This is a genomic window from Haloplanus sp. C73, assembly GCF_051195115.1.
Taxonomy (GTDB): domain Archaea; phylum Halobacteriota; class Halobacteria; order Halobacteriales; family Haloferacaceae; genus Haloplanus.
Map to the genome: position 1 here is coordinate 220796 of NZ_JBNTJZ010000003.1, position 108434 is coordinate 329229.

At 67.1% G+C, this 108434-nt stretch carries 115 protein-coding genes, 1 tRNA gene and 3 pseudogenes (2 of these 119 running past the window's edge); 65 read left to right on the forward strand and 54 right to left on the reverse strand.

Annotated features, from left to right (window positions below):
* Nucleotides 1-799, forward strand: partial view of a twin-arginine translocase subunit TatC gene (locus ACQUSQ_RS07630; protein ID WP_435067971.1) — the 3' portion only. Its footprint begins 383 nt before the window's first position; 799 of the gene's 1182 nt are visible here — the last part of the coding sequence; its start codon lies off the left edge, out of view; the stop codon is at nucleotides 797-799.
* Between the two features lie 93 nt (nucleotides 800-892).
* The gene (locus ACQUSQ_RS07635; RefSeq protein ID WP_435067972.1) at nucleotides 893-1522 is read left to right on the forward strand and encodes a histidine phosphatase family protein; all 630 of its coding nucleotides are present in this window, start codon (nucleotides 893-895) and stop codon (nucleotides 1520-1522) included.
* A gap of 4 nt (nucleotides 1523-1526) precedes the next feature.
* On the opposite strand, the gene larE is transcribed toward ACQUSQ_RS07635, so the two are convergent.
* Both larE and ACQUSQ_RS07645 read right to left on the reverse strand, forming a co-directional pair.
* Nucleotides 1527-2387 carry an ATP-dependent sacrificial sulfur transferase LarE gene (gene larE / locus ACQUSQ_RS07640; RefSeq protein WP_435067974.1) on the reverse strand — a complete coding sequence of 287 codons (861 nt, stop codon included), beginning with the start codon at nucleotides 2385-2387 and terminating at the stop codon, nucleotides 1527-1529.
* A 39-nt stretch (nucleotides 2388-2426) separates the two neighbouring features.
* Nucleotides 2427-2870: a phosphate-starvation-inducible PsiE family protein gene (locus ACQUSQ_RS07645; protein WP_435067976.1), complete on the reverse strand. Its 444-nt coding sequence runs from the start codon at nucleotides 2868-2870 to the stop codon at nucleotides 2427-2429.
* Nucleotides 2871-2969: 99 nt separating this feature from the next.
* On the opposite strand from ACQUSQ_RS07645, the gene ACQUSQ_RS07650 reads away from it, so the two are divergent.
* The 5 genes and pseudogenes from ACQUSQ_RS07650 (at nucleotide 2970) to ACQUSQ_RS07670 (ending at nucleotide 9658) form a co-directional block, all read left to right on the forward strand.
* Nucleotides 2970-4943, forward strand: coding sequence for a MutS-related protein (locus ACQUSQ_RS07650; protein ID WP_435067978.1), 1974 nt, complete (start codon nucleotides 2970-2972; stop codon nucleotides 4941-4943).
* 47 nt (nucleotides 4944-4990) lie between these two features.
* A pseudogene (locus tag ACQUSQ_RS07655) lies at nucleotides 4991-5335 on the forward strand (YegP family protein); the annotation flags it as partial.
* Between the two features lie 46 nt (nucleotides 5336-5381).
* A pseudogene (locus tag ACQUSQ_RS07660) lies at nucleotides 5382-7007 on the forward strand (DUF1508 domain-containing protein).
* 79 nt (nucleotides 7008-7086) lie between these two features.
* A complete protein-coding gene (locus tag ACQUSQ_RS07665; RefSeq protein WP_435067980.1) occupies nucleotides 7087-8211 on the forward strand; it encodes an ORC1-type DNA replication protein in 1125 nt (374 codons plus the stop codon).
* A 58-nt stretch (nucleotides 8212-8269) separates the two neighbouring features.
* Nucleotides 8270-9658, forward strand: a complete 1389-nt coding sequence (locus ACQUSQ_RS07670; RefSeq protein ID WP_435067981.1) for a PQQ-binding-like beta-propeller repeat protein — start codon at nucleotides 8270-8272, stop codon at nucleotides 9656-9658.
* Here the strand turns inward: ACQUSQ_RS07670 and ACQUSQ_RS07675 are convergent.
* Together ACQUSQ_RS07675 and ACQUSQ_RS07680 are read right to left on the reverse strand one after the other, a co-directional pair.
* Nucleotides 9655-10098: a hypothetical protein gene (locus ACQUSQ_RS07675; RefSeq protein WP_435067983.1), complete on the reverse strand. Its 444-nt coding sequence runs from the start codon at nucleotides 10096-10098 to the stop codon at nucleotides 9655-9657. The two genes, ACQUSQ_RS07670 and ACQUSQ_RS07675, sit on opposite strands and share 4 nt — an antisense overlap.
* Nucleotides 10091-10504, reverse strand: coding sequence for a CopD family protein (locus ACQUSQ_RS07680; RefSeq protein WP_435067984.1), 414 nt, complete (start codon nucleotides 10502-10504; stop codon nucleotides 10091-10093). Before ACQUSQ_RS07680 ends, ACQUSQ_RS07675 begins: the two co-directional genes overlap by 8 nt.
* Before the next feature lie 80 nt (nucleotides 10505-10584).
* Here ACQUSQ_RS07680 and rpiA point away from each other — a divergent pair, with 80 nt between their 5' ends.
* Nucleotides 10585-11271 (forward strand): ribose-5-phosphate isomerase RpiA, encoded by a 687-nt coding sequence (gene rpiA / locus ACQUSQ_RS07685; protein ID WP_435067985.1) that lies wholly within the window; start codon nucleotides 10585-10587, stop codon nucleotides 11269-11271.
* A 46-nt stretch (nucleotides 11272-11317) separates the two neighbouring features.
* Here the strand turns inward: rpiA and ACQUSQ_RS07690 are convergent, their stop codons facing one another.
* A complete protein-coding gene (locus ACQUSQ_RS07690; RefSeq protein WP_049937578.1) occupies nucleotides 11318-11485 on the reverse strand; it encodes a DUF1931 family protein in 168 nt (55 codons plus the stop codon).
* A gap of 152 nt (nucleotides 11486-11637) precedes the next feature.
* On the opposite strand from ACQUSQ_RS07690, the gene larB reads away from it, so the two are divergent.
* From larB to ACQUSQ_RS07715, 5 genes are all read left to right on the forward strand, one after another.
* On the forward strand, nucleotides 11638-12396 hold the full coding sequence (gene larB / locus ACQUSQ_RS07695) for a nickel pincer cofactor biosynthesis protein LarB (RefSeq protein ID WP_435067988.1): 759 nt from the start codon (nucleotides 11638-11640) through the stop codon (nucleotides 12394-12396).
* 127 nt (nucleotides 12397-12523) lie between these two features.
* A complete protein-coding gene (locus ACQUSQ_RS07700) occupies nucleotides 12524-12673 on the forward strand; it encodes a DUF7563 family protein (RefSeq protein WP_435067989.1) in 150 nt (49 codons plus the stop codon).
* Nucleotides 12674-12750: 77 nt separating this feature from the next.
* A complete protein-coding gene (locus ACQUSQ_RS07705) occupies nucleotides 12751-13014 on the forward strand; it encodes a GIY-YIG nuclease family protein (RefSeq protein ID WP_435067991.1) in 264 nt (87 codons plus the stop codon).
* Between the two features lie 37 nt (nucleotides 13015-13051).
* Nucleotides 13052-14419 (forward strand): phosphoglucomutase/phosphomannomutase family protein, encoded by a 1368-nt coding sequence (locus ACQUSQ_RS07710; protein WP_435067993.1) that lies wholly within the window; start codon nucleotides 13052-13054, stop codon nucleotides 14417-14419.
* 76 nt (nucleotides 14420-14495) lie between these two features.
* Nucleotides 14496-15182 carry a DUF7546 family protein gene (locus tag ACQUSQ_RS07715; protein WP_435067995.1) on the forward strand — a complete coding sequence of 229 codons (687 nt, stop codon included), beginning with the start codon at nucleotides 14496-14498 and terminating at the stop codon, nucleotides 15180-15182.
* Here the strand turns inward: ACQUSQ_RS07715 and samp2 are convergent.
* A complete protein-coding gene (gene samp2 / locus ACQUSQ_RS07720; protein ID WP_435067996.1) occupies nucleotides 15087-15752 on the reverse strand; it encodes a ubiquitin-like small modifier protein SAMP2 in 666 nt (221 codons plus the stop codon). The genes ACQUSQ_RS07715 and samp2 overlap by 96 nt on opposite strands.
* 389 nt (nucleotides 15753-16141) lie before the next feature.
* Between samp2 and ACQUSQ_RS07725 the strand changes: the two genes are divergently transcribed.
* On the forward strand, nucleotides 16142-16552 hold the full coding sequence (locus ACQUSQ_RS07725) for an SRPBCC family protein (protein ID WP_435068232.1): 411 nt from the start codon (nucleotides 16142-16144) through the stop codon (nucleotides 16550-16552).
* Here ACQUSQ_RS07725 and ACQUSQ_RS07730 read toward each other — a convergent pair.
* Nucleotides 16549-17757, reverse strand: coding sequence for a CobW family GTP-binding protein (locus ACQUSQ_RS07730; protein WP_435067998.1), 1209 nt, complete (start codon nucleotides 17755-17757; stop codon nucleotides 16549-16551). The two genes, ACQUSQ_RS07725 and ACQUSQ_RS07730, sit on opposite strands and share 4 nt — an antisense overlap.
* A 92-nt stretch (nucleotides 17758-17849) precedes the next feature.
* Here ACQUSQ_RS07730 and ACQUSQ_RS07735 point away from each other — a divergent pair, with 92 nt between their 5' ends.
* The 3 genes from ACQUSQ_RS07735 to ACQUSQ_RS07745 all read left to right on the forward strand — a co-directional run bounded on the left by ACQUSQ_RS07735 (nucleotide 17850) and on the right by ACQUSQ_RS07745 (nucleotide 21016).
* Nucleotides 17850-18146, forward strand: a complete 297-nt coding sequence (locus ACQUSQ_RS07735; RefSeq protein WP_435067999.1) for a hypothetical protein — start codon at nucleotides 17850-17852, stop codon at nucleotides 18144-18146.
* Entirely contained in the window at nucleotides 18146-19096 is a 951-nt protein-coding gene (locus ACQUSQ_RS07740; RefSeq protein WP_435068001.1) for an ArsA family ATPase, read from the forward strand. The genes ACQUSQ_RS07735 and ACQUSQ_RS07740 overlap by 1 nt, the downstream gene beginning before the upstream one ends.
* 102 nt (nucleotides 19097-19198) lie before the next feature.
* Nucleotides 19199-21016 (forward strand): carbon starvation CstA family protein, encoded by a 1818-nt coding sequence (locus tag ACQUSQ_RS07745; protein WP_435068003.1) that lies wholly within the window; start codon nucleotides 19199-19201, stop codon nucleotides 21014-21016.
* Nucleotides 21017-21043: 27 nt separating this feature from the next.
* Here the strand turns inward: ACQUSQ_RS07745 and ACQUSQ_RS07750 are convergent, their stop codons facing one another.
* On the reverse strand, nucleotides 21044-21664 hold the full coding sequence (locus ACQUSQ_RS07750; protein ID WP_435068005.1) for a hypothetical protein: 621 nt from the start codon (nucleotides 21662-21664) through the stop codon (nucleotides 21044-21046).
* Entirely contained in the window at nucleotides 21661-22032 is a 372-nt protein-coding gene (locus tag ACQUSQ_RS07755) for a cupin domain-containing protein (RefSeq protein ID WP_435068007.1), read from the reverse strand. Before ACQUSQ_RS07755 ends, ACQUSQ_RS07750 begins: the two co-directional genes overlap by 4 nt.
* Before the next feature lie 89 nt (nucleotides 22033-22121).
* Between ACQUSQ_RS07755 and ACQUSQ_RS07760 the strand changes: the two genes are divergently transcribed.
* The 4 genes from ACQUSQ_RS07760 to ACQUSQ_RS07775 all read left to right on the forward strand — a co-directional run bounded on the left by ACQUSQ_RS07760 (nucleotide 22122) and on the right by ACQUSQ_RS07775 (nucleotide 25808).
* Nucleotides 22122-22340: a hypothetical protein gene (locus ACQUSQ_RS07760; RefSeq protein WP_435068009.1), complete on the forward strand. Its 219-nt coding sequence runs from the start codon at nucleotides 22122-22124 to the stop codon at nucleotides 22338-22340.
* A 45-nt stretch (nucleotides 22341-22385) separates the two neighbouring features.
* The gene (locus ACQUSQ_RS07765; RefSeq protein WP_435068010.1) at nucleotides 22386-23072 is read left to right on the forward strand and encodes a DUF5828 family protein; all 687 of its coding nucleotides are present in this window, start codon (nucleotides 22386-22388) and stop codon (nucleotides 23070-23072) included.
* 36 nt (nucleotides 23073-23108) lie between these two features.
* Complete coding sequence (locus ACQUSQ_RS07770; RefSeq protein ID WP_435068012.1) at nucleotides 23109-23351, forward strand: ferredoxin; 243 nt, start codon at nucleotides 23109-23111, stop codon at nucleotides 23349-23351.
* A gap of 66 nt (nucleotides 23352-23417) precedes the next feature.
* Nucleotides 23418-25808 (forward strand): DEAD/DEAH box helicase, encoded by a 2391-nt coding sequence (locus ACQUSQ_RS07775; RefSeq protein ID WP_435068014.1) that lies wholly within the window; start codon nucleotides 23418-23420, stop codon nucleotides 25806-25808.
* Here the strand turns inward: ACQUSQ_RS07775 and ACQUSQ_RS07780 are convergent.
* Entirely contained in the window at nucleotides 25805-26347 is a 543-nt protein-coding gene (locus tag ACQUSQ_RS07780) for an Sjogren's syndrome/scleroderma autoantigen 1 family protein (RefSeq protein WP_435068016.1), read from the reverse strand. The genes ACQUSQ_RS07775 and ACQUSQ_RS07780 overlap by 4 nt on opposite strands.
* 95 nt (nucleotides 26348-26442) lie before the next feature.
* Here ACQUSQ_RS07780 and mdh point away from each other — a divergent pair, with 95 nt between their 5' ends.
* The gene (gene mdh / locus ACQUSQ_RS07785) at nucleotides 26443-27357 is read left to right on the forward strand and encodes a malate dehydrogenase (protein WP_435068018.1); all 915 of its coding nucleotides are present in this window, start codon (nucleotides 26443-26445) and stop codon (nucleotides 27355-27357) included.
* A gap of 9 nt (nucleotides 27358-27366) precedes the next feature.
* Here mdh and ACQUSQ_RS07790 read toward each other — a convergent pair whose 3' ends face one another.
* Nucleotides 27367-29100, reverse strand: coding sequence for an excinuclease ABC subunit C (locus tag ACQUSQ_RS07790; RefSeq protein WP_435068020.1), 1734 nt, complete (start codon nucleotides 29098-29100; stop codon nucleotides 27367-27369).
* 85 nt (nucleotides 29101-29185) lie between these two features.
* On the opposite strand from ACQUSQ_RS07790, the gene ACQUSQ_RS07795 reads away from it, so the two are divergent.
* From ACQUSQ_RS07795 to ACQUSQ_RS07805, 3 genes are read left to right on the forward strand one after another with little or no spacing between them, the layout of a single operon-like run.
* The gene (locus ACQUSQ_RS07795) at nucleotides 29186-29452 is read left to right on the forward strand and encodes a hypothetical protein (RefSeq protein WP_435068022.1); all 267 of its coding nucleotides are present in this window, start codon (nucleotides 29186-29188) and stop codon (nucleotides 29450-29452) included.
* Between the two features lie 56 nt (nucleotides 29453-29508).
* Nucleotides 29509-30423 carry an ABC transporter ATP-binding protein gene (locus ACQUSQ_RS07800; RefSeq protein WP_435068024.1) on the forward strand — a complete coding sequence of 305 codons (915 nt, stop codon included), beginning with the start codon at nucleotides 29509-29511 and terminating at the stop codon, nucleotides 30421-30423.
* Nucleotides 30420-31244, forward strand: a complete 825-nt coding sequence (locus ACQUSQ_RS07805) for an ABC transporter permease subunit (RefSeq protein WP_435068026.1) — start codon at nucleotides 30420-30422, stop codon at nucleotides 31242-31244. Before ACQUSQ_RS07800 ends, ACQUSQ_RS07805 begins: the two co-directional genes overlap by 4 nt.
* Here ACQUSQ_RS07805 and ACQUSQ_RS07810 read toward each other — a convergent pair.
* Nucleotides 31239-32348, reverse strand: coding sequence for a pyridoxal-phosphate-dependent aminotransferase family protein (locus ACQUSQ_RS07810; protein ID WP_435068028.1), 1110 nt, complete (start codon nucleotides 32346-32348; stop codon nucleotides 31239-31241). The two genes, ACQUSQ_RS07805 and ACQUSQ_RS07810, sit on opposite strands and share 6 nt — an antisense overlap.
* Before the next feature lie 93 nt (nucleotides 32349-32441).
* Here ACQUSQ_RS07810 and ACQUSQ_RS07815 point away from each other — a divergent pair, with 93 nt between their 5' ends.
* The 7 genes from ACQUSQ_RS07815 to ACQUSQ_RS07845 all read left to right on the forward strand — a co-directional run bounded on the left by ACQUSQ_RS07815 (nucleotide 32442) and on the right by ACQUSQ_RS07845 (nucleotide 39730).
* Nucleotides 32442-33710: an O-acetylhomoserine aminocarboxypropyltransferase/cysteine synthase family protein gene (locus ACQUSQ_RS07815; RefSeq protein WP_435068029.1), complete on the forward strand. Its 1269-nt coding sequence runs from the start codon at nucleotides 32442-32444 to the stop codon at nucleotides 33708-33710.
* Nucleotides 33707-34933: a homoserine O-acetyltransferase MetX gene (gene metX / locus ACQUSQ_RS07820; protein WP_435068030.1), complete on the forward strand. Its 1227-nt coding sequence runs from the start codon at nucleotides 33707-33709 to the stop codon at nucleotides 34931-34933. Before ACQUSQ_RS07815 ends, metX begins: the two co-directional genes overlap by 4 nt.
* A gap of 205 nt (nucleotides 34934-35138) precedes the next feature.
* Entirely contained in the window at nucleotides 35139-36386 is a 1248-nt protein-coding gene (locus tag ACQUSQ_RS07825; RefSeq protein WP_435068032.1) for an ABC transporter substrate-binding protein, read from the forward strand.
* 55 nt (nucleotides 36387-36441) lie between these two features.
* Nucleotides 36442-37383: a branched-chain amino acid ABC transporter permease gene (locus tag ACQUSQ_RS07830; protein WP_435068034.1), complete on the forward strand. Its 942-nt coding sequence runs from the start codon at nucleotides 36442-36444 to the stop codon at nucleotides 37381-37383.
* A gap of 6 nt (nucleotides 37384-37389) precedes the next feature.
* On the forward strand, nucleotides 37390-38253 hold the full coding sequence (locus ACQUSQ_RS07835) for a branched-chain amino acid ABC transporter permease (RefSeq protein WP_435068036.1): 864 nt from the start codon (nucleotides 37390-37392) through the stop codon (nucleotides 38251-38253).
* Complete coding sequence (locus ACQUSQ_RS07840) at nucleotides 38250-39014, forward strand: ABC transporter ATP-binding protein (RefSeq protein ID WP_435068038.1); 765 nt, start codon at nucleotides 38250-38252, stop codon at nucleotides 39012-39014. The genes ACQUSQ_RS07835 and ACQUSQ_RS07840 overlap by 4 nt, the downstream gene beginning before the upstream one ends.
* Nucleotides 39014-39730 (forward strand): ABC transporter ATP-binding protein, encoded by a 717-nt coding sequence (locus tag ACQUSQ_RS07845; RefSeq protein ID WP_435068039.1) that lies wholly within the window; start codon nucleotides 39014-39016, stop codon nucleotides 39728-39730. Before ACQUSQ_RS07840 ends, ACQUSQ_RS07845 begins: the two co-directional genes overlap by 1 nt.
* A gap of 56 nt (nucleotides 39731-39786) precedes the next feature.
* Here ACQUSQ_RS07845 and ACQUSQ_RS07850 read toward each other — a convergent pair whose 3' ends face one another.
* Entirely contained in the window at nucleotides 39787-40239 is a 453-nt protein-coding gene (locus ACQUSQ_RS07850) for a CBS domain-containing protein (RefSeq protein WP_435068040.1), read from the reverse strand.
* 162 nt (nucleotides 40240-40401) lie between these two features.
* Entirely contained in the window at nucleotides 40402-40851 is a 450-nt protein-coding gene (locus ACQUSQ_RS07855; RefSeq protein ID WP_435068041.1) for a CBS domain-containing protein, read from the reverse strand.
* A gap of 203 nt (nucleotides 40852-41054) precedes the next feature.
* On the opposite strand from ACQUSQ_RS07855, the gene ACQUSQ_RS07860 reads away from it, so the two are divergent.
* Nucleotides 41055-42350 carry an O-acetylhomoserine aminocarboxypropyltransferase/cysteine synthase family protein gene (locus ACQUSQ_RS07860; RefSeq protein ID WP_435068042.1) on the forward strand — a complete coding sequence of 432 codons (1296 nt, stop codon included), beginning with the start codon at nucleotides 41055-41057 and terminating at the stop codon, nucleotides 42348-42350.
* On the opposite strand, the gene serB is transcribed toward ACQUSQ_RS07860, so the two are convergent.
* The gene (serB, locus tag ACQUSQ_RS07865; protein WP_435068044.1) at nucleotides 42351-42992 is read right to left on the reverse strand and encodes a phosphoserine phosphatase SerB; all 642 of its coding nucleotides are present in this window, start codon (nucleotides 42990-42992) and stop codon (nucleotides 42351-42353) included.
* Between the two features lie 83 nt (nucleotides 42993-43075).
* Between serB and serA the strand changes: the two genes are divergently transcribed.
* Nucleotides 43076-44662, forward strand: coding sequence for a phosphoglycerate dehydrogenase (gene serA / locus ACQUSQ_RS07870; RefSeq protein ID WP_435068046.1), 1587 nt, complete (start codon nucleotides 43076-43078; stop codon nucleotides 44660-44662).
* 7 nt (nucleotides 44663-44669) lie between these two features.
* Here the strand turns inward: serA and ACQUSQ_RS07875 are convergent, their stop codons facing one another.
* Entirely contained in the window at nucleotides 44670-44963 is a 294-nt protein-coding gene (locus tag ACQUSQ_RS07875) for a hypothetical protein (protein WP_435068048.1), read from the reverse strand.
* Nucleotides 44964-45052: 89 nt separating this feature from the next.
* Between ACQUSQ_RS07875 and ACQUSQ_RS07880 the strand changes: the two genes are divergently transcribed.
* The gene (locus ACQUSQ_RS07880; RefSeq protein WP_435068050.1) at nucleotides 45053-45355 is read left to right on the forward strand and encodes a hypothetical protein; all 303 of its coding nucleotides are present in this window, start codon (nucleotides 45053-45055) and stop codon (nucleotides 45353-45355) included.
* Between the two features lie 33 nt (nucleotides 45356-45388).
* On the opposite strand, the gene thrC is transcribed toward ACQUSQ_RS07880, so the two are convergent.
* Together thrC and ACQUSQ_RS07890 are read right to left on the reverse strand one after the other, a co-directional pair.
* Complete coding sequence (gene thrC, locus ACQUSQ_RS07885; protein WP_435068051.1) at nucleotides 45389-46648, reverse strand: threonine synthase; 1260 nt, start codon at nucleotides 46646-46648, stop codon at nucleotides 45389-45391.
* Nucleotides 46649-46687: 39 nt separating this feature from the next.
* Nucleotides 46688-47071 (reverse strand): helix-turn-helix domain-containing protein, encoded by a 384-nt coding sequence (locus ACQUSQ_RS07890; RefSeq protein WP_435068053.1) that lies wholly within the window; start codon nucleotides 47069-47071, stop codon nucleotides 46688-46690.
* Nucleotides 47072-47489: 418 nt separating this feature from the next.
* On the opposite strand from ACQUSQ_RS07890, the gene ACQUSQ_RS07895 reads away from it, so the two are divergent.
* From ACQUSQ_RS07895 to ACQUSQ_RS07910, 4 genes are all read left to right on the forward strand, one after another.
* On the forward strand, nucleotides 47490-49748 hold the full coding sequence (locus ACQUSQ_RS07895; protein ID WP_435068055.1) for an ATP-dependent DNA helicase: 2259 nt from the start codon (nucleotides 47490-47492) through the stop codon (nucleotides 49746-49748).
* Entirely contained in the window at nucleotides 49745-50236 is a 492-nt protein-coding gene (gene cgi121 / locus ACQUSQ_RS07900) for a KEOPS complex subunit Cgi121 (protein ID WP_435068056.1), read from the forward strand. Before ACQUSQ_RS07895 ends, cgi121 begins: the two co-directional genes overlap by 4 nt.
* Before the next feature lie 56 nt (nucleotides 50237-50292).
* Nucleotides 50293-52005: a formate--tetrahydrofolate ligase gene (locus ACQUSQ_RS07905; RefSeq protein WP_435068058.1), complete on the forward strand. Its 1713-nt coding sequence runs from the start codon at nucleotides 50293-50295 to the stop codon at nucleotides 52003-52005.
* Nucleotides 52006-52237: 232 nt separating this feature from the next.
* A complete protein-coding gene (locus ACQUSQ_RS07910) occupies nucleotides 52238-52549 on the forward strand; it encodes a hypothetical protein (RefSeq protein WP_435068060.1) in 312 nt (103 codons plus the stop codon).
* Here the strand turns inward: ACQUSQ_RS07910 and ACQUSQ_RS07915 are convergent.
* On the reverse strand, nucleotides 52546-52884 hold the full coding sequence (locus ACQUSQ_RS07915; RefSeq protein ID WP_435068062.1) for a hypothetical protein: 339 nt from the start codon (nucleotides 52882-52884) through the stop codon (nucleotides 52546-52548). The genes ACQUSQ_RS07910 and ACQUSQ_RS07915 overlap by 4 nt on opposite strands.
* 78 nt (nucleotides 52885-52962) lie before the next feature.
* Between ACQUSQ_RS07915 and ACQUSQ_RS07920 the strand changes: the two genes are divergently transcribed.
* Nucleotides 52963-53604 (forward strand): precorrin-2 dehydrogenase/sirohydrochlorin ferrochelatase family protein, encoded by a 642-nt coding sequence (locus ACQUSQ_RS07920; RefSeq protein ID WP_435068064.1) that lies wholly within the window; start codon nucleotides 52963-52965, stop codon nucleotides 53602-53604.
* On the opposite strand, the gene ACQUSQ_RS07925 is transcribed toward ACQUSQ_RS07920, so the two are convergent.
* From ACQUSQ_RS07925 to ACQUSQ_RS07955, 7 genes are all read right to left on the reverse strand, one after another.
* A complete protein-coding gene (locus ACQUSQ_RS07925; RefSeq protein WP_435068065.1) occupies nucleotides 53605-53940 on the reverse strand; it encodes a ferredoxin in 336 nt (111 codons plus the stop codon).
* Nucleotides 53941-53978: 38 nt separating this feature from the next.
* Complete coding sequence (locus tag ACQUSQ_RS07930; RefSeq protein WP_435068067.1) at nucleotides 53979-55034, reverse strand: anthranilate phosphoribosyltransferase; 1056 nt, start codon at nucleotides 55032-55034, stop codon at nucleotides 53979-53981.
* Nucleotides 55031-55867, reverse strand: a complete 837-nt coding sequence (cobA, locus tag ACQUSQ_RS07935) for a uroporphyrinogen-III C-methyltransferase (RefSeq protein ID WP_435068069.1) — start codon at nucleotides 55865-55867, stop codon at nucleotides 55031-55033. The genes ACQUSQ_RS07930 and cobA overlap by 4 nt, the downstream gene beginning before the upstream one ends.
* Nucleotides 55867-57375: a CbiX/SirB N-terminal domain-containing protein gene (locus ACQUSQ_RS07940; RefSeq protein ID WP_435068070.1), complete on the reverse strand. Its 1509-nt coding sequence runs from the start codon at nucleotides 57373-57375 to the stop codon at nucleotides 55867-55869. Before ACQUSQ_RS07940 ends, cobA begins: the two co-directional genes overlap by 1 nt.
* Nucleotides 57372-57656, reverse strand: coding sequence for a DUF6360 family protein (locus tag ACQUSQ_RS07945; RefSeq protein ID WP_435068071.1), 285 nt, complete (start codon nucleotides 57654-57656; stop codon nucleotides 57372-57374). The genes ACQUSQ_RS07940 and ACQUSQ_RS07945 overlap by 4 nt, the downstream gene beginning before the upstream one ends.
* Before the next feature lies 1 nt (nucleotide 57657).
* Nucleotides 57658-59436, reverse strand: a complete 1779-nt coding sequence (locus ACQUSQ_RS07950) for a nitrite/sulfite reductase (protein WP_435068073.1) — start codon at nucleotides 59434-59436, stop codon at nucleotides 57658-57660.
* A gap of 99 nt (nucleotides 59437-59535) precedes the next feature.
* Nucleotides 59536-59871 (reverse strand): hypothetical protein, encoded by a 336-nt coding sequence (locus tag ACQUSQ_RS07955; RefSeq protein WP_435068075.1) that lies wholly within the window; start codon nucleotides 59869-59871, stop codon nucleotides 59536-59538.
* A 227-nt stretch (nucleotides 59872-60098) separates the two neighbouring features.
* Between ACQUSQ_RS07955 and ACQUSQ_RS07960 the strand changes: the two genes are divergently transcribed.
* The gene (locus ACQUSQ_RS07960) at nucleotides 60099-60257 is read left to right on the forward strand and encodes a hypothetical protein (protein ID WP_176791229.1); all 159 of its coding nucleotides are present in this window, start codon (nucleotides 60099-60101) and stop codon (nucleotides 60255-60257) included.
* 149 nt (nucleotides 60258-60406) lie between these two features.
* Here ACQUSQ_RS07960 and ACQUSQ_RS07965 read toward each other — a convergent pair whose 3' ends face one another.
* On the reverse strand, nucleotides 60407-60649 hold the full coding sequence (locus ACQUSQ_RS07965) for a hypothetical protein (RefSeq protein ID WP_435068077.1): 243 nt from the start codon (nucleotides 60647-60649) through the stop codon (nucleotides 60407-60409).
* 171 nt (nucleotides 60650-60820) lie between these two features.
* Entirely contained in the window at nucleotides 60821-61030 is a 210-nt protein-coding gene (locus tag ACQUSQ_RS07970; protein ID WP_435068079.1) for a hypothetical protein, read from the reverse strand.
* Between the two features lie 122 nt (nucleotides 61031-61152).
* Between ACQUSQ_RS07970 and ACQUSQ_RS07975 the strand changes: the two genes are divergently transcribed.
* Together ACQUSQ_RS07975 and ACQUSQ_RS07980 are read left to right on the forward strand one after the other, a co-directional pair.
* Complete coding sequence (locus tag ACQUSQ_RS07975; RefSeq protein ID WP_435068080.1) at nucleotides 61153-62148, forward strand: type II glyceraldehyde-3-phosphate dehydrogenase; 996 nt, start codon at nucleotides 61153-61155, stop codon at nucleotides 62146-62148.
* 42 nt (nucleotides 62149-62190) lie between these two features.
* Nucleotides 62191-63507, forward strand: a pseudogene (locus ACQUSQ_RS07980) (putative PEP-binding protein); the annotation flags it as partial.
* Nucleotides 63508-64061: 554 nt separating this feature from the next.
* Here ACQUSQ_RS07980 and ACQUSQ_RS07985 read toward each other — a convergent pair.
* A complete protein-coding gene (locus ACQUSQ_RS07985) occupies nucleotides 64062-65453 on the reverse strand; it encodes an Nramp family divalent metal transporter (protein ID WP_435068082.1) in 1392 nt (463 codons plus the stop codon).
* 339 nt (nucleotides 65454-65792) lie between these two features.
* On the opposite strand from ACQUSQ_RS07985, the gene ACQUSQ_RS07990 reads away from it, so the two are divergent.
* Entirely contained in the window at nucleotides 65793-66212 is a 420-nt protein-coding gene (locus ACQUSQ_RS07990; protein ID WP_435068083.1) for a universal stress protein, read from the forward strand.
* 55 nt (nucleotides 66213-66267) lie between these two features.
* On the opposite strand, the gene ACQUSQ_RS07995 is transcribed toward ACQUSQ_RS07990, so the two are convergent.
* Complete coding sequence (locus ACQUSQ_RS07995; RefSeq protein ID WP_435068085.1) at nucleotides 66268-66657, reverse strand: hypothetical protein; 390 nt, start codon at nucleotides 66655-66657, stop codon at nucleotides 66268-66270.
* A gap of 90 nt (nucleotides 66658-66747) precedes the next feature.
* Here ACQUSQ_RS07995 and ACQUSQ_RS08000 point away from each other — a divergent pair, with 90 nt between their 5' ends.
* Both ACQUSQ_RS08000 and ACQUSQ_RS08005 read left to right on the forward strand, forming a co-directional pair.
* Nucleotides 66748-67416 carry an ABC transporter ATP-binding protein gene (locus tag ACQUSQ_RS08000; RefSeq protein WP_435068087.1) on the forward strand — a complete coding sequence of 223 codons (669 nt, stop codon included), beginning with the start codon at nucleotides 66748-66750 and terminating at the stop codon, nucleotides 67414-67416.
* Nucleotides 67416-68252, forward strand: coding sequence for an ABC transporter permease (locus ACQUSQ_RS08005; protein ID WP_435068089.1), 837 nt, complete (start codon nucleotides 67416-67418; stop codon nucleotides 68250-68252). Before ACQUSQ_RS08000 ends, ACQUSQ_RS08005 begins: the two co-directional genes overlap by 1 nt.
* Before the next feature lie 2 nt (nucleotides 68253-68254).
* Here ACQUSQ_RS08005 and ACQUSQ_RS08010 read toward each other — a convergent pair whose 3' ends face one another.
* The gene (locus tag ACQUSQ_RS08010; protein ID WP_435068091.1) at nucleotides 68255-68728 is read right to left on the reverse strand and encodes a redoxin domain-containing protein; all 474 of its coding nucleotides are present in this window, start codon (nucleotides 68726-68728) and stop codon (nucleotides 68255-68257) included.
* A 55-nt stretch (nucleotides 68729-68783) separates the two neighbouring features.
* Entirely contained in the window at nucleotides 68784-69701 is a 918-nt protein-coding gene (locus tag ACQUSQ_RS08015; RefSeq protein ID WP_435068093.1) for a DUF5995 family protein, read from the reverse strand.
* Nucleotides 69702-69797: 96 nt separating this feature from the next.
* Here ACQUSQ_RS08015 and ACQUSQ_RS08020 point away from each other — a divergent pair, with 96 nt between their 5' ends.
* Together ACQUSQ_RS08020 and ACQUSQ_RS08025 are read left to right on the forward strand one after the other, a co-directional pair.
* Entirely contained in the window at nucleotides 69798-70922 is a 1125-nt protein-coding gene (locus tag ACQUSQ_RS08020; protein WP_435068094.1) for a two-component system sensor histidine kinase NtrB, read from the forward strand.
* Nucleotides 70919-71551, forward strand: a complete 633-nt coding sequence (locus tag ACQUSQ_RS08025) for a response regulator (RefSeq protein WP_435068096.1) — start codon at nucleotides 70919-70921, stop codon at nucleotides 71549-71551. Before ACQUSQ_RS08020 ends, ACQUSQ_RS08025 begins: the two co-directional genes overlap by 4 nt.
* Here ACQUSQ_RS08025 and ACQUSQ_RS08030 read toward each other — a convergent pair.
* Together ACQUSQ_RS08030 and katG are read right to left on the reverse strand one after the other, a co-directional pair.
* The gene (locus ACQUSQ_RS08030; protein ID WP_435068098.1) at nucleotides 71544-72689 is read right to left on the reverse strand and encodes a pyridoxal phosphate-dependent aminotransferase; all 1146 of its coding nucleotides are present in this window, start codon (nucleotides 72687-72689) and stop codon (nucleotides 71544-71546) included. The genes ACQUSQ_RS08025 and ACQUSQ_RS08030 overlap by 8 nt on opposite strands.
* Nucleotides 72690-72782: 93 nt before the next feature.
* Nucleotides 72783-75014, reverse strand: coding sequence for a catalase/peroxidase HPI (gene katG / locus ACQUSQ_RS08035; protein WP_435068099.1), 2232 nt, complete (start codon nucleotides 75012-75014; stop codon nucleotides 72783-72785).
* Between the two features lie 143 nt (nucleotides 75015-75157).
* Here katG and ACQUSQ_RS08040 point away from each other — a divergent pair, with 143 nt between their 5' ends.
* Nucleotides 75158-75841, forward strand: coding sequence for a TIGR00266 family protein (locus tag ACQUSQ_RS08040; RefSeq protein ID WP_435068101.1), 684 nt, complete (start codon nucleotides 75158-75160; stop codon nucleotides 75839-75841).
* A 34-nt stretch (nucleotides 75842-75875) separates the two neighbouring features.
* Here the strand turns inward: ACQUSQ_RS08040 and ACQUSQ_RS08045 are convergent.
* The 3 genes from ACQUSQ_RS08045 to ACQUSQ_RS08055 all read right to left on the reverse strand — a co-directional run bounded on the left by ACQUSQ_RS08045 (nucleotide 75876) and on the right by ACQUSQ_RS08055 (nucleotide 78273).
* Nucleotides 75876-75948: transfer RNA gene (locus ACQUSQ_RS08045), tRNA-Gln, on the reverse strand.
* Between the two features lie 78 nt (nucleotides 75949-76026).
* Nucleotides 76027-76503: a FlaD/FlaE family flagellar protein gene (locus ACQUSQ_RS08050; RefSeq protein WP_435068102.1), complete on the reverse strand. Its 477-nt coding sequence runs from the start codon at nucleotides 76501-76503 to the stop codon at nucleotides 76027-76029.
* Nucleotides 76504-76551: 48 nt separating this feature from the next.
* Entirely contained in the window at nucleotides 76552-78273 is a 1722-nt protein-coding gene (locus ACQUSQ_RS08055; protein ID WP_435068103.1) for a histidine kinase N-terminal 7TM domain-containing protein, read from the reverse strand.
* Nucleotides 78274-78359: 86 nt separating this feature from the next.
* Between ACQUSQ_RS08055 and ACQUSQ_RS08060 the strand changes: the two genes are divergently transcribed.
* Together ACQUSQ_RS08060 and ACQUSQ_RS08065 are read left to right on the forward strand one after the other, a co-directional pair.
* Nucleotides 78360-78929, forward strand: coding sequence for an IMP cyclohydrolase (locus ACQUSQ_RS08060; protein ID WP_435068105.1), 570 nt, complete (start codon nucleotides 78360-78362; stop codon nucleotides 78927-78929).
* A 46-nt stretch (nucleotides 78930-78975) separates the two neighbouring features.
* Entirely contained in the window at nucleotides 78976-79653 is a 678-nt protein-coding gene (locus ACQUSQ_RS08065) for a metallophosphoesterase family protein (RefSeq protein ID WP_435068107.1), read from the forward strand.
* 19 nt (nucleotides 79654-79672) lie between these two features.
* Here the strand turns inward: ACQUSQ_RS08065 and ACQUSQ_RS08070 are convergent, their stop codons facing one another.
* A complete protein-coding gene (locus ACQUSQ_RS08070) occupies nucleotides 79673-80854 on the reverse strand; it encodes an aspartate kinase (protein ID WP_435068108.1) in 1182 nt (393 codons plus the stop codon).
* A 171-nt stretch (nucleotides 80855-81025) separates the two neighbouring features.
* Between ACQUSQ_RS08070 and ACQUSQ_RS08075 the strand changes: the two genes are divergently transcribed.
* Nucleotides 81026-81466, forward strand: a complete 441-nt coding sequence (locus tag ACQUSQ_RS08075) for a hypothetical protein (protein ID WP_435068109.1) — start codon at nucleotides 81026-81028, stop codon at nucleotides 81464-81466.
* Here ACQUSQ_RS08075 and ACQUSQ_RS08080 read toward each other — a convergent pair.
* Nucleotides 81463-83130, reverse strand: coding sequence for a DNA-directed DNA polymerase II small subunit (locus ACQUSQ_RS08080; RefSeq protein ID WP_435068110.1), 1668 nt, complete (start codon nucleotides 83128-83130; stop codon nucleotides 81463-81465). The two genes, ACQUSQ_RS08075 and ACQUSQ_RS08080, sit on opposite strands and share 4 nt — an antisense overlap.
* A gap of 79 nt (nucleotides 83131-83209) precedes the next feature.
* On the opposite strand from ACQUSQ_RS08080, the gene ACQUSQ_RS08085 reads away from it, so the two are divergent.
* Entirely contained in the window at nucleotides 83210-84151 is a 942-nt protein-coding gene (locus tag ACQUSQ_RS08085; protein ID WP_435068112.1) for a S26 family signal peptidase, read from the forward strand.
* Nucleotides 84152-84175: 24 nt separating this feature from the next.
* Here the strand turns inward: ACQUSQ_RS08085 and ACQUSQ_RS08090 are convergent, their stop codons facing one another.
* Nucleotides 84176-85705 (reverse strand): Cdc6/Cdc18 family protein, encoded by a 1530-nt coding sequence (locus ACQUSQ_RS08090; protein ID WP_435068114.1) that lies wholly within the window; start codon nucleotides 85703-85705, stop codon nucleotides 84176-84178.
* Nucleotides 85706-86455: 750 nt separating this feature from the next.
* Between ACQUSQ_RS08090 and ACQUSQ_RS08095 the strand changes: the two genes are divergently transcribed.
* The 5 genes from ACQUSQ_RS08095 to ACQUSQ_RS08115 all read left to right on the forward strand — a co-directional run bounded on the left by ACQUSQ_RS08095 (nucleotide 86456) and on the right by ACQUSQ_RS08115 (nucleotide 89319).
* The gene (locus ACQUSQ_RS08095; RefSeq protein WP_435068115.1) at nucleotides 86456-87097 is read left to right on the forward strand and encodes an Era-like GTP-binding protein; all 642 of its coding nucleotides are present in this window, start codon (nucleotides 86456-86458) and stop codon (nucleotides 87095-87097) included.
* A 5-nt stretch (nucleotides 87098-87102) separates the two neighbouring features.
* Nucleotides 87103-87489 carry a DUF2073 domain-containing protein gene (locus ACQUSQ_RS08100; protein WP_435068117.1) on the forward strand — a complete coding sequence of 129 codons (387 nt, stop codon included), beginning with the start codon at nucleotides 87103-87105 and terminating at the stop codon, nucleotides 87487-87489.
* A gap of 3 nt (nucleotides 87490-87492) precedes the next feature.
* Entirely contained in the window at nucleotides 87493-88194 is a 702-nt protein-coding gene (locus tag ACQUSQ_RS08105) for an OapC/ArvC family zinc-ribbon domain-containing protein (RefSeq protein WP_435068118.1), read from the forward strand.
* Between the two features lie 265 nt (nucleotides 88195-88459).
* Complete coding sequence (locus tag ACQUSQ_RS08110) at nucleotides 88460-88549, forward strand: hypothetical protein (protein ID WP_435068119.1); 90 nt, start codon at nucleotides 88460-88462, stop codon at nucleotides 88547-88549.
* Nucleotides 88549-89319 carry a DUF7089 family protein gene (locus ACQUSQ_RS08115; protein ID WP_435068121.1) on the forward strand — a complete coding sequence of 257 codons (771 nt, stop codon included), beginning with the start codon at nucleotides 88549-88551 and terminating at the stop codon, nucleotides 89317-89319. The genes ACQUSQ_RS08110 and ACQUSQ_RS08115 overlap by 1 nt, the downstream gene beginning before the upstream one ends.
* Here the strand turns inward: ACQUSQ_RS08115 and ACQUSQ_RS08120 are convergent, their stop codons facing one another.
* Entirely contained in the window at nucleotides 89320-89907 is a 588-nt protein-coding gene (locus tag ACQUSQ_RS08120) for a DUF7090 family protein (RefSeq protein ID WP_435068122.1), read from the reverse strand. It lies immediately after the preceding gene.
* A gap of 66 nt (nucleotides 89908-89973) precedes the next feature.
* Nucleotides 89974-90432, reverse strand: coding sequence for a DUF2391 family protein (locus tag ACQUSQ_RS08125; RefSeq protein ID WP_435068124.1), 459 nt, complete (start codon nucleotides 90430-90432; stop codon nucleotides 89974-89976).
* Nucleotides 90433-90522: 90 nt separating this feature from the next.
* Between ACQUSQ_RS08125 and ACQUSQ_RS08130 the strand changes: the two genes are divergently transcribed.
* On the forward strand, nucleotides 90523-91524 hold the full coding sequence (locus ACQUSQ_RS08130) for an AI-2E family transporter (RefSeq protein WP_435068126.1): 1002 nt from the start codon (nucleotides 90523-90525) through the stop codon (nucleotides 91522-91524).
* Here ACQUSQ_RS08130 and ACQUSQ_RS08135 read toward each other — a convergent pair whose 3' ends face one another.
* A complete protein-coding gene (locus ACQUSQ_RS08135; protein ID WP_435068128.1) occupies nucleotides 91525-92304 on the reverse strand; it encodes a sulfurtransferase in 780 nt (259 codons plus the stop codon).
* A 231-nt stretch (nucleotides 92305-92535) separates the two neighbouring features.
* On the opposite strand from ACQUSQ_RS08135, the gene ACQUSQ_RS08140 reads away from it, so the two are divergent.
* Both ACQUSQ_RS08140 and ACQUSQ_RS08145 read left to right on the forward strand, forming a co-directional pair.
* Nucleotides 92536-93402, forward strand: coding sequence for a sulfurtransferase (locus ACQUSQ_RS08140; RefSeq protein WP_435068129.1), 867 nt, complete (start codon nucleotides 92536-92538; stop codon nucleotides 93400-93402).
* Between the two features lie 181 nt (nucleotides 93403-93583).
* Complete coding sequence (locus ACQUSQ_RS08145) at nucleotides 93584-94189, forward strand: transcription antitermination protein (RefSeq protein ID WP_435068131.1); 606 nt, start codon at nucleotides 93584-93586, stop codon at nucleotides 94187-94189.
* 51 nt (nucleotides 94190-94240) lie between these two features.
* Here the strand turns inward: ACQUSQ_RS08145 and ACQUSQ_RS08150 are convergent, their stop codons facing one another.
* The gene (locus ACQUSQ_RS08150; protein ID WP_435068133.1) at nucleotides 94241-94504 is read right to left on the reverse strand and encodes a DUF7553 family protein; all 264 of its coding nucleotides are present in this window, start codon (nucleotides 94502-94504) and stop codon (nucleotides 94241-94243) included.
* Between the two features lie 92 nt (nucleotides 94505-94596).
* On the opposite strand from ACQUSQ_RS08150, the gene uvrB reads away from it, so the two are divergent.
* Together uvrB and ACQUSQ_RS08160 are read left to right on the forward strand one after the other, a co-directional pair.
* Complete coding sequence (uvrB, locus tag ACQUSQ_RS08155) at nucleotides 94597-96693, forward strand: excinuclease ABC subunit UvrB (RefSeq protein WP_435068135.1); 2097 nt, start codon at nucleotides 94597-94599, stop codon at nucleotides 96691-96693.
* 76 nt (nucleotides 96694-96769) lie between these two features.
* Complete coding sequence (locus ACQUSQ_RS08160) at nucleotides 96770-96922, forward strand: hypothetical protein (RefSeq protein ID WP_435068136.1); 153 nt, start codon at nucleotides 96770-96772, stop codon at nucleotides 96920-96922.
* A 17-nt stretch (nucleotides 96923-96939) separates the two neighbouring features.
* Here ACQUSQ_RS08160 and ACQUSQ_RS08165 read toward each other — a convergent pair whose 3' ends face one another.
* Complete coding sequence (locus ACQUSQ_RS08165; protein ID WP_435068137.1) at nucleotides 96940-98013, reverse strand: sulfite exporter TauE/SafE family protein; 1074 nt, start codon at nucleotides 98011-98013, stop codon at nucleotides 96940-96942.
* Nucleotides 98014-98261: 248 nt separating this feature from the next.
* Between ACQUSQ_RS08165 and ACQUSQ_RS08170 the strand changes: the two genes are divergently transcribed.
* Together ACQUSQ_RS08170 and ACQUSQ_RS08175 are read left to right on the forward strand one after the other, a co-directional pair.
* Complete coding sequence (locus ACQUSQ_RS08170) at nucleotides 98262-98450, forward strand: DUF7554 family protein (protein ID WP_435068139.1); 189 nt, start codon at nucleotides 98262-98264, stop codon at nucleotides 98448-98450.
* Between the two features lie 39 nt (nucleotides 98451-98489).
* Nucleotides 98490-98999 carry a 2'-5' RNA ligase family protein gene (locus ACQUSQ_RS08175; RefSeq protein WP_435068141.1) on the forward strand — a complete coding sequence of 170 codons (510 nt, stop codon included), beginning with the start codon at nucleotides 98490-98492 and terminating at the stop codon, nucleotides 98997-98999.
* On the opposite strand, the gene ACQUSQ_RS08180 is transcribed toward ACQUSQ_RS08175, so the two are convergent.
* The 9 genes in view from ACQUSQ_RS08180 to ACQUSQ_RS08220 are tightly spaced (at most 46 nt apart) and all read right to left on the reverse strand, a layout consistent with a single transcriptional unit that may run on beyond the window.
* Nucleotides 98996-99568 (reverse strand): hypothetical protein, encoded by a 573-nt coding sequence (locus ACQUSQ_RS08180; RefSeq protein WP_435068143.1) that lies wholly within the window; start codon nucleotides 99566-99568, stop codon nucleotides 98996-98998. The two genes, ACQUSQ_RS08175 and ACQUSQ_RS08180, sit on opposite strands and share 4 nt — an antisense overlap.
* Nucleotides 99569-99610: 42 nt before the next feature.
* A complete protein-coding gene (locus ACQUSQ_RS08185; RefSeq protein ID WP_435068144.1) occupies nucleotides 99611-101773 on the reverse strand; it encodes an ATP-dependent DNA helicase in 2163 nt (720 codons plus the stop codon).
* A gap of 46 nt (nucleotides 101774-101819) precedes the next feature.
* Entirely contained in the window at nucleotides 101820-102716 is an 897-nt protein-coding gene (argF, locus tag ACQUSQ_RS08190) for an ornithine carbamoyltransferase (protein WP_435068145.1), read from the reverse strand.
* Nucleotides 102713-103774 carry a [LysW]-lysine hydrolase gene (locus tag ACQUSQ_RS08195; RefSeq protein ID WP_435068147.1) on the reverse strand — a complete coding sequence of 354 codons (1062 nt, stop codon included), beginning with the start codon at nucleotides 103772-103774 and terminating at the stop codon, nucleotides 102713-102715. Before ACQUSQ_RS08195 ends, argF begins: the two co-directional genes overlap by 4 nt.
* Nucleotides 103771-104895: an aspartate aminotransferase family protein gene (locus tag ACQUSQ_RS08200; RefSeq protein ID WP_435068149.1), complete on the reverse strand. Its 1125-nt coding sequence runs from the start codon at nucleotides 104893-104895 to the stop codon at nucleotides 103771-103773. Before ACQUSQ_RS08200 ends, ACQUSQ_RS08195 begins: the two co-directional genes overlap by 4 nt.
* Nucleotides 104892-105719, reverse strand: a complete 828-nt coding sequence (locus ACQUSQ_RS08205; protein ID WP_435068151.1) for an acetylglutamate/acetylaminoadipate kinase — start codon at nucleotides 105717-105719, stop codon at nucleotides 104892-104894. The genes ACQUSQ_RS08200 and ACQUSQ_RS08205 overlap by 4 nt, the downstream gene beginning before the upstream one ends.
* Before the next feature lies 1 nt (nucleotide 105720).
* Entirely contained in the window at nucleotides 105721-106758 is a 1038-nt protein-coding gene (argC, locus tag ACQUSQ_RS08210; protein WP_435068153.1) for an N-acetyl-gamma-glutamyl-phosphate reductase, read from the reverse strand.
* On the reverse strand, nucleotides 106755-107609 hold the full coding sequence (gene lysX / locus ACQUSQ_RS08215) for a lysine biosynthesis protein LysX (RefSeq protein WP_435068155.1): 855 nt from the start codon (nucleotides 107607-107609) through the stop codon (nucleotides 106755-106757). The genes argC and lysX overlap by 4 nt, the downstream gene beginning before the upstream one ends.
* A 2-nt stretch (nucleotides 107610-107611) precedes the next feature.
* On the reverse strand, nucleotides 107612-108434 hold the 3' portion of the coding sequence (locus ACQUSQ_RS08220; protein ID WP_435068156.1) for an argininosuccinate synthase. 368 nt of this gene lie beyond the right edge of the window; only the last 823 of its 1191 coding nucleotides appear in the window; the start codon falls outside the window, past its right edge; the stop codon is at nucleotides 107612-107614.

The window sequence follows — 108434 nt, forward strand, 5'->3', positions numbered from 1 at the left end:
GGTCGCGGAGGAGTCGGCGGTACCACAGTCCGCCGACACCGACGCCGTCGACGAGGGACTGCTCGGCGACGGTCCGGAAAGCGACGAGGAGATGCCGCTCACGGACCACATCGAGGAGATGGTCCGCCGACTCGGCGTCGTCCTCGTCGTCGGGGGCGTCGTCGCCCTCGCCGTCTTCCCGTTTGCGGACCAGCTTATCAACTTCCTCTGGAACTCCCACATCCCCGGCGCCCAGACCATCACGGACCGTCGCCCCCGACTGTACGGTCCGCTCGAACTCTTGGTCACCGAACTGAAGGTGGCGGCGCTGGCCGGCTTCGTCGTCGGACTTCCCCTTGCCGTCTACGAAACCTACCTCTTCATGCGCCCCGGACTCTTCCCTCGCGAACGCCGCTACTACCTCGCCGCCGTCCCGACGAGCCTCATACTGGCACTCATCGGCGTCTCCTTCGCCCACTTCGTCGTCCTGCCGGCCATCTTCGCCTACTTCACTTCCTACACGACGGGCACCGCCGTCGTCGCGTTCGGCCTCAAGGAGACGTTCAGCCTCATCCTCATCCTGATGGGCTACATGGCGCTCGTGTTCCAAATCCCCCTGTTCATCATGCTCGCAATCATGATGAACCTCACCACGCGGGCGTGGATGGAACAGCGCCGCTTCCTGTTCTGGGGCGCGTTCCTCGGTATCTCCTTTCTCATCAGCCCCGACCCGACGGGAATGGCACCCATCATCGTCGCGGCGACGATGATTGGGCTGTTCGAGGGGACGCTCGCCCTCCTTCGCTGGACCGGCAACTGACTCGTGTGGGAACTGGTGGCGTACGGAGCGCCGTCGAGGACTTCTGACGGCTCCCGAGGAAAGCTCTTGTAGGGGTCGGGCCTAGCGGGACGTATGCCGACCGTGCTGCTCGCCAGACACGGCGAGACGACGTGGAACCGTGACGGCCGCCTGCAGGGCTGGGCACCGACGCCGCTCACCGACCGCGGGCACGAGCAAGCCCGCGCGCTCGCTGCGGCCGTCGAGAGCGAGTACGACGTCGACCGAGTCGTCGCCTCGGACCTGCGGCGCGCCCGCCAGACGGCGGCCCACCTCGGCGAGCGAGTGGGCGCCGACCCCGTGCATCGGTCGGCGTGGCGCGAGCGCGACTTCGGCCGGTATCAGGGGTTCCCACACGAGGCCGTCTTCGAGAACCACGACCGCCTGTCGATTCCCCGCGCGGGCCGTGACGCGGTGGACGCCCGCCCCGAGAGCGGCGAGAGCCTGCGCGACGTGCGCGAACGCGTTCTCTCGGGCTGGGACCAGATTCTCGAAGCGAGCGGCCCCGACGATACGGTCGCAGTCGTCTGCCACACCGGACCGCTGTATCTCCTCGTCGGCGCCCTCGGCGGGCGCGACATCGTCGACTCCATCACCGATGGCGAGCAGCACAACTGCGCGCTGAACGAAGTGCAGGTCGACGACGGGGCGCCGACGCTCGTCAGCGAGAACCGGACGGAGTTTCTGGACGCGCCGACGCCGTAGCCGCTCAGTCCTCGCGGACGGGGTACTCTTGGTCGAGGTCCGGAGCGTCCGTCTCACTCTCGGGGCTCACGCTCCCCGTCCGGTAGCCGTGGAGGTCGAGCGTGACGTGGTCGAAGCCGGCGTCAGTGAGGTGTTCGCGGGCCGCGCGGGCGAACTCGCGGTCCAGCGCCGAGTCGAGTTCGTCGGGCGACACCTCGATGCGGGCGAGGCCGTCGTGGTCGCGGACGCGGAACTGGGAGAAGCCCCACGTCCGCAGGAGCCGTTCGGCTTTCTCGACGCGCGAGAGTTTCTCCTCGGTCACTTCCAGCCCTGTCGGGATGCGGGAGGAGAGACACGCCATCGAGGGCTTGTCCGCGACTGAGAGGTCGTAGCGGTCGGCCGCCTCCCGTACCTCGTCCTTGGAGAGGTCGTGTGCCAAGAGCGGCGAGAACACTTCGAGTTCCTCGACGGCGCGAAGACCCGGGCGGTGGCCCTCGCCGGGGTCGGAGGCGTTGGTTCCGTCACAGACGGTCTGGTAGCCGAGGTCACGGGCCACGTCGTACATCTTGCCGAGGCGCATCGTCCGGCAGTGATAACACCGGTCGTCGTCGTTGGCGACGAAGTCGGGGTTGTCGAGTTCGGAGAAGGTCACCGTCTCGTGACGGATGCCGATTTCCTCGGCCACCCGGGTCGCGTCGTCGAGTTCTTCGGCGGGCAGCGTCTCGCTCCGGGCCGTACACGCCACGGCGTCGTCGCCGAGGGCGTCGCGGGCGAGGGCGGCGACGACGCTGGAGTCGACGCCGCCGGAGAAGGCGACGACGACGCCGTCGCGCTCCGCGAGGGCGTCGCGGGCGGCGTCGAGTTTCGCGTCGAGAGAGTCGGTCATTGCCCGCCCGTACCGCGCGGACGGGCAAAAGACCGTTGTTCAGACGAGGTCCTCAGGAGCCTCGCCGGCGTGGTGGCTGATGCCGTAGAACACCGCCCCCAACACCGCGAGGAGACCGCCGTACGACGCCGCGGCGAACAGCGCCGTCTCCGTCGAGGCGTACGCCCCGGTTCGGAAGGTGATTATCTTCCGCGCGATGGCAATGAGGCCGGCGCCGAGGACGATTCGGACCACCGACTCGTCGCGGCTGTAGGCGATGACGGTCAGGAACACCTCGACGATGATGAACAGGAGGAGAGCGGTGTCGATGAGGCCGACCACCGCCCGGGGGTCGGTGATGCGACCGGAGGTGCCCAGTTCGAGAATCTGGAGGCCGAAGTCGACGGCGCCGACGGCAAAGAGTACGACGAGCAACCCCGCCGTGCCGAGTTCGAGTGCCCGCATCGCCCGCTCCAGCCCGTCGCTGACGCGTCGCTCGTCCATAGTTGCCCCCAAACCGCTCGGCCCAAACTAGGCCGACACGCGGAAATAAGCCTTGTCGACCCGCAACGTTTTGCCGGATGGGGAGAGACAGTGGCCCGAATGGAGTTTACGGCCATCTCGGGCGTCGGCGAGAAGACGGCGGCGGCGCTCGACGACCTCGACGACGCCGAACGAGCGCTTCGGGAGGGCGACGTCGCGGCGCTCGCGAAGGCACCGGGCGTCTCGGCTGGCCGGGCGACGACCATCGCCCGCGCCGCCATCCGCCACGAACACGGCGCCGAAGGGGAGTTTCTCGCGACCGACCGGGCGCGTGACGTCTTCGAGAGCGTCCTCTCGCTCCTCCGGGAGCGGACCGTGACCGACTACGCCGCGCGGCGGCTGGAGACGCTCGTTCCCACCGGCGCCTCGTCCCGCATCGCCGAAGTTCGTGAGTTGGTCGAGCGCGCGACGAGCCGCGAGATAGCGGATGCGACGCTAGACGCGCTGTCGGCGGTCGAACCGCTCGACACCCCGCCGGCGACGCGGGTTCGCGAGCGGTGTCTCGCCACGACCGACGCCGAGACGTACGCCGAGGCGGAGGACGCCTTTCCGGAACTGTCGGTCGAGGTAATCGACGACGCGCGGGGGCTCGCTGAACTCGCGCGGTCGTATTCGACGGTTATCGCACTCGACGAGTCGTTCGCGGGTGTCGACATCGAGGGCGACGTGCGGGTCCGCCCCGACGCCTTCGACCACCCGGCGGAAATCGTGCCCGAACGACTCCTCTCGTTTTTCGCCGCGAACCGCGAGCGCCTGCTCGCGGCGGCGCGGGTCCACGAGACGGCGGGGATGGAGCCACCCTGTGACCTCGACGCGCTCCGGGACGCGCTCGACCGCCTCGACGACGACGCCACGCCCGTCGGCGACGACGAACTCGACCGGCTCACGACGGCGGTGGACGACCTCGACGCCGCGGTGAGCACGGCGGAATCCGTCGCCAACGACCACCTCCGCGAGGTCATCCGCGAGCGCGACGTGACAATCGAGGGGACGGACTTCCTCTCGCTGGTCGAGCAGGGGGCGCGGGTCGACGCCCTGCTCTCGCGGGAACTCGCCGACGACTTCGATGCGGCGCTGGAGAAGGCGCGTGGCCACCTCGTCGAGAGCCTCTCGCTGTCGGACGAGGCGGACCTCGCGGAGCGCGTCTTCGACGACGACCCGACCTTCCCGCTGGAGCGAAACGAGGAGGCCGTCTCACGTCTGCGGACGGAACTGAAGGCGGCGCGGGACCGCCGGGCGGCGGGGCTGAAGGCCGACCTCGCCGACGACCTCGGCGCGCTCCGCGACCCGGTCGAGGACCTCGTCCGGGCGGCGCTCGAACGCGACGTGGAACTCGCACTCGCGCGCTTCGCCGCCGACTTCGACTGCACGCTCCCCGAAATCGGCGACGGGGTCGAGGGCGTCGCCATCGAAGGCGGGCGCTCGCCCCTCCTCGACGTGGCCTTCGAGGACGTCGAACCGGTCGACTACGCCGTCTCCGGGGTGACGCTGCTCTCCGGCGTCAACAGCGGCGGCAAGACGTCGACACTCGATTTGGTGGCGCTGGTGGCGATTCTCGCCCACATGGGGTTGCCGGTGCCCGCCGACTCGGCGCGGGTCGAACGCGTCGACGAACTCCACTACTACGCCAAGAGTCAGGGGACGCTCGACGCCGGCGCGTTCGAGGCGACGCTCCGCGATTTCGCGGCGCTGGCCGAGGGCACCGACTCGCGACTCGTCCTCGTCGACGAACTGGAGAGCATCACGGAACCGGGCGCGAGCGCGAAAATCATCGCCGGCATCCTCGAATCCCTCGACGGGCAGTCGGTGACCGCTGTCTTCGTCTCCCATCTCGCGGGCGAGATTCGCGACGCCGCGAGCGTCGACATCGCCGTCGATGGCATCGAGGCCGTTGGCCTCGTCGACGGCGAACTGCAGGTGAACCGCTCGCCCGTGACGGACCACCTCGCCCGGTCGACGCCCGAACTCATCGTGGAAAAGCTGGCGACGGAGGACGACGACGCGTTCTACGGGCGCCTGCTGGAGAAGTTCTAGCCCCCACCTATACGGGTACAGCGTCCCACCGGCCGGCTATGTCGACGTTCGAAGTGTACGAAGACGCCGCCGGCGAGTGGCGCTGGCGACTCGTGGCGCGAAACGGGGAGATAGTCGCGGACAGCGGCGAGGGCTACGCCACGCGGCAAGGCGCGCGCGAGGCGGCCGAACGGGTGCAGGGAGACGCCCCCGAGGCGGACGTCCTCGATATCGACGGGCCGGCGTTCGAAGTGTACGAGGACGACGCCGGGGAGTGGCGCTGGCGGCTTCGCTACTCGAACGGCGAAATCGGCGCCGACAGCGGCGAGGGCTACGGCAGTCGGAGCGCCGCTCGCGACGCGGTACAGCGGGTCAAAGGTGGCGCTGGCGATTCGGATATCGACGTAGCGTAAGACTAGCAAGAATACTTATATGAAAACGGAGTGAAACGACTGCCGTATGCCAGAAAGTGACACGGGGCTGTACGCCCGTCATATCGGCCGGCCTCGGACGTCGGACGAAGTTCGTGGCTACTGGCTGTTCGTGGTCGGACTGATTGCGGGGGTGATTGGCATCCTCCTGTTCCTGCCAAGCGGGCCTGCATCGTCGCTTCGCGAGGCGAGCATCGCCCTCGGTGGCGTCGGACTGGCACTGCTGGTCGCTGGACCCGTGATTCGGCTCCCGCTACGTCAGGTAGCCAGCTACACGACGTATCTGGGGCTCGTCGCGTGCCTACTCGCAGTCGTGTGGTTCCTCCTTGTCTTCCCATCGGGATGGAGCGTCCAAACCGGCAACACCGGTGTCATCGGACTGTACGCTATCGGGATGGCGATAATCGGCATCGGGGGAGTTCTCATTCCGTTGCTCACCGAGGCGACGGCAGCCACCGACGAGGCGACGGCCGAGGCGGCGGCTGCTCGTGACAGCGAGCGGGCGGAGCGAGAGCAAGTTGAAAAGGAACTCGTCGAGGAACAGGCTGCTCGGGAGCGTCTCGAATCCGAACTCGCCGAGGAACGCGAACGCGGCGAACTCGAAGCCGAGACGGCGGCCGCGGACGTCGACCGCCTCGAAGCCGAACTTGCGTCGCTCCGAAAGAGTCAGGCACAGTTCGAAATATACGAGGATGCGAACGAGAAGTGGCGCTGGCGACTCCGCCACCGCAACGGCAATATCATCGCGTCGAGCGGACAGGGCTACACTCGCAAACACAACGCTCGGAAGGGGATGCAGAGTGTCCGAGCCAACACGCTCGGTGCCGCGGTGATTGAGGTGGCGACGCTTCCTGACGACGAGGAGTCCGTACCGATGCTCGCGGACCTCGCGGATTCGTCGGCGGCGACGTTCGAGGTGTACGAGGACAACGCGGAGGAGTGGCGGTGGCGACTCGTCCACGAGAACGGCAACGTCCTCGCCGACAGCGGCGAGGGCTACACCCGGCGACGCGACGTCGAACGCGCCATCGAGAGCGTCAAGCACAACGTCGGCCCGGCGACGTATCTCCAGTTCGACCCCACGTCGTTCGAGATTTACCGCGACGGCGCCGGCGAGTGGCGCTGGCGGCTCGTCCACAAAAACGGCAACATCCTCGCCGACAGCGGCGAGGGCTACACCCGGCGACGCGACGCCCGCAGAGCGGTCGACAGCATCCGAGAGGGCGTCGCCGACGCCACAGTCGAAGCGGAGGAGTGACGCCAGTAACTATAAATCGATAGCAATCGAGTGACACGACACATGAGTCAAACATTCGAAATTTTCGAAGACAACGCGGGCGAGTGGCGGTGGCGGCTCGTCTCGTCGAACGGTGAAATAATCGCGGACAGCGGTGAAGGCTACGCGTCCAAAAGCGGCGCGCGAGAAGCGACCCACCGAATCAAAGAGTACGCCCCCGACGCGGACGTTCTCGACGTAGGCTATGCGGCCTTCGAGGTGTACGAGGACAACGCGGGTGAGTGGCGGTGGCGACTCCGCCACCGCAACGGGAACATCCTTGGCGACAGCGGCGAAGGCTACAGTTCCCGGAGCGCTGCCCACGACGCCATCGAGAGCATCAAGCGCAACGCGGCCGGCGCCGACACCGAGGAGTAGTCGCCGAAACCAGCGGCCCTCGGTCCGGTTTTTTGGCGCGCGACAACCATTAAGTAGTCACACGAGCGAGGTGAAAGTGATGACAGATGACCCCGAGGAGGGGATGCTGTCGTGGGACGAGTCCGTCTTCCGGGACGAACACGTCTTCGAAATCGACTACGTTCCGGAAACCTTCGACCACCGGGAGACGCAACTGGAGAGCCTGAAGTACGCGCTCCGCCCGGCGGTCCGGGGCTCCCGCCCGCTCAACACGATGGTTCGGGGGCCGCCGGGGACGGGCAAGACGACGGCGGTGTTGAAGCTGTTCGGCGAACTCTCCGGCCAGCCCGGCGTGCGAACGGTCCGGGTGAACTGCCAACTCGATTCGACGCGCTACGCCGTCTTCTCCCGCGTGTTCGAGAACGTCTTCGACTACGAACCCCCCTCCTCGGGCATCTCGTTCAAGAAGCTGTTCGGGCAGATTACGGACCGCCTCGTCGACGACGAGGAGGTGCTGGTGGTCGCGCTCGACGACGTGAACTATCTCTTTTACGAGAACGAGGCGTCTGACACCCTCTACTCGCTGTTGCGCGCTCACGAGGGGTCCGAGGGCGTCCGCATCGGCGTCATCGTCGTCTCCTCGGACCTCGGCCTCGACATCATGGACGAACTCGACGGGCGCGTCCAGAGCGTCTTCCGGCCCGAGGAGGTGTATTTCCCGGTGTACGACGCCGACGAAATCGTCGACATCCTCGGCGAGCGAATCGAGCGAGGGTTCCACGACGGCGTCATCGGGACGCAGGAACTCGACCGAGTGGCGGAACTCACCGCCGAGAGCGGCGACCTGCGGGTCGGCATCGACCTGTTGCGGCGCGCGGGGCTGAACGCCGAGATGCGCGCCAGCCGGACCATAAACATCGAGGACGTGGAGGCGGCGTACGACAAATCGAAGTACGTCCACCTCTCGCGGTGTCTGCGCGAACTCACCGAGTCGGAGCGGGCGCTCGTCGAAACCATCGCCGAACACGACGGCCAACAGGCCGGGACGGTGTACGAGGCGTTTCACGAGGCGACGGACCTCGGCTACACGCGCTACTCGGAAATCGTCAACAAACTCGACCAGTTGGGCGTCATCGAGGCGGACTACGCCGACGTCGAGGGTCGCGGCCGGTCGCGGTCGCTGACGCTTTCCTACGATGCCGACGCCGTTCTCGACCGATTGTAACGCCGGTTCGTGTCCGGCGGAACACATTTAGCCACGGAAACCTGCGTGCGTATGGACGATGGCACGAGACGTGTTCACACGTCGCAGATGGTTAGCCGTTCTGGCGGGCGGCGTGACCGCCGGCTGTGGCGGGCGTGAGACCGAGGCGGCGGGGGCAACGGCCACGTCGCGCTCGACCGCGACACCGAGACGGTCGGCGGCGACGACGCCGGCCGCAGGAACGGCGACCCCGGTCGACGAGTCGGCGACCGAGGGGGCCGACGACGCCTTCCGGCGGGGGACGGGCGACTGCGCGCTGAGTGCGGAGCCAGTCGCCGAGGGGACGTGGCCGATGCCCCATCGCGACCCCGCGGGGACGAACGCCGCGCCCGCGGCCAACGGCCCGACGGGGTTCCCGCTCAACGAGCGCTGGACCATGTCGGCGCTGGAGGCGCAGGTAACCTTCCCCGTCGCCGACGACCGGTTCGTCTATCTGGTCGCGGCCGACCCCGACTCGGACCCGAGCGTGCCGGTCGCGGCGGTGCTGTGTCACGACCCGCGGCGCAACGGCGAGATTCAGTGGCGTCACCGCGTCGACGCCATGCCAATCGGCCCGCCAGTCGCGGCGGCGGGCGTCGTGTACGTCCCCTTCGGCCCGGCGCAGAACGCGCGCGTCCTCGCTATCGACCGCTCGGACGGGACGCTCCGCGGAGACTACGAACTCCCCGGTCGGTTCGTCGGGGAACTGGGGACCGCCGGCACGAGTCTGGTGATGCCGAGCGAAGACGCGTACCGCGTCGTCGACGCGCGCAGCGGCGAGTTCTGCTGGTCGTTCGCCCCCAACGACGTGCGTCAGACCGAGCGTCGGGACCGAAAGATTCGCGCGGCCGCCGTCGGCGACGGCGTGGCGTACATCGGGACGGGCTATCCGGACAGCGAGCCGACGACGGAAGTCGGGCACCTGTACGCGGTCGACCCCGAAATCGGGGGCGTCCGGTGGGACATCTCGCTCGACGGCCCGGCGGGGCGCATCGCCGTCACGGACGACGTCGTCGCGCTCACGACCGGTGCGGGCGTCGCGGGTATCGACCCGTCGGCGGGCGAACGGCGCTGGAGCGTGACCACGGAGACGTCGGTCCGGCCGGCGACGCTCGCCGTCTCGAACGGGGTCGCCGTCTACGGCACTCGCCGGACGCTCCGCGGCATCGACGTGGCCACCGGCGAGGAGCGCTGGTCGCTTCCCTTCGGCGTCCGCGGCGACGTCATCTTCGTCGGCGACACCCTCTTCGCCGTCGGGCGGAGCGACCCGACGAGCCCGCGCATCCTACTCGCGGCCGTCGACGCCTCCTCGGGCGGGGTCCGGTGGACACAGGAGATTTACGACCCGCTCGTGGACGTGATGGCCGCCAACGGCTATCTCTACGCCATCACCTCGGACGGCCGGCTGTTCGCGTTCACGAGCGTCTAGGCCGTGCCGAGACGCGTCCCGAGACCGACGAGGAGCGTATCGAGGAGGGCAAAGGCGACGCCGAGGACGGCGCCGACGAGCGCCGCGACGGGCGTGCCGACGAGCGCGAGCACCGCCACGAAGAGGAGTTCTCGGAGCGTGACGGCGACGACGGCCAAGATGACGAACAGGAAGCCGACGCCGGTGACGGCGCCCCACGTCGCCGCCGCGGTGAGCGTCTCGCGCTCGACGGCGAGCGGCGTCGCCGCCAGCCAGCGTTTGGTCGTCCACCAGCCGAGCCCCCAGAGCGAGAGATAGAGGACGAAGCCCGTGGCGGTGTGGACGCCCTGCAGGAGCGACCCCAGCGCACCGACCGCGTAGAGCAGGGCGAGACCGGGAACGAGCAGCGTCGCGGTGTGGAACGCGGCGAGCACCCACGCGAGCAGCGAGTCGTCAGCCATGGGCCATCACCGCCCCGAGAGCGACGAGCATCGTGAGCGCGAGCGTCGTGGCGGCGTAGCCGCGTTCGAGCGTCGCCGTCGCGGGCGTTTCGGCGTCGCTCGCGGCCCGGACGGCCGCGCTTCTGACGACGGAGCCGAGGGCGAGCGCGACCACCAACAGGAGTTTGACGAGGAAGGCACCGCCCCACTGGCCGCGAGGAATAGCGGGAGCGAGGGCGCCGAGGTTGCCGACGCCGGTCAGGACGAGCGTGCCGAGCGCGCCCCAGAAGGCGAGTTCGTACGTCGTCGCGACGGCGAGTGTCGCCTCGGCGTCGGCGGTGCGACTCACGCCCCACGCGAGGGCACCGCCGCCGAGGGCGACGGCCATCGCCAGTACGTGGAGCCAGCGGACGAACAGGGGGACCATGCGCCCCGCGACGGGCGCAACGGATGTATATGTCCCGCTCGGACCGGGCCGCTTTTGTCGCCGCCGGTGGAGCGAGACGTATGAAGACACCCGGCGGACCGGACGCGGCGAAGCGTCGCGCGGGTGAGCACGCCGCCGAACTCGTGACCGACGGCGACACGGTCGGGTTGGGAACGGGGAGCACGGCGGCCCACGCCATCCGCGCGCTGGGACGGGCGGTCGACGACGGCCTCGACGTGCGCGGGGTCGCCACCTCCTACGCCTCGCGTGACCTCGCGCGAGAGGTGGGCATCCCGCTGGTGGGGCTGGACGGAGTCGAGCGACTCGACATCGCCATCGACGGCGCCGACCAAGTGAGCGACGAGTTGGCGCTCATCAAAGGGGGTGGCGCCGCCCACGCCCGAGAGAAGGTAGTCGACGCCGCGGCGGAGCGGTTCGTCGTCGTCGCCGACCCCTCGAAGGAGGCGGCGACGCTGGACCGCCCGGTGCCGGTCGAGGTGTTGCCCGACGCGCGAGCGACGGTCCAGCGCGCAATTCGCGACCTAGACGGGACGCCGACGCTCCGGACGGGCAAGGGGAAAGACGGGCCGGTCGTGACCGACAACGGCAATCTCGTCCTCGACTGCGCGTTCGGCGCAATCGGGACTCCGGATGCGCTGGCGACGGACCTCGCGACGATTCCGGGCGTCGTCGCTCACGGCCTGTTCGTGGGGCTGGCCGACGAGGTACACGTGGGAACGGCCGACGGCGTGACCGTCCGGTCGTAACGCCGTCGCTGGCGGGTCGAAATAAACGGAGAGAACTGAACCGAATTTAGAGGTCGCGCGGCTGGACCGTCTTTCGGTCGTTCTGCTCGGCGCGACGGGCGGCGTCGGCGAGCAGTTCCTCGACTTCCTCGTCGAGGGCATCGTAGAAGTCCGAAGCGACGTTCTTGTCTTGGAGCGCTTCCTTGACGGCGGCTTTGACGATAAGGTCTGCCATACGACCTACACAAGTCCACCCTTATTAATAAGATTTCCCAAATCAGCCGCGCGTGCCGCCACAGGTGCCGTTCTCGCGCCTTTCGCCCCAGGCACATAAATACTGGGTCGGAAAATCGACACCTACGAGTGTCTCAGGAGCGGACAGCGGGTATGCGCGAGATACTCGATGCGGTGGCGAGTGGCGACCTCTCGCCCGCGGAGGCGGAGGCCCGACTCGCCGGCTACGCGACGACCGACGCGGGGCGGTTCGACGCCGCGCGCGAACAGCGTCGCGGGATTCCGGAGGCGGTCCTCGCCGAGGGCAAGACGCCCGACGAAGTGGCGTCGATGGCGCTGGCGGCGCTGGAGACGACCGGGCGTGCCCTGATTACGCGCGCCGATGACGACCACGTCGCGGCGGTCAGGGAGGCCCTGCCCGCCGACGCGACGGTCGAACGCGACGACCGGGCCCGAACGCTCGCGGTTCACGGCCCGTCCTTCGACCCGCCGGACATCGACGCACGCGTCGCCGTCGTCACCGGGGGCACGTCCGACGCCGCGGTGGCGGGCGAGGCGGCGATGCTCGTCCGCGCCGTCGGCGCCACGGTCGAACGCATCGAGGACGTGGGAGTCGCCCACCTCGGTCGGATTCTGGACCACCTCGAAACCCTGCGAGCGGCCGATATCGTCGTCGTCGCGGCGGGTCGGGAGGGCGCGCTCCCGACGGTGGTGGCCGGCCTCATCGACACGCCGGTCATCGGCGTCCCGGTGTCGACGGGGTACGGCCACGGCGGTGAGGGCGAGTCCGCCCTCCTCAGCATGCTCCAGTCGTGTACGGTGCTCTCGGTGGTCAACGTCGACGCGGGATTCACCGCGGGCGCTCAGGCGGGGTTGATAGCCCGCGCCATCGCCGGGGCTCGCGAGGAATAACGACTGCAACGCCGACCTTTCTCGGGTTTTTCTGGACGCTTGTTTGATTCATTCGTGCGCGCGCGTTTCCCTTTACGTGTGTGGTCCGTACACAGGGTTGTCGGCACCGGTGGTAGCCGGCACAACCATGGCACGCTGCGACCACTGTGGGTCACACGTCTCGGAGCGCTTCGAACGGGTGTTCGCCGACGCGAGTGGGCGACTCCTCGCCTGTCCAAGCTGCTCGGCGAACGCCGGTATCGCGGAGGTATCGAGACGTCGCACCCCAAACGCCTAGCACTGCAGCGACGGACGACCACCACGCGAAGCCCCCTTCTCGGAACGCCTACGTGCGGGCAGCCACATCCGTCGACAATGCACTACGTCTACATCCTCGAATGTGCGGACGGCACCTACTACACGGGGTACACGACGGACGTGGAGCGGCGCGTGGCCGAACACGACGCCGGCGACGGCGCGAAGTACACGCGCGGGCGAACGCCGGTCGAACTGCGTCACGCCGAGGAGTACGAGACGCGGTCGGCAGCGATGAGCCGCGAACACGAACTCAAGTCGCTATCGCGACGGGAGAAAGAGGGGGTGATTCGAAGTGAGGGCGAGTCCCCCACCGACCGCTGACGCCCACCTTTTTCTCGCCGGCCCGGAAGGGTAGGCCATGGACGCCATCTCATTCGGCACGGACGGGTGGCGCGCTCGCCTCGACACGTTCACCGATGAGCGGGTGCGAATGGTCGGACAGGCGGTCGCGGACTACCTCGCCGACGTCGGCCACGACGCCCCGGTGGCGGTCGGATACGACGCGCGAGCGACCTCGGAGGGCTTTGCCGAGTCGCTGGCGGACGTCCTCGCCGACAACGGGATTGACGTCCTCCTGCCCGAGCGCGACTGCCCGACGCCGCTGGTCGCGTGGGCCATCGTCGACCGTGACCTCGCGGGCGCGCTCATGGTCACCGCCTCCCACAACCCACCGGAGTACAACGGCGTGAAGTTCATCCCCGGCGACGGCGCGCCGGCGCTCCCGGAGGTGACCGACGCCATCGAGGACCGACTGGCCTACCCCCGGGCCGAGGGGCCGCGTGGCTCGATAGAGCGAGCCGACTTCGTCGCCCCCCACGCCGAACAGGTCGAGCGATTGGTCGAACCGGACTGCTCGGGCCTGACCGTCGTCTACGACGCGATGCACGGAAGCGGCCGCGGGGTCACCGACGAACTCCTCGAAGCCGCGGGGGCGACGGTGATCCGCCGGCGCTGTGAGCGAGACACGACGTTCGGGGGTACGCCACCGGAGCCGAGCCCCGACCATCTCGGCGGCCTCGTCAGCGCCGTCGAGGCCCACGACGCCGACCTCGGCATCGCGAACGACGGCGACGCCGACCGCCTCGCCGTCGTCACGCCGAAACGAGGGTATCTCGACGAGAACCTGTTTTTCGCCGCCATCTACGACTCGCTCCTCGAAGAGCAGTCAGGGCCCGCGGTGCGCACCGTCTCGACGACGTTTCTCGTCGACCGGGTGGCCGCCGCCCACGGCGAGGAGGTGGTCGAGACGGCGGTCGGCTTCAAGTGGGTCGCGGAGGCGATGCTGGCGAACGACGCCCTCGTCGGCGGCGAGGAGTCCGGCGGCTTCTCGATTCGGGGGCACGTCCCCGAGAAAGACGGCGTGTTGATGGCCGTCCTCGCGGCCGACGCGGCGGCGACGGAGTCGCTGGACCGCCACGTCGACGACCTGCTCGCCACCCACGGCGACATCGTCGCCGACAAGGTGAGCGTTGACTGCCCGGACGAGCGCAAGTCACCGGTCATCGAGGCGCTCGGCGAGGCGATTCCCGAGCGGGTCGCCGGCGAGGCCGTCGAGGACGTGGTCACGCTCGATGGCTTCAAACTCCTGCTGGCCGACGGGTCGTGGCTCCTCGTCCGCCCGAGCGGCACCGAGCCGAAGATGCGCGTCTACGCGGAGGCGGGGAGTCAGGAACGCGTCGAGGAACTCCTCGCCGCCGGGCGCGCCCTCGTCGAACCGCATCTCTGAGTGGGACCGAAGCGTCAATAGGCGTCCGCACGGACAGAACGGGTATGAGTGGGTCGCGCGAGCGGGAGGGACGGGCATGAGCGGCGCCGTCACGTCGCGAGTCCGGCAAGTCGTCCTCACGGAGGGTGCCGCCATCCGCTGGTGGTGTCTCGTCCTCGCCGGCGAGATTGCGCTCGTCACCGCCTACCTCGCCGTCACGGGCGTCACCGTCACCGAACCGCGCTACGTCGTCTACCCCTTCGTCTGGATAAATATCGGCGTGTGGGCGATGTGGCGGGTCGAGGTTCCGAGCGTCGACCGCCGACAGCGCGCCATCGCCACCGCCATCGCCGGCGTGTACCTCCTCGTGCTCTCGTGGGCGGGCGGCGTCCTCCTCCTCGGCCTGACCGGCCCGATTCCGGGCGGCGCCGTCAGTTCCATCCACTGGAACGTCCCCGGCTGGGGGCCGACGGTGGTCTACGGCACGCCCCGGATTCGGCTGGCGCTCATCCCGTTCAAAACAATCGGCTACGTGGCCATGACCTACCTCGTCTACGTCCGCCTGCTCGATGCGACGCGAGCGGTCCTCTCGGGCGTCCTCGGCCTCGTCTCCTGTGTCGGCTGTACGTTCTCCATCCTGCTTCCCCTGCTCGGCGCCACCACCCTGTTCGGGTCGACGCTGACGGGGCTATCGTGGGACCTCTCGACGCTCGTCTACCTCCTCACCGTCGCCCTCCTCTACTGGGCGGACGAAATCGGCGCCGCCGTCTCGCGACGCCGCTAACTGGCCGCGGAGACGGTCGCTTCCCCCGACCGAGTCGATATCGAACCCCAGCGACTCGTAGAAGGGGCGGACACGCGGGTCGAACTCGGCGACGAGGCGGCCCCGGTCGGCGAGCGCCGCCGACACCAGCGCGGTGCCGACGCCCTGCCCGCGGCGTCGCTTCCGGGTCGCCACCGCGGTCACTCGGTCGCCGTCGAGAACGAGCGCTCCCACCACTCGGTCGCCGAGCGTCGCCACCGAGACGTCGCCGGCCGCGATGCGGTCGCGGACCGTCTCGCTATCGATTTCGAGCATCGCACCGTCGAGAACGCGCATCACGTCGAGATGGTCGTCGCGCGTGGCCGGGCGCACCGGGACGCCGGCCCCGCCTTTCACCAGTCGGAGGACGCGCACCGAATCGCGGTCCGGGTCGATGAGGCGGTCCTCGGGAACGGGCGAGTCGTCGACGAGGACCGTCGCCTCGTGCGGGCTGAAATCGAGCGCGGCGAGCAGGTCGCCGTAGGTGGCGGCGGCGGCGAGACTGACCTCGCGCGTCTCCTCGCCGACCACCTCGGCACGAACCGTCGGCATAGGGAAGGGGAGACGGCGGACGGCCCTGAACCTTCGGATACGCCGAGAGGTAGTGTGCAGATACGCAGGTGAAATCGGGACCACCTCGAAAGCCCCCTTTCAGTCCCGCCCTGCGACGGCCGCCCGGCCAGCCGATGCGGGTGGGACTGAAAGGGGCGACTCGTCATCGGGCGGCTTCGCCGCCCGATTGCCCGAGAGAGCTTCGCTCCCTCGCTGCTGGAGGAAGGCGGCCGACGTAAGCACGCGAGCGAAGCGAGCGCGCGCAGCGAGGCCCCCGACTCCAGAGAGTCGGGGCTTTCGAGGTGTCCCCAGTTCATGCCAATCTGAACAGTATCCGCCGAGACTCGATGTCCCTGCTCCTTTTGGTGTCCTCTCTCGAAGGGAACGCAATGCGAGAGGTCGAGGTGTCACGGTTCGTCCGGGCGACGCCGACGGCGGTGAAGCGGGTGTTGACCCCCACTACCGTCGTCGAGAGCGAGGGGAGCTTCAGCGTTCGCGAGGTGAGCGAGACGGACGACGGCACGCTCGTCACGGCCGGTGCGCGGGGACTCGAACTCACGCTCCGCTTCGAGGAGCGGCCCGACGGCCTCCACTACACGCAGGCGGGGTCGGCGGGACCGTTCGACGCCATGACGACCGACCTGTCCGTCGAGAGCGAGGACGAGGGGGCGCGCGTGACCGCGCGCTCGGCGGTCAGTCTCGGGCTGCCGCTCCCGGCGCTGACGGACCGGCTGGCGACGTGGAAGCGACGAGGTGAACTGAATCGCCTGCTGGACGCGCTCGCGGCGGAAGCGACCTAGGGCGACGGTTCGGTCACGACCACGTCGTCGCCGGGGTCGGCTGGGAAGGGGTTCTCGAAGTCGTCCCACGCCGCGGCCATCTCGTCGTCGGTGAGGAGGCAGTCGTCGAGCGCCGCGACCAGTGCGTCCTCGTCCATCCCGCGACCGATGAGCACGAGTTCCGTCCGGCGGTCGCCCCACTCGTCGTCCCAGTCGAGATTCGACCGGTTGCGCCGGTAGGCGTCCTGTTCGAACTCGGGGAGGCTGGCAATCCACGGCCCGGCGGCCGTCATCCGAACCGAGGGACCGGCCTGTCCGAGCGTGTACGACAGGTCGTCGCCGGTGGCTATCCAGCAGGTCCCCTTCGAGCGCACGACGGAGGCGGGGAGGTCGGTGAGAAACCGATAGAGTCGCTGTGGGTGGAAGGGTCGGCGCCGGCGGTAGGTGACGGAGGTGACGCCGTAGACAGTTTCGGGGTGAGCGTGGTCGTGGTCCGCCCCGTCGTGGTCTGCCTCGTCGTGTCCCACCTCCAACGCCTGCTTCCACCCCGCGTCGTCCGCCGTCTCGGGGTCGTAGCGGCGCTCGAACACGAGGTCGGGGTCGACGTCGCTGTGTTCGGTGCGGACGACTTCGGCGTCGGGGCGGAGCGCCCGCACCATCTCCTCGACGGCGTCGAGTTCGTCGGGCGTCACGAGGTCGGTCTTGTTGAGGACGACGTGGGTCGCAAACTCCACGCCCTCGACGAGGAGGTCGGAGAGCGGGCGGGCGTCGCTGTCGCCCCGGCGCGTCGCGACGCCATCGTCGCCGAAGGCGTCGTAGAACTGGCGGCTGTCGACGACGGCGACGACCGACGCCACCTCGTATCGGGCAGCGGCCTGCGACCCGGTGGTGAACAGCCGAGCGACGGGCCGGGGTTCGGAGATGCCCGACGCCTCGACGACGAGGTGGTCGAAGTCGCGGTCACGAGCGAGGCGGACGACGGCGGTTTCGAGGTCGTCCTGTAGTTCACAGCAGATACAGCCGTTCGAGAGTTCGGTCACGCCGTCCTCGACGGCGAGGTCCGTGTTCTGGCTGACCAGTTCGGCGTCGACGTTGATGTCGCCCATGTCGTTGACGAGGACGGCGACGTCCCGGTCGCCGGCGTCGGCGAGCAAGCGATTGAGGAGCGTCGTCTTGCCGGCGCCGAGACTCCCGCTCAGAATCGTGACGGGGATTGGGTCGCGCATACCCCAGATGAGCGGTGGGTGGCCTTAACGCCGTGGACGTAGCGTGCGCGCGACGACGACACGTTTTTCTCCGCGTGGCGGGGAGACGCCGTATGGACCTCGCGGAGCGAATCGCCACCGCCCGGGCGGCCGTCGAGGAGTGGCTTCGAGGGCTGTATCACGGGATGGTGACGCACCCGGCCTACGAGAAAATCGAAGCGGAGGCCGAAGACGTGGAAGACACCTTCATGCTCGCGTGTTTCCCCGACGCCTTCGGCATTCCCAGCCCGGTGTCGTACTACACGGCGGAACTCCTCCCGTATCTCGAAGACGAGTTCGAGGCGTGGGAGCGTCGCATGTGGGACCGCGGCTCGCTGCTGGAGCGAAAGGGCCAGCAGTATCACTTCTGATGGACCGCTTCGTCTTCTTCGGTGGCAAGGGTGGGGTGGGCAAGACGACGATGTCGAGCGCCTACGGCCTGAAATGCGCTCGCGCGGGACTTGAGACGCTGGTCGTCTCGACGGACCCCGCCCACAGCACCGCCGACGTGTTCGACCAGTCGTTCGACGACGACCCCCAACCGGTCGAGGGCGTCGACAACCTGTCGGTCATGGAAATCGACCCGGACGACGAGGTAGAGCGCCACCTGATGGAGACGAAACGCGCGCTGGGTCAGCAGGTGAGTCCGGCGATGGTCAACGAAATCGACCGCCAAATCGAGATGGCTCATCAGACGCCCGGCGCCTACGAGGCGGCGCTGTTCGACCGCTTCATCGACGTGATGCGAAACGCCGACCCGTACGACCGAATCGTCTTCGACACGTCGCCGACGGGCGGTACCCTCCGACTGCTGAGCCTGCCGGCGTTTCTCGAAGGCTGGGTCGAGCGCCTCCTCCACAAGCGCGAGCAGAGCGTCGAACTGTTCGAACGGGCCGCCATCGGCAATCAGGAGCCCCGACGAATCATGGAGGGCGACCCGATTATCGCCCGGTTGCAGGAGCGCAAGGAGACGTTCGAGTTCGCGAAGGAGACGCTCCGGGACGAGGCGACTTTCTTCCTCGTCGTCAACCCGGACGACCTGTCGATTCGGGAGACGCGCCGCGCCATCGACAGCCTCGGCGACCACGGCCTCTCGGTGTCGGGGCTGGCGGTGAACAAACTGACGCCGTCGCCCGACGACGACGAGGAGGGACGGGGCGCGCGCTTCCTCCGGGACCGGGTGGCGACGGAGCGGGAGCGACTCGACGAACTCCACGAGACGTTCGACCCGCCGGTGGTGGCCGAAATCGAGACGCGGGTCCGCGAGGTGAAGGGGTCGCTCCTCGAAGATGTGGCAAGCGAACTCGACATCGCGACCTGAACGGACGTGACAGGCCTTGAACCGGTCAGGAAGCGGTACGGAAACCGTATCGATGCCCAACGCTTAAGTAATCATTTTTCGTGATTTAGTGTGGGACCACACATGGTACAGGCCATTACAGTGGTGGCTCTCACGCTCGTGACGTTCACGGTCGCGTATCTCGGGTACTCCCGGTACCTGTCGCAGTTCGTCGACCTGGACGACGAGCGAGAGACGCCAGCACACAAGTATCAGGACGGGCAGGAGTACGTCCCGTCCAAGAAGCCGGTGCTGTTGGGGCATCACTATTCGAGCATCGCGGGAGGGGCGCCGATTGTCGGGCCGATTACCGCGACGGTTGTCTGGGGCTGGGTGCCGGCGTTCCTCTGGGTCGCCATCGGCAACCCGCTCTTTGGCTCCGTCCACGACTTCATGTCGCTGACGGCGAGCATGCGCCACGACGGGAAGTCGATTGGCTACATCATGGGCGAGTACGTGGGCGAGCGCGGCAAGGACATGATTCTCTGGTTCGCGTTCCTGACCATCATCCTCGTCGTCGCGGTGTTCGCGCTAGTCATCGCCGTCGTGTTCAACGCGTATCCACAGACTGCGACGGCGTCGCTCGTCTACATCGCGTTAGCGCTCGTCTTCGGCGTCTATCTCTATCAGTTCGACCTCCCCTTCCTGCCGGGGACGATAGCCTTCATCGCCGCCGTCTTCGCCGGCGTCTGGGTCGGCTCCCTCTACCCCATCGCGATGGTGCCGGGCGACTACCCGGCGGGCACCATCGTCCTGCTGTCCGGAAGCCCGCTCCCGCCCGTACTGGAGAGTGTCAACATCGCGACGTGGATTCCGGTCATCCTCGTCTACGGCTTCATCGCCAGCATCCTCCCGGTCTGGGTGCTGCTCCAGCCCCGGGACTTCCTGACGTCCAGCCTGCTGTACGCGGGCGTCGGCGGAACGCTCCTCGCCGTCGTCGTCGGGACGGTGACGGGCAGCGGCTCCCAACTCGTCATCGACGTGCCCGCCTACGCCGGCTTCTGGGGTGGGGCGCTCGTCGAGACGACGCTCCCGCTGTTCCCACTGCTTTTCGTCACCATCGCCTGCGGGACAATCAGCGGCTTCCACTCGCTGGTCTCCTCGGGGACGACGGCCAAGCAACTCGATAAGGAAACCGACGCCCGCACCATCGGCTACGGCGGGATGCTCGGCGAGGGCCTTCTCGCGACGGTGGCCATCATCACCGTCGCGGTGTACGCGGAGGCGCCAGCGAGCGGGGGTATCGGGCTCGCACTCCCCAACTTCGCCTCGGGCGGCGGCCTCATCCTCAACATCGGCTTCGGCATCCCCGAGAGCATCGCCGCGCCGTTCATGGGACTGGTGCTCGTGAGCTTCCTGCTCACCAGCACTGACACCGCGGTTCGCCTCGGCCGCTACATGGTCGAAGAACTCGTGGGGACGCCCGAGACGCAGGTGCAGGAAGTCGCCGCCAACCGCTATGTCAACGCCTTCCTGCAGGTGGCGCCCGCGTACGTCCTCGTCGCCTCCGGTCGGTGGGCCGACCTCTGGCCGCTGTTCGGCGGCGCGAACCAGACGCTCGCGGCGCTCGCGCTCCTCGTCTCCACCGTCTGGCTCGCCAACTGGGACGACCGCAAACAGCTCATCTCGACGGGTGTGCCGATGGGCTTCATGCTGGTCATCACCACGCTGGCCCTGCTGTATCTCGCGCTGTATCAGAACCTGTATCAGAAGTTCGTCCTCGATAACTGGGCGAACGGCGGGACGCTGGTAGAGATGGCCTCGGCCGGCGTCCAAATCGTCATCGCGCTCGTGTTGATTTGGCTGGCGCTCTCGCTGGCCTACATGGGCATCAACAACATCCGCGAAGCGCGCGGAACGGGCGCGGCAGTCGCCGACGGCGGCGAACCCGACGACGACTGACCACGCCGCCGTATTTTTTCTGCCTGTTCAGCCGAGGAGGCGTCGCTTGAGTCGTTCGAGCGGCCCCGGCGTGTCGGCGTCGATTGGTTTCCAGACGGTGAGCGCGTCGTCCACGTCCGAGCGCTGGCTGGTGACGACGTCCTCTCGCTCGGGTGCGACGACGGCGAGATGGGTTTCGTAGTAGCCGTTGTAGCCGTATTTGAGCATCGTGCGGTCGGAGAAGCCGGCGACGAAGTCGCGGGCGTCGTCGGGGATTTCGGGCGCGACGACGACGAAGGTGAACTCGGTGGCGTAATGCTCCTCGTCGGCCTCTATCCAACGGTCGGCGAGGTCGGTCGCGAGGTCGGTGAGGGTTTCGAGCGACTCGACACGCACGTCGTCGACGCGGCGGAGAAACAGGTGTTCGAAGGAGGCGTGGTGGCCGTAGGTGATGGCCGGGTGGAAGAACTTCTTCTGCGTGTGGATTTCGAGCCGTCCGTAGAGGTCGAAGGACTCGGCGTCGACGGTGTAGTCTCGCTCTAAGTCGTAGTTGAACAGTAGCCGGTCGCTGACCCGGTCGACGTACTCGTCGTCCCAGTGAGGGACGTCCTCGGGGTGGTCGGCGTCGGTCCCCGTCTCGGCGCCCGCGCCGGAAGCATCGTCGCTCACGGCTCGTACGCGTGGACCTCACCCTCGACGGCCGGTGCGCCGATGGCGAGGACGTCTACAGGTTCGTCGGCGTCCTCGGGGTTGTACGCGAACTGCGGGCTGTCGGGTTCGATGGTGAGCAAGTGGTCGGGACCGGCCTCTAGCGTCCCCTCGGGCGTCTTCACGTGGAGGGTGCCGGAGAGGACGTAGAAGGCCTCCTCCTGTTCATCGTGGTAGTGGTAGGCGAGCGGGAGTTCCTCGCCCGGTTCGGCGGTGTAGCGGTTGATGGCCATCTGCGTCAGATTGCCGAGGTCGGACAGCGACCGTCGGGTGCAGGGTCGGTCGGGGTCCGGTTCGACTTCGTCGGTGTCGACGACGTGGTAACCCATACGCGGGTACTGTAGAGGCAGGAGGAAAAACGCGTCGTCACGGGCACACGGCAAGGTTTAATCGGTCAGCGGCCGTACAGGAGGGTACGATGGGTGGGAAGGATACCGAAACCTGCGGTCGCTGCGCGATGAGTTCGGTCGTCGGCGCGGCCGCGGCAACCGACGACGACGCGGCGTCCGACCCGTACGACGAGGACCGAATCGAGGTCGACGAACGACAGCTCCGAGCCGTCTCGCCGGCGGCGTGGCTCGGACGACTCACGCGTCGGCTGGACGAGTACGTCGTTCGGCTGACCTACGACCGCTAGCGCAGAACTGTTTTGTACATCAACACCGTGAGCAGTCGATAAGCGATGGAAGAGAGCGTATCCGGCTTCAAACACCGGGGCACGTGGCCAGAAATCGTCGAACATGGCGAACGAATCACGGCCGCGCTTCGCGAGGCCGGGGCCGAAGGTGAGGCGTTCGAGGAGTGGAACGAGTGGCGCCCCAAGTCCCACGAGCGCCTGAGCGAAGACGTCAGCGAGAAGACTGCCGAACAGGCAAGTGTCGGCGAGGGCGAGGGGGAGAAAGCCGGCAAGAACCCGGACGAGGACCTCCGGACGGCTGGTGAGAAACTCTCCGAGTCGTACAAGCACGTCGAGGACGGCGACAACGAGGGCGCAGTCGCCAACTGGCAGGACTCGCTCAACTACGTCGCCCGCGCCGCCGACTCCGCGGGGCGGAAGGCGCTGCGCGCCGTCGAGGGCACCGTCTATCGGAAGGTGATGACCCAACTCGCGCCGTACTACTTCGACAACGAACTCGTGAGCGCGAACGTCCAGAAGACGACCCGAGGCGGCGACGGCGACCAGTTCATCTTCGAGGTGAACGTCAACGACGACGAACTGAAGGAGGCGGTGAGCGAGCATCTCGCGGACTACGAGAGCGCGGTCGACCGCTGGCACGTCGACACCGAGAAGGAGACGGAGGTGGCCGAAGTCGTCGAGGGTGTCGAGCCACCGTCGCGCGACGAGGAATCGAAGTCCACGACCAACTAGCGCCACACCTTTCTCGCCGCCGCGTCAACGGCCAGTATGCACATCGAATACGACCGCGACACCTGTATCGGGATGTTCCAGTGTGTCGAAGAGTGGGCGGCGTTCGAGGAGAACCGCACCGACGGGAAGGCCGACTTGGCCGACGCCGAGGAGACGGACCCGGACCTGTTCGTGCGGGAAGTGCCCGAGGACGCCGAACTGGACGCGGAGTTCGCGGCCCGGACCTGCCCGGTCGACGCCATCCGCCTCTACGACGACGACGGCGACCAAGTCGTCTGAGCGGACGCGCTATACTTTCACCGTGGTTCGCCAACCCTTAACCACGACGACGACCAACGTCGCCTGATGGCGGCCACCGAGGACGAGGACGCGTACGTCGACCACCCGCTGCTCGAACCCGGCTTCATCGAGCGGCGTCGCTACCAACTCGAACTCGCGAGCGACGCGCGCGACACGCACACGCTGGTCTGTCTCCCGACCGGGCTGGGCAAGACGACGGTGAGCCTGCTCGTGACCGCCGACAGACTCACCGAGGTTGGCGGGACAGCGCTCTTTCTCGCGCCGACGAAACCGCTCGTCCAGCAGCACGCGACGTTCTACCGCGAGGCGCTTTCGATACCCGACGACGAGATTACGGTGTTCACGGGCGAGGTGCGCCCGGACGACCGGGCGGCGCTGTGGGAGGAGAGCCAAATCGTCATCGCCACGCCGCAGGTCGTCGAGAACGACCTCATCGGCGGGCGCATCTCGCTCGCCGACGTGACGCATCTGACCTTCGACGAGTGTCACCGCGCGACCGGCGACTACGCCTACGTCTACATCGCGGAGCGCTACCACGCCGACGCCACGGACCCGCTGGTGACGGGCATGAGCGCCTCGCCCGGCGGCGACGAGGAGGCGATTCTGACGGTGTGTGAGAACCTCGGCCTGCAGGAGGTGGCAGTGATGACCGAGGAGGACGCCGACGTGGCCGAGTACACCCACGACACCGAGGTGGAGTGGGAGCGGGTCACCCTCCCGGACGCTGTCATCGACATCCGCGACGCGCTCAACGACGTGATTACGGAGCGCTTGGAGAAACTGAAAGAACTCGGCGTGACGAACACGACGAGTCCGGACCTCTCCCAGCGCGACCTGAACCAGATGCGCGGGGAGTTACAGAGCCTCATCGACGCCGACCAGTCGGAGGGCTACGAGGGGATGTCGATACACGCGGAGGTGATGAAACTCCGGCGGGCCGTCGAACTCGCGGAGACGCAGTCGGTCGAGTCGCTCCGGCGGTACTTCGAGCGCCAGCGCAACGCCGCCCAATCCTCCGGAGCGTCGAAGGCGAGTCAGCGACTGGTCGCCGAACCGAAGGTTCGGGAGGCGATGCGGGCCGCAGAGTCGTTCGACGACCTACACCCCAAGTTCCGGCAGACGCGGGTGTTGCTGGCCCAGACCCTCGGCATCGGCGGGGGCGAACGTGTCATCGTCTTCACCGAGTCCCGCGACACGGCGGAAGCCCTCACCGACTTCCTGAGCGAGAGCTTCGACGTCCGGCGGTTCGTCGGGCAGGGCGACAAGGAGGGCTCGGACGGCATGACCCAGACCCAACAGGGCGAGACGCTCGACGCCTTCCGCGCGGGCGAGTTCGAGGTACTGGTCTCCACCTCCGTCGCGGAGGAGGGGCTGGACGTGCCCGAAGTCGACTTGGTCCTCTTTTACGAACCCGTCCCGACGGCGATTCGGTCCATCCAGCGGAAGGGCCGGACCGGCCGGCAGGACGAGGGGCGGGTCGTCGTGTTGATGGCCGAAGACACGCGCGACGAGGCGTTTTTCTGGATTTCGCGGCGGCGCGAGCAGGAGATGGAGGACGAACTCGCGTCGCTGAAAAGCGCGGCCGACGAGATGGTAGACGAACTCGACGACTCCCAGACGGCGCTCGATGCGTTCGACGAGGAGGACGAGGAGACAGACGAGGCGCCGGAACTGGAGGAGTTCGGGACGGCGGCAGACGAGGCAGACGGCGATGATACCGCCGACGCCGACGACCCAGAGGGCGTCGTCGCCACCCCGGAGACGGACGACGACTCGGTCGAACTCGTCGTCGACCAGCGAGAACTCGATTCGACCATCGCCCGCGACCTCTCGACGCGAGACGGCGTCGAAACGCGGCTGGAGACGCTCGCGGTGGGCGACTACGTGCTTTCGGACCGAGTGGCCGTCGAGCGGAAGTCGGTCGCCGACTTCCTCGACACCCTCACTGGCGGCGACCGCTCGCTGTTCGACCAAGTGGGCGACCTCTCGCGACACTACGCCCGCCCGGTCGTCGTGCTGGAGGGCGAGGGCCTCTACGAGGAGCGCAACGTCCACCCCGACGCCATCCGCGGTGCGCTGGCGTCGCTCTCGGTCGATTTCGGCGTGAGCGTCCTGCAGACGGCGGACGAGGCCGGCACCGCCGACCTGCTCGCGGTCATCGCCAAGCGAGAGCAGACGAGCCGCGACCGGTCGGTGAGCGTCCACGGCGAGAAGAGCGCGAAGACGCTGGCCGAACAGCAGGAGTACGTCGTCGGCTCCATCGCGGACATCGGCCCGGTGACCGCCCGGTCGCTACTCGACCACTTCGGGAGCGTCGAAGGCGTGATGACGGCGCGAGAAGACGATTTACTCGACGTCGACGGCGTGGGCGACGTCACCGCCGACAAGATTCGGACCGTCGTCGGGAGCGACTACACGGGCGCGGGCGACGACTAATCGAGCGCCGAGAGCGTCTCCGCCGCCTCGCGCGCGGCGGCGAGCAGTTCCTTCGCGCGCCGGGGGTCGTCCGTCTCCTCGGCGGCCCGCGTGTATTTCACGAGCGTCCGCGAGAGCGACGCCCGCGCAGTCGAGCGAGGGTCGTCGCCCTCGGCGGACGTGCGCCGGGTCGGGGCGGTCCCGTTCTCAGCCGGCGTCACGTCGCCAGTCGGTCGAGAGCGGGACGTGTCGGGCGTCGCCGGGGTTGGCGCGTCGGCGGTTTCGGCCGTCGTCTCCGCCTCGGCCGGCTGTCGCTCGGCGTCGGCGACCTGCTCGGCGTCGGCCGTCTGGTCCCCGTTCGCCGCCTGACACGTCGGGCAGAACGTCTGGCCATCGTGTCGAAAGAGGGGGTCGCCACAGGTGTCGCAGTGGCTGTTGGTCATCGTCGCCCCCTTCAAGAGCAGTTCGCTCATGCGCTGGGTGGCCGCTCGCTCCTCCTGATTCTCTTCGTACTTCTCCCGGAGTCGCTCGCGCTCGGCCTCCTCGTCGAACCCGCTCATGGGTCGAAAAAGGCGATGGACGTCGAAAAACCCCGCGACTCGAAGTCCCCCGTTCCGAAGCGTTTAATCGGAATCCGGTGCCACCGGTAGACGATATGACGAAAGTGAGCGTCATCGGCGCAGCGGGGACAGTCGGGGCCGCGGCGGGCTACAACGTCGCGCTCCGCGACATCGCGGACGAAGTCGTCTTCGTCGACATCCCGGACATGGAGTCAGAGACGGTGGGGGAGGCCGCCGACACGAATCACGGCATCGCCTACGACTCGAACACGGTCGTCCGACAGGGCGGGTACGAGGACACGGAAGGGTCCGACGTGGTCGTCATCACGGCGGGTATCCCCCGAAAGCCCGGCCAGACGCGACTCGACCTCGCGGGCGACAACGCACCCATCATGGAGGACATCGGCTCGTCGCTCGCCGAGTACAACGACGACTTCGTGTCCATCACCACCTCGAACCCGGTCGACCTCCTGAATCGCCACCTCTACGAGACGGGTGACCGCGACCGGCACTCAGTCATCGGGTTCGGTGGCCGGCTCGACTCCGCGCGCTTCCGCTACGTCCTCTCCGAGCGGTTCGACGCCCCGGTGCAGAACGTCGAGGCGACGATTCTGGGCGAACACGGCGACGCACAGGTGCCCGCGTTCTCCAAGGTCCGAGTCGACGGCCGCGACCCCGAGTTCTCGGCGGACGAACGCGAGGAGATTCTCGGCAACCTGCAGGAGTCCGCGATGGACGTCATCGAGCGCAAGGGCGCGACCCAGTGGGGTCCGGCGACCGGCGTCGGCCACATGGTCGAGGCCGTCCTCCGCGACACGGGCGAAGTCCTGCCGGGGAGTGTCGTCCTCGACGGCGAGTACGGCTACGAGGACACCGCCTTCGGCGTGCCGGTCAAACTCGGGTCGAACGGCGTCGAGGAAGTGGTCGAGTGGGACCTCGACGACTACGAGACGGACCTGATGGACGACGCCGCGGAGAAACTCCGCGACCAGTACGACGAAATCGCCTGAATAACCGTATTACAGCCGTCTCGCGAGGGCTTCGGCGGTTTTCTCGCCGACGCCCTCGACGTCGAGGAGGTCCGCGCGTGACGCTCCGCGGACGTTCTCGACGCTCCCGAAGCGCCGGAGGAGTCGCCGCCGGGTTTCGGGGCCGATGCCGTCGACGTCGTCGAGCGCCGTCGACACTTCGTCGCGAACGCTCCCGTGATACTGGACGGCGAAGCGATGGGCCTCGTCGCGGACGCGCTGGAGGAGATGGAGGTGGGGCGCGTCGTCGGGCCAGTCGTGGACGCCGTCGGGCGTGACGACGCGTTCCTCGGCCTTCGCGAGGGCGACGGCGGGCACGTCCCACCCCGTCTCGCTGAGTGCGTCCCGGGCCGCGGCGAGTTGGCCGTCGCCGCCGTCGATGAGGAGGAGGTCCGGGTCGGGTCGGTCGTCCCGTCCCTCGACGGCGCGGGCGGCCCGCCAGCGCACGAGTTCGCGCATGTTCGCGTAGTCGTCGTTGCGCTCGGTGAGTTTCTTCCGCCGATAGGCGGCGGTTTCGGCGCTCCCGTCGACGAAACAGACGTTGCTGCCGACGACGTCCGTGCCGCCGGTGTGGCTCACGTCGAAGCCCTCGATGCGGTCGACGCCGTCGAGTCCGAGGGCGTCGGCGAGGCGCGCGCTCGCGGCGTCGTCGCCGGTCCGCCGGCGGGCGTTTTTCAGCGCGAGGTCGACGAGTTTCGCCTCGCGGCCGGCGCCGGGCACCCGGACGGCGACGCCCTCGGCCTCCAGCCACGCCAGTACGTCGGGGTCGTCGGGGCGCTCGGAACACAACAGGGCGTCGGGGAGGTCACGGTCGGCGTAATATTGGGGAATGAACGCGGCGAGGAGGGCGCCGACCCGACCCTCGCCGTCGGGGGCGTCGAGGCGGTGCCGGGAGCGGTCGACGAGTTGCCCGCGTTCGCTGTGGAGGCGGGCGACGGTCGCCCGGTCGCCCTCGACGGCGGCGCCGAGGACGTCGACGGTCCGCTCGTCGGCAGGCGCCGAGACGGCGTCGCCGCCGGCCCCGTGGAAGGATTCGACGGCGTCGAGTTGGTCCCGAAGGTTGGCGGCACGCTCGAACGACTGGTCTTGGGCGGCGGCCTCCATCTCCCGGCGGAGCGGGTCGGCGAGGACGCCCGTCTCACCCTCGAAAAACCGGGTGGCGGCGCGGACGTCCTCGGCGTAGGCGTCGAGGTCGATTTCCCCGGTGCAGGGCGCGCTACACAGGCCCATCTCGTAGTCGAGACAGGGTCGGTCCCGGCCCCGATACTTGTGGTCGGAACAGCCACGGAGACCGTACGTCTCGCGAAGCGCCTTCACCACCGTCTCGACGCGGCCCTTGTCGGTGAAGGGACCGAAGACAGTCGCTCCCTCGTCGGGGTCGCGGGTTATCTCGATTCGGGGCGCCGGATGGTCGGTGAGTTGGACCAGCGGGTAGGATTTGTCGTCCTTGAGTCGGACGTTGTACCGCGGCTGGTGGCGCTTGATGAGGTTGGCTTCGAGCAGGAGCGCCTGCGTCTCGGTGTCGGTGACGGCGACATCGATGCGGTCGGCGCGGTCGACCATCCGCCGGATGCGGTCGCTCCGCGGGTCGGCGTAGGAGCGCACGCGGTCACGAAGGTCGACCGCCTTGCCGACGTAGCGGACGCTCTCGTCCTCGTAGAACAGGTACACGCCCGGGTCGCGGGGTAACTCCGCGGCCCGCGACCGAACCGCCGTCGCGTCCATCGAATCGAGCTAGCCGGCGAAGCCCAATGAGCCTGACGCGTCGCGATGGCACCAGAGTTACCCGCCGTGGCACCGAGAGTCGCATATGGCCGAGACGGAGCGTCTGTGGCTGGTCGAGCGGACCTACGACGACAAGGGACTCATCTCGCTCGTGTACGCGACGACGGACGGGGAGTGGGCGCGGCAAAGCGAGCGCGCACCCATCGCCGTCGAGCGTTCTGGCGGCGTGACGGCGGCAGTCGACGTGGAGCGAACGGAACTCACGACGGTCGACGACGACGACCGACGCGAGCGGTACGCGACGGAGGCGACGCGGATGGCCGAGCGCCACGACCCCGACGAGCGGGTGTGACTCCGACAGTGTAAGATACCTAAACCCTTTAACGGGGACTGGTACAAGGGATTGGCATGGCCGCAATCGAACTCGACGGCGTGACCAAGCGGTTCGGTGACGTCACTGCCGTCTCCGACCTCGACCTCACGGTCCCCGAGGGAGAGGTGTTCGGCTTCCTCGGCCCGAACGGCGCGGGGAAGTCGACGACCATCAACATGTTGCTCGATTTCGTCCGCCCGACAGCCGGCGAGGTCCGCGTCCTCGGACTGGACGCGGAGCGCGAGAGCGTCGCGGTGCGCCGGCGGACGGGCGTCCTCCCCGAGGGGTACGACGTGTACCACCGCCTCACGGGGCGGAAACACATCGAATTCGCCATGCGCTCGAAGGAAGTCGACGGCGACGTCGACGCGGTGTTGGAGCGTGTCGGCATCGCCGACGCCGCCGACCGGAAGGCCGGCGGCTACTCCAAGGGGATGCGCCAGCGCCTGACCCTCGGGATGGCCCTCGTCGGCGAACCGGACCTGCTGATTCTGGACGAGCCCTCCTCCGGTCTCGACCCCGGCGGCGCTCGCGAGATGCGCGACATCGTCCGGACGGAGGCGGACCGCGGCGCGACCGTCTTCTTCTCTAGTCACGTCCTCGGACAGGTCGAGTCCGTGTGTGACCGGGTCGGCATCATGCGCGAGGGCGAACTCGTCGCCGAGGACAGCATCGAAGGACTCCGCGACGCGGTGGGCGAGGGGGCGACGCTCGTGATTACGGTCGACGCCGCGAGCGAGGACGACCTCGATGCGGTACGAGCCCTCGACGGCGTGACCAACGCCACCACCGACGGCGGGACGGTGACGGTTACCTGCAACCCGGACGCGAAGACGACGGTCATCGGCGCGCTCGAAGACGCGGGCGTGACGGTCAAGGACTTCCAGACGGAGGAGACGTCGCTCGAAGACCTGTTTCTCGCCTACACGGAAGGGGAGGTGTCGGCATGACGTGGACCGCCGTCGCCCGAAAGGACTTCGAGGACGCCATCCGCTCGCGGTGGGTCGCCGGCCTGTCGGCCCTGTTCATCCTGCTGGTGTCGGTGGCGGCCTACCTGACCCGCCCAGCGCCGGGACAGACCATCAGCTCGAATCAGATTCTCAACTCGCTGGTCATCCGTGACGCCTTGGTGACGACGCTGGTGCCGTTGCTTGCGCTGGTCGTCGCCTACAACGCCGTCGTCGGCGAGCGCGAATCGGGGTCGCTGAAGCTCCTGCTCTCGCTCCCGCACTCGCGCGCTGACGTGGTGTTCGGGAAGGTCATCGGCCGGTCGGGCGCCATCGCCGTCCCCATCTGTGTCGGCTTCCTCCTCCCGGCGCTCATCTTCCTCGTCGCTCCGCCGGTGACCTTCGACGCCGCCTCGTATCTCGGCTACACGGCGCTGACGGCGATACTGGGCGTGGTCTTCGTGGCCATCGCCGTCGGGTTCTCGACCGCCGCGTCGTCGAGTCGGCGGGCAGTCGCGGGCGCCATCGGCACCTACTTCCTGTTCGTTCCGCTGTGGGGTGCGGTTCGGCTCCCGCTCCAACTCTATCTGGGCATGGGCGGCGCGCCGTCGTGGCTGCCGTTGACGGGCCAGCAAGTGCTGCGGATGCTCCGACTGGTCAACCCCACCGGGTCGTTCAAAATCGTCTCGAACGCCTTCCTGCAGGGCGCACTCTACACGCAGGGGAACGTGAGCATGCAGGTGTCGGCGACGCTCATGCTGTTGGTGTGGATTCTTGTTCCCCCGCTTCTGGGACTGCTGTGGTTCCAAGAGGCGGACCTATAGGTCCGCCACGTCCTCGATGGCGTCGGTCAGGGCACGAATGCTCTCGACGGTGTGTTCGCCCATGTGGCCGATGCGGAACGTCTCCTCGCTAATCGACCCGTAGCCGTTCGAGAAGACCATATCGTACCGCTCGGAGACGGCGTCGATGGTTTCGGCGACGTCGATGCCCTGCGTGTTCTGGATGCAACTCACGGTCTGTGACTCGTAGCCGGCCTCGGGGTAGAGGTCGAAATGCTCGCGGGCCCACTCGCGGGTGTATTCGGCCATCTCACGGTGGCGACGGTCACGCGCCGTGTGGCCCTCGTCGAGCATGTGTTTCATCTGCGTGCGGTAGGCGAGCATGATGGGGATGGCGGGCGTCGAGTGGGTCTGGCCCTTCCGGTCGTAGTAGTCGAGGGCGCGCTGGAAGCCGCCGTACCACGACGCCGAGTCGGATTCGAGTTCGCGCTGGTAGGCGTCGTCGCTGACGACACAGACGGCGAGGCCGGGGGGCATGGCGAAGGCCTTCTGGGTCGACGCGAAGATGACGTCGATGCCGTGGGCGTCGATATCGACGCTGTCGCCGCCGAGCGCGGAGACGGCGTCGACGACGAAGTAGGTGTCCGGGTACTCGGCGACGACGTCGCCGATGGCCTCGATGGGGTTGCGGACGCCGGTCGAACTCTCGTTCATGACGCAGGCGACGACGTCGTAGTCGGTGTCGCTCGTCTCCAGCGTCTCGCGGATATCTTCGGGCTTGACCGCCTCGCCCCACTCGTATTCGAGTCGGTCGACGGATTTCCCGAGACGCTCGGCGACGTTGGCATGGCGCTCGCTGAAACTCCCGCAGGTGGCGACGAGGATGTTCTCGTCGACGAGGTTGAGCGTCGACGCCTCCCAGAACTCCGTGCCGGAGGCGGTGAGAATCATGACGTCGTTGTCGGTGCCGAGGAAGGTCTTGGTGTCCTCGACGATGGTGGTGTAGAGGTCCGTCATGCGGTCCATCCGGTGACCGAACATGGGCTGGGCCATCGACTCGATGACGTCGTCGCGCACCTCGGTCGGGCCGGGGATGTACAGGGTCTTGTCGGGGTAGTCGCCCGTGTATTCGCGCTCGGTCGTCATGTGGGGGAAGGAGGGGGGCGAATCGGCAAGGCGTTTGTGATGCCGGCGCGTAACTACCGGTTATAAGTTCTTAGAGAAATATGCACCATACACATGACCGATGGCTTTCACACCCGGAGCCTCCACGCTGGGCAGGAACCCGACCCTGCGACGGGTGCACGCGCGCCGCCAATCTATCAGACCACCTCGTACGTCTTCGACGACGCCGAGGACGCCGCCGAGCGCTTCCGTCTCGACGTCGAGGACAACATCTACTCGCGGTTCTCGAACCCGACGATTCGGACCCTCGAACGCCGACTGGCGTCGCTGTCGGGCGGAACCGACGCGGTAGCCACGGCGTCGGGGATGGCCGCACTCGACGCGGGGACGAGTATGCTCGCCGCCGCCGGCGACAACGTCGTCGCCTCCGCAGACATGTACGGCGGGACGAGCACCTACTTCTCGAAGATGGCGTCGCGCCGGGGCATCGAGTTCCGGACGGTCGATACGCTCGACTACGACGCCTACGCCGACGCCATCGACGACGACACTGCGTTCGTCCACGTCGAATCCATCGCCAACCCGTCGCTGATGACGCCCGACTTCGAGCGACTGGCCGACATCGCCCACGACCACGCAGTACCGCTGGTCGTCGACAACACCTTCGCGACGCCCTATCTCTGTCGCCCCATCGAACACGGCGCCGACGCCGTCTGGGAGTCGACGACGAAGTGGATTCACGGGTCGGGGACGACACTCGGTGGCGTCTTCGTCGACGGAGGCACCTTCCCGTGGGACCACCCCGACGCGGACTACCCCGAACTCGCCGGCGAAAACCCGGCCTACGGCTTCGACTTCACCGAGCGCTTCGGTGACCGAGCGCTCGCGGCCGCCGTCCGCTACCGGTCGCTCCGGAGCCTCGGCAGCGCGCAGTCGCCGTTCGACGCGTGGGTAACCCTGCAGGGGCTGGAGACCCTGCCGCTGCGGATGGACCGCCACTGCGAGAACGCGGAGACGGTGGCGGCGTTTCTGGACGACCACCCCGCGGTCGGCTGGGTGAACTACCCCGGGCTGGAGTCACACGAGACTCACGACGCGGCGAGTAAGTACCTCGACGGCGGCTACGGCGGCATGGTTACCTTCGGACTCGCCGACGGCTACGAGGCCGCGAAAGAGTTGTGTGAGACGGTAGAACTGGCGAGTTTCCTCGCCAACATCGGCGACGCGAAGACGCTCGTCATCCACCCCGCTTCGACCACGCACTCGCAGTTGACCGAGGCGGAACAGCGCGCCGCCGGCGTCACGCCCGACATGGTTCGGCTCTCGGTCGGGTTGGAGGACGCCGAGGACATCGTCGCGGACTTGGAACGGGGGCTTCGATGACGTCGGTCGAGAGCGGCACCCGGAGCCTCGGCGAGTTCACTTTCGAGTGCGGGGAGTCCATCGACGACTTGGAAATCGCCTACGAGGCCTACGGCGACTTCGAGGCACATCCCGACGGCGGGAGCAACGCCGTCCTCGTCTGTCACGCCCTCACCGGGAGCCAGAACGTGGCGAGCGAGGGAGTCGCGGGCACGTCCGGACAGGCGCGAGCGTGGTGGAACGACATCGTCGGCGCGGGGAAGGCCATCGACACCACCGAGTACTACGTCGTCTGTGCGAACGTCCCCGGCTCCTGTTACGGGTCGTCGGGGCCGCCGGCGGAGAATCCCGCCACCGGGGAGCCGTGGGGGACGGATTTCCCGCCGGTGACGGTCGGTGACTGGACGCGCGCCCAGCGACGCCTCCTCGACGAACTCGGGGTCGGGCGCCTGCACGCCGTCGTCGGCGGGAGCGCGGGCGGGATGAACGCCCTCGACTGGGCGGTGCAGTACCCCGACGACGTGGCACGAATCGTCCCCGTCGCGGCGGCGGCCCGCCTCGACGCGCAGTGTCTCGCGCTCGATGCCGTCGCCCGGCGGGCCATCACGAGCGACGACGACTGGCAGGGCGGGGCGTACTACGACTCCGAGCCACCGACCGACGGCCTCGCGCTCGCCCGGCAGATAGGGCACGTGATGTACCTCTCGAAGACGTCGATGCAGGAGCGGTTCGGACGCCGCGCGGCGGGACGGGACGCCGTGCGCTCGTTCCCCGCCGACCGCACCGCGAGTTACTTCCCGTACCGCGAGGTGGAGTCCTACCTCGACTACCAGTCGGAGAAGTTCGTCGACCGCTTCGACCCCAACTCGTATCTGTATCTCACGCGGGCAATGGACGACTACGACCTCAGCGAGGGGTACGAGAGCGACGCGGACGCGCTGGCGGCCTACGAGGGCGAAGCGCTCATTATGTCCTTTACCGGCGACTGGCACTTCACGGTCGCCCAGTCGGAGTCGGTGGCCGAGGCGTGTCGGACAGCAGGGGTTCCCGTCGCCCACCACGTCGTCGAATCGGACCACGGCCACGACGCCTTCCTCGTCGAACCGGAGAAGGTCGGCCCGCCGCTCCGGGACTTCTTGGACGTGGGACTGGAGGGACGCGCGATTCACGATACGGCTGAGGACGACGAGACGACGGAGACGAACGACTTCGCGCCGGTTCACAACTCGCTTTTCAGCGGCTGAGTCGGCCCGCACCACACTGCGCGCGCCAAGTCCCCACGGCCGACCACCGGGTCCTGTCACCGTATGGCGAATCCACCAGAGAGTGATATATCCACAATGACATAACTAATGACCAACTTTATTTTTCTAAAAGCGAATGATAATAGGTATCATGCGCCACTATCACAATTATTAATGGAGGTGAGATGTAGGAGTTTGGACCGAAATGTCCGATAGACCTGTTCGACGGCGTCAGTTCGTCAAGGCAGCGGGTACAGCAGGAATCGTTGGCCTCGCCGGCTGTTCCGGCGGTGGCGGCGGGAGCGGTGGCGGCGGGAGCGGCGACTCGATTCTCGTCGGAACCCTCGCTCCGTTCAGTCAGGGGCTCGGCTGGATTGGTCCGAACGCCGCGCGCGGACGCGATGTCGCACTCGCCGACATCAACGACGCCGGCCTCCTCGGGAAGGAAGTGGAGACCAACGAGCAGGACACGGAGACGACCCCACAGGCGGCGATTTCGGGGTTCAACACGCTCGACGAGGCTGGCGTGGTGGCCATGCTCGGCCCGTCGAGCAGCGTGATGCCGAACCTCTTCCAACCGATTCGTGACGCGGGGCTGCCGACGCTTTCCGTCTCCGCGGGGACGACACAGATGGACGACGTGGGCGGACCCGACGAGTACCTGTGGCGAACGGTGCCGAGCGACGCCATCGCCGGGCGCGCACAGGGACAGTACGCGCTCACGAACGACTACAACACGATGGCGGTCACGTACAAGGACGACAAGGGGTCACAGAGCTTCTCGACGGCCGTCGCCGACTACTTCACCTCGCAGGGCGGCGAGCAGGTGGCCGACGTGGCACTCGGAATCAACGCCGACTCCTACCGAAGCGAGATTCAGGAAATCGCCGACGCTGACCCGGATGTCATCTCCATGACGGCCGGGACGGAGGTGTCGGCCCTGTTCATGCGCAACTATCTGGAGGCCGGGCTGGACATCCCGATTTTCATCGGCAACGACGTGGTCACGGCGGACTTCATCGAGCGCATGGGCGCCGATGCGATGGCGGAGGCCCCCATCTTCGGGCAGGCGCCGGCACCCGGTCCGTCGTACGAATCGTTCGCGGAGCGCCATCAGGAGATGCACGGGCAGGCACCCGGCACGTTCACCGCGGCCGGATACGACGCGATGAATCTCATCGCACTCGCCGCCCATCGGGGCGGCGAAGCGACCCGTGAGACCATCGCGGACAACATCAACCCGGTCGCACGCCCCGAGGGAACCGAGGTGACGACGTTCTCCGAGGGCAAGGAGGAACTCGAGGCCGGCAACGAAATCAACTACCAAGGCGCCTCGAACCCGCAGGACTTCGACGAGAACGGCGACCCAGTCGGGCCGTTCTCCGTCCTCGAAGTCGAGGGCGGCGAGTGGACCGAGGTGACGACGTTCCCGGCCGAAGAGCTCACCGCCTAAGACGGTCCCCTCCGACCGTCTTTCAGAATATCAAACGGACACAATACACCAGATTATGGCATTCGTAGACCTCCTGTTGGTCGTCGGCATCATCGCTGGCATCTACTCGCTGTTGGCGATTGGCATGAACATGCACTGGGGCGACACCGGCCTGTTGAACTTCGCACACGCGGCTTTCTTCGCGGTCGGCGCGTACACGTCCGCCATCCTCACGACGCCGCCCGCCACTGGCGATTTGGCGACGCGGGTCGTCGGGTTCAACTTCCCCATCGTCGCGGGTGTGGTCGCCGGTACCGTCCTTGCAGGACTCACCGGGCTCCTCATCGCCGTGACGAGTGTCCGCTTAGAGGGCGATTACCTGGCGATGGTGACCCTGAGTTCCGCGGAGCTCATCCGGTTGCTAATCCACAACGAAGCGTGGCTGACGACCGGCGCACAGACCCTGAAGAACATCCCACGACCACTCGATGGCGTGGTTCCGGTCAGCTACGACCTCTTCTACCTCGTCCTCGTGTGGGCCATCGTCGGCGTGTGTTACCTGCTGTTCACGCGGCTCTCACACAGCCCGTTCGGGCGGGTGCTGCACGCCATCCGCGAGAACGATGACGTCCCGCTCGCGCTCGGGAAGAACATCACCGTCTTCAAGCTGAAATCGTTCGGTATCGGCGCCGCAGTCGCCGGCCTCGCGGGCGGGCTCTGGGCCCACTACGTCTACGCCATCTCGTCGGTCATGTTCCTGCCCAGCATCACGTTCCTGATTTGGGCAGCAGTCATCATCGGCGGGGCGGGAAGCTACGGTGGGGCGATACTGGGCGCGAGCGTCATCGTGTTCCTCCGTCAGATTACGCGGTTCATCCCCGGTGAGGTGCCGTTCGGAGACCAGCTCGCGTACATCCGCCTCATGGTCGTGGGCGCAGTGTTGATTCTCGTCCTCTACTACCGGCCGGAGGGACTGCTCGGTGACGCTGAACGACTACAGGCCGGTACTTCGGAGTGATTACTGATGGTACTCGACCCACAACTCATCTGGAACGGACTGGTCGTCGGAAGCATCATCGCCGTCTCGGCGCTCGGACTGACGCTCATCTTCGGCATCCTCAACTTCATCAACATCGCGTACGGCGACTACATGGCCGCCGGCGCGTACGTCGCCTGGGCGGTCAACGCACAGGTCGGACTTCCGCTCGGGGTGGCTATCGTCATCGGCGTCCTCACCATGTCGGTCGGGTCGGTCGTGCTGGACAAACTCGTGTTCCAGCATTTCCGCACCCGGAGCCCCATCACGCTCCTCATCGTCTCCATCGGCCTGGCCTTCATCCTCCGGAACCTCATCCGTGCAATCTGGGGGCCGAGCGGCCACTTCTACGAACTTCCGATGGAGGCCAATCCGTCGTTCTTGGGCGTCAGGTTCAGCATCGAGCAGGTGGCGATTATGGTGGTGAGTCTGCTGTTGCTGCTCGGCGTGTACGTCCTGCTTCGACGGACTCGCATCGGCATCGCGATGCGAGCAGCGTCCGACGACCGGATGCTCTCGCGCATCCGCGGTGTCGATACCGAAAAACTCGTGCTGTACGTCTGGCTCATCGGCGGCGCCATCGCCGGACTGGGCGGCATCATGCTCGGCCTCGATGCGCAGCTTCGGCCGAACATGGGCTTTACCGCGCTCATCCCAATCTTCGCGGCGGTCATCTTGGGCGGTATCGGTGACCCCAAAGGCGCCGTCGCCGGCGGATACACCATCGGCGTCGCACAGGAAGTGAGCGTGGCCGTCATCCCGTCCGAATACAAGTTCGGTGTCGGACTTCTAGCACTTATCGTCGGCCTGCTCACGCGTCCGGACGGCCTGTTCGGGGAGGCAACACGATGACACTTCTGGAAGCCCGCAACCTCCGGAAGACGTTCGGCGGTATCGTCGCCGTCGACGACGTCTCCTTCGAGGTCGACCGCCGAGAGATTGTCGGCGTTATCGGCCCGAACGGGGCCGGGAAATCCACCACGTTCAAGCTGCTGACCGGGTTCCACCAGCCCGACGAGGGAACGGTGGAGTTCGACGGCGAGGAGGTGACGAACCTCGAACCCAACGAGCGCGCCCAGCGCGGCATGGTCCGAACCTTCCAGATAGCTCAGGAGCTCACCGGCATGCAGGTGATGGAAAACATGTTGCTCGCATCGCAGAACCATCCCGGTGAGAAAGTGCTCGCCGCGGCGGCCAACACCGGCAGCGTCCGCAGCCACGAGCAAGCGGCTCGTGACCGAGCCGAGGAGCTGTTGAAGTTCCTCGAACTCTGGGACCTGCGCGACGAGTACGCGGGGAACCTCTCGGGCGGCCAGCGGAAGCTGCTGGAGCTGGGTCGAGCGTTGATGGCGGAGCCGGACCTCCTACTGCTCGACGAGCCGATGGCCGGGGTGAACCCCGACCTTACCGACCGGCTCCTCCAGCGCATCATGGACCTGCGCGACGAACGCGATATGACGTTCCTCGTCGTGGAACACGACATCGAAGCGATTATGCGAATATCCGACACGGTCATCGGAATGCACGACGGCAAGGTGCTCTCGAAAGGGACACCGGAAGAAGTCCAGTCGGACGAACGGATGCTCGAAGCGTATCTCGGAGGTGACATCTGATGTTGCTCGAACTGGAAGACGTCGTCAGCGGCTACGGTGACGCGATTATCGTCCACGGCGTCGACATGGGCGTCGCCGACGGCGAGATGGTCACGGTCATCGGCCCGAACGGGGCCGGCAAGTCCACGCTCCTGAAGACCATCGTCGGCGTCGTTCAGGCTCGCGAGGGCACGATTACGTTCGACGGCGACGACATCGCCGGCAAACCCCCGGAGGAAGTCGTCGAACACGGCATCTGTTACGTCCGGCAGAACGACAACATCTTCCCGAACCTCTCGGTCATGGAAAACCTGAAGATGGGGGCGTGGCCGGCCGAGGGCGAGGACTGGTTCGACTTCGACGAACGCCTCGAAGACGTGTTCGAGCAGTTCCCGATTCTCGAAGATCGCGTCGACCAGCGGGCCGGCGCTCTCAGCGGCGGCCAACAGCAGATGGTCGCGATGGGCACCGCGATGATTCTCGACCCGGACCTGCTCGTCCTCGACGAACCGTCGGCGGGCTTGGCCCCGCAGCTCGTCGAGGAGGTGTTCGAGAAAATCGTCGACATCAACGACGCCGGAACGACCGTGCTGATGGTCGAGCAGAACGCTCGAGCAGCGCTCAAGCGCTCCGACCGCGGCATCGTCCTCGATATGGGAGAAAACCGGTTCGAAGGCACCGGCGAAGAACTACTCGACAGCGAGGAAGTGGCCGAACTCTACCTCGGAACTGACTGATACGGCCGAAGTAGTCGTCACCTCAGGGTGACGACTCTCCCGGCCGACGGCTGGCGTCAGTCGCTGGTGACCGAGACACCGGCCGCGGCGTCGGCGGCCGGCGCCGGCGCGTCCCGCACCGTGTCGAACGGGGAGTCGGCGAAATGCATCGCCACCGACTGGGTCGAGACGATGCCCCAGTAGGCGTCTTCCGTATCATCGACGACGAGGGCGCGGTCGGCGTCCTGTCGGGCCATCCGGTCGGCGACGGTCGAGAGCGACGTCTGAGGCGACGCCGTCACCGGCGGGGCGGACATGATTTCGCTGACCGACACCGACTCAGTCGTCTCGGCGACCATCGCCACGAAGTCGGACTCGGTGACGACGCCTTCGACGCCGTCGTCCTCGACAACGAGGATGGAGACGTCGGAGTCACGGAGCGTTCGAGCGGCGGTAGTCGCCGACGCGTCGGGCGAAACGGTGCGACCGTAGCCGGTGAGCGCCATCTCGACTGCGAGAGATTGCATCATATCACCATCGATGGGAGCCATCCATTTTAATCTCTGTATGTACGTGTGGTAGTACCCTTACCGACCTAATATGAGAACTGAAATCATGATACAGAGAGAAGGGTGGACACGGGGGAGGGTGTCGTCCCTCGCGCCACGAGAGTCGACGCGGAGCGACCGGAGTCAGTCGCCGGCGGCCTGCACCGCGCCATCCGCGGAGGCGTCGATTCGTGTGGGCGTCCCGTTCCACGACACCTCGATGGTGTCGTCGGCGAGATGCGGGTCGACCGAGCGCGTCGAAACGAAGCCCCAGTAGGTGTCGTCGTCGACGATGAGAACCTGTTTGACGCCGTGAGTCCGCATCTTCTCGACGACCGTCGCGAGCGACGTGGTCGGCGACACCGCCACCGGCGGGTCGGACATGAGTTCGGCGACCGGCACCGGGTCGCTCGTCTCGGCCACCATCGCCACGAAATCCGATTCGGTGACCACGCCCTCGACGCCGTCGTCCTCGACGACGAGGAGCGGTACGTCCGGGTCGCGAAGTTTCTGTGCCGCCTCGGCCGCGGGTGTCGTGGGCGTCACCGTCTGACCGTACCCCGTCAGCGCCGTCTCGACTCTCGTATCGAACATCGTGAGAGCATCTCAGTCGTCGGAGGTACTTAATTCTCTGTATGTATGTCTTGCCTATCCTAATATTACTAGTCATACAACTAGTGAAATTCAGAATAGATTGAAGAATTGGATATATTTTCGCTTAGTGGACTACAATACGCCAATATCTGTATCGGAGCGCGCCCGGCGGTTTTAGGGCGGCGGCGGTGGAAGGGGTGGCTATGGCAGACGACAACGACGACCACGGATTCCACACGCGAAGCCTCCACGCGGGACAGGAGCCGGACCCATCGACGGGTGCGCGCGCGCCGCCAATCTATCAAACTACCTCGTACGTCTTCGACGACGCCGAGGATGCCGCGGGGCAGTTCGCTCTGGAGAAGGAGGGCCACATCTACTCGCGGCTGATGAACCCCACCGTCGGCATGTTGCAGGAGCGACTGGCCGCCCTCGAAGGTGGTGTCGGCGCCGCCGCAACGGCATCGGGAATGGCGTCGCTCGACCTCGCGACTTTCTTGCTCGCGGAGGCGGGCGACAACATCGTCAGCGCGTCGGCGCTCTACGGCGGCACGTACACCTACCTCACGCACTCGGTGGAGCGCCGCGGCATCACGACCCGCTTCGTCGACACGCTGGACTACGACGCCTACGCCGACGCCATCGACGACGACACCGCGTACGTCCACCTCGAAACCATCGGCAACCCGGCGCTCGTCACGCCCGACATCGAGCGCATCGCCGACATCGCTCACGACCACGGCGTCCCCCTGTTCGTCGACAACACCTTCGCCACGCCCTACCTCTGTCGCCCGCTCGAACACGGCGCGGACCTCGTCTGGAACTCGACGACGAAGTGGCTCCACGGCGCGGGGTCGACTGTCGGCGGGATTCTCGTCGACGGCGGCACCTTCCCGTGGGGCGAGTACGCGGAGGACTACCCCGAGATAGCGGCGGACAACCCCGCCTACCACGGCATCAACTTCCACGAGACGTTCGCGCCCGCGGGCTTTACCTACGCCGCCATCGCCCGCGGCCTGCGTGACCTCGGCAACACGCAGTCGCCGTTCGACGCGTGGGTCACCCTCCAGAAACTGGAGTCGTTCCCGATGCGGATGGAGCGCCACTGCGAGAACGCGATGGCCGTCGCGGAGTTCTTAGAGGACCACCCCGAGGTTAGCTGGGTGAACTACCCCGGGCTGGAATCACACGAGACTCACGACGCGGCGAGTGAGTATCTCGACGGCGGCTACGGCGGCATGATAACCTTCGGCCTCAGCGAGGGGTACGAGGCGGCGAAGACGACGGTCAACAGCGTCGAACTCGCCTCGCTGCTGGCGAACGTCGGCGACGCGAAGACGCTCGTCATCCACCCCGCCTCGACCACGCACCAGCAGTTGACCGAGGAAGAACAGCAGGCCGCCGGCGTCACCCCCGACATGGTCCGGCTCTCGGTCGGGCTGGAGGACGTCGAGGATATCATCGCTGACCTCGAACAGGCCATCGACGCCGCGACCTGACTACAACTGCCCGCGGTCTACGAACACGTCGGCGAGGCCGTCCATCGACGCCACCACGACGTCACAGGCCGGGCGCACGGCGGGTTTGGGGAGGAAGCCGACGGACAGCCCCGCCACCTCCAGCATGGGCAGGTCGTTCGCGCCGTCGCCGACGGCGACGGTCCGTTCGAGCGGGACGCCGACGTCAGCCGCCAGCGACTCCAGCGCCTCGTCTTTCGTCCCCTCGATGAGCGGGCCGTCGACCGTCCCCGTGAGTCGCCCGTCCGTCGCCGGGAGGCGATTGGCGACGATGGTGTCGACGTAGTCGCTCGCGCCCGCCCGCTCCAACGCCGCCTCGACGCCGCGCTCGAATCCGCCGGTGAGGATGGCGACGTGGTGGCCGGCGTCGTGCAGGCGTTCGAGCAGGTCCGCGGCGCCCGCGCGCAGACGGACCTGTGCGAAGGCGTCGTCGGCGTCGGTGAGCGCGAGGCCGTCGAGGAGGCCGGCGCGCTCGCGCAGGCTCTCGGCGTAGCCAATCTCGTCGTTCATCGCCCGCTCGGTCACCTCGGCCATCCGGTCGGCGACGCCACGCTGCTCGCCGAGGAGGACCGTCATTTCGGAGTCGGAGAGCGTCCCATCGAAGTCGAAGGCGACGAGTCGCATACAGAGAGGTTGCCGGCTGAGGGTTTGAATCTCCCGCCGCGGCCTTGGAAACCCTTAACAGCCGTCCGACGGTCGATTCGAGTATGAAGGTACTCGTCACGGACCCCATCGCGGACGCGGGACTGGACCGCCTTCGGACGGCGGGCCACGAAGTCGAGACGGCCTACGACGTCGAGGGCGCGGCGCTGCTGGAGGCCGTCGCAGACGCCAACGCGCTGGTCGTGCGGTCCGGGACGGACGTGACCGAAGCCGTGTTCGAGGCGGCGCCGAACCTCGTCATCGTCGGCCGAGCGGGCATCGGCGTCGACAACATCGACATCGACGCCGCCACCGACCACGGCGTCATCGTCGCCAACGCCCCGGAGGGGAACGTCCGGGCGGCGGCGGAACACACCGTCGCGATGGCGTTCGCGACGGCGCGCTCCATCCCGCAGGCCCACGCCCGCCTCCGAAGCGGCGAGTGGGCGAAAGGCGACTATCTCGGCACCGAACTCAACGCCAAGACGCTCGGCGTCGTCGGGCTGGGCCGGGTCGGGCAGGAGGTGGCGAAACGTCTCGGCTCGCTCGGGATGGACCTCGTCGCCTACGACCCCTACATCGGGCAGGAGCGGGCCGAACAGCTCGGCGCCGAACTCGTCGACTTCGAAACGTGTCTGGCCAGCGCCGACTTCCTGACGGTCCACACCCCACTCACCCCGGAGACGGAGGGGATGATAGCCGGCGACGAACTCGAACTGATGGGCGGGGGCTATCTCGTCAACTGCGCGCGCGGGGGCGTCGTCGACGAGGCGGCGCTCGCCGAGGCCGTCGCGGACGGCACCCTCGACGGCGCCGCCGTCGACGTGTTCGCAGACGAACCCGTCGACCCCGACAACCCGCTGCTGTCGGTCGACGACATCGTCGTCACGCCGCATCTCGGTGCCGCGACGGAGGCGGCACAGGAACACGTCGCCACGAGCATCGCCGACCAAATCGTCGCGGCGTTCGCGGACGAACCCGTCGCGAACGCGCTCAACGCACCCTCCATCGACGAGAGCGCGTTCCCCCGCGTCAGCCCCTATATCGACCTCGCGGAGACGGCGGGGAAGGTAGCCGCCCAGATGTTCGACGGCCGGATTTCGGAGGTCCGGGTACGCTACGAGGGCGACATCGCCGACGAGGACGTCGAGTTCGTCACCGCGAGCGGTCTCAAAGGCGTGTTCGAGCCGCTGGAGTGGCAGGTGAACGCGGTCAACGCGCCGAACATAGCCGAGGAGCGGGGTATCGAAGTGACCGAGGAGAAGACGCGCCAGAGCGAGGACTTCCAGAGTCTAGTTACCGTCACCGTCGGCGACGGCACCGACTCGGTCGGCGTCTGTGGCACGCTCTTTACCGGCGACGACCCCCGAATCGTCCGCATCGACGGCTACCGCGTCGACGCCGTCCCCCACGGGCAGATGCTCGTCGTCCGCAACTACGACCGGCCGGGCGTTCTCGGCCTGATTGGGACGGTTCTCGGCGACAACGACGTCAACATCGCGGGGATGTTCAACGGCCGCGAAACGCTCGGCGGCGAGGCGATGACGGTGTACAACCTCGACTCGCCGGTGCCGGACGACGCCGCCGAGACGATTCGGGCCGACGAGCGCATCATCGACGTGAAACAGATTACGCTCGGCGACGACGAGTGACGAGGCGCTACGCGCCGAAGAAGCGAGCGATGCGAGCGACCAGACCGGCGTCGGCGGGCGTGTCCGTCTCCGTCTGGGGCGCTACCTCACCCTCGCACTCGTCCAGTAACCGCTCGTAGCGCTCGACGATGCGCTCGTTCTCGCGACGCTGTTCCTCGACGGCCGCGCGAAGCGCCTCGTTCTCGCGCTCCAGTTCGGCGATTCGAGTCTGTGGGTCGGTGTCGCGGGCGGGGCCGCTGCCGGTTGCGGACCCGTCGCGGCCGCTACTGACGGTACCGGTCGGGAATCCAGTGGGCGCCATGTGTGAGACGTGTTGCCACACACGCAAAAAGCCACGTCAGACGGCCGTCGGACGAAACGTATAGGGGCGCACACCGTCGACTGGCCTCTATGAGCGACGAGTTCGAGACGACAGTTCGGGCAGCGTTCACCGACCGCTTCGACGCCGACGACGAGACGGCGGCCGCCGCCGCCGAGAAGGCCGCGGCGTTCCGCGAGGAGGTCGCGGAGGACCTGACCGCCGAGGAACTGCTCGATGCCGTCGCGGCGGCCGACGACTACGACGGCTTCGCCCACCGCTACGACCTCGCCATCGGCGAACTGGCGGCCGCGGACGAGGACTGCACCGACTCGCGACCCTACCGTCTCGCCGGCTTCGACGACTTGGCCGCCGACCCCGACATCGGCGCCTGAGCGGCGAGCGAGGCCGGCGCCCCGATGACGTGCCTACTCCGCGAGGTGGTCGAGGATGGCCTCGGTGTCGTTGGGCACGTCCTCCGGCTTGTTGCCCGCCGCAAAGGCCGCGTCGGGGTCTTTGAGCAAGTGACCGGTCGTGAGACAGACCACCTGTTCGTCCTCGTCGACGACGCCCTGTTCGCGGAGTTTTCGGAGGCCAGCGATAGAGGTGGCGGAGGCGGGTTCGACGCCCACGCCCTCGCTCGCGAGCGCTCGTTGGGCGTCGGTAATCGCCTCGTCGGTGACGGAGACGGCGGTGCCGCCCGTCTCCCGAATCCCCGGCAGCGCCTTCGGCGCGTTCACCGGGTTGCCGATGCGGATGGCGGTGGCGATGGTTTCGACGTCGGGCCAGCGACGCACCTCGTCGTTGCCCTCCTCGATTGCCTCGACCATCGGCGCCGCGCCCTCGGCCTGTACGCCCGTCAGTTTCGGCACGTCGTCGACGTCCAGCGCACCGCTCTGGACGAGTTCTCGGAAGCACTTGTAGAGCGCCGACGTGTTGCCCGCGTTGCCCACGGGGAGGATGATTCGGTCCGGGTAGGTTCCGTGGTCGGCGTGGAACTCCTCCAAGATTTCGAGGCCGATTGTCTTCTGCCCCTCCAGACGGAACGGGTTGAGCGAGTTGAGGAGATACACCTCGCCGCGGGCCGCGAGGTCCTGCACGATATCGAGGCAGTCGTCGAAGTTGCCGTCGACTTCGAGGATGCGGGCGTCGTGAAGCGCCGCCTGCGCTATCTTGCCGGCGGCGACTTTGCCCGAGGGGAGCAAGACGAGCGTCGGCATCCCGCCGCGGGCGCCGTAGGCCGCGAGCGCGGCGCTCGTGTTCCCCGTCGACGCGCAGGCGAGGCGCCCGACGCCGAGTTCCTTGGCGACGCGGACGCCGACGGTCATGCCGCGGTCCTTGAAACTCCCCGTCGGATTCATCCCCTCGTGTTTGACGCGGAGACGCTCGACGCCAATCTCCTCTTCGAGACGGGGGACGTGATGGAGGGGCGTGTCGCCCTCGGGGAGCGAGACGCCCATCTCGAAGGGGAGCGCGGCGGCGTAGCGCCAGACGCCGCGACCCTCGAAGTCGTCGAAGGTCGGCGGGTCGGCGTAGCGGACTTCGAGGAGGCCGTCGCAGTCGTCACAGGTGTATCGAATCGCCGAGAAGGGGGCGAAGGTCTCCCCACACTCGATACACTCGAGCCAGACGCCGTCGTCGGCGACGGTCGGTGCCTCGGGAGTGGCTGCCGTCAGGTCGAGACTCATTGGCGGAGTGACGGACTGGGGCGTGAAAAACGGGCCGGATTAGTCGGTGCCGAAGTCGTCGATGGCGTCGTGGACCTCGACCACCCACGCGTCGAGCGTCTGGTGGAGCATCTCCTTCGCCTCGGGGAGCGGCGTCGCGGTGTACTGATAGACGTAGCCGCCGGGGTCGAGCAGTCGCCGTTCGCGCTCGGCCAACCCTTTCTCGATGAGCGTCGTCAGCGACCGGTTGACGTTGCTCCGGTCGCGGTCGAGGTCGTCGGCGAGTTCGGCGACGGTGCTGCCCGGCGCGTCGAGCAAGGCGAGGTAGGTTCGGCTCTCGTGGTCCTCGATGCCGAAGACGCAACTGAGGACGTGCTGAAAGCTCGGCTCCTCGACGCCGACGAGGTCCTTGATTTCGGGGGTGTCCGAGTCGGTGTCGGCCATGCCCGCCGTTGGCCCCGGTCGACGTTAAATCCGCGGCTCAGTGGAAGAATGTAGTTCAGAGTTCGGTTCGCCCGTGACCACCTCGAAAGCCCCCGTTCGTTCGCCGCCTGCGACTCGCTGCGCTCCTCACTGCGTTGCGGTGCTTACGTCGTCTCGGCTGGCGAACGAACGGCCCCTTTCAGTCCCGCCCTGTGGCGGCCCTCCGGCTAGCCGATGCGGGCGGGACTGAAAGGGGCGACGCGCTGGAGGAAGGCGGGCGACGCAAGCACGCGACCGGAGGGAGCGCGCGCAGCGAGCCCCCCGACACCAGCGCGTCGGGGCTTTCGAGGTGTTTTCAACTCGGCCCCGCGAATCCGAACAGTATCGGTAGTGACCCGACAGGTTAAACGCGAGGACGCGCCAAGGGTCGGTAGACGAAATGAACCCTGCGGACATCCCCGGTCTTCCGGCGGGCGTGCCCGACCACCTCCGGGAGTCGGGTATCGAGGCGCTCTACCCGCCACAGGCCGAGGCGGTCGACGCCGGCGTCACCGAGGGCGAGAGCCTCGTCGCCAGCGTGCCCACCGCCAGCGGCAAGACGCTCATCGCCGAACTCGCCATGCTGTCGAGCGTCGAGCGGGGCGGGACGGCGCTCTATGTCGTTCCCCTCCGCGCACTCGCCAGCGAGAAGCAAGCCGAGTTCGAGCGCTGGAACGAGTTCGGCATCGACGTCGGCATCTCGACCGGCAACTACGAGTCGAGCGAGGAGTGGCTCGCCTCCCGAGACATCGTCGTCGCCACGAGCGAGAAGGTGGACTCGCTGGTTCGGAACGGCGCGCCGTGGCTCGATGACCTCACCTGCGTCGTCGCCGACGAGGTGCATCTCGTCGACGACCCGAACCGCGGCCCGACGCTGGAGGTGACGCTCGCGAAACTCCGACAACTCGCGACCGACCTGCAGGTGGTCGCGCTCTCGGCCACCGTCGACAACGCCGACGAGGTGGCCGACTGGCTGGACGCCGAACTCGTCAAATCCGACTGGCGACCGGTCGACCTCCGGACCGGCGTCCACTACGGCGACGCCATCACCTTCGACGACGACACGCAGCGCGAGGTGCCGGTGGGGAGCGGCGAGCGACCGACCGCCGCGCTCGTCGACGACACCCTCGACGAGGACGGCTCCTCGCTCGTCTTCGTCAACTCCCGGCGGAACGCGGAGGCGGCGGCGCGCCGCCTGAGCGACGTGACGGCGACGCATCTCACCGACGCGGAGCGCGACGAACTCGACGCCGTCGCCGACGAGATAGCCGCCGTCTCCGACACCGAGACGAGCGACGACCTCGCGGCCGTGGTTCGGACGGGCGCCGCCTTCCACCACGCCGGCCTCGCCGCCGAGCATCGCTCGCTCGTCGAGGACGCCTTCCGGGACCGCCTGCTGAAAGCAATCTGTGCGACGCCGACGCTCGCCGCGGGCGTCAACACCCCGAGCCGGCGGGTCATCGTCCGCGACTGGCGGCGCTACGACGGCGACGCGGGCGGGATGAAGCCGCTGGACACGCTGGAAGTGCATCAGATGTTCGGCCGCGCGGGCCGACCCGGCCTCGACCCCTACGGCGAGGCGGTGTTGCTCGCGGACAACCACGACACGATGGACGAGTTGTTCGACCGCTACGTCGACGCCGACCCGGAACCGGTGTCGTCGAAACTGGCACGGGAGCCCGCGATGCGGACCCATCTGCTCGCGACGGTGGCCTCCGGCTTCGCCCGCACTCGCGACGGCCTCCTCGACTTCCTCGACCGGACGCTGTACGCGGTCCAAGCCAGCGACACGACGCAGTTGGAGTCCGTCGTCGATTCGACGATAGAGTATCTCATAGCGAACGACTTCGTGGAGCGCGAGGGCGAGGAAATCACCGCCACCGGCCTCGGTCACACCGTCTCGCGCCTCTATCTCGACCCGATGAGCGCGGCGGAAATCGTCGATGGCCTCCGCGACGCCGACGACCCGACGCCGCTCGGTCTCTATCATCTCGTCTGCCGGACGCCGGACATGTACGAACTCTACCTGAAGTCGGGTGACCGCGAGACATACACCGACCTCTGTTACGAGCGAGAGACGGAGTTTCTGGGGCGGGTGCCCTCCGAGTTCGAGGACGTCCGCTTCGAGGAGTGGCTGTCGGCGCTGAAGACGGCGAAGTTGCTCGAAGACTGGACACGTGAGGTAGACGAGGACCGCCTCACCGAGCGCTACGGCGTCGGCCCGGGCGACATCCGCGGGAAGGTCGACACCGCGGAGTGGTTGCTCGGGGCGGCGGAACGGCTCGCGGCCGACCTCGAACTCGACTGCGTGCCGTCAGTGCGCGAGGCGAAAAAGCGCGTCGAGTACGGGGTTCGGGACGAACTCCTCGATTTGGCCGGCGTTCGCGGCATCGGGCGCAAGCGCGCCCGGCGACTGTTCGAGGCGGGCGTCGAGGACCGGGCGGCCCTCCGCGAGGCCGACAAGGCGACGGTGCTCGGCGCGCTCCGGGGGCGCGAGCGGACCGCCGAGCGGATTCTCGAAAATGCGGGGCGGCGCGACCCGTCGATGGACGACGTGGAGGCGGACGAGGAGGCGGATGCGACAGAGAGCGTTGAGGCAGACGACACCGCGACACCGCCCGCGAGCGAACAGCAGGCCAGTCTGGGTGATTTCGAGTGAGAGTCGTCGAGGGCGTCGCCGACGTCGACGACGTGGACGCCGCGCTGGCCCACCTGACCGAGATTGCCGAGGACCACGACGTGACGGTACAGGCGTTCGACGCCCGCTACGTCGTGGGGCGTCGCCACCTCGAACGCGCGGTCGAACTCGCGGACCGCGCCATCGCGCGCGGAGAGAACGTCGCCCGTGACCGCGGCGTCGAAATCCTGCTGTACGCGGCGGGACGGCGCCAGATAGACGACGCGCTGACGATGGGAATAGAGGAGGGACGGACGCCGCTGGCCGTCCTCGTGACCGGCGCGGGCGACGAGGACGGGGCGGCGAGCGCCATCGAGGACTGGGTGGACCCGGCGTCAACGCTCGCCGACGCCGATGCCGAGCGGGTGCGGGCCTTCTTCGACGTGACCGACGCGGAACTCGGCGTCGTCGACGGCGACCTCACCGACCTCGTGTTGGAGCGTGTCGCGCTCCTCGACGTCGAAAAATGATGTGAAAATCGCCAACGTCGGCGCTTACATATGCCGCCACGGTGTAGCTACGGCGGATGACCTCGGACGAAGCAGATGGCGATGGAGCACCGACGGACATGGAGATTGCGCGGGCGGCCGAGACACGGCCTATCGAGGACGTTGCGGGCGATATCGGTCTCGAACCGGACGACCTCGACCCACAGGGCAAGGGCATCGCCAAAATCGAACAGGACGCGATTCAGCGAACGCTCGACGACGCCGACGAGGGCAACCTCATCCTCGTAACGGGGACGACGGCGACGCCGAAGGGCGCGGGCAAGACGGTCACGACGGTCGGCCTCGGGCAGGGCCTGAACCACCTCGGCGACCGAGGTATCGTCGCGGTGCGCGAGCCGTCGCTCGGGCCGGTGTTCGGCATCAAGGGCGGCGCCGCTGGCGGCGGGCACTCGCAGGTGCTCCCGATGGAGGACATCAACCTCCACTTCACGGGCGACCTGCACGCGCTGACGACGGCGCACAACCTCGTCTCCGCGACGCTCGACACCAAAGTCCACTACGGCAACGAACTCGACGTCGACGTCGACAACGTGAGTTGGAAGCGCGCGCTCGACATGAACGACCGCGCGCTCCGCGACGTGGTGGTCGGCCTCGGCGGCGAGACCAACGGTCCACCCCGCGAGGACGGCTTCCAAATCACCGCCGCCTCCGAAGTGATGGCAGTCCTCTGTCTCTCCGACTCGCTCGCGGACCTGAAAGAGCGACTCGCGCGGATGATAGTCGCCTACGACACGAGCGGCGACCCGGTCACCGTCGACGACTTGGGTATCGAGGGCGCGATGGCGATGCTGCTCAAAGACGCGCTCCGTCCCAACCTCGTCCAGACCATCGAGGGCTCCCCCGCCTTCGTCCACGGCGGCCCCTTCGCCAACATCGCTCACGGGACGAACTCCCTCCTTGCGGACAAACTCGGTCTCGCGCTCGGCGACTATCTGGTCACCGAAGCGGGCTTCGCCGCTGACCTCGGCTTCGAGAAGTTCGGCAACATCGTCTCGCGCCGCGGCGTCGCGCCCGACTCCGTCGTGCTGACGACCGCCGTCCGGTCGATGAAGTACCACGGGCTGGACATGTGGCCGACCGACTACGACGAACTCGAAGAGCCAAATCCCGAGGCGGTCCGGGACGGGATGGTCAATCTCGACCACCACGCCGGTATTATCGAGTCGTTCGGCGTCCCCTTCGTCGTCGCCATCAACCGCTTCCCGACGGACACGGACGCGGAGATTCAGGCCATCGTCGACCACTGCGAGGAGCAGGGGTATCCGGTCGTCGTCAGCGAGGCGTTCGACAAGGGCGGCGAAGGCGCCGCGGAACTCGCAGAGACGGCGAAAGACCTCGCCGACGGCGACAGCGACTTCGAACCCCTCTACGACCTCGACGAGAGTCTGGAGTCGAAGATTCGAACCGTCGCGACCGAGGTGTACGGCGCCGAGGACGCCCACTTCACCGAGGACGCACAGGACGACTTGGCTCGACTCGAAGAGCAGGGGTACGGCGACATGCCGGTCTGTCTGTCGAAGACACAGCATTCGACGACCGACGACCCGACGCGGAAGGGCGCGCCGAAAGACGACTGGACGCTCACCGTTCGGGAGTGTTACCCCGACGCCGGCGCCGGGTTCGTCGTCGTCCTCACGGGCGACGTGCTGACGATGCCGGGGCTCCCCGCGGAACCCGCCGCGGAGGGGATGGACGTCGACGACGACGGCAACATCACCGGCCTGTTCTGACGGGACGATAGCCGTGTCGTCGCAATACGAGACCGAATGAAAAGTATTACCACAGGCGGAATCGAGTGTTATCGCGTCCGCCGGTCCGTGGAGGCACCCCACACGTCGACTTTCGTCGTGCCGGTGGACGACTAATCGTCGATTCGCGGGCCGTGGCGTCCCCCCTGTCGCGGCCCGCATCCCCCCTTTCCGATGTGTCACGTTCAAGAGCGTCGCGGCCGTAGCCCCGCGCGTGTCAGATAACGACCCCATCGTCACCTGCGAGCGGTGTGGCCGCGAGTGGGAACTCTCGTACGAACTCGACGAACTGCGGGCGGGCAACCGCGCCGTCGAGCAGTTCGCACTCGACCACGAGCGCCACACGGGCCACTACCCCGACGACGTGTCGACGTGGCGAGCCACGTGCCGGCGGTGTCCCGACGGCGTCGAGCGCCTGTCCGAGAGCGCCGCGCGCCGATGGGCGAAAACCCACGCCCGGCACACGCGACACGACGTGACGCTCCACCACGCCGAGAGCGATGAGACGACGCTGATAGAGGGTTAGCGCCGCGGGTCGCTCTCCCATCGATAGTCGCAGTCAGAGCACGCGGCGTACTCCGTGTCGCGGCGCGTCTCGGGGTAGAACGAAATATCGTCCATCGACGCGCCACAGTCCGGACAGACGGCGGTGTCGGGGACGAGGACGCCCTTGAACGCCGTGTCGCAGTCGGGACAGGTCACTTGCTCGTCGGGACCGACCCCCTCGATGGTCGCCGCACACTCCGGGCAGGTGTAGCGGCGGGTGGGACCGTCGCCCCCGTAGTCGGCGGCCGGGTCGGTCCAGTCGAGGTCCGACTCCTCCTCGCCGACCCCGAGCCACGCGAGCACTCGCCGGAACATACGTCGGGCTACGGCGGCGACGACAAAACGATTCGGGGACGACCGACGGCTTTTCACCGCGGCCCGCGAGGTGCGAGTGTGATTCCGCTGGTTCACGACTTCGAGGACGAGGTGGTGCTGGTGTTCGGGGGCGGCGCCGTCGGCGCCCGGAAAGCCAGACGATTCGCCTCCGAGGCGCGCGTCGTCGTCGTCAGTCCCGCCTTCGCTGACGCGGATTTCGGAGACAGCGAGTTCGTCCGCGCGGCGCCGGCGCCCGAGGACGTGAGCGCGTGGCTCGACGCCGCCGACCCGGCGCTGGTCGTCGCCGCGACGGACGAGTCGGCGCTCAACGAGGCCATCGAGCGCGAAGCGACCGAGGCCGGCATCCTCGTCAACCGGGCCGACCGGAGCGGCGAGCGCGGCCCACAGAGCGTCGTCGTGCCGGCTACCGTCGACGACGACCCGGTGGGCGTCGCCGTCACGACGGGCGGGACCAGCCCCGCCGTGAGTCGGCATCTGCGCCGCGAACTGGAGTCGGTCGTCGACGGCGCGGGGCTGGTGGCGACGGCGGTGAGCGAGATACGCGAGGCCCTCAAAGAACGGGGTGTCGACCCCGAGCGCCGACGCGACGCGATACGGGCCGCCGCCAAGTCGGAAGCGGTGTGGACCGCGGCGCGCGAGAACGGGACCACCGCCGCCGTCCGGGCGGCCGTCGAGAGCGTTGTCGACGACGAACTCTAGCTACCAGTCGACGCTCAGACTGCCGTCGCCGTCGGGGTCGGGCGCGATTTCCTCGTCGGTCCGGCGGTCGATAACGTGGATGACGCCCCGGCCTTTCTTCGCCGGACAGACCTCCGCCGCGCGGACGTTGTGGTCCAGGTCGTCCTCAGCGACGTAGTACGTCTTCGGGCGCGCCAGCCCGGTGTCGAGGTCGAGGTCCCAGTTCGAGGAGACTTCGGCGCATTTCCCCGCCCCGAAACACTTGTTCGCCTCGAAAATTATCTTGTAGGGCTTGTCCGCGACCGGCGGCGCGTCGGAATCGCCGACGTCGCTCGGTCGGAGTACGTCGTCTCCCATGGTCGGGACGAGGGGACGCGCGAGTAAAAGGTGTCTCCTCAGAACGCCCGGAGGTCGTCGAGGACGGCGGCGGCGGAGCCGTCGTCGATGGCCTCGCGGGCGGCGTCGAGGCCCGCGTCGAGCGAGTCGGCGTCGCCGCCGGCGTAGATGCGGAAGGCGGCGTTGAGCGCGACGGCGTCGCGCCAGTGGCCGGTCCGCTCGCCGTCGAGGACTTCGCGCGTGAGACGGGCGCTGTCTTCAGCCACGCTGTCGACGTGGAGGTCCGCCTCCTCGAAGTCCATGCCGTACTCCGCGGTCTCTATCTCGTAGTCGTCGAAGGTGCCGTCCGCGGACCAGTCGGCGACCTTGGTGTAGCCGGGGCGGATGTCGTCGTACCCCTCCATCCCTTGGAACATGATGACGCGGTCGAGGTCGTGAACCTCGCTCTGCTCGAACGTCTCGACCACCTTCTTCGCGAAGGAGAGGTGATAGAAGGAGCCGAGGTGGACGCTCGCGCCGGCGGGGTTGGCGAGTGTCTCGACCGTGTTGACGAAGGTTCGTACGCCCATCTGGTCGCGGCGGTCGAACAGGTCGGCGACGGCCGGGTTGAACGCCGGCTGGTAGTAGAAGCCAAAGCCCGTTTCGTCGACCATCGCGGCGGAGTCCCGGGGCGTGAGTTCGGTCGCCACGCCGAGTTCGTCGAGGACGTGCTTGTACGCGTCCTGTTTCTGGGTGGGGACACGGTCGCCCGAATGCGTGACGACGGGCGTGCCCGCCGCGGCGGCGACGACGCCGGCACCGACGCCCAGAATCGCCGAGCGACCCTTGCCGTCGTAGTTGGCGCCGCAGTCGACGGGGTCGGCGTCGGGTGTGGCGTACTCCACGCGCTCGCACATCTCGTCGGTGAACGCGGCGAGTTCCTCGGCGGTGTTGTGCTTCCAGCGGTTGGCTAGCCAGAAGGCGCCGAGCGTCGTCGGGTCCGGTTCGCCCGCGAAGATGCGACGCATGGCCTCGGCGGCCTGCTCGCGGTTCATGTCCTCCGCAGATTTGGTGCCAGAGCCGACAACCTCGGTCATGAGGCGTTTGAGCGGCCACTCGCCGTGCGTGTCGCTCATTGACGGTTCACCTCCACGACGCCTTCCGGACCGGCCGAAACGGAGACGTCGGCCAGCGCGTCGGAGCCGCCGAGACAGTGTGCGACCGTCTCGCGGACGCCGACGACTTGTCCGACGACGGTCACGGCGGGCGGTTCGACGCTCGCCTCGTCCGCGCGGTCGACGATAGTGTCGAGCGTGCCGGTGACGGCGCGCTCGTCGGGCAGGGTCGCCCGCTCGACCATCGCGACGGGCGTCTCGGGCGCGACGCCGTGTTCGCGGAGCGCGGCGACGTTGTCGGGGAGCCGACCGACGCCCATCAGGATGACGAGCGTCCCGCCGGCGTCGACGAGGCTGGAGAGCGCGCCCCAGTCGAGTGCGCTATCTGCCTTCGTCGGGTCCTCGTGCCCCGTCACGACGGCGAGGGTCGAAGCGTGGTCGCGGTGGGTCGCGGGAATGCCCGCGACGCCGGGCGCGGCGATGGCGCTGGTGATGCCGGGGACGACGTCGAAGGCGACGCCGTGACTGGCGAGGTGTTCCGCCTCCTCGCCCCCGCGGGCGAAGATAGTGGGGTCGCCGCCTTTCAGACGCACCACGTCGCGGCCGGCGCGGGCCTCTTGGACGAGGCGGTCGTTGATTTCTGCCTGTGGCGTGCGCTCGCCGTCGGCGCGCTTGCCGACGTTTTCGACGCGCGTGCCGTCGGGAATCGATTCGACGACGCCGTCACCCACGAGCGAGTCGTGGAGGACGACGTCGGCCTCGTCGAGCAGGCGCCGGGCTTTGACCGTCAGCAGGTCGGGGTCGCCCGGACCCGCGCCGACGAGGTAGACGGTGCCGGTGGTGGTCGTACTCATCAGTGGGTTGGTTCGGGGGCGCCGCGTGCCTGCCGGTAGCGGACCCGATAGCGGTTAGCCGGGTCGGTCAGGTCGCCCGGCGGCACGTCGGCGTCGGGGTGGTCAGGTGCCTGTTCGTCCGGGTCGAGCGGCTCGTCGACGAGCATCTCGCGGGCCGCGGCCACGAGGAACGAACACGGTTCGCGGCAGGGAAGTTCCCCCGCGCCGCGCTCGACGGGCAGCGAGTCGTCGGCCGACTCGTCCCAGTCGCGGCGCTTGGCGCAGTTGCCACACACCGCGGTCGTCACGTCGATAAGTCCCTCACGGGAGAGGTTCGACACCCGCTCGTAGATGCCGGTCTGTCGCGCCGCAACCTCGCGGTACGGCACGGCGTCGGGGTCGTCGTGCCACGTCTCGATGGCGGCGGGGTAGACGGCCGCGACGGCGCGACAAAGGCCGTCCGCGTCGAGGCCGTCGAGGGTCCACCCGGTCGGGAGCGACTCCTCGCCCGCGAAGGGGCGGTAGCGACCGTCGTCGTCGCTACGGGCGAACGACCGAAATTCGTCGAGGTCACGCGTCGACAGCGCCTCGCGGGACGCGTCGGCGTCGGCGTGATGGCGGAGCGCGTAGCCCGCGTCGGTGTGGGTGACCGCGAGTTCGCCCCACTCGCGGGTCGTGGCGGAATCGACCCACGAGACGAAGGCGTCGGCGGCGTCCGGGCGGACGGGCGCCGTCTCGGGGGCCGTGTGGTCGATATCGGCGCCCGCGTCGGCGGCGCGTTCGAGAAGCACCTCGGGCATGAGGGGGTCGGTGCCCACCGCCGAAGTGTACCAGATGCGCCGTCCCGACACCTCGCCGGGGACGGGATAGCCGGCGCGCGGGTCGTCGGTGAGTCCCAGCAGTTCCGGAATCTCGTCCTGCGTGTGGAAGCCGTCGGCGATAAACAGGGGGACGACGGCGATGTTGTCGGCGTCGAACGCCTCCAGAACGTCGTCGACATAGGGCGCCTCGTCCATGAACAGGGCGCCCACCTCTGCGAAGTCAGTCGTCTCGCGGAGCGCGTCGACGTGGTTGTAGATGGCGTCGGCGCTGTTGGGGTTGCGCTCGGTGCCGTGCCCGATGACCGCGAGTGCCGTCTCGGACTCGGCCACGTCGTCGTCGAGGTAGCGACGGGCGCGCGCCGCGACGACGTCGGTCATCTCCGGATGCGTCCCGACGGGGTCGGTGTAGATGACCTCGGGTTCGTGGTCGGTGCCCCGCATATCGGTGATACCGAGGGCGAACTCGCGGGGGAGCACTTGGTCGACGAAGTAGCCCTCGCTGATGAACAGCGGGACGATGTAGGCTTCGTCGGCGTCGACCGTACGAATCACGTCCCGGAAGGAGGGCGATTCCTTCCAGAACGCCTCCCGGACCTGCGCGAAACAGCCGCGGTCACGAATGGCGTCGACGTGTTCGTAAGTCGGCGTCGCCGAGTCGGGGTTTCGGTGGGAGCCGTGTGCCGCGACTATCAGCGCCTGGTCGGTCATTGGTCTTCAGTAGCATCCACACGCTCCGCGGCCTTCTGTAGTTCGGTCGCGAGGGTGCGGGCTTCGTCGGCGGTGAGGGTGACGCGGTCGGCGTGAGCCGGCACGTTGTCGAGTTGCGTGTTGTCGAGTTCGAGTTCGAGCGTTATCTCCTCGGGGTCCTCGCGGGCCGTGCGCACGTTGAGCGTGGCGAAGGCCTCCTCCTCGAAGCCGTGCCCCTCGACGCTGGCGTCGATGAGGTCGAACGTCGTGAAGGCGTTGACCTTCATCACGCGGTCGGCCATGTTAGTCGTCCGAGGGGAGCGGTTCGCCCTGCCCGTCGGTCGGCGCGGGCGAGGCGTCCATCGACGTGTCCTCGGCGTAGGGGTACCACGTCATCTTCGTGTTGCCGAGGTACGGGTCCTCGTAACTCGTCTCCTCCGACTCGGCGAGGTCCGCGAGTTCGTCCTCGTCGCGAGCGGCGACGAAATCACGGAAGGACTGTTCGGGGCTTTCGCGCTCCGCCTCGAAGGCGTCGAGCAGGTTGGCGATGTAGCCCGGAACCTCGTCGGCGGGCACGCGCATCTTGACCCAATCGGCGAAGGTCGGGTTCTCGCCGAGGCCGCCACCCAGACCGACGTCGAACGCCTCGACGGCGTCGCCGTCCTTCCGGGTCTTCATGCCGCGCAGGCTGATGTCGGCAATCTGGGGCTGGGCACAGGAGGCGGTGCAGCCCGAGAGGTGGATGTGGAAGTCGTCGACGCCCTCGGGGAGGTCGACGTTGTCCCGAAGCCAGCGCCCGTACCGGACCATCCGATTCTTCGTCTCGACGATGGAGAGCGAGCAGTACTCGGTGCCCGTACAGGCGATGGAGCCGCGCATGAACGGGTGCGGGTCCGGCGAGTGTTCGTCGAGGAGGTCCTCTGCGAGGAAGTCGTCGAGGTCCTCGTCGGCGATGTCGCCGACGATGACGTTCTGGCGCTGGGTCAGGCCAATCATCTCGGAGCCGTACTCCTCGGCGAGATCCGCGAGTTCGATGACGTCGTCGGCGCCCATGCGGCCGACAGTGACGTAGAGCCCGACGAAGTTCTGGCCGTCGCTCTGGTCGTGGACGCCGACGTAGTCGCCGTGGACGCCCGAGCGGCCGGCGTTGTAGTCGTACTCGTCGCGGAGGCCCTGTCCGGCGGTCGGGAGTTCGTAGTCCACGTACTCCTCCTGCAGGACCGAGCGAAGTTTCTCGGGGCCCCACTCGTCGACGAGGAACTTGATGCGAGCGTTGAATCGGTCTTCACGGTCACCGTAGTCACGGAAGAGCGCAGAGAGACCGGCAGCAACGTCGCTGGCGTTTTCGGGGCGGCAGAAGACGTCGATATCGCGAGCGAATCGGGGTTCCTTGCGGGAGAGTCCGCCGCCGACGTTGACGTTGAAGCCGACGACTTCCTCACCGTCGATTTCCTTGGTCGCAGGCTCGAAGGCAAGGTCGTTGATGTCTCCCTGTCCGGAGCCGCGGCGGTCGCCGGTCATGGCGACTTTCCACTTCCGGGGGAGGTTGGCGTAGAGGTCGTTACCCTTGAACGTCTCGTGGAGTTCCTGAACGACGGGCCAGACGTTGATGAGTTCGTCGGCGTCGCGGCCGGCGACGGGCGACCCGACGATGTTTCGCCACGAGTCACCACACGCCTGCATCGTCGAGAGGCCGACGGATTCGAGTTCGTCCCAGATGTCGGCGATGTCCTCGATTTTAATCCAGTGCAGTTGAATCGACTGGCGAGTGGTGAAGTCGGCGTAGGCGCCGCCGAACTCGGGGTTGTCGACGGGGCCCGTGGCGTACTCTCGGGCGACTTCGCCGACGGTTCGTAGCTGTTCGGGGGTCATACGGCCCATCGGCGTCCCGATGCGCATCATGAAGTAGCTCTCCTGACCCTTCCGCTGGTGGTACAGCCCCCACCATTTGAAGCGCTCGAACCAGGCGTCGTGTTCGTCCTCGGGGATGGCGTCCCATCCCTCCTCCGCGAATCGGAGGAGATGGTCGCGTATCTCCATCCCGTAGATTTCGTCCTTCCAGCTCTCGACCTTGGACGGCATAGAGGACTAGAATAGTTCTAAACATATACGGTCCAGCACGCCGTCAACCTTCCCCGGCTCTCCGGACAGGAGGCAATATTTGTCGCTATATGTGAGATGTCAGGACGGTGTCGCCAGCCGGTAGCGTCGACCGGGGACGTGAGTGCTCTCGGGGACGACAGACCGGAACTCGTCGGTTTCGAGGTCGACGCGGCCGAGGGTCAGCCAGTCGGTGACGCCGCTCGCCCCGCACTGGATGCACTGGCCGGCGATGCGCGCCTCGACGTCGCGGCCGTCGGGCGCGACTTCGACGAAGCCCTCGGCGAGGAAGTCCGCGAGCCGGCAGGAACAGAAATCGTGGCGTGCGAGCCGCCAGAGGTCGCTCACGTTCACCTCACGAGCGTCGTTGACACTGACCCAGGCTCCGTCGTCGAGCTGGTGAACCGAGGTCGTCATAGCTGTACCATCGGCGCCGAGGGCGGTAAGGCCGTCGACACGGGACGCGCTTGCCGGTCGTCAGACGACGAATCCGGGGGTGAGGGGGGCCGAATCGACAGCAGGCGGTCGATTCGACCGAAATATCGGCGTCACGGATACCGGAAAGGAGCGCCTCCATGCGGGAGAACGGGTAGTGATTACGCCCTAGAACGCCCTTATGGGAGCGGAACGCGTAGGGGGTTATGATGACTGAGAAAAGCGAGACCGCAACTGCGTCGGCACAGGTCGACGCCGAGCGAGACGACGACGCCGAAGAGCACAATCATCTCTCCGACGTCGAGGCCGGTGCCGGCTGCACGGAAATCTGGGAACATCTGAGCGAGACACGCGACGGCGCGGACTAACATCTCTCCGGCGAGCGATGCGGCGGACTGAGACTGAGGGCAGATTTTTGAGTCGACGTGAAGCGCCGACCAGCGGGTGCTATCAGCTGTGTGGGTGCGAGTGAGAAATCACACGGCGGATGCCGAAACCGGCGAGTCAGAGACGAGCGTTATCGACGGAGCGCAGCGGCGTAGATAGAGCAGTCCGCGAGCGGTGCGCGGAGAGTCGCGAGGAAGACGACCGGCAGCATCGCCGCGGCGGCCTGTGCGCCGGCGGCCGGGCCGAGAAACTCTCCCGCGCCGGCGACGGCGGCGATGGTGGCCACCATCGCGGCTCCGAGCGCGACTCGGGCGTCGCTTACCTGTCCTCCCGTCTCGTGCTCCCACTGGTTCAGGTCAGATACAGTGGCCATTGGTCTGCTAGCAAATTATGGCTGGACCCCAATATATTTAACGAGGTAATCATCGACCATGATTAAAATGGACGATACTGAAGAATTCTGCCGGTAACGTGCATGATTGTTTCTGAGGAATACGGCGAGCGAGGGGCTGGTCGACGGGCGTTGTAGCGGCGAATTGACCGCTCAGGGGTCGAAATTCGCCATGTACGACGTGTGAAGGCGATAGAACAGCAGCATCCCACCGACCCAGCTCAGAATGCCGTAGGCCGCGTACGCGAGGTCGGGGAGTTCGAGATAGAAGTACATGTACGAGCCAATCAGGAGATAGACGATGACGAACAGACCCAGAATGCGGATGCCACGGGTCGAGACCTGTTGTTTCGGATTGTCCATAGTTAGAGAGCGTCGCCGGTGGCTGACATGGACCCTCCGTGTCCCTAGCGGTTAAATACGAAAGTTCATGCAAAATATGCGCGGTGCGTCGCCACTATATGGGGTTGAGATCAACGACCGGTATGATCCGCGTAGGCGTCAACGGGTACGGTACCATCGGCAAGCGGGTTGCCGACGCAGTAAATTCGATGCCCGACATGGAGCTCGTCGGCATCGGGAAAGCCAGTCCGAACCACACGGCGGACGCGGCCGCAGACCGCGGCTACGACATCTACGTCCCCGAGGGGCGTCACGACCGCTGGGCGGAGGTCGGCATGGACGTCGCCGGCGACATCGAGGACCTCATCGACGCGAGCGACATCGTCGCCGACGCGACGCCGGCCGGGATGGGCGCGGAGTACCGCCCCATCTACGAGGAACACGACACGCCCGCCCTCTTTCAGGGTGGCGAGGGCGCGGACGTTGCGGACGCGAGTTTCACGGCACGCGCCAACTACTCCGAAGCGACGGACAAGGACTACGTCCGCATCGTGTCCTGTAACACGACGGGGCTGAACCGGATGTTCGCCCCGCTCCACGAGGAGTACGGCGTCGAACGCGCGAGCATCACGCTCGTGCGCTGCCGGGGCGAGCACGCGGTCACCTCCGCGGACCCGGTGACGCTACCCTCGCACCACGGCCCGGACGCGCTCGAAGTCATTCCGGACATGGGTCCGGTCATGACGATGGGCATGAAGGTGCCGACGGTTCGTCACCACTTCCACGGCATCAACGTGGAACTCGGCGAGGACGTCAGCGCGGAGGAGGTCCGTGACCTGCTCGCGTCCCAGTCGCGAATCCACGTCATCGACGGCGACCTCGGCGTCGATTCGGGGTGGGAACTGCAGGAGTTCGCCCTCGACCGTGGCCGCGACCGGATGAACCTCTACGAGAACCAGATATTCGAGGACTCCATCACCGTCGACGACGGCAACCAGCTCCACCTCTTCCAGTCTATCCACCGCGAGAGCGACGTGGTGCCGGAGAACGTGGACGCCATCCGAGCGATGATGGGCGACGCCGACGCGGAGGAGAGCATCGAACTCACGAACGAAGTCATGGGCATTGGCGAGATTTAAATGGCAAACGAAAGCGCAGCAGTCGAGGAGGAGTTGGAACCGGGCACGGAACTGACCACGGGCTATGGGTCGAGTCCCGGCGTCGCGACGGGACCGGTCAAAATCATCGAGGACATCGAGGAAGCCGACCGCATCGAGGAAGGCGACGTCATCGTCACGGTGATGACCGCGCCGGACATGGTGCCGGCGATGAAGCGCTCGGCGGGCATCATCACCGACGAGGGTGGCATGACCTCTCACGCGGCCATCGTCTCCCGCGAACTCGGCGTTCCCGCCATCGTGGGCTGTGGTGACGCGACGGACGTCCTCACGGACGGCCAGCGCATCACGCTCGACGGCGAGAAAGGCACCGTCGTCGTCGCGGAACCCGAAGACGACTCGGTCGAGGTAGAGGAGGCCGACATCGACGACTCCCGCGAGCCGACGACGGGCGGCGCGCCGACGACGGCGACGGAAGTCAAGGTGAACGTCTCCATCCCGGACGCGGCCCAGCGGGCCGCAGACACCGGCGCGGACGGTGTGGGCCTGCTCCGACTGGAGCACATCCTACTCTCGACGAGCAAGACGCCGGACAAGTACGTCGAAGACCACGGCGAGGAGGCCTTCGTCGAGGAGATTTCCGAGGAGATTCGGAAGGTTGCGGACGCGTTCTACCCGCGCCCGGTGCGAGCGCGCACCCTCGACGCGCCGACGGACGAACTCGCGGAACTCGAAGGCGGCGAGAAAGAGCCCCACGAGCACAACCCGATGCTCGGCTACCGCGGCATCCGCCGCTCGCTGAAGGAGCCGGAGATGTGCAAACTGGAACTGCGCGCGTTCAAGCGCCTCCACGACATGGGCTACGACAACGTCGAGGTCATGTTCCCGCTCCCCAACGACGCAGAGGACGTGCGTCGAGCGCGAGAGCTGATGGAGGAAGTCGGCATCGACCCCGACGAGCGCCGCTGGGGTGCGATGATTGAGACGCCGGCCAGCATTCGGTCCATCGACGAAATCATCGACGAGGGTATCGACTTCGTCGCCCTCGGCACCAACGACATCGTCCAGTTCATGCTGGCGGTCGACCGCAACAACGCGAACGTCGCCGACCGCTTCGACGACTTCCACCCCACGATTCTGGAGGCGATGGCGGAGGTCATCGAGGCGTGTAACGAGCACGACGTCGACACGACCATCACCGGCCAGTCCGGCTCCCACCCCGACATGGCGAAGTTCCTCGTCGAGAAGGGCATCAGTTCGCTCTCCTCGAACATCGACGCCGTGGACGAGGTGCGACGCGTCGTCGCCCGCGCCGAGCGGAAACTCCTCCTCGACTCGGCCCGGAAGAACCTCGACGACGCCGAACCGACGCTCGACTGACGCGGCGCTGACCGTTTCGATTTTTTCGCGATTCGTTCCGCTAGCACCTGCGCCACCGAGCGAGCGGACCGGCCGTACGTGAGGCTTGGAGAGGGAGACTGCGACGGTCCTCGTCATCGGCCTCGTGTCTCGGTATCCGTGTCGCGGAGCCGGGTGCGCTCGCGCGTCGCCGTGACGACGGGAGACGCTGGGTGCGGAGTCGGCGGCACGCCCCCGGGGAAGCCACGGACATCGCCTGCGGACTGCTGTGCAGGGTCGCGGCGGTGTCCGTTCGTCGTCGCGAGCGTTCCGGTGCTTGTTCAGCCGTACGTTACGAACGGCGGGCGCGACGCGATACTCCGACGCGCATCCTCCGCGCCGCCGGTGACCCGACAGCTGGTAAATGTGGGGCGTCGCACCGAGACAGCGCGACGATAGTGCTCCGGTTGGCGTGGTCGTGGGGCGGAGCCGAGTCACCGAACGAAGGCGAGTGCGCTCGTCTGCGAGCGCCGACGGAAAGCGTCGCCACTAGCGGGTGTAGCGTATCGAAGAAGGCAGGAAAACGCCGGCCGGGCTTACAGCCCGAGCAGCGTCTGAATCGTCTCGATGGAGCTGCGTGCCTCCCAGAGACCAGAGATAATCATCACGACTCCCGCGAAGATGGCGAGACCGACGGCCCACTTGCGCGTCGGCGAGAGCGAGTCGATGTCGATGTCGAAGGACATGTACATCACAGCGAGGTACATGAGGCCGATTGCGGGGGCAAACAGCGCGCCCGAGAGCGCGAACAGGATGAGCGGCGCCTCGATGAAGAGGTTCAGCGAGAGCGGGATGACGGCAAAGAGGACGATGGTCATCCGGAACACGGTGTCACGGGTGATGGCGTACTTGTCGAAGAGGCCGTGGAGCGCGAAGGCGTCCTCCCAGAGTCGGGACATCCCGTACATCGGACCGATGAGCGTCGAGAACAGCGCGGCGACGGTAGTCAGCAGGAACAGAATCGCCGACCACTCGCCGAACTGCGTCGTGAAGATGGCGGCCATCTCCGGGATGACGGTGAAGCCGCTCGGCTGAATGCCCTGCACGTGCAGGGTCGCGGCGGCGGCCGTCCACATGAAGAACGAGAAGATGGCGAGGATGGCCGACGAGAGCAGGTTCTGCCAGAGGACGATGTCGCCCCAGCCCTTGAGTCGGTCGACCTCCTCGTCGGTCAGGTCGTACTTGTCGATTTCGACGCCGTTGTCGAGCGGTTCGAACATCCCCATGACCTTGTCTTTCGCGAACCAGACGTAGGAGACGGTCGGACCGAAGCCGGCGCCAATCCAGCCGAACATCGTGAGGATGAACGCCATGCCGCCGACGCCGAGCCCTTCGACGCGGCCGGGCATGGACGGGACGAGGCCGGAAGCGAGGTTCGGCCCCCAGACGTTCATCGTCGAGAGCGAGACGAACGCGATGAGGACGAGGAATATCCACAACAGCGACGTCGCGAGCTTCTCGATGAGGCCGTACGAGCGCATGCCGACGACCAGCAGGCCCGCGACGACGGTGATTATCATCCACACCGTGTTCGAGATGGCGGGAACGAGTGAGTTGAACGCGCCGGCAGTCTCACCCAAGTGGCCGGAGAGGCCGATGGCGTAGATGAGGCCGCCGAGGAACACGTAGTAGAAAATCCACTTCAGCGCCCAGCTACGCTCGTAGAGGGCGTCGAGGAAGGTATCCCCCGTCATGACGCCGTAGCGAACGAGGTAGTACTGGCCGAAAATCTTCGTGAAGGTGATGAGCGGGATGAGCCAGATGCCTTCCATCCCGAGGTACGCACCACCGAGTGGGACGCTCAGGACCTCACCGCCGCCAATCTGCGAGGCGGTGAACACCCACGCCGGGCCCATGTAACTCAGGAACTCCTTCAGGTTCGACGGCGGCTCGGAGATGCGCGCCTCCGTCGCGGCTTCCGTACTCACGCGTGACCACCCGCGGTCAGCGAGTTCGTCCCTGGCTGAAGTTGGTCGATGCGCCCCGGAGTGCCGAGGTAACTCGGCGTCGAAATGAGTCGTGATGGTCTCTGCCGCATATCCAAATTCATGAACAACCGTAGAGAGGGTATAAATGAGGAAAGGTGCACATTTTGCATGATTTATCATGCATACCATGTTATATAAGGTCATTTAACAAACTTGTATCTGCGGGAATCGGGGGACAGCGGCGGGATGCGACGGAACGCGACGAATCGGCGGCGGGCGCGCGGAGTAATGATGACGCGGTCGAAAGCGATTTAATTATTGTTAGGAATTACTGATAGCATGGTGATACTGACAGCCATTGACAGAGACCCCGGTTGCAAGGGCGTCGTCGAGACGGCGTACGACCTCGCGACGAGCATGGACATGGACCTCGTGATTCTCCACGTCGTGCCCGAAGACGGGGACGAGGAGGCGGCCCGCAAACAGGTCGAAGACATCGTCACGTCGGTCACTGGGGATTTGGAGGACATCGACCTCCGCATCATGCCGGAGCAGACGCGCCGTGACCTGCCGACGGGGCGGACGGCGAATCACATCCTGCAAGTGGCCGAAGAACTCAACCCGGACTACATCGTCATCGGGTCGCGAAAGCGGACGGGGCTCGGGAAGATTCTGCTCGGGAGCGTCTCGAAGCTCATCTTGGCCAACGCGGACGTGCCGGTCGTGACGGTCGAACAGACACGAAAAGGCGAGGCGTAAGCGGCCCGCAGGTGGGCCAGCAGACACCGCGACGCGACCTATTTCTACGTGCCCGTCAGAACTGCTCGGCAGTGTCGATACCGATGACGACGCCCACCTCGTCGGTCGCGAACCGGTCGTCAGCGCCGACGGTCGTCGTGAAATGGTTTCGCGCCTGTTCGGTGTGGGCGAGTCGAACCGCCGCGGCCAGCGAGGGGTCGAACTCGAAGCCGTCGAGGAGGTCGTCCCACTCGCTCCGGCCGACCCGATAGGCTCGCGTCCCGTCGACCGTGACGTAGTCGCCGAGTCGCTCGAACTCGGCGTGTCGCCCGAGCAACTCCGGATTGAGCGTCAGCAGCGCATCGACGATGGTCGCTGGGTCGGGGTCGACGCCTTCGGCCACGCGCTCGACGATGGCGCCGGTTATCGGTACCTCGCCGGTGTCTATCGTCGCGTCGGTCGTCATGTGGTATCTATTGTCATGGATAACCCTTCGGTTTTTCGGGACCGAACGTTCATGCGATGGGCGGAGGTACGGTCGGTACGGGACGCCCCAATGACGAACGTACGCGCCGACGAGTTGAGTTACGAACTCGGGGACGAACGCATTCTCGACCGCGTGTCACTCGACGTCGCGAGCGGGGAGACGATGGCTCTCGTCGGCCCATCCGGCGCCGGGAAGTCGTCGCTGCTTCGCCTGCTCGTCCGACTCGACGAACCGACCGGCGGGACCGTGTTTCTCGACGGAACCGACTACCGAACGCTCGCTCCCGAACGGCTCCGGAAGCGGGTGGGGCTGGTGCCACAGAATCCCGCGCTCCGAGCAGGGACCGTACGGGAGAACGTCACCATCGGCCCCCGACTGCGGGGCGAGACGGTCTCCGAATCGCGGCTCGCCGAGGTACTCGACGCCGTCGCCCTCGCCGGCTACGCCGACCGGAAGACGGGCGACCTTTCGGGCGGCGAAGCACAGCGAGTGGCTATCGCCCGAACCGTCGTCAACGACCCCGAGGTACTCCTGCTCGACGAACCGACCGCGAGCCTCGACAGCGACGCGGAGGCGACGGTCGAGCGTCTGCTCGCCGACCGACTGACGTCGAGCGAGCGGACGGTCATCCTCGTCACGCACGACGAGCGACAGGCCGACCGGTTGGCCGACCGTGTGGCTCGACTTCACGAGGGCCGTCTGGTCGACGTGGGTCCATCGCGGGAGGTGCTCGGCTGATGGCGCTTCCCGACCAACTGCGAGACCCCGTGGTCGTCCGCGGGCTGTATCAGGTGGCGGCGGCGACGGCGCTCGCGGCCATCGTCGTCGGCATCGCCTCGCTCCGTAACCTCGGGGTGGAGCGCGAACTCGCCGGCTCGTTCGTCCGCGGATTCGTGCAGGTGGTTGCCATGGGCGCGCTCATCGGCGTGCTCTTTGCCGTCCCGCTGTCGTACTCCGGGCTCCTACTCGGGGCGATGGTGTGTTACGCGGCGTGGGAGTCGCGCAAGCGCGGCGCCGGCGTGCCGAACGCCTTCCGCATCTCGGTGGTCGCGCTCGGCGTCGGCTCCGCCGTCGTCATCGTGACCATGGTCGCGGCGGGCGCCATCGAGCGGACGGTCCGGAATCTCGTCCCCGTCGGCGGGATGATAATCGCCAACGCGATGAAGACCAACTCGCTGACGCTGGACCGCTTCCAGAGCGAGGTGGAGTCGAATCGCGAGGAGATAGAGGCGGTACTCGCGCTCGGTGTCCCGCCCGAACGCGCCATCTCGGAGTTCGTCACCGAGTCCGTCCGCGCGTCGCTCATCCCCGTCGTCGACGCGATGCGGACGCTCGGGTTGGTGTACATCCCCGGCATGATGGCGGGGATGATTCTGGGTGGAGCAAACCCCATCTACGCCGCGCAGTACCAGTTCGTCATCATGGGGATGATATTCGCGGCGGGCGGGCTGACCAGCATGACGGCCAGCCTCCTCCTCGGGCGCGCGGCGTTTACCGACGCCGCACAGCTTCGCCGGTTCGAGGGGTCCGAACCCACGCTACTCGGGACGCTGCGCTCGATGCTGGACCGGTAGCCTCAGGCAGAGCGCGCCGCGTCGAGGACCGCCTCGTAGTCGGGTTCGTTCGTCGGGTCGTCGGCGACCCAACTGAACGTGACGGTGCCGTCCAAATCGAGTACGAACACCGCGCGGTTCGCGATGCCGTGGAGTCCGAGGTCCGGAATCGACATCTCGAGCCCATAGGCTCGGATGGCGTCGCCGGCCATGTCGCTCACGAGGTCGAACTCCAGTCCGTGCTCCTCGCGGAACGCGCCCTGCGAGAACGGCGAGTCGGCGCTGATACCGAACACCGTCGCCCCGGCGTCCTCGAAGTCGTCGAGATGCTCCTGCAGCGCGAGCATCTCGTTACGGCAGGGCGGTGTGAACGCGCCGGGGAAGAAGGCGAGGACGACCGGGCCGTCGCCGAGGTGGTCGTCGAGGTCGAACGATTCGTGCTCCGCGGTACCGAGAGTCGCTGTGAACGTCGGCGCCGTGTCACCAGTGGAAACCATACGCCAACAGAGAACCGCGGCCGAAATAAAAGCAGTCACGAACGGCGCTGCGGTGTCAGTCCACGCCGTCGAGGCGCGCAGCGAGTTGCGTGAGCATCGTCTCGAGGTCGACACCGCGCTCGACGCGCCGGAGCGCCGCGAGAAGGGTCGAATCGAGCGGTGGCGAGCGAGTGACGACTGCCCCACCGACGGCCGTGGCTCGGAGCAGCCATCTCGCACACCGCCGGACGAACAGCCACGACGCGTCGGTCAGAACGGTCGCGAGGCGCCACGCCTGCGCGCGCCCTTCGGTCATCGAGAACAACGAGAGCGCCTCGTCGACCGGGCCGAGAGTGGCGTCGACATCGGCCAGACCGGGCGCGTAGAGGTCCGTCAGCGCCGCTTGCTGGGCGTCGATGAGGTCGGTGAGGACGGCGTCGATTTCGTCGTGGTCGGCGCGTTTGCGGTGGCGATTCGGGTCGATACCTATCTCGTGGAGCGCCAGCGCGAGGTCGTAGTTGATGTGGGCGTTGATGCCGAGGAAGGCGTCCTGTGCGACGAGGGCGTCGCCGGCGCGGGCGGTGCCGAAGGCGACGAGCCACGGGTCGGGGACGGCGCTGAGGCGCCCCCGCTCGAAGGCGTCGAAGGCGCGCCGGTAGTGGTCGGCGAAAGTGACGGTGTAGCGGCGCATCCACGGGCCGTCGGCGAAGCGGCCGGCGTCGATAGCGTCGCGAACGGCGGCGGTCATCCGAGTGTAGATGGTGAGAAAAACGGCACGGCGGTCGCCCGCAGAGCGGAGCCGACGCTCCAGTTCGCGCAGACGGTCGAAGACGTCGGCGACGTCGTCGAAGGGGTCGGCGGTCAGGTCGAGGAGGTCGGCATCGGGTGGTGTGTCGCGTCGGGGGACGGCGTCCACGGGGTCGACACCGGCGGCGAGCGCGAGCGCGCGAAGGCGGCGCGCGTCGAGCAAGCGGAGCGCCGTGAAGCCGGTCATACCGCCGAGAGAGCGGGGAGTGAAAAATAGCTGCCGGCGAGCGCTGGCGACGGTCGCGCCATGGAGTATTTAGTCGTGCATCACCAACAGTTGGTAATGGCATCGTCCGGGCCGTCGGAAGAGTTGCGCGTCTCGACGGGTGAGTTGGACTCGCTCGTCCGGGACACCGAGTTCTTTCGCTCGCTGGTCGAGAACGGCTCGGACGCAATCGTCTCCATCGACGAACACAGCACGATTCTCTACGCCAACGAGGCCGTCGAGCGCGTCTTCGGCTACCAACCCGAGGAGCTAATCGGCGAGAAACTGACGAAAATCATGCCCGAGCGGTTCCACGGCGCGCATCTCGCCGCCGTCGACCGCTATCTCGAAACCGGCGAGCGGGAACTGGACTGGAACGACATCGAACTCCGGGGAAAGCGCCGCGACGGCGAGGAGGTGTCACTCTCCATCACCTTCGAGGAACACAGCTACGAGGGCGAACGCGTGTTCTCGGGCATCATGCGCGACATCTCCGGACGGGTCGAGCGCGAGAAGGAACTCGAACGGCAGAACGAGCGCCTCGAACGGTTCGCGAGTATCGTCTCGCACGACCTTCGCGACCCGCTCCAGACCGCGCGAGCGACGCTCGCGGTGGCACAGGCGGGCGACGACGAGGCGCTCGACGAACTCGATGCGGTGTTCGACCGGATGGACGAACTCATCGGCGACGTGCTGACGCTGGCCAAACAGGGCGAAACCGTCGGTGAACCCGAACCCGTCGACCTCGCCAGCGTCGCCGAGGAGGCGTGGGAGACGACCGACACCGGCGACGCGACGCTCGTCGTCGACGACCTGCCGACGGTCGACGCCGACCCCGAACGCCTCCGGACGCTGTTCGAGAACTTGTTTCGGAACAGTGTGGAACATGGTTCCACAAACAGCCGGACAGGGTCCGGCGACAGTGTGGAGCACAGCTCCACAGACAATCGGCCCGCCGCCGACGCGCTGACGGTCCGGGTCGAACCGCTCGATGGGGACCGGGGCTTCGCCGTCGTCGACGACGGACCGGGGTTCGGCGACGCCGACACGGACCGGCTGTTCGACCACGGCTACACCACGAGCGAGAACGGAACGGGATTCGGCCTGAGCATCGTCGACGAAATCGCCCGCGCCCACGGCTGGAGCGTCACGGCGACGACGGGAGCCGGCGGCGGCGCGCGCTTCGAACTAGAGACAGTATGACCGAAAACGACACAGCCAGCGACGGACAGTACACAGACCTCGCGGACGAGGACACCGAGCAGGGGTCGGTGCTCATCGTCGACGACGAACCGCGCGTCTGCGAGGCGTTTCAGCTCTGGTTGCAGGACGACTACCACGTCGTGACTGCGACAGATGGCGAGAAAGCGCTGGAGCGGATGGACGACATCGACGTGGTGTTGCTCGACCGACATATGCCGGGGCTGTCGGGCGACGAGGTGCTCGAACGCATCCGCGAGGCGGGGTACGACTGCCGGGTCGCGATGGTCACGGCCGTCGACCCCGACTTCGACATCGTCGAGATGCCGTTCGACCACTACGTCTCGAAACCCGTCGACGGGGAGCGACTCCAAGAGGTCGTGGACCGACTGCTCGGGATAGAGCGCTACGGCGAGAAGATGACCACCCTGTACGGCCTGATGCAGAAGATTGGGACGCTGGAAGCGGAGAAGACGCGGGCGGAACTCGCCGAGAGCGAGCGCTACGCCGACCTCGTGGAGCGCCGCGAGCGGTTACAGGAGGAGATGGACGGCATCGTGTCGTCGCTCGACACCAGCGAAATCGACAGCCTGTTCGAGACGGCCGCCGCCTCCGACGAGTGGGTCAGTTAAGCTCCGTCTCCAACACCCGCTCGATGCGCGCTATCGCCGTCTCGATGGCCTCCACGTCGGTCGCGTAGGAAAACCGGAGATAGCCGGCGGCTTCCGAGCCGAAATCGACGCCGGGCGTGACGGCGACGCCCGCTTCTTCTAACAGCAGGGTCGCGATATCGAGCGAGTCGCCCGGCAGGTGGCTCACGTCCGCGAGCAGGTAGTACGCGCCCTGTGGCGTGTAACCGAGGTCGAGCCCCCAGTCGGTCACGGCCTCGACCAGTCGGTCGCGGCGCTCGCGGTAGGTCTCGCGAATCTCCTGTAAGCGTCCGGATGGGGTTTCGAGCGCCGCGACGCCCGCCTCTTGGACGAAGTTGGGCGCACAGATGAGGAGGTTCTGCGCGAGGCGATTCACCGCGTCGACGAGAGCGGGGGGAACGACCATCCAGCCGAGACGCCAGCCAGTCATCGCGAACCGCTTCGAGAACCCGTTCAACACGACGGCGTCGTCCGTGTATTCGAGCATCGTGTGTTCGGCGGCGTCGTAGGAGAGACCGTGATACACCTCATCGACGACGGGCGTTGCCTCTGCCGCCGTGGCGATGTCGGCGAGACCCGCCAGCGTGTCACCGTCCATCACCGCCCCGGTGGGGTTGGCCGGCGAGTTGAGCACCAGCGCCGCCGTGTCCGCGGTCACCGCGGCGTCGAAGTCGGCGAGTCGGGGCTGGAACCCGTCGCTCGGGCGGAGCGGGACGGTCCGGACGCGCCCGTCGACCGCCCGCACGAAGTTGGGGTAGCAGGCGTAGTGCGGGTCGGTGAGGACCACCTCGTCGCCGGGGTCGACGAGAGCGGCCATCGCGAGGAGGAGGGCGGGCGAGGTGCCGGGCGTGACGACGATTCGGTCGGGGTCGACGTCGACACCGTACTCGCGGTCGTAGTGGGCGGCGATGGCCCGCCGGAGGTCGGGCTTGCCGCGGGCGGCGGTGTAGTTCGTGTGGCCCGCGCGGAGGGCGTCGATTGCCGTCTCGAACACGCGCTCCGGGGGCGAGAAATCCGGTTCGCCAACTTCGAGATGAATCACGTCGTCCATGGCGTTCGCCCGTTCGAGCACGTCCATCGCCAGAAACGGGGTCACCTCGGCGGCACGCTGAGAGACCATCGGTGGCGCGGTACGTGACCGGAACGGGAATACGCACCGGTCGGGAAACGGCGTCGACAAGAGAGAGCGGGCCACCGCGGCCCGCGAAATCAGTTATTCGAGGTCGAAGCGGTCGTTGGACATCACGTCGTGCCACGCGTCGGCGAAGTCCTGCACGAACTTCTCCTCGCCGTCGTCGGCGCCGTAGACTTCCGCGATGGCGCGGAGTCGGGAGTTCGACCCGAAGATGAGGTCGAATCGGGTGGCCTCCCACTCCGTCTCTCCCGTCTCGCGGTCGCGAATCTCGAAGACTCGCTCGTCGTCGTCGACGGGCACCCACTCGTGGTCCATGCCGAGCAGGGTCGCGAAGAAGTCGTTGGTCAGTGCGTCCGTGTCGTCGGTGAAGACGCCACGGTCGGTGTCTTGGTAGGTCGCACCGAGGGTTCGGAGGCCGCCGAGCAGGACGGTCATCTCGGAGGCGTCCAGACCCAGCAGTTCGGCCCGGTCGACCAGCAGTTCCTCCGGCTTCGGTTCGTAGTCGTCCGGGTCGCCGAGGTAGTTACGGAACCCGTCCGCTTCGGGTTCGAGCACCTCGAACGACTCGACGTCGGTCTGTTCCTGCGTGGCGTCCGTGCGGCCCGGCTCGAACGGAATGTCGACGTCGTAGCCGGCGTCCGCGGCGGCCTGCTCGACGGCGAGGTTGCCACCGAGAACGATGAGGTCGGCGAGCGACACTCGCGTGTCGTCGTCGCGCGACTCGTTGAACGCCGCCTGAATCTCCTCGTACGCTTCCAGCACGGTTTCGAGCTGGTCCGGCTCGTTGACCTCCCAGCTACGCTGGGGTTCGAGGCGGATGCGCGCGCCGTTTGCGCCGCCGCGCTTGTCGCTGTGGCGGTACGTCGACGCCGCCGCCCACGCCGTCTTGACGCGCTCGGAGATGGACAGGCCGGAGTCGGCGATGAGGGCTTCGAGTTCGGCGACGTCGTCCTCGTCGACGATGTCGTAGTCCGCGTCGGGAAGCGGGTCCTGCCAGAGCATCGTCTCGTCCGGCACCTCCGGACCGAGGAGTCGCTCCGGCGGGCCCATGTCGCGGTGGATGAGCTTGTACCACGCCTTCGCGAAGGAAGACTGGAACTCGCGCGGGTCGTCGCGGAACTCCTCGAGGACGGCCCGGAAGTCGTCGTCGTGTTTCAGGGCGACGTCCGTCGTCAGCATCATCACGTCCTCCTTGTCGCCGGGGTCCTGCACGCCCGGCGCGGCGTTGTCGAGTTCGTCGTTTTTCGTCGTCCACTGCCACGCGCCACCGGGACCCTTCTCCGGCTCCCAGTCGTAGGTGAGCAGGTTGGTGACGTAGCTCATGTCCCACTGGGTCGGCGTGGTGTTCCACGGGCCTTCGATACCGCTAGTGATGGTGTCGGGACCCTTGCCCTCGCCGAACTCGTTCTCCCAGCCGAGGCCCTGCTTGTCGATGGGGGCGGCCTCCGGTTCCGGGCCGAGGTTGTCGCCGGAGTCGGCGCCGTGAACCTTCCCGAAGGTGTGGCCGCCGGCGATGAGCGCAACCGTCTCCTTGTCGTTCATCGCCATGTGGCTGAACGTCTCGCGGATGTTCTGTGCGGAGCCTTCGAGGTCAGGCTCGCCGTTCGGACCCTCCGGATTCACGTAGATGAGGCCCATGACGGTGTTTCCGAGCGGGTGCTTGAGGTGACCCTCCTCGTCGAAGCGCTCGGAGGACGTGACCTCCCACTCGTCTTCGGGGCCCCAGTCGACGGCGTCGTCGCCCTTGAAGTCGTCTTTGCGGCCGCCGCCGAAGCCGAACGTCTCGAATCCCATCGACTCCAGTGCGACGTTGCCGGCGAGGATGATGAGGTCGGCCCACGAGAGCTTGCGACCGTACTTCTGTTTGACCGGCCAGAGCAGGCGCCGGGCCTTGTCGAGGTTGACGTTGTCCGGCCAACTGTTGATTGGCGGGAGGCGCTGGTGACCGCCGGACGCGCCGCCGCGTCCGTCTTTGGTTCGGTACGTCCCGGCGCTGTGCCACGCCATCCGGATGAACAGCGGGCCATAGTGACCGTAGTCCGCTGGCCACCAGTCCTGCGACGTCGTCAGTACCTCTTCGATATCCTCTTTCACCGCCTCGAAGTCGAGTTCCTCGAACGCCTCGGCGTAGTCGAAGTCCTCGTCCAGCGGACCGATGTCGCTGGCGTTGTCGTCGAGAATGGAGAGGTCCAACTGATTCGGCCACCAGTCCGCGTTGGACTTGCGGGAATGCCCGACTGCCTCACCGCCGTCAGTCGTCAGGGAGTCGTGATTCGAGTCTCCCGTACCGTGGGGTGAATCGTCCGTCATTAGACGGTCGAGTGTTGGGATTCCCGGTATAAATTATTGCGGGTATCGAAATTATGGTTCGCCATACGCGAACCGATTCTGGGTGGCGATGCCAGCGGTGTGACCGGCGCTGCACCTATATATCAGCTCGCCGAACTGACGGCATGGACCACGAAATCAGTCATCGGCCGTCGTACGCCCAACTCACGCTCACGCTCGACGCCGGCGAGTCGGTCCGGACAGAGGGCGGTGCGATGGTGGGCTACACCGGCGACATCGACATCGAGACGCAGGCCGAGGGCGGACTGTTGAAGTCGCTGTCGCGGTCCGTGTTCGGCGGCGAATCCTTCTTCATGAACACCTTCACCGCGAACGGCGAGAGCCAGTTGGACCTTGCGCCGGCCCTCGCCGGCGACGTCCAACATCACCCGTTGGACGGCGAGACGCTGTTCGTCCAGTCGACGTCCTTCGTCGCCTCCGACCCGAGCATCGACGTCGACACGACGTTCGGCGGTGGGAAGTCGTTTTTCGGCGGTGAGGGACTGTTCTTGCTCGAACTCACCGGCACCGGCCCGGCCTTCATCTCGAGTTACGGCGCCATCGACGAACACCACATCGAGGCGGGCGAGACGCGCGTCGTCGACACGGGGCACATCGTCGCGTTCGAGGAGACGCTCGACTTCGAGGTCAAACGCGTCGGCGGGGTCAAATCGACGCTGTTCAGCGGCGAGGGTCTCGTCTGTGAGTTCAGCGGCGAGGGGACGGTGTGGACGCAGACCCGGAGTCCCGACGCCTTCCTCGCGTGGCTCGTCCCGAAACTGCCGACCCAGAGCGGGAGCGCGCAGTAACGGCACCTGTGGCTCGGGGAGTGAGAACGAAAAGTAGTCCCACCAGGATTCGAACCTGGGTCGAAGCCCCCAGAAGGCTTCAGGATTGGCCGCTACCCCATGGGACTGACACGACGCCGGTCGACTCCGGTCGTCACGAGTTTCTAGCCACGAATCGCATATGAGTGTTGCGAAGTCGATGGCGCTCACTCGCGGGTCGCGATGGCGCGCAACCGGACGACGTGAGCGAATCCGAGGAGGTCGTCGGCGCGGTCGAGTTCGCCGTCACCGGGTTCGAGCGCCGCGACGGCGTCGTCGACGCGGGCGGCGAGGGTCGCGGCGGCGTCTTCGCCAAGCCATCCGAGCGCCCGGTAGCGGTCGAGGGCGTCCCGCGTCTCGCGTTCGCCCGCCGTTCGAACGAGATGAACTATCCAGTCGCGACCGACCCGTCGTCCCTCGGGCACGTCGGGAAACGTGGGAAGGTACGGCCGCTCGCCGAGCGCCGCGGGGTCGACGCCGCCGATGGCGACCAGCCGCTCGCACTGCTCGTGAGAGGGTTCGTCGGGCGTCGGCGGACGGTACGTCGACCCGTCGGCGCGCGGGAGGGTGACGGTCGACTCGGTGGCGTCAGAGCCGGCAAGCGACCGGAGTTCGTCCGTGTCGTAGTCCGACGGGTCGAGCACGAGGAGCGTATCGGCGCCGACGCTCAAGGCTCTTTGGGCGTCGCGGACTCACGCCGAGAGCGGCAGTCGGAGCGTCGCCACGGTTCCCCGAGGCGCCCGGTCGTCGTACGTGACGGTGCCGCCGAGGACGTCCACCGCCCAGTGGACGACCCAGAGGCCGAGTCCGGAGCCGTGCTGGAGGTCCGTCTCCGCCCCCGCCTCGATGGCAGCGCGTTCGGCCTCGGGGATGCCGGGGCCGTCGTCGACGACGCGAACGGTCAGCGTGTCGGCGTCGGCGTCGACGGTGACGCGCGCCCACGGGCCGCCGTCGGGGCGTTCGACGCCCGCGCCGTCGTGGTGGCGGATGGCGTTCTCGACGAGGTTCTCGACGGCCGCCTCGAACGTCCGCTCGCCGAGGGTCGCGGTCACGTCGGTCCGAACGTCGAGCGAAATCTCGGCGTCCGGAAAGTCGGCCCGAACGTCGGCGACGACGCCCTCGACGAGTTCGGCCACCGGGAGCGGGGTCGCCGGTTCGCCGTCGAGGAGGGTGTCGACGGTGCGGGCCTTCTCGCCGAGCGACGTGAGCGCGGCGGACCGCTCTTCGATGGCCTCGGCCATGCGGCGCGTCGTCGGGTCCTCCAGTCGGTCGGCGAGGGTCTTGGCGTAGCCGTTGACGACGCCGGCGTCGTTCCGGAGGTTGTGTCGGAGGATGCGATTGAGGACTTCGAGTTGCTGGCGCTGGCGCTCTCGCTCGGTGATGTCCGAGCAGACGACGGTCCAGCCGACGTGTGTCGCCGCGGGGTCTGAGAGCCGCGACACCGAGACGGCGTAGGTCCGGCGCTCGCCGTCGACAGTCGCGGTGATGGGGCCGAGGTCGGCGAGCGAATCGGCGAGCGAGTCGGTGAACGAGACGCCGAGGAGGTCGGCGAGCGGCCGGTCGAGGGGAGAGGTGGCCGCGTCGGCGAACGCTCGTCGGGCGGCGGGGTTGAGCCTGACGACGCGGCCCGAGCGGTCGACGACGAGGATGGGGTCGACGATGTCGTCGATAGCCGTGCGCTCCGCGGCCCGGACCGTCGTCGGGTCGCGCTCGAACATCTCGGCGCGTCCGAAGGCGTAAGCGTCGAGCGCGACGTGCGGGACGAACATGATGGGGGCGAGGTTGAGTTGTGGGACGGGACCGACACCGCCCGCCCACGCGAGGAGGGCGAGGCCCGGCGGGAGCGCGCTCACGGTGACGGCGGCCGTCTCGCGCCGATACAGCGGGCCGTAGTTGAGGAAGGTGTCGACGAGGAGGACGACGCCGGCGACGACGGCGAGCGTCGCCACGCCGATGAGGAGCGCGCCCAGCGGCTGGATGGCGTATCTGACGGTCGCGACGCCGAAGACGGGGGCGAGGCGAAACTGCGCCCACAGCAGGCCGTGGAGCGGATTGGTGACGACGAACAGGGTGGCGCCGACGCCGACGGCGAGAAACGAGCCGAGCGACCGGCCGGCGACGAGGCCGCCGCGCCCGGTGTACTGCAACGCGAAGGCGAGGAAGGTGAGGCCGGTCCAGACGATGCCGACCCACATGGCGAGTTCGAACGCGAGGCGAACGAAGGGGTCGAAAACGAGGAGGCCGACGCCGTAGGCGAGACACCACAGCGTCTGGGCGGCGAGGACGCCGAGAAACCAGCGCGCACCGGGGCGGCCCCGGTAGCGGAGGACGAACCACATGAGAGCGAGTGACCCGACGCCGGCGGCGAGCGACCCGACGGCGGGCCAGCCAGCGAGCGTCGCGGCGTCGACCATACGTGTGCGGCGGGGCGGGCGGTAATAGTGGTTGTCGTCGGTGACGAACCGACACCTACATTCGGCGCTCGCATCGAAACTCGTCCATGTACATCGGCCGTTTCATCGTCGTCGGGCCGGGTGTCGGCGCCTACCGCGTCTCCTCCCGGTCGTTCCCGAACCGACAGATAGTCGAGCGCGACGGCGCCCTGACCGTCACGCCCACGCCGGACGCGCCGGAGACGGACAATCCCTACATCGCGTACAACTGCGTCCGCGAGAGCGAGGGCCGGGCCGTCCTCGGCAACGGCTCCCACGTCGACCCGGTGACCGAGAAGTTGGACATGGGCTACCCCGCCCGCGACGCGCTGGCAACGGCGCTGCTGGCGCTGGACTACGAGAAAGACGACTACGACACGCCCCGAATCGCGGGCGTCATCGGGTCCGAGACGGCGACGGTGGGTATCGTCCGCCGCGACGCCCTGCTAATCGAGGAAGTGTCCGAACCGACCCTAGTCGCCACGTACGAGGAGGACCGCCCGCGCGCGTTCGACTTCGACGCGACGACGGCCGACGAGGCGGCGCGCGCGGCGTACGACGCCGACTTCGAACACGCCGTCTGTGCGGCGGGGGTCACCGTCGACGACGCGGTGCGGACGAGCATCGCGAACGACTGACGGCGGTCCACGACAGCCATAACTGCCGGGACCCGCAAGCGAGCCCATGCGACTGGGCGTTCTCTCCGACATCCACGGCAACCGAATCGCCCTCGATGCCGTACTCGACGATATGCCAGCCGTCGACGGACTGGTGTGTGCGGGCGACGTCGTGGGGTACAACCCGTGGCCCGCCGAGTGTGTCGCCGCGGTTCGCGAGCGCTCGATACCGACGGTGCTGGGCAATCACGACCGGGCGGTCGCTCGCGACGGCGGCGCTCACTTCAACGGCATGGCGAGAGCGGGGGTGGCACACGCCCGCGACGTCCTCGACGACGACGCGATGGCGTGGCTGGCCGACCTGCCGACGGAGCGTACCGTCGCAGACGGGCGGGTGAAACTCGTCCACGGCCATCCCGCGGACCCGGACCGCTACACCTACCCCGAGGAGTTCTCGGCGCGGATGCTCGACGGCGAGGACCTCCTCGTCACGGGCCACACCCACGTGCAGGGCCACCGCGTCTTCGATGGCGGCATCGTGATGAACCCGGGGAGTGTGGGCCAGCCCCGCGACGGCAATCCGAAGGCAGGGTACGCAGTCGTTGAGTTGGGCGACGGGTCGGGCGGTGACGCGGTGCGCGTCGAGGAGCGGCGAGTGGAGTACGACGTCGACGCCGTCGTCGACGCCGTCGAGGAGGCGGGGCTACCGAGGCGAATCGGGTCGCGGCTGCGGACGGGGCAGTAACGGAAAGAGCGGTCGGGCGTCAGATGGTCTGTTCTTGGACGATTTCGAGCGTCTCCTCGCGGTCCGACCAGTCGACGAAGATGGCGACGGAGGTGGCGGAGGTTATGAGGTCGTGGATGTTGATGCCGGCCTCGGAGACTGGCTGGACGATGTCGAGGATGATGCCGGGGCGGTTGGGGAGTTCGCCGCCGGTGACCCGGATGACGGCGAAGTCGTTCTCGACGGTGACCGAGGAGAGCGTCTCGTCTTCGACCACCTGTTCGTGGAGGATGAACTCGGCGTCCTCGGCCAAATCGGCGTTGACGTAGAAGGTGATGGAGTCCATCCCGCTGGCGACGGCGTCGATGTTGATATCCTCGCTCCGGAGCGCGTTCGTGAGGTCGGCGAGAATCCCGGGTCGGTTGCGGAGCGCGCGCCCGGCGACGGTGATGCAGGCGAGGGGTTCGTCCTGCATATCGATGAGGTTCTGGAACTGCCCCTCGATTTTCGTCCCGCCAGTCAGCAGGTCGCCGTGCTGATAGTGGACGACGCGGACGGTGAGGTCCTCGTCCTTGTAGGAGAGCGCACTCGGTGCGACCACCTCGGCACCGCGGAACGAGAGGTTCCGGAGTTCGTCGACGGTGATGTGGCCGACGTTGCGAGCACCCTCGACGACCCGCGGGTCGCCGGTCATGACGCCCTCGACGTCGGTCACGATGACCACCTCGTCGGCGTCCATGAACTTCCCGAGCATGACGGCGGTGGTGTCGCTGCCGCCGCGGCCGAGCGTCGTCACCTTGCCGTCGAGGGTCTGGGCGAGAAAGCCCGTGATGACGGGGACGACGGTGTCCATGTCGTCGGCGAGCGCCTCGGCGCGTTTCAGCGTCTCCTCGGCGTCGACTTCGCCGTACTCGTCGGTAATGATGGGCCACGCCTCGGTGCCGGGTTCGACGAACGTGGCGTTGACGCCGCGGGCGGCGAGCGCCGCCTTCAGCATCCGGACGCTGGTCCGCTCGCCCATGCTGACGATTTCGGCGCGGTCTGCGTCCCCGGCCTCGAACGTTATCTCTTCGAGGAGTTCGTCGGTCGTCGACCCCATCGCGCTGGCGACGATGGCGATTTCGTGTCCCTCTTCGACGGCCCTCGCGACGGTGTCGGCGGCGCGTTCGATTCGGTCGCCGCTACCGAGCGACGTGCCACCGAACTTCGCGACTACGCGCATCGTGGGCCCTCCGCGGAGTCGAACGCGTGTGCAGGCATGGCAGAGGGTAGCGAGAGGGACGGTAATAACTGTGTTCACTTGCCCACGTCGGGGCCGAGTCGAGGGGGACGGACGGGGATGGAGTGGGCACACGGAGCGAGCGTTTAAACGGCTGCCGTGAGTACGGCAGGTATGGAAGTGCGCGACGCGGTCGAGGCCGACGCCGACGCCCTCTCGGCCATCGCGGACGTGCCCGCGGACGTGATTCGGAATCTGGTTCACGACCGGACGGTCCGCATCGCGGAGCACGAGGTGACCGACGCCGGGCCGAACGCCGACGCTGGGGACGCCGAAGACGACGGCGACGTGGCCGGGTTCGTCAGTTTCGACGTCCGAGACGGGACGGTCCACGTGACACAGCTAGCGGGCACGGCAACGGCCTGTGAACACCTGCTCGGCGAACCCGTTCGCTTCGCCACCAGCGAGGGGATGACGGTCGAACTGCTCGCACTGGAAGACGACGACGCCGTCATCGAGGCGGCGACCGATGCCGGCTTCCGTCGCGACGGGCCGGGACCCCGGTTCGACGGGACGAAGACGGTTCGGTATCTGTTCGACCCGGCGACGGATTAGGCGAACTTCCGGAGGGTCAAATCGAGCGTGTCGAGGTCGATTATAGGAGCGAAGCCGACGTCGGGGTCGATGTTGACGCTTTTCTGGAACTCGGTCTGGGCCTGCCAGCAGCCGCTGTTGACCGAGAGGACGTTGTGATATTTCCCGTAGCCGAGTTTGTGGACGTGGCCCGTATGAAACACGTCCGGGACGTCTTCGATGACGAGATAGTCCTGCTCCTCGGGCGCCAGACGCATGTGACCGCCGTACTTCGGCGCGACGTGGCGTTTCTTCAGCAGGTGGTACATCGCGTGATGCGGGTCGTCGTAGCTCGCTTTCTCCTCGGGGAGTTCGGCGATGACTTCGTCGAGCGAGACGCCGTGATACATGAGTATCGAGACGCCCTCGATAGTGACGGTGGCGGGGTTGCCGACGATTCGCGGGTCGTGGGCGGACATGATATTGCGGAGTTCCTCGTCGAATCCCGGTTGCGGTTCGGCGAGGCGAACGGCGTCGTGGTTCCCCGGAATCATGACGATATCGAGGTCGCCGGGCACCTCCTTCAGATACTCCGAGAAGCGCTCGTACTGGTCGTAGATGTCGACGATGTCGAGTTCCTCGTCCTGGTCGGGGTAGACGCCGACGCCCTCGACCATGTCGCCGGCGATGAGCAGGTACTCGATGGCCTCGGCCTCGTCCGTGTGAAGCCAGTCGGCGAAGCGATGCCACGCGTCGGCCATGAACTCCTGACTCCCGACGTGGACGTCGGAGATGAGCGCCGCCTGCACGTGCCGGTCGGCGGTACTCGGCTCGTACGTCCGCGGCACGTCGGGGAAGTGGAGCGCGTCGACGAAGACGATGCCCGCGTCGTCTGCGAGTGTCCCTTCGACGGCGACACACTCGTCGAGGAGGAGTTCGTCGACGAGGCCGGCGATGTCGCGGTCCTTGGTAATCAGACAGGGGAAGGTGCCGGTCGTGTCTTCGAGTTCGACAATCCAGTGGCCGTTGGCCGAGGAGCGAACGTCGTTCACCAGCCCTATCATCGCCACGTCGCTCCCACCGGCCATGTCCGCGACGGCCGACGTGGGGCGGTGGTTCACCCGACCCCGAAGCTGTCCCGAGAGTTTCTCGTACCGGTCGCGGAAGACGGAGACGAAATCGCCGTACTCGCCGGTCCCCGTACTTCGTCCGGTCACGTCGCCGACGATGTCGATGGGGTCGGGCGGGGCGCCCTCACTGGTAGCGTCGGTTCGCGTCCACGACGACGAATTCGACCCCTCCGTTTCAACTGGAGCGTCTTCGGACCGAGTTTCCGTCTGAGAGGTGGGGTCTGGAGTTGAAACAGAGGGGTGTTCGTTGGGGGTATCTGGGGAGGATGTGCTGGGGGTGTCGGCGGAGGAAGTGGCGTCGGCAGTCGTCGCCTCGGCGGTCGGTGTCGACTGCGTCTCGGTCGGCGAGTCGTCGGCGGTCGCATCGGCGGCCGTCGCGCCGTCGGCTCGCTCCACGGCCGACCGAGCGTGGGCGGCGGTGAGGCGAAGGGCGTCGTCCGGCGCCGCCTCGACGGCGGCGTCGAGTGCGGTCGCCGGGTCGGTAGCACCCGCGAGCAGCGTCACGGCCTCGCGCTCGGCGTTGTAGCCGCGGCGAGCGAGTTCGCGGACGATTCGTGCGGGCGTCTCCAGAGGCACAGGAAAGCCACGGCAGGTGCGGGCAAAAGCGTGCCGGAAGTCCAGAACCTTCAACTCCGGTCGCAGTAACAGTCCACTGATGAGTCCCGACGACGGTCCACGCCCTCCAGACGAACCCCAGTCGGGTGAGGTGACGCCCGAATCGAGCGACGAACGGAGCGGGGCGGGGGACAGCCCACGTGACGACAGGAGCGAGTCGGCTGGACCGCCCCGCGACGAGGACGGGGACTCGGCCGGACCGATTCGTCGGATTGCGACGGCGACCAGCGGCCCGCTGCTGGTCATCCGGGAGACGACCCTGAGCGTCGGCGCCGTCGTCGCCGTCGGCCTCCTCCTCTTTGCCATCAGCGGCGTGTGGCCCCCGATGGTCGCCGTCGAGAGCGGGAGCATGGAGCCGCACATGGAGAAAGGCGACCTAGTGTTTATCACCGACACCGACCGCTTCGCCCCCGACGCCGCCGTGAACGACACCGGCGTCGTCACTCACGAAACCGGGTCGGAGGTCGGATATCGGAAGTTCGGCGGCTACGGGTCGGTCGTCGTCTACGACGACCCGGGGAGCGGCGGGCCGCCCGTCATCCACCGCGCCCGGTTCTGGGTCGACGCGGGCGAGAACTGGTACGACCGGGCCGACCCGGACCACATCAGCGCCGATAGCTGTGAGAGCCTGCCGAACTGCCCGGCGCCACACGCCGGATTCGTGACGAAAGGCGACGCCAACGGACAGTACGACCAAGTGAACGGAATCAGCGACCCCGTCAAACCCGAGTGGATAGTCGGCACCGCGCGGGTCCGCATCCCGTATCTCGGATGGGTGCGGCTCGGCGTCTCGAGTCTCGTCGTCGACGGGACGCACCTCGGTCAGCCGGGCATCGTCGGACCGGGCGTCGTTAGCCCGGATGTCGCCGGGCCGGGAGCCTCTGGACCGGGCGTTGCTGGACCGGGAATCGCCGAGACAGGAGCCGCCGAGCTGAGAGCCACTCCGGCGACGGCCCAGCCGGTCGCGCCGACGAGTTCGTAGTCAGCTCGACACGAAAGGGAGGGGTCAGTTGTCGAACCGCGCCTGCACGAAGGGCTGGGCGTTCTCGATATCGCCGAGTCGCGAATCCGAGAGAAGGACGGCTTCCGTCTCCTCGACGGGAACCGAGAGGCTGATTTCTTTCGTCCGCCCGTACCGTCCCTTGCTCACGACGACGGCGTTGACGATTCCGAGCATGTCGAGTTCCGAGATGAGGTCGGTGACCCGGCGCTGGGTGAGCACGTCGGCGTCGATTTCCTCACACAGGCGTTTGTAGATGTTGTACACCTCGCCCGTGTTGATGTTGTGGACGCCGTTTTTCTCGAGGAGGATGATGGCGAAGAGGACGATTTTCGACTGGGTGGGTAGGGTGCGTACCACCTCGACGACCCGGTCGAGTTCGATTTTGTCTTGGGCCTGTCGGACGTGGTCCTCGGCGACGGTGTCGGCCTGCCCGCGCTCCGCGAGTTCGCCGGCGGTCCGGAGCAAGTCGAGCGCGCGGCGGGCGTCGCCGTGTTCCTGTGCGGCGAAGGCGGCACAGAGCGGGATGACGTCCTCGGTGAGCGCGCCCCGTTTGAACGCCACGTCGGCGCGGTGTTGGAGGATGTCCCGAAGTTGGTTGGCGTCGTAGGGCGGGAAGACGATTTCCTCCTCGCCGAGACTCGACTTGACGCGAGGGTCGAGGAAGTCGGTGAACTTCAGGTCGTTCGAGATGCCCATAATCGAGATGCGGGAGTTGTCGAGTTCGGAGTTCATCCGCGAGAGGTTGTAGAGGGTGTCGTCGCCCGACTTCTCGACGAGTTTGTCGATTTCGTCGAGCATGATGACGACCACGCGCTCGTGGTAGTCGACGGCTTCGAAGAAGGAACTGTAGACGCGGTCGGTCGGCCACCCCGTCATGGGCACCGGCTCCATCTCCTCGCGGTCCGCTTCGAGCGACTCGATTCGGTCGTCGACGTCGTCGAGCGAGTCGAACTCGGTGTCTTCGGGCGTGTCGTCGCCGTTCGCGACGTCCGAGCGGAGCGCGCGCAGGTCGTCGAGTCGCCCGTCGATGACGTCTTGGTTCTTCTCGATGAACTTGTTTGCGAGTTGTGCGAGCACGCGATACTGCGTGTCGGTCACTTCGCAGTTGATGTACTCGACTTCGCAGGGAACGTCGTACTTCTGGGAGGTGGATTCGAGCTCCTTACTGACGAACTTCGCGCTCGCCGTCTTCCCCGTCCCCGTCTTCCCGTAGATTAGGATGTTCGACGGCGTGTCGCCCCGGAGCGCCGAGACGAGAATCGTCGCCATCTGGTTGATTTGCTCGTTGCGGTGGGGGAGTTCGTGTGGCGTGTACGACGGGCGAAGCACTTCCTTGTTCTCGAAAATCGGCTCGCCAGAGAGCAGGTCGTCGAACAGCCCCTGACTGTCGTCCTCGTCGTCCAGAACGTCGTCGATATCGACGTCACGGGAGATGTCAGTCGCCCGGTCGCGCGCGGGAGCGCCGTGAATATCGGCGTCGTCAGAGCCACCGGCGTCGGCGCGGTCGTCAGGCGATGTATCGTTCGAATCCATTCGTTGAACCCCGTCGTTTCAGGTGGAAGACGCGCCGCGGGACCAGGTAACGCGATTGCCCCCTCCCCTGGTACCGTATCAACGCGTCCAGATGATCCAGAGGAAACAGAGGGGCAGGTGGTAGAAAAACCTTCCCCTCGGGGCCGAACGGGCGGACGGTCGGCCGTCGAAGCCGGGCGGAACGGAGAGCGACGGCACGCACCACCAGTGAGGAGGCAGTCGCACTTGACCTCCCGACCCGCGAGGTGGGCCATCCACGTTACCACGACACACCCGACCCCCCCACCCCTTCGTTTCGGGTGGAACGGCTGAGAGGCGGGGGAGGGGGTCGGACGACTGCTCTAGAGAGGGAAAGCTATAATATACAACGCAATAAACAATATCCGTACTGCAGAAGAAAACCTTATTTCGGTAGTCGTGGGTAGGGAATATACCGCCGACCGCGCGTGGTGACCGCCCGCCCACCACCCCGATGTCCGGTTCCACCCGAAACGAAGGGGTGGGGGGCTACCGATGAGGGATGTTGTCACACGACGTGTGGGGGCCGTCGGTTCACGTCCGCACTTTCACCGGTTCGGCGGCGTGCCGACACCGCGTCGCCCGACCCGCGAACCCCTCCGTTTCGACTCGACGCCGCCGGGTACTGACAGGTCCCTTATGGTTGTCTGACGCACACTTAAGTGAACGGCGTAACCTTCATCCCGCATACGCTCCTCTCGCGGCGATAAACGGGAGGTGCGGGAGGATAGGATGGGACTGCTCACAGGACTCAGAGACAGCATCGGACGAGTTACAGAACGTCTGTTCTCGGCCAGTGACCCGAAGCGCATCGGGATATATGGCCCGCCGAACGCCGGGAAGACCACGCTCGCGAACCGTATCGCGCGCGACTGGACGGGTGACGCCATCGGCCCGGAGAGCCACGTCCCCCACGAAACCCGCCGTGCACGGCGCAAGGAGAACGTCGAAATCGAACGCGACGGCCGCACCGTCACTATCGACATCGTCGACACGCCGGGGGTCACGACGAAAGTCGACTACAAGGAGTTCCTCGAACACGACATCGAGGAGGAGGACGCTGTCCGGCGCTCGCGCGAGGCGACGGAGGGCGTCGCCGAGGCCATGCATTGGCTCCGCGAGGACGTCGACGGCGTCATCTACGTCCTCGACAGCACCGAGGATCCGTTCACGCAGGTGAACACGATGCTCATCGGCATCATCGAGAGCCAAGACCTCCCGGTGCTCATCCTCGCCAACAAGACGGACCTCGAGGATTCGAACATCAAGCGCATCGAGAACGCCTTCCCACAGCACCAGACGATTCCGTTGTCGGCGCTCGAAGGAGACAACATGGACGAAGTGTATGACAAAATCGCGGAGTACTTCGGGTGATGGAGATGCCTGAAGCAACCCCGACAGACGTCGACGGCGTGCAGATTGACCTCATCAGCGGCGCCCGGATGGAGGACCTCGCGAGCATGGAGAAGATTCGGCTCATCCTCGACGGCGTCCGCGACGGCAACATCGTCATCTTGGAGGAGGGACTCTCTCCCGACGAGGAGTCGAAACTCATCGAGGTGACGATGACCGAAATCAGCCCCGACGAGTTCAACGGCATCGAAATCGAGACCTACCCCCGGTCGGAAACCGCGGACCGGAGCTTCCTCGACCGCCTCATGGGTCGCGAGTCGACGAAGAAACTCACGGTCATCGGCCCGGCCAACCAGATTCAGACGCTCCACAAGGACGAGAACCTCATCAGCGCGCTCGTGTCGCGCAAATAGACTATGCCCCACCAGTGTACGAACTGCGAACGGGAGTTCCCCGACGGCTCCAAGGAGATGCTCTCGGGGTGCCCCGAGTGCGGGGGGAACAAGTTCCAGTTCAAACCCGATTCAGCGACGGCCACGCCGACGCTTGACGACCCGCCGACCACGTCCCCGGCTACCGATTCGGCCGACACGTCGACGACGGAGGCAGACCGGTCGTCGCCCCCCGCGGACCAGTCGTCGTCCTCGAACCGGACGCCGTGGCCCGACACCGCCAAACCCTCGGATTCGTCCGACGACGCCACGACGGCCGACGCCGCAAGTGCGTCCACGGACACTCCGAGTACGTCCACCGACGCGGACTACATCGAGGCCGAATCCGACCCGAGCGTCCTCGACAACTCCGAGGATACGGCGCAGGCGGACGCGCGCCGTGACGTCGTGACCAGCGACGAACTCGACGACGCGTCCTCGCCGCCACCCTCTGCGTCCGACGCTGCGCGGACCATCCCGCCGGACTCGGAGACGGACGCCGCACCCGGCATCGAGGACCTGCGCGCCGAACTCAACGACCAGTTCGAGAGCATCAAAATCCTCGAACCGGGCCAGTACGAACTCAACCTGATGGAGCTGTATGACCGACAGGAGTGCATCATCTCGCTGCAGGAGGACGGTCACTACGTCATCGAAGTCGCGGACACGTGGCGCGACGACACGTAACCTCTTTTACCCTCCCGCCGATTGTCGGTAGTCGTCACGTTCGGGCGCGTCGCGTGCCCGACCCGCTCTCTCGTCGCATCTCTCTGACGCTCCCAGCGCCACTCCAAGACCCCTTCGATTCTAGTGCAACTTACACGAAACCGTGGCACTCAATATCCCACGGTGACGTTTCCCGTGGACCCGAAACGTCGGTGACGTGCCCACTGGCACCCTCACAGCACCAGTCGAGTGCAACGTTTATGCGACGTCGCTCCGAGATGTAGGTATGAGTCAGCCGACGAAAGTCGTACTCGGAACGGTGGGTGTCTCGGCGGTCCTCGCGGCCGCGCTCGCACTCGGAATCCTCCTCGCTTGATGTTCGAGCGACGACCCATTTCGGGTGACCTCGAAGCGGTCCGCGCCGAGCACGCACCCGACGCGCTCGTTCTCGACGTCGACAGCGACTTCGCGACCCTGCCGCCGGCGGCGGCGGAGGACCTCGGGCTACTGGTCGACGCCTTTGACCCCGCGGCCTACGCCACCGAGTGGGTCCCCGAAGACGCTCCGGAACCGCTCCATCGCTACGCGGGGTCGGATTTCACGATTGGACTGCCGGGCGACGGAACCGTCACGTGGACCCGACAGACCGACCCGCCCATCGTCTTCTGTAAGGCGCGTGCGGAGGGCACGCCCGACGCCTTCCTCGACTTTCTGCTCGCGGAGGCGTTGGTTCAGGTCGGCCTCGACGTCCCCGAGTCCTTCCTCCCGTTTTTCGGCGACCGGTACCCCGACCTCGATGCGGCGATTCCGCTCGACCCTGCCGCGACCTATCAGATTGCCGCCGCGCTGTACGACGCGTGGCTGGGGCTGCAGACACGCCCGATTTTCGAGGCGTGGGCCGAGGAGCGTCCCGACCTGCACGCGGCGTGGGTCGACGCCGGCGACCGGCTCCGCGACCGCGTCGACGGCCTGCCCGGCGCCATCGCTCGCGACGAAACGGAGTTTTCGGACGCCACGGAACTCGCCTGCGCCGCCATCAAACACGGACTCGACCTGCCGGCGCCCTTCGCCGCACTCGATACGTCGGCGTACGTCGATTACGGCGCCGACTACGCGGTGCAGTGGGCGAGCAAGACGTTCGAGTAGTTACGCCGTGTCGAAGTCGGCGGTCACGCCGCCGTCGACGCCGAGGTCGAGGACGCCGTCGAACAGGTCGCGAAAGCGGTCGAGCGTCTCTTCGTCGTGAACCTCTTTCGAGAGGTGGAACAGACCGACGGCGTCGTACTCGTCGAGTAGGTCGAGCAGTCGCTCCGTCGCTTCATACACTCGTTCGTCGTCGGCGTAGTACGCCATCTCGGTGAGCGAGTCGACGCTCACGCGGCGCTTGCCGGTGTGGGAGTCGAGGAACTCCTCGGTCTTGGCGACGATACCGTCCAAGTCGTCCGGGGACGCGACGTAGTGGACGCGGTCGGAGGGGCGTCGGGAGTAGCCCCGCTCGACCGAGAGCGTATCGAGGATGTCGGCGCGTGACTCGTCGACGTCGTAGTGTTCGAGTTTCTGCTCCACCTCGCGGGCGGTGGTTCGGGTCGAGATGACGAGGAAGTTGTCGGTGTCGGTCTTCAGGAAATCGGTGTCGATGCGGTCTGTCTCGCCGATGCTCGGGTGCAACAAGAGCACACCCGTCCCGCCGGGGATGGTTTCCGGCGCACCGTCGATGGCGAGCGTGTAATCCATACCCGTCCCTCCGACCGGACGGACTTAAGACTGCGGGTGGAGATGACAGGACGGCAATTCGTCGCCTCAGAACAGCGAGTCGGCAGTCGCGGCGCCGACGACGCTGAAGACGGCGCCGACGCTCACCGCTTTGACCGTCACTTCCATTGACCGCACTGCGACCCTGACCCCCAGCGCACCCACCGTCTCGCCGCCGGGCGCGTCCGCGAGGAACGTACTCGGCGCGTTGAACGCGAGTGCGAGGACGAGCACCGAGCAGTAGGAGACGAGGACGAGCGAGACGAACCGAACCGGAACCCCGCCCACCTCCGTCTCGGCGTCCGGGTCGCGGTCGTCGGCCTTGTAGAGCGCCCCGTAGCCGATGCCGAAGACGATACAGGCGGTCACGAGCGTCTGCACCCACGACATGCTCGCCGCCAGCGTCCACACCTCCTCGGTGACGACGAACGGCCCTGCGAGGAGGAAGCCGCCGACGATTTGCTGTGCGGTGTCCGCCAGTCTGAACCGGCGACTCGCTCCGACCATACCGAATCCGCGAGAGCCGGGACCGTAAAGCCGCGTGATTGCTCTCGGTCGTGGACAACCGTTTTGTCCGCGCCCGTCGCATCTCGATTCGTGACGCTCGACCGTCGATACGTGCTGGGCGCGCTTTTCGGCCTGCTGGCGCTGACAGCGGCCGTGTTGCTCGCGGGCGTCCTCGCGACGGTCTTTTTCGCCGTCACCGTCGCGTACCTCCTTGTCCCGCTCCGGGAGGAACTCACCCGGCGCGGCCTCTCGCCGTGGCGGGCGAGTCTCGTCTCGACGGCGACGGCTGTCATCGCCGTCTCCCTTCTCGCGCTCCCACTCGCCGTCGTCGTCGTGGGGCGACTGGACGCCATCATCGCCTTTCTCGCCGCGCTCCCGCCGACGGTGTCCGTCGAGTTGTACGGCTTCTCCGCGACGGTCACGCTCGCAGACGCGCGGTCCGTGGCCGTCGCCTTCGGCCGGCAACTCGCCCGCACCTCGGTTCTCGCCGCGCCCGTCCTCGGCCTCAAACTCACCGTGTTCGTGATGGTCGTGTTCGCGCTTCTCTCGCGGACCGCCGAGACGCACCGGGCGATGATAGCCGTCGTCCCGCACGGATACCGCGACGTCGTTCGGTCGCTGGCTCAGCGCGCCCGCTCGACTCTCTTTGCCATCTACGTCCTGCAGGCGGCGACTGCCGTCGGCACCTTCGTCGTCGCGCTGGTGCTCTTTTTCCTTCTGGGCTACCCCTACTACCTCACGCTGGCGGTCCTCTCGGCCATCCTGCAGTTTCTCCCGGTCGTCGGCCCGTCGCTTCTCATCGGGCTGCTCGCGGTGGCGCATCTGGTCGTCGGCGACCCCGCGCAGGCCGCTCTCGTCGCGGTCCTCGGCGGCTTCTTCGTGGCGTGGCTCCCCGACGTCGTCATTCGCCCCCGTCTCGCCCGCGAGACGGCAGACCTCCCCGGAAGTCTCTACTTCGTCGGCTTCGTCGGCGGGTTACTGACGCTCGGCCCCGTCGGCATCATCGCCGGGCCGCTGGCCGTCGCTCTCGTCATCGAGATGGGTGGGATTCTCTCGACGGAACTCAATCAGGTGTCCGTCGAAGACGACTGATTACTCCTCGCTCGTCTCCAGCGGGCCATTCCGCTCTTTCCACTCCGTGAGACTCCCCTCGTAGAAGTCGACTCGTTCGTAGCCGAGGTGTTTGAGGACGACGAACGTGTGGCTGATGCGCCGGGCGGTGTTGCAGTAGAGGATGACCCGGCGGTCGGGCGTGATACCGCGGTCGGCCAGCAGCGACTCGAGTTCGGCGTCGGGTTTCAGCCCTCGACTCTCGGTGTCGACGAGTTCCCGCCAGTCGAGTTGAATAGCGCCCGGCAGATGGCCGGCCGCGTACTCCTCGGGTTCGCGGGTGTCGACGATGACGGCGTCGGTGTCGAGCGCCGCTTCGACCGTCTCGAAATCGACCAGTGGCGACGCCGCCGGCTCTCGGACCTCGTAGGTCACGGGCGGGGGCGACGGCTCGTCGGTCGTCGTCTCGTGTCCCCGATTCCACGCGCTGAAGTCGCCGTCGAGGAGGTGGACGTCGCGGTGGCCGTACAGCAACGCGGTGACGAGAAACCGGGCGGCGAACACCCCGTGTTCGTCGTCGTACGCGACGAGTCGGTCGTCGGAACTGATGCCAGCCTCCTCCATCAGCGTCGTCCAGCGCTCCGCGCCGGGGAGCATCCCCGCGTCGCCCTCGCTGCTCCGGAAGCGGTCGAACGGGACGTTGACCGCGCCCGGCACGTGCCCGATGCCGTCGAACTCCCACGCGTCGCGCACGTCGACCACGCGGACGTCGTCCAGATGCGCCGCGAGCCAGTCGACCGACACGACGATGTCTTCGGTCATGGCCGACCGTACGGTTGCGCGGACTTTAGTGACGCCGTTTCGCTCCCCGTCCCGTTCGGGGACAATATTTGCCGGATGTTTGTCATCTGGCGCCGACTTGACTGTGGGAAGCGCCGGGAGCGACGGGTCCGCACCGGATGTTGTGGCAAAAATATCCGGTTCGAAGGAGGATTGGCCGTGTCTGCCGTTGGTGTGACTGTTATAGGGCCGGGTGTCGTATGGGCTGTTGCTATGTCAGATTCAGCGTACGCGAAGGACGTCCTCGTTTCCGCGGACTGGGTGGAGAGCCACCTTGAGGACTTCCAGAGCGACGACACGGACTATCGCCTCGTAGAGGTCGACGTCGACACCGAGGCCTACGACGAGGGGCACGCGCCCGGCGCCATCGGCTTCAACTGGGAGACGCAACTGCAGGACCAGACGACTCGGGACATCCTCACGAAAGAGGACTTCGAGAACCTGCTGGGCAGTCACGGCATCACCGAGGACTCGACGGTCGTCCTCTACGGTGACAACTCCAACTGGTTTGCGGCCTACACCTACTGGCAGTTCAAGTACTACGGTCACGACGACGTCCGCCTGATGGACGGTGGCCGGGACTACTGGCTCGAAAACGACTACCCGCTCAGCGAGGAGGTTCCGGACTTCTCGGTCGTCGACTACGAAGCCTCCGGCCCGCGCGAGAGCATCCGCGCGTACCGAGAGGACGTGGAGAACGCCATCGACCGCGGCCTGCCGCTCGTCGACGTCCGCTCGCCCGAGGAGTTCACGGGCGAGATTCTCGCACCCCCGGGACTGCAGGAGACCGCCCAGCGCGGCGGCCACATCCCCGGCGCGAAGAACATCTCGTGGGCTGCCGTCACCAACGACGACGGGACCTTCAAGAGCCGCGACGAAATCGCACAGCTCTACGCCGAGGAAGGCATCGACGGCGAGGGCACCACCGTCGCCTACTGCCGCATCGGCGAGCGCTCGTCGGTCGCGTGGTTCGCGCTTCACGAACTCCTCGGCTACGAGGACACCATCAACTACGACGGTTCCTGGACTGAGTGGGGTAATCTCGTCGGCGTCCCCATCGAGAAGGGCGAAGCCGAGTAACGCGAGGCTTCGAATCGAGCGGGGAGGTACGACCCGCGAGAAAGGCGAGGCGGAGTAACGCGACGCCTCGTAGCGGAGCGGCGAGCGGTAGCGAGCCGCGAAGCGGAACCCATTTTTTCGACCACGCCGCCCAGCCACGCGTCCCGATGCATACAAACGAGGGGCTGCCGTACCGCGGAGCATGAACGGGACGACGCTCGTCGACACGCTGACTGACGACTTGGAGACGGAGCTTTCGCGACTCGGCTCCTCGAAGTGGCTCTATGCCCTGACCGACGGCGACATGACCGGCGAGGCGATTCGCACCGCGGCGGCAAGCGACGCCGCGGCGGCCGCGGAGACGTTCGCCGACTGGGAGGGCACCGACGACACCGCGCCGCTGTTCGAGGCGCTCGCGGCCGACGCCGCCGACCGGCGCGACGCTCTCGATGCCGACAGCGAGGCTACCGACCGCGAGACGTACGATGTGCTCGCGGCGTTCGACGACCCAATCGAGCGCGTCGGCGGGGCGCTGGGCTACGCGCTCGTGGTCGACCGGACGCTCGGACAGATGGTCGGGTTCTTCGTCGGCGACGCCGACCCGTCGACGGCCAACGACTTCCGCGGCTTCCGCGACGACCACGACGCCGTTCAGGAGCAGGTCGTCGACACGCTCGATACGCTCTGTACCGACGACGACGCGTGGGACCGGGCCGAAGCCGCGGCCACGGCCGTCATCGAGGCGACGTACGACGACTACGTCGAAACGCTCGAATCGATGGGCGTCCAGCCGAAAAACGTCTGCTGAGAGGCGCTCAGCGGTCTATCTCCACCCGAAGCGAGGGGGTTCGAGAACGGCTCACACACCCTCGATAGTTTCTCGGTAGGCGGTGATGGCCGACATCGCCTCGTCGATGTGGTCGGCGACCGCCTCGTCGGCCTCCGATTGTATCTCTCGGAGCGCGTTCTCGTGGCGCGCCAGACGGCCGTGGTCTGCGCCCGACTCGGCCAGTTTCTCGAACTGCTCGGCCTGTTTCGCGAGTCGGTCGGCCGCCTCGCCCGTCGCCAGTTCCGTCGCCGCGCGCAGCGCTTCGGTCGCTCGTTCGAGTTGCTCGTGTCCCATACTCGGGGGTACGCACGGGGGGGTCTAAGTTCCTGCTCACTCGTAGCCGGCCAAGCGAATCCGTCAAGTCCTTCGAGCGACGATACGTGGGCGTGAGCGACGCGAACTCGGGTCCGCTCCAGCCGGACCGTCCCGACGCCGACCGACCGTTTCGGGTCGACGCCCCCTTCGACCCGGCGGGCGACCAGCCCGACGCCATCGAGGAACTCGTCGCTGGGTACGAGAGCGGGATGGACGTCCAGACGCTTCTCGGCGTGACCGGCTCGGGCAAGACCAACACCGTCTCGTGGGTTATCGAAGAACTCCAGCAGCCGACGCTGGTCATCGCCCACAACAAGACGCTCGCGGCCCAGCTGTACGAGGAGTTTCGTAACCTGTTTCCGGACAACGCCGTCGAGTACTTCGTCTCCTACTACGACTACTACCAGCCCGAGGCGTACGTCGAACAGACGGACACGTTCATCGACAAGGACGCCTCCATCAACGACGAAATCGACCGGCTGCGCCACTCGGCCACCCGGTCGCTGCTGACCCGTAACGACGTCATCGTCGTCGCGAGCGTCTCCGCCATCTACGGGCTGGGCGACCCCGCCAACTACGTCGACATGGCGCTGCGCCTCGAACAGGGGCAGGAAATCGGACGCGACGACCTGCTCGCGCGCTTGGTCGACCTCAACTACGACCGCAACGACGTGGACTTCACGCAGGGTACCTTCCGCGTCCGCGGCGACACCGTCGAAGTGTTTCCGATGTACGGCCGCTACGCCGTCCGCGTGGAGTTCTGGGGCGACGAAATCGACCGCCTGACGAAACTCGACCCGCTGGAGGGCGAGGTAAAGAGTCAGGAACCCGCCGTCCTCGTCCACCCGGCGGAACACTACTCCATCCCCGAGGACCGACTGGAGAACGCCATCGACGAAATCGAGAGCCTGATGCACGACCGGGTGAGTCACTTCGAGCGACAGGGCGATTTGGTCGCCGCCCAGCGAATCGAGGAACGCACCACTTTCGACATCGAGATGCTTCGGGAGACGGGCTACTGCTCGAGCATCGAGAACTACTCCGTCCACCTCTCGGACCGCGACTCCGGCGAGGCGCCCTACACTCTCTTGGATTATTTCCCCGACGACTTCCTGACGGTCATCGACGAGTCCCACCAAACCCTGCCCCAGATTAAGGGCCAGTACGAGGGCGACAAATCGCGCAAGGATTCGCTGGTCGAGAACGGCTTCCGTCTCCCCACCGCCTACGACAACCGACCACTCACGTTCGAGGAGTTCGAGGATAAGACCGACCGCACGCTCTACGTCTCGGCGACGCCGGGCGACTACGAGCGAGAGCGCTCGGAGCAGGTCGTCGAGCAAATCGTTCGACCCACGCATCTCGTCGACCCCGAAATCGAGGTGGCGGACGCGACGGGCCAGATTGACGACCTCGTCGACCGCATCGACGAGCGCATCAACCGCGAGTCACAGACGGCGAGCGAAGACGGCAAGGCCGACGGTGAGCGTGTCCTCGTCACGACGCTCACAAAGCGCATGGCCGAGGACCTGACGGAGTATCTCTCCGAGGCGGGCATCGCCGTCGAGTACATGCACGACGAGACGGACACGCTGGAGCGACACGAACTCATCCGCGGCCTGCGTCTCGGCGAGTTCGACGTCCTCGTCGGCATCAACCTCCTCCGCGAGGGGCTGGACATCCCCGAGGTGTCGCTGGTCGCCATCCTCGACGCCGACCAGACGGGCTTTCTCCGCTCGGAGACCACGCTCGTCCAGACGATGGGGCGGGCGGCGCGCAACGTCAACGGCGAGGTGGTGCTCTACGCCGACGAGATGACCGACGCCATGGAGTCGGCTATCGAGGAGACGCGCCGCCGCCGCGAGATTCAGCAGGCGTTCAACGAGGACCACGGCCACGAACCGACGACCATCGAGAAGGCCGTGGGCGAGACGAACCTGCCCGGTAGCGAGACGGACACCTCGGGCGTCACCGGCGACGCCCCCGCGGACGAGGCCGAGGCCCGCGAGCGCATCGACGCGCTCGAAGACCGCATGCAGGCCGCCGCCGACAATCTGGAGTTCGAACTCGCCGCCGACATCCGTGACCGAATCCGGAGTCTCCGCGAGGAGTTCGACTTCGACACCGAGGACGACGGCGTTGCCCCCGAACTCGACTCCGAGTTTTGAACGCGGCTCGCTCTACGTTGCCGAAAATTATCACCAACGTTTATTACTGCGTCGCCCGTGGCACTACGTGTCACGGATGAGCCACGAAACCGACCCTCGTCTTCGTGGAGACCCTGCTCCCGAAGACCCGACGTCGAACAGCCTTCTCGGCCGCCTCGCGACCCATCTCGCCGAGTGGCCGCGACGGTATATCGAGCAACAGGTCGAGGCGCTCGACCCCGAACGCTGAGTATCTTTTTTCCCGATTCAGCCCAGCCCTGCCGCCATCAGGAAGAGCGCAATCGAGATGATGCCGAACAGCCCCGCGACGAAGCGCTTGATTGTTCGCGTGCTGAGCGCGTTCGAGACGTAGGGCGCAATCTGGCCGCCCGTCACCGTCGCCGGGACGGTGAACACGACCATGTTCCACGGCGTCGAGGCGAGACTGAGCGAGTGGCCGCCGACGAGGCCGCCGCCGAAGACGTGGACGAGCGACGCGAGAATCGCCGTCAGCGCGACGACGATGTGGTTCGTTCCGATGGCAATTCGGACGGGGACTTTCGTCCCCAGCATCGAGATGAGGCCGAGTTCGCCGATGCCGAAGCCGGCGAGTCCTTGGAAGGTGCCGCCGATGCTGTAGTTCGTCGCCCGTCGCAGGTAGCCACCGCGGGTGTAGCTGTAGTCGTCGCCGCCGCGGTCGACGCGCGTAACCGTCCCCTCGTCGTCGGTGCGGACGCCCGCCGGACCGAGTTTACCGCTGTCGTTGGGGAGGTTCGAAGCCGTCGTTCCGCCGTCGGCCGTCGCGCCCTCGCTGTCGCCGCTGTGGTCGAGGTTGGTCTTGAACAGCAGATACGCGGCGGCGAGAAGCGCGATGGCGAGCAACGCGTGGAAGACCGGTTCGGGGATGATAAAGGAGAGCAGCGCGCCGCCGACGACGAAAGGTATCGACCCGCCGACGAGTGTCAGCGCCAGTCGGCGGTCGACGAGGCCGTACTGGATGAACGCGACGGACGAACTCGACAGGCCGAAGGCCTCGCTGATGAGGCCCACCTTCACTATCGTCGCCGGGTCGAGTGGCTGTGCGAACAGCGGGTAGATGAAAATCAGGAAGGGGACGAATATCGCCGACCCGCTGATTCCAACCGTGTTCACGATGGTCGCGCCCGTCAGGAACGCCGGGAAGAGCCACCAGTACTCCAGCCAGTACTCGGTCCCCGCGTCGCTCGGCGTCGGCGCGGCGAGGACCACACCGACGATGAAGATAATCGGCGCCGCGAACACGAAGACGTGTTGATACTTCAGGAAAAGCTTCTGGACGCGGCTGTATGACGTAGAACTCATCGATACGTGGCTCAGTTCGGGGTCGTGTACACGCCCGCTCGCACCGACGGGTGCGGCGCCACGTGGAAGGACTGTCGATTCGACTCGATGGACAACGCACCTGCCGCGTCGCGACTCATTCTCGGCCTGCCCGTAGCGCACTACGTGTAAAAAGGCTTGATGTTCGATTGCTGCATGGGGGGCTGACACACGCGTCTGTCGGCCGAACGGCCGCTACCCTTTTGCGCCGTCGCGACACAGGTTCGACCATGAACCGTGCCGCCATCGACGTCGAGGACCTGCTGAAAGTGGTCCTTCTGCTCGTCATCGTGTGGCTCGCGCTCGAAATCGTCGGGGAGGTGTTCGGTATCGTCCTCGGCTTCTTCGGCTTCATCGGGCCCGTCATCGGCCTCCTCGTCGCCCTTCTCATCCTTCTCTGGCTGTTCGACTGGCTCTAGCCACGCAACGCTCTTGCCGGCCGCGCGCGAATATACGGTGTGTACAGCCTCAACGTTCCCGTTCCGGGCACCGTCGAACGCCTCGCCTCGGAACTCCATCCCCACCTCGTGGCGTTCGACAAGGTTCGCGAGCGTCACTCGCTGGTCTGTAAGCGCTTCGACGTCGACGAGACTGGCTACGACCACCTGCGCGAACGGCTCCGAGTTGCGCTCTCGCCCACCCCGGCTTTCGAGGTGCGTATCACCGGCATCGACGCCTTCGAGACGCCAATCCGTGGCCCGGCCCCCGTCGTCTATCTCGACGTCGAGAGCCCCGGTCTCTACGACCTGCATCACCGAATCGTCGAGGAGTTCGGCGTCGTCGACGAGGAGTTGGAAGGCCCGGGCTACACCCCGCACGTCACGCTCGCTCGCGGTGGCAACGTTGCGGACGTGGACCGCCTTCGCGAACTCGACATCGACCCCGTGACGTGGACCGTCTCGGAAGTCGACCTTTGGAGCCAGATTCATCACGCGAAGGCGTGGACCGTCTCGCTCCCGCGGCCCTAATCTACCACGAACCAGTAGTCGTACGGCCGGTCCCGGTAGGACTCGATGGAGAGCGTCACGCGTGACGGCCCGGTCGGTGGCCCTCGGACGACCGAGAGTCGCTTGCCGCTCGCACCACGAACCCCCGTCACCACGCTTCCGTTTTCGTGTCTCGCCGTCACGTTCGTGGCGACGAGCGCGTGTCCCGCGTCGAATCGCCCCGGCGCGCGGAACGTCCCTAGCGAGCGCTCGCCGTCGAGGTCCGTCAGGTCGACGCTCACCGTCTCCGACCGGTAACACTCGCCGCTCGGCGGCGCGATTGGGGTCGTCGTCGGCTTGTACGGCCCGTCAAACGTCTCCCGCCAGCACGGACCGATGTCGGCCTCTCGCTCGACGAAGACGACCCGTAGCGTCACTTCGACCGACCGAATCTCGTCGGGTATCGACCCGACGCTGACGGCGTACTCGGTGGTCACCGGCGTCGGGGTCGCCGTCGAAGTCGACGTCTCGGTCGGCGTCGGTTGCCCGCTCGGTGCGACACAGCCAGCGAGGAGCGCGAGCGTGAGGAGGGCAAGCGTCGCTCGGCGCATATCCTGTCCCGTCACGCCCGCGACAAATGTCTTTCCTCGCAATCAGGGCGCGGGCGGGTCGCCGTCGTAGGCGTCGAGGTCGGCGTAGAAGTTCAGCATCGCGAACTTCAGTTTCTCGGGGGCGACATCGATGAGTTCGTCCCGCTCCTCGACCGGGAAGGCGTCGCGAACCCCGTACTGCCCCATGTCGCGCCCGGCGCGCGTGTAGCGCTTGTCGAGCAGGATGCGCACACCGAAGTCGTCGGGGGCGCGAATCACCCGCCCGAGCGCCTGCCGGGTCTTGCGGATGGTCGGGATTTCGACGGCGTAGCGCCAGCCTGCGTCGGTGCGGCCGTCGTAGACGCGGTCGTAAGCGTCTTGGACAGCCTCCATCCGCTCCGAGAGGTTCGGGTACGGGACGCCGAGGACGACGACGGTCCGCGCGTCGTCGCCGTCGAAACTCACCCCCTCGCCGAGCGTCCCCCACAGCGACGTGAAGAGGGTGGCGCCGTCGTCCTCGACGAACCGCCGACGCAGGTCCTCGGTGGGCGTGCCGGCTTCGTCGAGATAGCCCTTCGGCAGGTTCAGTCGGTCGTGATACCGCTCGGCCTCCGCGTAGGAGGGACAGAACACGAGCGTGTTGCCCGGCGTCATCGTCACCGCGTCGGCGAGCGTGTCGGCCACCGTCGCCTGCGTCTGGGGGTCGTCGCGCTCGCTCGCGAACAGCGCCGGCCCCTCGACGGCGAACGTCCGCCGGCGCTCCTCGGGATACGCCAGCCCGTACGCCATCGTCGCCGGGTCGGTCAGGCCGAGGACGTCTTCGATGACGTCGAACGGGCGCAGCGTCGCGCTCATCAGGACGCTCGCGGCCACCTCGTCGAACAGCCCTTCCGTCACCTCGCGGGGGATGCACGTGTACAGTTCTGCGCGTCCGTACACTTCCTCCGTGGTCGCGTCGCGCCGCACCGCCGCCATCGGGTGGCGGCCCAAGTCCGCGCCCTTCCCCATCCAGTCGGCGATGAACTCTGCGGCCTGCAGCGTCGACGACTCGCTTCGGGTCGTCGTCTCGCCGCGCCGGTAGGCCTCCTCGTACGCCTCGTCTAGCGTCTCGCCCACCTGTACCGCGAGGTCGATTTCGGTGTCGATGCCGCTCCCTTCGTAGGCGTCGAGGAAGGCGAGTGTCAGGTCGTCGCGCCGGTCGTCGTTGGCGATGGCGACGTCGTGCCAGTCCTCGCCCACCTGTTCCCGCTCCCCGAAGCCGAGGGCGTCGTCGACGGCCGTCTCCAGCCCCGACAGGAACGCCTCGATGACGTTTCGGGCGCTGCCCGCCCGCGAGTCGTCGGCCTCGTCGAGTTCCGACAGCGCGCCCTCCAGCGTCCGCGCCGAGAGCGTTCGCGTGGCGTGGTCCCGCGCCGCCGACTCGATGTTGTGGGCCTCGTCGAAGACGGTGACGACGTCCTCGGGGTCACGCCCCAGCCATCGGAAGAAGTGTTCGCGGATACCCGGGTCGAGCAGGTGGTGGTAGTTACAGACGACGAGGTCGACTCCCTCCATGCCCTCCTTCAGGAGTTCGTAGCCACAGAGCCCCTGCTCGTCGGCGTACTCGTAGATTTCCTCCGGCGTCCGCACGTCGTCGAACAGCCAGTCGCGGAAGGCGTCGGTGTCGTGAGTGAGATTCGCCCGGTAGTGCTCGCAGATGTTCGCCGACTGGAGCTCCTCGATTTCCGCCTCCAACTGCTCCAGTTCGTCGACGACGGCCGACCGGGCCTCGGCGGCCTCGTCGCTCCCGTCTTGCATCTCCGACAGCAGTGCTTCGTTACGCTCGGCGAGTTCCGCGCGGTCCGTCTCGGCTTCGACCAGCGAGCGCGTCGTCTCCTTCAGACTCCGGCACTCCTCGTAGCCGACGTCGATGTGACACATCGACGCCTTGCCCTTGAACACCACCGCCCGAATCGGCTCCTCGGCGGCGATGGCGCGGGCGTCGGCGACAAACTGCCGCATCTGCTGGTGGACGTTCGTCGTGATGACGACTGTCCGGTCGTGTTCGCGGGCGTGTGCCAGCGCCGGCACGAGCGCCGATAGCGTCTTGCCCGTCCCCGGCGCGCCCTCCAGCAGGACGTCCCGCTCGCTATCGAGGGCGTCGGCGATGCGGTCCATCGCCTCGCGCTGGTTCGGATACGGGTCGTCGTAGGGGAAGAACCGGTCGAATCCCGCCGTGTCTGCCACGCGCGGTCTTACGCGCGCTGGGATTAAAACCCTCGTCGACTGCGCGCTACGCCAGCAGTTCGACCAGCAGGCCGGCCTGTGCGTGCAGGCGGTTCTCTGCCTGCTGCCAGACGACCGACCGCTCGCTCTCGACTACCTCGTCGGTTATCTCCTCGCCGCGATGGGCGGGGAGACAGTGCATCACCTCGGCGTCGCTGCCCGCCAGTAGGTCCGCGTTCAGTTGGTAGCCCTCGAACGCCGCGAGTTTCTCCTCGCGCTCGTCTTCCTCGCCCATCGACACCCAGACGTCGGTGTAGACGACGTCGGCGTCCGCGACGGCGTCGTCGGGGCTGTCGGCGAGTTCGGGTGCCCGCCCCAGCGCCGCGGCCCGGTCGAGGACGTCGTCGTCGATGCCGTACTCGGGCGGCGTCGCCACCACGACCTCTAGGTCGGCGAGCGCGGCCCCGAGGACGAACGACTGCGCGACGTTGTTGCCGTCGCCGACCCACGCGACGGTCACGTCGTCGAATCCGCCGAACCGCTCGCGGATGGTCAGCAGGTCGGCGAGGGTCTGACAGGGGTGGGCGTCGTCGGTCAGGCCGTTGATGACTGGCACGTCGGCGTAGGCGGCGAGTTCCTCGGCGTCGTCGTGGTCGAACAGCCGCGCCATGATGGCGTCGGTGTAGCCCGCGAGCGCGCGAGCGGTGTCTTTCACCGGTTCGCCGTGTCCGAGGTGGATGTCGTCCGGGCCGAGGAAGATGGCGTGGCCGCCGAGCCGGGTCATCGCCGTCTCGAACGACGTCCGCGTTCGCGTACTCGGCTTCTCGAACACCATCGCGAGCGTCTGTCGTTCGAGGTCCGTGTGGTCCTCGCCGGCCTTGATGGCGGCCGCACGATTCAACACCGTGGTCAGGTCCTCGGCCGTGAGGTCGTCCACGTCGAGGATGTGGGTGGGTTCTATCATCGTAGGCGTTCGCAGGCGTCGAGTAACACCTCGACCGAGCGGTCGTACTCGTCGAGCGAGAGATGCTCGTTCGGCGCGTGGTCCAAGTCCGAGTCGCCGGGACCGTACGTGACCATCGGGCAATCCCACGCGGAGGCAAAGACGTTCATGTCGGCAGTGCCGGTCTTCCGCAGGAGTCGCGGGTCGCCGCCGGCGTTCCGAACCGCGGCACGAAACGCCCGCGCCACGTTCGTCCGCGGGCTCTCCATCACGGGCGGCACGTGGTCGTACCAATGAACCGTCCCGGTTTCGAGACGGCCGTCGGCCATCTCGCGGACGTCGTCGACGGTGTACTCCGGCGGGACGCGGAACTGCACCTCCATCGTCGCCTCGACGGACAGGCCGTCGACGCTGGTGCCGCCCTCGAACGACGTGGGTTTGCAGGTGACGCGCTCGAAGACGGGCAGATACTCGTCGGGGTCGAACTCCTCTTCGACCCGCTCCCACCAGTCCATCGCGTCCTGAATCGCGTTGTTCTCCGGGCGGGAGGTGTGACCCGATTCGCTGGTGGCGACGTACGTCCCCGCCAGCAGGCCGCGGTAGCCGAGCGTGATGCCCGTCCACCCGCTCGGCTCGCCGTTGACGACGGCATCCGGCTCCGCACGGTCGCTCTCGATGACGTGTCGCGACCCGCGAGAGTCGACTTCCTCGCCGACGACGCCGATGAAGCTCACACCTGTCTCGACGGCGGCGACGGCCATCGCGGCCAGCGGCCCCGTCGCGTCGACGCTCCCGCGTCCCCACAGCACCGCGTCGCCGTCCTCCTCCCGAATCTCGACCGGGATATCGCCCGGCACAGTGTCGATGTGGGAGGTCAGGAGGACGGCGTCGTCGGCCGGCGCGTGGACGTTCCCAACTTCGTCCGTCCACACCTCGCGGTCGTGGGCCTCGAAGAACTCGACCAGCCGAGCCGCCGCCGCCGCCTCCTCGCCCGAGGGCGACGGAATCGAAACGAGGTCGACGAGCAGGCGCTGGGCCGCGCTCAGGTCGCGCTCCGCTGCCACTTCGCCCGCCGTCATCCGAGTACCCCCTCCAGCGAGTCGACGAACTCGTCGGCGTGGCTCTCGTCGATGACGAGCGGCGGGAGCAAGCGGAGGACGGTCCGGCCCGCCGGCAGCGCCAACACCTGCTCGTTGAGCGCGAGGTCACGCAGCAGGCGATTGGCCCCCCGCTTCACCTCGACGCCTATCATCAACCCCCGTCCGCGAACGTCGCGGATGGGGAGGTCGGCCGCCTCGATTTCCTCCACGAGATAGTCGCCCATCTCGGCGGCGTGGGCCGGCAGGTCCTCCTCGACCAGCAGGTCGAGGGTGGTGTTGGCGGCCGCACAGACGACGGGGCCGCCGCTGAACGTCGACCCGTGTTCGGGGTCGGCGTCGGCAATCCAGTCGGCACACACCGTCGCGCCGAGGGGCAGGCCGCTGGCGATACCCTTCGCCGTCGTGAGGATGTCGGGGTCGACGCCGGACTGTTCGCAGGCCCAGAGCGTCCCCGTCCGCCCCACGCCGGTCTGAATCTCGTCGAAGACGAGCGCCGCGCCCGCGTCCTCGGTGACTTCGCGAGCGCGCTCCAGATACGCCGTCTCCGCGGGGTGGATGCCCCCCTCGCCTTGGATGGGTTCGAGAAACACCGCGGCCGTCTCGTCGTCGACGGCCTCCGCGAGTTCCTCGCCGTCGCCGTAGGAGACGAACTCGATACCCTCGACCAGCGGCTCGAAGGACTTCTTGTACTTGTCCTTCCACGTCATCGAGAGGGCGCCGAGGGTGCGCCCGTGGAAGCCGCGGCGGGTGGCGACGATTTTCGACCGCCCCGTCGCGTTCCGCGCGAACTTCAGCGCCGCCTCGTTGGCTTCGGTGCCCGAGTTACAGAGCCAGACGTTGTCGAGGCCGGGCGGCGACACCGTCGCCAGTTTCTCGTACAGTTCCGTCCGCGCCGCGACGGGGTACGACGCCTGCACGTACATCAGGTCCTCGGCCTGTGACTGTACCGCGTCGACCACCTGCGGGTGGCTGTGGCCGACGGGCGTGACGGCGTAACTCGCGCCGAAATCGAGATACTCGGTGCCGTCTTCGGCGTAGAGATACGCTCCATCACCGCGCTCGATACCGATGGGTTTCTCCGAGAAGACGAATCCGCTCATGTGTCCTCCAGTGCGCTCGGGTGGATGTGTGTACCGCTTTCCGCCAGCGCTGCCGTGACCGGCGCGTCGGCGTTGGCGTCGGCGACGACGACTTCGCTCGCGCCGCGCTCCAATGCCTCCGTCGCGGCCATCACTTTCTTCGTCATGAACCCCTCCGCGGCGTCGGTCAGAGCATCGTACTCCGCGGGGGTCGATACCGATTCGATGAGTGTCCCGGGGTCGTCCGGGTCGGCGTAGACGCCAGCGACGTCCGTCAGGACGACCAGCGTCGCCCCGAGGGCGCCGGCAACCGCCGCCGCCGCGCGGTCGGCGTCCGTGTTGACCGGGACGCCGTCGTCGGCGAGCATCGGCGGGCCGGCGACGGGCGTGTAGCCGTCCGCAAGCAGCGTCTCCAGCAACTCGCTGTTGACGGACTCGATTTTCCCCGAGTGGTCGCCGCGCTTGATTTTCTTCTTGCCGTCCTCGACGACGCGAACCGCGGACTTCCGGGGGCCGGTGATGAGGCCGCCGTCGACGCCCGACAGGCCGACGGCGTCGACGCCCGCCTCGCGGAACGTCGCGACCAACTCCGTGTTCACCTGTCCCGCCATCGCCATCGTGAACGCGTCCATCGTCTCCTCGTCGGTGAACCGGCCGACGACGCCGTCCGGCGTCTCGACGTACGTCGGCTCGATGCCGAGTCGGTCCAGCAGGTCGTCGACGGCAGTCGAGCCACCGTGGACGACGGCGACGGGTTCGCCGTCGTCGACGAGGCTGGCGATGTCCGCGACGGCGCCGGCGGGGTCGACGGCTTTCGCGCCCCCGATTTTGACGACGACCGACATCCTACGGTGCCCCCACCGGGTGGAGTCCTTGGAACGTCAGCCCCGCCGTCTCGTCGAGGCCGAGTGCGATGTTCGCGGCGTGGACCGCCTGTCCCGCCGAGCCTTTCATCATGTTGTCGATGGCCGAGAACACGACCAGTCGCTCGTTGCCGGGGTCGAGTTCGAAGCCGACTTCGCCGTGGTTGGTGCCTGCGACGGCCTTGGGTTCGGGGTAGCGGTAGACGCCACCGCCGCCCGCGACGGTTCGCATGAAGGGTTCGTCGTCGTAGGCGTCGCGGTAGGCGCTCCAGAGGTCTTTCTTCCCCACCGGGCCGTCCGGGAAGACGTGAGCGGTTGCGGCGGCGCCCCGAGTCATGTCGACGGCGTGGACCGTGAACGACACCGAGAGGCCGAGGAACTCCTCGATTTCGGCCTCGTGGCGGTGGCCCGTCGGCGCGTACGGGCGGACGATGCCCGAGCGCTCGGGGTGGGAGGAGGCCGCGCCGCCGCCGGCGCCGCCCTCCGACGACCCCACCTTCACGTCGACGACCACCTGCTCGTCGCCCGAGAGGATGCCGGCGTCGAAGAGGGGTTTCAGCCCCAGAATCGTCGCCGTCGCGTTACAGCCACCCGAGGCGATGAGGTCGGCGCCGGGGAGGTTGTCGCGGTTGAGTTCGGGGAGGGCGTACTCCGCTTTGTCGAGCAGTTCGGGCCGCTCGTGGCCGTCGTACCACTCGTCGTACTGGCTCTCGCTCCCGAGGCGGAAGTCAGCGCTCAGGTCGACGACGGTGTCGGCGGCGTCCTGAAAGGCGTCGATGCGCTCCATCGAGACGCCGTGAGGCGTCGCCGCAAAGAGCACGTCGACGGATTCGAGGTCCGTCGGCGACGTGAACCGCAGGTCCATCTCGCGGAGATTCGGGTGCTGGTGGCCGACGGTCTTGCGCTCGTAGCTTCGACTCGTGGCCTGTACCACCTCGAAGTCGGGGTGGCCGTTCAGCAGGCGGAGGAGTTCCCCGCCCGTGAACCCGCTGCCACCGACGACGCTCGCGGTGTAGCTCATGCCGTCTCACCCGCTTTCGTCTCCAGCCAGTCGACGATGGCGGCGGGCACGTCGAAGTCGACACACGAGTCGAGCGCCTTGAACTCGACTGTGTGGTTCACTTCGTGGACGGTGTAGGAGTCGCCCGTCTCCATCAGGTCGATACCGAGCAAGCCGCCGCCGACGGCGTCGGAGGCGCGTTCGACCAGTTCGGCCACCTCGTCGTCGATTTCGAACTCGTTGACCTCGCCGCCTTTCGCGGCGTTGGTGAGCCAGTGGTCGGAGCTTCGGGTCATGGCCGCGACGGGCTCGCCGTCGGTGGCGACGACGCGGATGTCACGCCCCGGCTTCTCGACGAACTCTTGGACGTAGAACACCTTGTGCTCGTAGTGACCGAGCGTCGCCTTGTGCTCCAGAATCGCCTCGGCGGCGCTCCGGGAGTCCACCTTGGCCATCAGCCGCCCCCACGACCCGATGACGGGCTTGAGGACGCAGGGGTAGCCGAAGGATTCGATGGTTTCGAGGGCGCTGTCGGTGGTGAACGCTACCTCCGTGTTGGGCGTGGGGACGCCCGCCGCCTCCAGCGCGAGGCTGTTTTTCACCTTGTCCGCACACAGCTCCGCGGTGTCGGCGGCGTTGATGACGGGGATACCGTAGGCGTCGAGGAAGCGCGTCACGTAGCGGCTGCGGCTGGTCGCGAGACAGCGGTCGATGGCGAGGTCCACGTCCGAAAATGCCTCGGGCGCCTCGCTGATGTTGAACCGCTCTTTCCGCACGTCGATTTTCGTCACTTCGTGGTCGCGCTCGCGAAGCTCCGAGAGCAGGAGCTTCTCGTCGCGGCGGATGCGCGAGTAGAGGAGGCCGACGTGCACGACTACTCCTCCTTGGCCTTCGCGAGCACCTTCGCCGCGAGGCGCTCTTGGAAGCCGTGGTACTTCGCGACGCCCGTCGCGTCGGCCTGCGTGATGTCGCCCACGTCCTCCGTGTTGAACGAGGCGAAGCTCTCGTCGTAGACGGCGTACTCGCTGTCGCGGCCGACCGGACGGGCCTGCCCGCCCTCGAATCGAATCGTCACGGTGCCCGTCACGCGGGTCTGTGTCTCGTCGATGAAGCCTTCGAGCGCGCCCATCAGCGGCGCGTCGACGAGGCCCTCGTAGCCCTTTTGCGACCACTCGTCGTCGACGAGTTTCTTGAAGTCGCGCTCCTCTTTCGTGAGGACGAGCGATTCGAGCGTCTCGTGAGCGTTCAGGAGCGTCGTCGCCGCCGGGTGCTCGTAGTTCTCGCGCACCTTCAGCCCGAGCATGCGGTCTTCCATCATGTCCGTTCGACCGACGCCGTACTTCCCGGCCACCTCGTTGAGGTGTTCGATGAGCGCGATGGGTTCCATCTCCTCGCCGTCGACGGCGACGGGGTAGCCGTTCTCGAACGTAATCTCGATTTCCTCGGTGTCGCCGGAGGGCGCACGCGTCCAGTCGTAAATCTCCTCGCCGGGGACGTGGCCCGGCTGTTCGAGGTCACCGCCCTCGATGGAGCGGCTCCAGAGGTTCGTGTCGATGCTCCAGACGCCCTCGTTGCCGCCCTCGACGGGCAGGTTCTTCTCCGCGGCGTACTCGATTTCCCACTCGCGAGTCAGGCCGAGTTCGCGCACGGGCGCGATGACCTCGAGGTCGGAGGCGCGCCACACGGCCTCGAAGCGT

Excerpts from the sequence above, each read along its gene's own strand:
- ACQUSQ_RS07635 (WP_435067972.1), top strand. The coding sequence starts at position 893 with ATGCCGACCGTGCTGCTCGCCAGACACGGCGAGACGACGTGGAACCGT.
- larE (WP_435067974.1), bottom strand. The coding sequence starts at position 2,387 with ATGACCGACTCTCTCGACGCGAAACTCGACGCCGCCCGCGACGCCCTC.
- ACQUSQ_RS07645 (WP_435067976.1), bottom strand. The coding sequence starts at position 2,870 with ATGGACGAGCGACGCGTCAGCGACGGGCTGGAGCGGGCGATGCGGGCA.
- ACQUSQ_RS07650 (WP_435067978.1), top strand. The coding sequence starts at position 2,970 with ATGGAGTTTACGGCCATCTCGGGCGTCGGCGAGAAGACGGCGGCGGCG.
- ACQUSQ_RS07665 (WP_435067980.1), top strand. The coding sequence starts at position 7,087 with ATGACAGATGACCCCGAGGAGGGGATGCTGTCGTGGGACGAGTCCGTC.
- ACQUSQ_RS07670 (WP_435067981.1), top strand. The coding sequence starts at position 8,270 with ATGGCACGAGACGTGTTCACACGTCGCAGATGGTTAGCCGTTCTGGCG.
- ACQUSQ_RS07675 (WP_435067983.1), bottom strand. The coding sequence starts at position 10,098 with ATGGCTGACGACTCGCTGCTCGCGTGGGTGCTCGCCGCGTTCCACACC.
- ACQUSQ_RS07680 (WP_435067984.1), bottom strand. The coding sequence starts at position 10,504 with ATGGTCCCCCTGTTCGTCCGCTGGCTCCACGTACTGGCGATGGCCGTC.
- rpiA (WP_435067985.1), top strand. The coding sequence starts at position 10,585 with ATGAAGACACCCGGCGGACCGGACGCGGCGAAGCGTCGCGCGGGTGAG.
- ACQUSQ_RS07690 (WP_049937578.1), bottom strand. The coding sequence starts at position 11,485 with ATGGCAGACCTTATCGTCAAAGCCGCCGTCAAGGAAGCGCTCCAAGAC.
- larB (WP_435067988.1), top strand. The coding sequence starts at position 11,638 with ATGCGCGAGATACTCGATGCGGTGGCGAGTGGCGACCTCTCGCCCGCG.
- ACQUSQ_RS07700 (WP_435067989.1), top strand. The coding sequence starts at position 12,524 with ATGGCACGCTGCGACCACTGTGGGTCACACGTCTCGGAGCGCTTCGAA.
- ACQUSQ_RS07705 (WP_435067991.1), top strand. The coding sequence starts at position 12,751 with ATGCACTACGTCTACATCCTCGAATGTGCGGACGGCACCTACTACACG.
- ACQUSQ_RS07710 (WP_435067993.1), top strand. The coding sequence starts at position 13,052 with ATGGACGCCATCTCATTCGGCACGGACGGGTGGCGCGCTCGCCTCGAC.
- ACQUSQ_RS07715 (WP_435067995.1), top strand. The coding sequence starts at position 14,496 with ATGAGCGGCGCCGTCACGTCGCGAGTCCGGCAAGTCGTCCTCACGGAG.
- samp2 (WP_435067996.1), bottom strand. The coding sequence starts at position 15,752 with ATGCCGACGGTTCGTGCCGAGGTGGTCGGCGAGGAGACGCGCGAGGTC.
- ACQUSQ_RS07725 (WP_435068232.1), top strand. The coding sequence starts at position 16,142 with ATGCGAGAGGTCGAGGTGTCACGGTTCGTCCGGGCGACGCCGACGGCG.
- ACQUSQ_RS07730 (WP_435067998.1), bottom strand. The coding sequence starts at position 17,757 with ATGCGCGACCCAATCCCCGTCACGATTCTGAGCGGGAGTCTCGGCGCC.
- ACQUSQ_RS07735 (WP_435067999.1), top strand. The coding sequence starts at position 17,850 with ATGGACCTCGCGGAGCGAATCGCCACCGCCCGGGCGGCCGTCGAGGAG.
- ACQUSQ_RS07740 (WP_435068001.1), top strand. The coding sequence starts at position 18,146 with ATGGACCGCTTCGTCTTCTTCGGTGGCAAGGGTGGGGTGGGCAAGACG.
- ACQUSQ_RS07745 (WP_435068003.1), top strand. The coding sequence starts at position 19,199 with ATGGTACAGGCCATTACAGTGGTGGCTCTCACGCTCGTGACGTTCACG.
- ACQUSQ_RS07755 (WP_435068007.1), bottom strand. The coding sequence starts at position 22,032 with ATGGGTTACCACGTCGTCGACACCGACGAAGTCGAACCGGACCCCGAC.
- ACQUSQ_RS07760 (WP_435068009.1), top strand. The coding sequence starts at position 22,122 with ATGGGTGGGAAGGATACCGAAACCTGCGGTCGCTGCGCGATGAGTTCG.
- ACQUSQ_RS07765 (WP_435068010.1), top strand. The coding sequence starts at position 22,386 with ATGGAAGAGAGCGTATCCGGCTTCAAACACCGGGGCACGTGGCCAGAA.
- ACQUSQ_RS07770 (WP_435068012.1), top strand. The coding sequence starts at position 23,109 with ATGCACATCGAATACGACCGCGACACCTGTATCGGGATGTTCCAGTGT.
- ACQUSQ_RS07775 (WP_435068014.1), top strand. The coding sequence starts at position 23,418 with ATGGCGGCCACCGAGGACGAGGACGCGTACGTCGACCACCCGCTGCTC.
- ACQUSQ_RS07780 (WP_435068016.1), bottom strand. The coding sequence starts at position 26,347 with ATGAGCGGGTTCGACGAGGAGGCCGAGCGCGAGCGACTCCGGGAGAAG.
- mdh (WP_435068018.1), top strand. The coding sequence starts at position 26,443 with ATGACGAAAGTGAGCGTCATCGGCGCAGCGGGGACAGTCGGGGCCGCG.
- ACQUSQ_RS07790 (WP_435068020.1), bottom strand. The coding sequence starts at position 29,100 with ATGGACGCGACGGCGGTTCGGTCGCGGGCCGCGGAGTTACCCCGCGAC.
- ACQUSQ_RS07795 (WP_435068022.1), top strand. The coding sequence starts at position 29,186 with ATGGCCGAGACGGAGCGTCTGTGGCTGGTCGAGCGGACCTACGACGAC.
- ACQUSQ_RS07800 (WP_435068024.1), top strand. The coding sequence starts at position 29,509 with ATGGCCGCAATCGAACTCGACGGCGTGACCAAGCGGTTCGGTGACGTC.
- ACQUSQ_RS07805 (WP_435068026.1), top strand. The coding sequence starts at position 30,420 with ATGACGTGGACCGCCGTCGCCCGAAAGGACTTCGAGGACGCCATCCGC.
- ACQUSQ_RS07810 (WP_435068028.1), bottom strand. The coding sequence starts at position 32,348 with ATGACGACCGAGCGCGAATACACGGGCGACTACCCCGACAAGACCCTG.
- ACQUSQ_RS07815 (WP_435068029.1), top strand. The coding sequence starts at position 32,442 with ATGACCGATGGCTTTCACACCCGGAGCCTCCACGCTGGGCAGGAACCC.
- metX (WP_435068030.1), top strand. The coding sequence starts at position 33,707 with ATGACGTCGGTCGAGAGCGGCACCCGGAGCCTCGGCGAGTTCACTTTC.
- ACQUSQ_RS07825 (WP_435068032.1), top strand. The coding sequence starts at position 35,139 with ATGTCCGATAGACCTGTTCGACGGCGTCAGTTCGTCAAGGCAGCGGGT.
- ACQUSQ_RS07830 (WP_435068034.1), top strand. The coding sequence starts at position 36,442 with ATGGCATTCGTAGACCTCCTGTTGGTCGTCGGCATCATCGCTGGCATC.
- ACQUSQ_RS07835 (WP_435068036.1), top strand. The coding sequence starts at position 37,390 with ATGGTACTCGACCCACAACTCATCTGGAACGGACTGGTCGTCGGAAGC.
- ACQUSQ_RS07840 (WP_435068038.1), top strand. The coding sequence starts at position 38,250 with ATGACACTTCTGGAAGCCCGCAACCTCCGGAAGACGTTCGGCGGTATC.
- ACQUSQ_RS07845 (WP_435068039.1), top strand. The coding sequence starts at position 39,014 with ATGTTGCTCGAACTGGAAGACGTCGTCAGCGGCTACGGTGACGCGATT.
- ACQUSQ_RS07850 (WP_435068040.1), bottom strand. The coding sequence starts at position 40,239 with ATGATGCAATCTCTCGCAGTCGAGATGGCGCTCACCGGCTACGGTCGC.
- ACQUSQ_RS07855 (WP_435068041.1), bottom strand. The coding sequence starts at position 40,851 with ATGTTCGATACGAGAGTCGAGACGGCGCTGACGGGGTACGGTCAGACG.
- ACQUSQ_RS07860 (WP_435068042.1), top strand. The coding sequence starts at position 41,055 with ATGGCAGACGACAACGACGACCACGGATTCCACACGCGAAGCCTCCAC.
- serB (WP_435068044.1), bottom strand. The coding sequence starts at position 42,992 with ATGCGACTCGTCGCCTTCGACTTCGATGGGACGCTCTCCGACTCCGAA.
- serA (WP_435068046.1), top strand. The coding sequence starts at position 43,076 with ATGAAGGTACTCGTCACGGACCCCATCGCGGACGCGGGACTGGACCGC.
- ACQUSQ_RS07875 (WP_435068048.1), bottom strand. The coding sequence starts at position 44,963 with ATGGCGCCCACTGGATTCCCGACCGGTACCGTCAGTAGCGGCCGCGAC.
- ACQUSQ_RS07880 (WP_435068050.1), top strand. The coding sequence starts at position 45,053 with ATGAGCGACGAGTTCGAGACGACAGTTCGGGCAGCGTTCACCGACCGC.
- thrC (WP_435068051.1), bottom strand. The coding sequence starts at position 46,648 with ATGAGTCTCGACCTGACGGCAGCCACTCCCGAGGCACCGACCGTCGCC.
- ACQUSQ_RS07890 (WP_435068053.1), bottom strand. The coding sequence starts at position 47,071 with ATGGCCGACACCGACTCGGACACCCCCGAAATCAAGGACCTCGTCGGC.
- ACQUSQ_RS07895 (WP_435068055.1), top strand. The coding sequence starts at position 47,490 with ATGAACCCTGCGGACATCCCCGGTCTTCCGGCGGGCGTGCCCGACCAC.
- ACQUSQ_RS07905 (WP_435068058.1), top strand. The coding sequence starts at position 50,293 with ATGACCTCGGACGAAGCAGATGGCGATGGAGCACCGACGGACATGGAG.
- ACQUSQ_RS07915 (WP_435068062.1), bottom strand. The coding sequence starts at position 52,884 with ATGTTCCGGCGAGTGCTCGCGTGGCTCGGGGTCGGCGAGGAGGAGTCG.
- ACQUSQ_RS07925 (WP_435068065.1), bottom strand. The coding sequence starts at position 53,940 with ATGGGAGACGACGTACTCCGACCGAGCGACGTCGGCGATTCCGACGCG.
- ACQUSQ_RS07930 (WP_435068067.1), bottom strand. The coding sequence starts at position 55,034 with ATGAGCGACACGCACGGCGAGTGGCCGCTCAAACGCCTCATGACCGAG.
- cobA (WP_435068069.1), bottom strand. The coding sequence starts at position 55,867 with ATGAGTACGACCACCACCGGCACCGTCTACCTCGTCGGCGCGGGTCCG.
- ACQUSQ_RS07940 (WP_435068070.1), bottom strand. The coding sequence starts at position 57,375 with ATGACCGACCAGGCGCTGATAGTCGCGGCACACGGCTCCCACCGAAAC.
- ACQUSQ_RS07945 (WP_435068071.1), bottom strand. The coding sequence starts at position 57,656 with ATGGCCGACCGCGTGATGAAGGTCAACGCCTTCACGACGTTCGACCTC.
- ACQUSQ_RS07950 (WP_435068073.1), bottom strand. The coding sequence starts at position 59,436 with ATGCCGTCCAAGGTCGAGAGCTGGAAGGACGAAATCTACGGGATGGAG.
- ACQUSQ_RS07955 (WP_435068075.1), bottom strand. The coding sequence starts at position 59,871 with ATGACGACCTCGGTTCACCAGCTCGACGACGGAGCCTGGGTCAGTGTC.
- ACQUSQ_RS07960 (WP_176791229.1), top strand. The coding sequence starts at position 60,099 with ATGACTGAGAAAAGCGAGACCGCAACTGCGTCGGCACAGGTCGACGCC.
- ACQUSQ_RS07965 (WP_435068077.1), bottom strand. The coding sequence starts at position 60,649 with ATGGCCACTGTATCTGACCTGAACCAGTGGGAGCACGAGACGGGAGGA.
- ACQUSQ_RS07970 (WP_435068079.1), bottom strand. The coding sequence starts at position 61,030 with ATGGACAATCCGAAACAACAGGTCTCGACCCGTGGCATCCGCATTCTG.
- ACQUSQ_RS07975 (WP_435068080.1), top strand. The coding sequence starts at position 61,153 with ATGATCCGCGTAGGCGTCAACGGGTACGGTACCATCGGCAAGCGGGTT.
- ACQUSQ_RS07990 (WP_435068083.1), top strand. The coding sequence starts at position 65,793 with ATGGTGATACTGACAGCCATTGACAGAGACCCCGGTTGCAAGGGCGTC.
- ACQUSQ_RS07995 (WP_435068085.1), bottom strand. The coding sequence starts at position 66,657 with ATGACGACCGACGCGACGATAGACACCGGCGAGGTACCGATAACCGGC.
- ACQUSQ_RS08000 (WP_435068087.1), top strand. The coding sequence starts at position 66,748 with ATGACGAACGTACGCGCCGACGAGTTGAGTTACGAACTCGGGGACGAA.
- ACQUSQ_RS08005 (WP_435068089.1), top strand. The coding sequence starts at position 67,416 with ATGGCGCTTCCCGACCAACTGCGAGACCCCGTGGTCGTCCGCGGGCTG.
- ACQUSQ_RS08010 (WP_435068091.1), bottom strand. The coding sequence starts at position 68,728 with ATGGTTTCCACTGGTGACACGGCGCCGACGTTCACAGCGACTCTCGGT.
- ACQUSQ_RS08015 (WP_435068093.1), bottom strand. The coding sequence starts at position 69,701 with ATGACCGGCTTCACGGCGCTCCGCTTGCTCGACGCGCGCCGCCTTCGC.
- ACQUSQ_RS08020 (WP_435068094.1), top strand. The coding sequence starts at position 69,798 with ATGGCATCGTCCGGGCCGTCGGAAGAGTTGCGCGTCTCGACGGGTGAG.
- ACQUSQ_RS08025 (WP_435068096.1), top strand. The coding sequence starts at position 70,919 with ATGACCGAAAACGACACAGCCAGCGACGGACAGTACACAGACCTCGCG.
- ACQUSQ_RS08030 (WP_435068098.1), bottom strand. The coding sequence starts at position 72,689 with ATGGTCTCTCAGCGTGCCGCCGAGGTGACCCCGTTTCTGGCGATGGAC.
- katG (WP_435068099.1), bottom strand. The coding sequence starts at position 75,014 with ATGACGGACGATTCACCCCACGGTACGGGAGACTCGAATCACGACTCC.
- ACQUSQ_RS08040 (WP_435068101.1), top strand. The coding sequence starts at position 75,158 with ATGGACCACGAAATCAGTCATCGGCCGTCGTACGCCCAACTCACGCTC.
- ACQUSQ_RS08055 (WP_435068103.1), bottom strand. The coding sequence starts at position 78,273 with ATGGTCGACGCCGCGACGCTCGCTGGCTGGCCCGCCGTCGGGTCGCTC.
- ACQUSQ_RS08060 (WP_435068105.1), top strand. The coding sequence starts at position 78,360 with ATGTACATCGGCCGTTTCATCGTCGTCGGGCCGGGTGTCGGCGCCTAC.
- ACQUSQ_RS08065 (WP_435068107.1), top strand. The coding sequence starts at position 78,976 with ATGCGACTGGGCGTTCTCTCCGACATCCACGGCAACCGAATCGCCCTC.
- ACQUSQ_RS08070 (WP_435068108.1), bottom strand. The coding sequence starts at position 80,854 with ATGCGCGTAGTCGCGAAGTTCGGTGGCACGTCGCTCGGTAGCGGCGAC.
- ACQUSQ_RS08075 (WP_435068109.1), top strand. The coding sequence starts at position 81,026 with ATGGAAGTGCGCGACGCGGTCGAGGCCGACGCCGACGCCCTCTCGGCC.
- ACQUSQ_RS08085 (WP_435068112.1), top strand. The coding sequence starts at position 83,210 with ATGAGTCCCGACGACGGTCCACGCCCTCCAGACGAACCCCAGTCGGGT.
- ACQUSQ_RS08090 (WP_435068114.1), bottom strand. The coding sequence starts at position 85,705 with ATGGATTCGAACGATACATCGCCTGACGACCGCGCCGACGCCGGTGGC.
- ACQUSQ_RS08095 (WP_435068115.1), top strand. The coding sequence starts at position 86,456 with ATGGGACTGCTCACAGGACTCAGAGACAGCATCGGACGAGTTACAGAA.
- ACQUSQ_RS08100 (WP_435068117.1), top strand. The coding sequence starts at position 87,103 with ATGCCTGAAGCAACCCCGACAGACGTCGACGGCGTGCAGATTGACCTC.
- ACQUSQ_RS08105 (WP_435068118.1), top strand. The coding sequence starts at position 87,493 with ATGCCCCACCAGTGTACGAACTGCGAACGGGAGTTCCCCGACGGCTCC.
- ACQUSQ_RS08110 (WP_435068119.1), top strand. The coding sequence starts at position 88,460 with ATGAGTCAGCCGACGAAAGTCGTACTCGGAACGGTGGGTGTCTCGGCG.
- ACQUSQ_RS08115 (WP_435068121.1), top strand. The coding sequence starts at position 88,549 with ATGTTCGAGCGACGACCCATTTCGGGTGACCTCGAAGCGGTCCGCGCC.
- ACQUSQ_RS08120 (WP_435068122.1), bottom strand. The coding sequence starts at position 89,907 with ATGGATTACACGCTCGCCATCGACGGTGCGCCGGAAACCATCCCCGGC.
- ACQUSQ_RS08125 (WP_435068124.1), bottom strand. The coding sequence starts at position 90,432 with ATGGTCGGAGCGAGTCGCCGGTTCAGACTGGCGGACACCGCACAGCAA.
- ACQUSQ_RS08135 (WP_435068128.1), bottom strand. The coding sequence starts at position 92,304 with ATGACCGAAGACATCGTCGTGTCGGTCGACTGGCTCGCGGCGCATCTG.
- ACQUSQ_RS08140 (WP_435068129.1), top strand. The coding sequence starts at position 92,536 with ATGTCAGATTCAGCGTACGCGAAGGACGTCCTCGTTTCCGCGGACTGG.
- ACQUSQ_RS08145 (WP_435068131.1), top strand. The coding sequence starts at position 93,584 with ATGAACGGGACGACGCTCGTCGACACGCTGACTGACGACTTGGAGACG.
- ACQUSQ_RS08150 (WP_435068133.1), bottom strand. The coding sequence starts at position 94,504 with ATGGGACACGAGCAACTCGAACGAGCGACCGAAGCGCTGCGCGCGGCG.
- ACQUSQ_RS08160 (WP_435068136.1), top strand. The coding sequence starts at position 96,770 with ATGAGCCACGAAACCGACCCTCGTCTTCGTGGAGACCCTGCTCCCGAA.
- ACQUSQ_RS08165 (WP_435068137.1), bottom strand. The coding sequence starts at position 98,013 with ATGAGTTCTACGTCATACAGCCGCGTCCAGAAGCTTTTCCTGAAGTAT.
- ACQUSQ_RS08170 (WP_435068139.1), top strand. The coding sequence starts at position 98,262 with ATGAACCGTGCCGCCATCGACGTCGAGGACCTGCTGAAAGTGGTCCTT.
- ACQUSQ_RS08180 (WP_435068143.1), bottom strand. The coding sequence starts at position 99,568 with ATGCGCCGAGCGACGCTTGCCCTCCTCACGCTCGCGCTCCTCGCTGGC.
- argF (WP_435068145.1), bottom strand. The coding sequence starts at position 102,716 with ATGATAGAACCCACCCACATCCTCGACGTGGACGACCTCACGGCCGAG.
- ACQUSQ_RS08195 (WP_435068147.1), bottom strand. The coding sequence starts at position 103,774 with ATGACGGCGGGCGAAGTGGCAGCGGAGCGCGACCTGAGCGCGGCCCAG.
- ACQUSQ_RS08200 (WP_435068149.1), bottom strand. The coding sequence starts at position 104,895 with ATGAGCGGATTCGTCTTCTCGGAGAAACCCATCGGTATCGAGCGCGGT.
- ACQUSQ_RS08205 (WP_435068151.1), bottom strand. The coding sequence starts at position 105,719 with ATGTCGGTCGTCGTCAAAATCGGGGGCGCGAAAGCCGTCGACCCCGCC.
- argC (WP_435068153.1), bottom strand. The coding sequence starts at position 106,758 with ATGAGCTACACCGCGAGCGTCGTCGGTGGCAGCGGGTTCACGGGCGGG.